This window comes from Staphylococcus schweitzeri (genome assembly GCF_002902405.1).
In the GTDB taxonomy this organism is placed as follows: domain Bacteria; phylum Bacillota; class Bacilli; order Staphylococcales; family Staphylococcaceae; genus Staphylococcus; species Staphylococcus schweitzeri.
The window spans coordinates 74218-189560 of record NZ_PPQS01000039.1 but is presented as its reverse complement, the minus strand read 5'-3'; the positions used below and the strand labels follow the sequence as shown (position 1 = coordinate 189560).

The following is a 115343-nucleotide window of genomic DNA, read 5'->3' as shown; positions in this document are numbered from 1 at the left end:
ATTGGCATGTAATATTTGAGCTTTCAAATAATAAAAAGTTAATTTATTCTGATATACGTCGATTTGGCGAAATTAGAAACGTTGCATCAGTTGCTTCATATCCTTCGTTTTTAGAAATAGCACCTGAACCTTTTACAAAAGAAGCAATGCCATATTATTTAGATCGAATCAACCACAAGTCGAATATAAATAAGTCGATTAAACAAGTTATTTTAGATCATAAAGTTATTGCTGGTTGCGGAAATATATATGCTTGTGAAGCATTATTCCGTGCAGGTGTGCTACCTGATAAAAAAGTGAAGGATTTATCACATCAGCAACAAGAAATGGTATTTTATTACGTTCGTGAAGTTTTAGAAGAAGGTATAAAATATGGTGGAACAAGTATTTCAGATTACCGTCACGCTGATGGTAAAACAGGTGAAATGCAATTACATCTAAACGTTTATAAACAAGTAACTTGTAAAGTTTGTAATAGTCCAATAGAAACAAAAATTATCGCGACAAGAAATAGTCATTTTTGTCCAATATGTCAAAAATAAAGAGAGAGTGAGATTATGCCGAAAGTTATTGGTCTTACAGGCGGGATTGCCTCAGGAAAATCAACAGTATCAGAACTATTAACTGTCTTTGGATTTAAAGTGGTGGATGCTGATAAAGCAGCGAGAAAAGCTGTTGGAAAAGGAAGTAAAGGTTTAGCTCAAGTACGTGAAACCTTTGGTGAAGAAGCAATTGATGAAAATGGCGAAATGGATAGACAATATATGGGAGATTTAGTATTTAATCAACCAGAAAAACGTTTAGAATTAAATGCTATTGTTCATCCTATTGTTCGAGAAATTATGGAAGCTGAAAAGAATGAATATTTAAATCAAGGTTTTAATGTGATTATGGATATTCCATTGTTATATGAAAATGAATTAGAAAACACAGTAGATGAAGTGTGGGTTGTTTATACATCTGAAAGTATTCAAATTGATAGATTGATGCAACGTAACGATTTATCATTAGAAGACGCAAAAGCGCGTGTGTATAGTCAAATTTCTATTGATAAGAAAAGTAGAATGGCTGATCATGTTATTGATAATCTTGGAGATAAGTTAGAGTTGAAACAAAATCTTGAAAGATTGTTAGAAGAAGAAGGATATATTGAAAAGCCAAACTATGGAGAAGAATAATATTTATAGAAGTCATTACTTGAAGTACAATTTGTCGCGTACTTAAGTAATGGCTTTTTTATAAAAAGATAAACGTTTTATAGAAAACGCTTTCAAAAGCTGGATAATATGTTATACTAATGCCATAAAGTATAACACATAAAAATCAAGGGGTGCTTTTAATGTCAACGAATATTGCAATTAATGGTATGGGTAGAATTGGAAGAATGGTATTACGTATTGCATTACAAAATAAAAATCTTAATGTAGTAGCAATTAATGCTAGTTATCCACCCGAAACGATTGCACATTTAATCAATTATGATACTACACATGGTAAGTATAGTTTAAAAGTCGAACCAATCGAAAATGGTTTACAAGTTGGTGACCATCAAATTAAATTAGTTGCTGATAGAAATCCTGAAAACTTGCCATGGAAAGAATTGGATATTGATATTGCAATAGATGCTACTGGTAAATTTAATCATGGTGATAAAGCTATTGCGCATATTAAAGCTGGTGCTAAGAAAGTATTATTAACTGGTCCATCAAAAGGTGGTCATGTTCAAATGGTCGTAAAAGGCGTAAATGATCATCAATTAGATATTGAGGAATTTGATATTTTTAGTAATGCGTCATGCACTACGAACTGTATTGGACCTGTAGCGAAAGTTTTAAATGATCAATTTGGAATTATTAATGGATTAATGACTACAGTTCATGCGATAACAAATGACCAAAAAAATATTGATAATCCACATAAAGATTTAAGACGCGCGCGTTCATGTAATGAAAGTATTATTCCGACATCAACTGGTGCAGCGAAAGCGTTAAAAGAAGTGTTGCCAGAATTAGAAGGTAAATTACATGGTATGGCACTGCGTGTTCCAACAAAAAATGTATCGTTAGTTGATTTAGTCGTTGATTTAGATAAAGAAGTAACTGCTGATGAAGTTAACCAAGCTTTTGAAAATGCAGAGCTAAAAGGTATCGTTGAAGTCGAACATCAACCGCTTGTGTCAGTAGATTTTAATACAAACCCACATTCAGCTATTATTGATGCTCAATCAACAATGGTTATGGATGGTAATAAAGTAAAAGTCATTGCATGGTATGACAACGAATGGGGATATTCAAATAGAGTTGTAGATGTAGCAGAACAACTTGGTGAACTTTTAAAATCAAAGACAACAGTAAGTGCAAGTTAAAATAATTTTTAAAATTTGACCTAGCTCTGATATAGGAGTTAGGTTTTTTGTAGTGTTGAACGTAAGTATCAATCATTTTGCTTTTCTAAAAAATGGAATGCATTTACTTTTTAGTTCATTTTTTAGAACAAAATAATAAATTGAGGGATTCTTTTTTCATCTATGGATTTATAGTATAATGAGGCATAATCAAAATAAAGAGGGTGATGTAATGAAATGCCCGAAATGTAATTCTACACAATCTAAAGTCGTAGATTCAAGGCATGCCGATGAATTAAATGCCATTCGTAGACGAAGAGAATGTGAAAATTGTGGAACACGTTTCACTACATTTGAACATATCGAAGTCAGTCAGCTTATTGTTGTGAAAAAAGATGGCACAAGAGAGCAATTTTCAAGAGAAAAAATACTTAATGGACTTGTGCGTTCATGTGAAAAGCGTCCAGTTAGATATCAACAACTTGAAGATATAACTAATAAAGTTGAATGGCAATTGAGAGATGAAGGTCATACAGAAATATCTTCACGAGATATAGGTGAGCATGTGATGAATTTATTGATGCATGTTGATCAAGTCTCTTATGTGAGATTTGCATCTGTTTATAAAGAGTTTAAAGATGTTGACCAATTATTGGCATCAATGCAAGGGATTTTAAGTGAAAATAAACGGAGTGATGCATAAATGGGACGTCAAGCCTTTGAATTTGGCTTAAGACCAAAGGATCAATTTCAAGTTATGCAACACTATGATTTAAATACAAATCATTTAGAAGTTTTAAATCGATTATATACACCTTTAATCGGTACACAAGCAGTAGGTTTATATCACTTTATGACTCAGTTTGTTGAAAAAAATCGTAATACAACTTCGATATTATCGCACTATATATTTATGAATGAACTTAAAATTAATTTATTAGAGTTTAGACAGCAAATGGATTTGCTAGAAGCGATTGGTTTAATCAAGACATATGTCAAACATGATGAACAAGAAACTCAATTTGTTTATCAGCTGATTCAACCGCCTACAGCACATTTATTTTTTAATGATCCTATGTTGTCAATCTTTTTATATAGTGAAGTAGAACATCGTCGATTTCAGGAATTAAAAAAATATTTTGAGTATAAAGAAGTCGACTTAACTGATTATAAGCAAACAACTAGGCAGTTTACTGAGGTGTTTAAAGTTCCTTCAACAAAAGTTGATATTGATACGCGTGACATTCCTATCAATCAGTCATATCAAGGTATAGATTTAACAAATGAAACGTTTGATTTTGATATGTTGAGACAAATGTTAAATAAACATTTCATTAGTCAAGACATAGTGACAAAAGATGCAAAACGTTTAATTACACAACTTGCTACATTATATGGTTTGACACCAGATGGGATGAAGTATGTAATTTTAAATTCAATCACTAGTGGTCAACAACTATCGTTCGAAGAAATGCGAAAACAAGCACGTTCATATTACTTAATAGAACATGACAATCAAATGCCTAAATTACAAGTTAAATCGGCAACTTCATCATTATCTGAAAAGCATGAGTCGAATGAATTAAATCTGGCACCACAAAGTGATGAGTGGTTTGATTTATTAGAACAAACGAGTCCGATTGACATGTTGTCATCGTGGTCTGAATCAGAGCCAACCGTTTCTCAAAAGACAATGATTGAAGAGTTAATTGAACGTGAAAAAATGTCATTTGGTGTCATAAACATTTTGTTGCAATTTGTTATGCTAAAAGAAGATATGAAACTACCTAAGGCATATATTTTTGAAATTGCATCGAATTGGAAGAAAAAAGGGATAAAGACAGCTAAAGAGGCGTATGAATATGCTAAAAAAGTAAACCAACCTAAGAGTGAACCGTCAAGTGCTAATTATCAAAAGCGTGGTACATATTCAGGACAACGTAAACGTATATCAAAAGAAAAGACGCCGAAATGGTTGGAAAACAGAGATAATCCAGATAATAATCATTCAACAAAGCATAATAGTTCAGATGACCAACAATTAGAACAAGATCGACAAGCATTTTTAGATAAATTATCTAAAAAATGGGAGGAGGACAGTCAATAATGAAGCAATTTAAAAATATAATGGGAACATCTAATGATTTTGAAAAAAGAATTAAAAAAATAAAAAACGAAGTCATCAATGACCCAGATGTTAAACAGTTTTTACAAGAACATCAGTCTGAATTAACAAATACAATGATTGATGAAGATTTGAATGTTTTACAAGAATATAAAGATCAACAAAAACATTATGATGGTCATAAATTTGCAGATTGTCCTAATTTCGTAAAAGGTCATGTTCCAGAGTTATACGTTGATAACAATCGTATCAAAATTCGCTATTTGCAATGTCCGTGTAAAATTAAATATGACGAAGAACGTTTTGAAGCAGAGTTAATTACATCTCATCATATGCAACGAGATACTTTAAATGCAAAACTAAAAGATATTTATATGAGCAATCGAGATAGATTAGATGTAGCAATGGCAGCTGATGAAATTTGCACAGCAATTACTAACGGAGATACGGTTAAAGGATTATATTTATATGGACCATTTGGTACAGGGAAATCTTTTATTTTAGGTGCGATAGCAAATCAACTTAAATCAAAAAAAGTGCGCTCTACAATTATATATTTACCTGAGTTTATTAGAACTTTAAAGGGTGGCTTTAAGGATGGTTCTTTCGAGAAGAAATTACATCGTGTAAGAGAAGCGAATATTCTAATGCTTGACGATATAGGTGCAGAGGAAGTAACGCCGTGGGTAAGGGATGAAGTAATTGGTCCTTTGTTACATTATCGTATGGTCCATGAATTACCTACATTTTTTAGTTCGAATTTTGATTATAGCGAGTTGGAACATCACTTATCAATGACAAGAGATGGCGAAGAAAAAACTAAAGCTGCTCGTATTATTGAACGTGTCAAATCTTTGTCTACACCATACTTTTTATCAGGGGAAAATTTCAGAAACAATTGAAATTTAAAATGAGTGGTGTATAATAAAATCAAATCTAAATCGTTTAAATGATTGAAGACAAGATAATCTAATCAATATTACACAGAAAGCCATTACTTGATGAGAATATGGTTAATAAATTAGATGATTACTACTTCATTTTTGGTATTTGTAATGAATACCCGGCTCAAGACCGTTATCTTAAGCAGAGATATTTAATACAATTGATAGTATTAAATAACTAGGGTGGTACCACGACGATCTCGTCCCTTGTATAGGGGGCGGGATTTTTTGTTTTTCAATCATAAATAAATATTAGTTGGTATCGTTTGATCCCTGTTTATTTTTTAAATGGTTGTTGGAAGAACGATGATTGTTGTTCAATTTTTTAACGAGGTCAGATGAAAATACTTATAAAGCATATAGGAGGGTTTAATATGGAACAAATTAATATTCAATTTCCAGATGGTAATCAAAAGGCATTTGATAAAGGGACTACAACTGAAGAAATTGCTCAATCAATAAGCCCAGGATTACGTAAAAAAGCTGTAGCCGGTAAATTTAATGGACAGCTTGTAGATTTAACTCAACCGCTTGAAATAGATGGGGCAATTGAAATTGTGACACCTGGTAGTGAGGAAGCGCTAGAAGTATTGCGTCATTCGACTGCACATTTAATGGCGCATGCAATTAAAAGATTATATGGTGATGTTAAATTTGGAGTTGGGCCGGTAATTGATGGCGGTTTTTACTATGACTTCGATATCGACCAAAACATTTCATCTGATGATTTTGAACAAATTGAAAAAGCCATGAAACAAATTGTTAATGAAAATATTAAAATTGAACGTAAAGTCGTTTCAAGAGAAGAAGCGAAGGCTTTTTTCAGCAATGATGTATACAAGTTAGAATTAATTGATGCAATACCTGAAGATGAAAATGTGACATTATATAGCCAAGGCGACTTTACTGATTTATGCCGAGGTGTGCATGTACCATCAACAGCTAAAATTAAAGAATTTAAATTATTATCTACTGCGGGTGCATATTGGCGTGGAGATAGTAATAATAAAATGTTACAACGTATATACGGTACTGCCTTTTTTGATAAAAAAGATTTAAAAGCACATTTGAAAATGTTAGAAGAACGTAAAGAACGTGATCACCGTAAAATTGGTAAAGAATTAGAATTATTTACAAATAGCCAATTGGTAGGTGCTGGTTTACCACTTTGGTTACCAAATGGAGCAACAATTAGACGTGAAATTGAACGATACATTGTTGATAAAGAAGTAAGCATGGGTTACGACCACGTTTATACACCAGTTCTTGCAAATGTTGATTTATATAAAACATCAGGACACTGGGATCACTATCAAGAAGATATGTTCCCGACAATGCAATTAGATGAAACTGAATCAATGGTGTTACGCCCGATGAACTGTCCGCATCATATGATGATTTATGCTAATAAACCGCATTCATATCGTGAGTTGCCGATTCGTATCGCAGAGTTAGGAACTATGCACAGATACGAAGCGAGTGGTGCAGTTTCAGGATTACAACGTGTTCGTGGTATGACTTTGAATGATTCACATATATTTGTTCGCCCGGATCAAATCAAAGAAGAATTTAAACGTGTTGTTAACATGATTATCGATGTTTATAAAGATTTCGGTTTCAAAGATTACAGTTTTAGATTAAGTTACAGAGATCCTGAAGATAAAGAAAAGTATTTTGACGATGATGACATGTGGAATAAAGCTGAAAATATGCTTAAAGAAGCAGCGGACGAGCTGGGTTTATCATATGAAGAAGCAATTGGTGAAGCGGCATTCTATGGTCCGAAATTAGATGTTCAAGTAAAAACTGCAATGGGTAAAGAAGAGACATTATCAACAGTGCAACTTGATTTCTTGCTACCAGAACGTTTTGACTTAACATATATTGGTCAAGACGGCGAACAACATCGACCAGTTGTTATTCATCGTGGTGTTGTTTCAACTATGGAACGTTTTGTTGCCTTTTTAACTGAAGAAACTAAAGGTGCATTCCCAACTTGGTTAGCACCAAAACAAGTACAAATTATTCCTGTTAACGTTGATTTACATTATGAATATGCCCGTCAATTACAAGATGAATTGAAATCTCAAGGTGTTCGAGTGAATATTGATGATCGCAATGAAAAAATGGGTTATAAAATTAGAGAAGCGCAAATGCAAAAAATCCCTTACCAAATTGTAGTTGGTGATAAAGAAGTAGAAAATAATCAAGTGAATGTGCGTCGTTATGGTTCACAAGACCAAGAAACAATTGAAAAAGACGAGTTTATTTGGAGCTTAGTTGATGAGATTCGTTTGAAAAAACATAAATAATAAAACTTATAACTTGATGCAATTGATACACCATAATGGTGATATTATGAATCATGTTAATCAAGCTTGATAAAATCAAGTGAATCATGTATATTACAAGATAGTTAAAATATTAAATTGAGTTAGAGGTTGCATGTTTAAAGAGTAACTTGTCAGAAGTATTTATGGTACATATGTTGAACAAGTGAAAGGTAAAGATGCCGAAATAGATATAACCCATAAATTATATCTGTTGGGACAGTTTTCGAACAGGAACTGTACTGTCACTGAATGTGATGTGCTACCTTATATAGATAATAGCCAAAGTGGTTGCATATCTTATAGGTATGTAACCACTTTTTTACTTTGAATATCTTTGAAAGAGAATTAAATTGGGTATGAAAGTAATTAAAGGTTATTTATTTCTTGGCCTCTAAAACATGGAAAGGGAGCTTATATGTCAAAAGTTCAAAATGAAAGTCACAATACTGTCAAAAGAGGATTAAAAGATCGTCATATATCGATGATTGCGATTGGAGGTTGTATTGGTACTGGATTGTTTGTAACATCTGGTGGTGCAATTCACGATGCAGGTGCTCTTGGTGCATTAATTGGTTACGCAATTATCGGAGCAATGGTGTTTTTCTTAATGACCTCACTCGGAGAAATGGCTACTTATTTACCTGTATCAGGTTCATTTAGTACTTATGCTACAAGGTTTGTAGATCCGTCATTAGGTTTCGCGCTTGGTTGGAATTACTGGTTTAACTGGGTTGTTACAGTTGCAGCTGATATAACAATTGCAGCACAGGTAATTCAATATTGGACGCCTTTGCAAGCTATACCAGCATGGGCATGGAGTGCTTTATTTTTAGTGATTATTTTTGGCCTGAATTCATTATCAGTGCGTGTATATGGTGAAAGTGAATATTGGCTAGCATTAATTAAAGTAGTCACTGTAATTATCTTCATTGCTATCGGTTTACTGACAATAGTTGGTATTATGGGTGGACACTATGTAGGATTTGAAGTGTTTAATAAAGGAGAAGGTCCAATTTTAGGTGGGAGCTTAGGTGGTAGTTTATTATCTATTCTAGGTGTATTCTTAATTGCAGGTTTCTCATTCCAAGGTACGGAATTAATTGGAATTACAGCTGGAGAATCTGAAAATCCAGAACGAGCAGTTCCAAAAGCAATCAAACAAGTGTTTTGGAGAATCTTATTATTTTATATCTTAGCTATTTTTGTAATTGGAATGTTAATACCTTATGATAACAGCGCATTAATGGGCGGGACAGATAAGGTAGCAACTTCGCCATTTACATTAGTATTTAAAAATGCTGGATTTGCATTTGCAGCATCATTTATGAATGCAGTTATTTTAACATCGGTTCTATCTGCAGGTAACTCTGGTATGTATGCTTCAACACGCATGCTTTACTCAATGAGTAAAGATAAACTAGCGTTTGATACATTCAGCAAAACGAATAGAAATGGTGTACCATATATGTCATTGCTCGTAACGGCAATCATTGTTGTCATAATTTTTGTTGTTCAAAGTTTGACAAAGGGCGCTTACGAATACATTGTAGCAGCTAGTGGTTTAACAGGTTTCATTGCATGGGTAGGTATTGCAGTTAGTCATTATCGTTTTAGAAGAGCGTTTGATAAACAAAATTACGACAGATCGAAATTAAAATATACAGCCAAATTATTCCCATTCGGTCCAATTTTTGCTGGTATTTTATGTATTGTTGTTATTATTGGTCAAGATGTTGATTTTATTAAGACAGGTGATTTTAATTTTAGTCGCTTTTTGATTACTTATATGGGAATTCCCGTATTTTTAGCATTCTTTATCTATCATAAATTGAGATATAAAACGAAAAAAATTCCTTTAGAACAAGTAGATTTACGTCAAGATGTTTCTATGGACAAAATTAAAGGATAAAAACAAATGATAAATCGCAATTTTAGTGTTGACTTAAATACAAATTGTTGATATGATTAACAACGTTGAATACGAAACGAACCAAGTAGAAGCACCCGCTTCTCACCTGTAGCGACGCATAAAGCTGTTGGCAGGTTAATCACATTACACAGAATTGTGTATAAGGAAGAGCGGGTATTTATACCTGCTCTTCCTTTTTGCTTGGTACAAATTTCGTAAAATTTTTGGAGGTGTCAACCATAGCAAAAGATCAAACTCAAATAAACGAGAAAATTCGTGCAAAAGAACTACGATTAGTGGGGCAAAATGGTGAACAAATCGGTGTTAAATCAAAACAAGAAGCTTTAGAAATGGCTGAACGTGTAGATTTAGATTTGGTAATTGTAGCACCAAATGCTAAACCACCTGTTGCAAGAATTATGGATTATGGTAAATTCAAATTCGAACAACAGAAAAAAGAAAAAGAAATGAAGAAGAAACAAAAAATTATCAATGTTAAAGAGATTCGTTTAAGTCCAACAATTGAGGAACATGATTTCCAAACTAAGTTGAAAAATGGACGTAAATTCTTGTCTAAAGGCGATAAATGTAAAGTTTCAATTCGTTTTAGAGGGCGTGCAATTACGCACAAAGAAATTGGTCAGCGACAATTGGAAAAATTCGCAGAAGAATGTAAAGACATTGCTACTGTTGAGCAAAGACCTAAAATGGATGGACGACAAATGTTTATCATGTTAGCGCCATCAGCTGAAAAATAATTAAAGCTATTACAGGAGGATTTATATTATGCCAAAAATGAAAACTCACCGTGGAGCAGCTAAACGTGTTAAAAGAACTGCTTCAGGTCAATTAAAACGTTCAAGAGCTTTCACATCTCACTTATTCGCAAACAAGAGCACTAAGCAAAAACGTCAATTACGTAAAGCTAGATTAGTGTCTAAGAGTGATATGAAACGTGTAAAACAATTATTAGCATACAAAAAATAAGAACAAATACAGAAATCGGTAGGAACTACCTAAGGAGGAATTTTTTATGCCACGAGTTAAAGGTGGAACAGTAACAAGAGCGCGTCGTAAAAAAACGATTAAATTAGCTAAAGGTTACTTCGGTTCAAAACATACATTATACAAAGTAGCTAAGCAACAAGTAATGAAATCAGGTCAATACGCTTTCCGTGACCGTCGTCAACGTAAACGTGACTTCCGTAAATTATGGATTACACGTATCAACGCAGCAGCTCGTCAACATGAAATGAGCTACTCTCGTTTAATGAACGGTTTGAAAAAAGCTGGTATCGATATCAACCGTAAAATGTTATCAGAAATCGCAATTTCAGACGAAAAAGCATTTGCACAATTAGTAACTAAAGCTAAAGATGCTTTAAAATAATATTAATCATAAAAAAGAGATGGCAATGTCATCTCTTTTTTATTTTTAGAAAAATTAATCTGTCACATTTAATCGCTAAAACATGACAGATTTGCTAAAATGCATGTAAGAGATTAAACATAAAAGTGAGGAGTTTTAATACGATGTCTAAATTTGATGAGCAAATTATTGTAGTACCTAGAGAAACTTTATTTGATAATGAAAAAAATACTTTCAATGGGTTTTTAAATAAAAATAAGCCAATAGGACAAAACATATTTGATGCATTGCGTCATTATGAAGTTAAACGTCGAGGAGATATGGAAGAAAATCCATCATATAAACAACTCATTTCTTATTGTTTACTTGAAAATGAACGTGGCGAAATATTAGTATATGAACGTTTATCTGGCGGTGGGGAAGCACGATTACATGGTCAATCATCTATAGGTGTAGGCGGTCATATGAATGATGTACCAGGTGCCGAATCAATTAATGAAGTGTTAAGAGTTAATGCTCAACGTGAATTAGAAGAAGAAGTAGGTCTTTGTGAACAAGATTCTCAAAATATGGAATACATTGGTTTCATTAACGATGATAGTAATGAAGTAGGTAAAGTACATATTGGTGTTGTATTTAAAATAACAGTTAGTTCGAATGATGTTGAAGCAAAAGAAACAGACACATTAAGAATTAAATGGATTGAAAAAGGAAGCATTGAGTCATATGATGATTTTGAAACGTGGAGCGCATTAATACTACAAGATTTATAATCAATAGAGGTGACAACCATGTCAGATATTATTCAGTTTCCGAATGCTTCGCAAAAATTATTAAAAGATATTAAGCAAGCAGAAGAAAAGCGTAATTATGTTCAAATGTACGAGTATATTGAACAATATGAGCGTCACTTTGAGCTGACTGAAGAAATAGCAATGATGAAGTGCAAAATGTTATATGAGACAGAATCTTATCTTGAATTAAGAGAAGAAACTATTGTGCTTTTGAAAAGTGGTATTCAACAATATGATACATTGATGATATATTACGTAAAAAGTTTAATTGGTTTAAATCAATATTTTGAAGCGATAGAAGTTATTAACCAAATCATTGATGAAGTGAGTAATCATAAAACACGAATGGCTTTATATCCATTGAAAGAATTTGCGAAATCAAAATTAATCGAAGATGAAAAGGAAGTAACAAAGTCGCTAACAGATTTTAATTTGCTTTCGATGCGTGAACAAACTAATCTTTTATTAAAGTTAATAGATAACGGACATTTTCAATTTAAAGAAACGATTTTATATTTACTAGAATCATATTCATATAGTTATAATATGATAAGTTTAATGATTGAGTATTTAAGATTTGCGAATTGTACACAAGAATTAATGATTGAAAAATATGGCATTAAGACTACAATTGTGCCTGCAAATTTAAAAGGATTAGAACATACGACGCTTAAAGAGCAAGTATTACCAACTGTAATGCAGTCTTTGGAAAATGGCGCTATTCATATTGCCGAAGAAGCCCATCATATTATGAATAATCACTCTATCTTATTATATCCGTTTGATATTGAATCACTATTTGGTATAAGCGCATGGATTAATGCTTACGAATGTTATTTTAAAAATATGTTAGGTATACAATGCGAAGTTCAAAATTATGACACTTTTAAATTCATTCAGCAATTAGATTTGAATGGAAATAGTTAAATTGTTGCAAAATTGTAATCGACATTTTAATATAGTTTTGACGAAAAAAGTTGATTTAAAAATTTATAAACGTTGTAATTTCAATGTTTGTATAGGAAATCGTCCTATGATATAATAGGGAAGTTGAAAAAATAAATTAGTTAATCATGGAGGTATATATACATGACAGCAACTTGGGAAAAAAAGGAAGGTAATGAAGGTTTATTAACTGTTACTGTTCCTGCAGAAAAAGTAAACAAAGCGTTAGATCAAGCATTTAAAAAAGTGGTTAAACAAATTAATGTACCTGGATTCCGTAAAGGTAAAGTACCACGTCCAATTTTCGAACAACGCTTTGGTGTAGAAGCATTATATCAAGATGCTATCGACATTTTATTACCAGATGCTTATGGTGAAGCAATTGATGAAACTGACATCAAACCAGTAGCGCAACCAGAAGTAAGTGTAACTCAAATTGAAAAAGGCAAAGATTTCATTTTTGAAGCTACAGTTACAGTTGAACCAGAAGTGAAATTAGGTGATTACAAAGGTCTTGAAATTGAAAAACAAGAAACTGAATTATCAGATGAAGAATTACAAGAAGCAATTGACCATAGCTTAGGACATTTAGCTGAAATGGTAGTTAAAGAAGATGGTGTTGTTGAAAACGGCGATACAGTAAATATCGACTTTAGTGGTTCAGTTGATGGAGAAGAATTTGAAGGCGGTCAAGCTGAAGGTTATGACTTAGAAGTAGGTTCAGGTTCATTCATCCCTGGCTTTGAAGAGCAATTGGAAGGTATGAAAGTAGACGAAGAAAAAGATGTTGTTGTAACATTCCCAGAAGAATACCATGCTGAAGAATTAGCTGGTAAAGAAGCAACATTTAAAACAAAAGTTAACGAAATTAAGTTCAAAGAAGTTCCAGAGTTAACTGACGAAATTGCAAACGAATTAGATGCAGAAGCAAATACTGTTGACGAATACAAAGAAAACTTACGTAAACGTTTAGCAGAGCAAAAAGCTACTGATGCAGAAAATAACGAAAAAGAAGAAGCAATTACAAAAGCTACTGACAATACAACAATTGATATTCCAGAAGCTATGATTAACACTGAATTAGATCGTATGGTTTCAGAATTTGCTCAAAGAATTCAACAACAAGGTTTAGATTTACAAACGTACTTCCAAATCTCTGGTCAAGATGAATCACAATTAAGAGAGCAAATGAAAGACGATGCAGAACAACGTGTTAAAACAAACTTAACATTAACTGCAATTGCTGAAGCTGAAAATATTGAAGCTACTGATGAAGATATCGATAAAGAATTAGAAAAAATGAGTGGACAATTTAATATCTCAGTTGAAGATATCAAGAAGACTTTAGGCAATACTGATATCATTAAAAATGATGTACGTATTCAAAAAGTTATCGATTTATTAAGAGATAACGCTAAATTAGTCGAAGGTACTAAAGAAGATTAATCTTCATTAAATATTAAATTCTAAAAGTGAGTAGCAGATGCATAGCTTATGTATCTGCTACTATTCTTTAAGTAAAATGTTTGTGTGTTAATATGTTGCATTGTAATATCCAATCTAGTATAGTCTTTAACGAATAGGGGTGTAAAAAGAATGTTTAAATTCAATGAAGATGAAGAAAATTTAAAATGCTCTTTCTGCGGAAAAGACCAAGATCAAGTTAAAAAACTTGTTGCAGGAAGTGGTGTATATATTTGTAATGAGTGTATCGAATTATGCTCAGAAATCGTTGAAGAAGAATTAGCACAAAACACTTCTGAAGCGATTACAGAATTACCTACTCCTAAAGAAATTATGGATCATTTAAATGAATATGTTATTGGCCAAGAAAAAGCTAAGAAATCATTAGCCGTGGCAGTATATAATCACTACAAACGTATTCAGCAATTAGGACCAAAAGAAGATGATGTTGAATTACAAAAAAGTAACATTGCTTTAATTGGGCCAACAGGAAGTGGTAAAACGTTATTAGCACAAACATTAGCTAAGACTTTAAATGTACCATTTGCTATTGCTGATGCTACTAGTTTAACTGAGGCGGGTTACGTTGGTGATGATGTAGAAAATATCTTATTAAGATTAATTCAAGCGGCTGACTTTGACATAGATAAAGCTGAAAAAGGCATTATCTATGTTGATGAAATTGATAAAATTGCACGTAAATCTGAAAATACTTCAATAACTCGTGATGTTTCAGGTGAAGGTGTTCAACAGGCTTTGCTTAAAATTTTAGAGGGTACAACTGCAAGTGTCCCACCTCAAGGCGGACGTAAGCACCCAAACCAAGAAATGATTCAAATTGATACAACGAATATTTTATTCATTCTTGGTGGTGCATTTGATGGTATTGAAGAGGTAATTAAACGTCGCCTAGGTGAAAAAGTAATTGGTTTTTCAAGTAATGAAGCTGATAAATATGATGAACAAGCTCTATTAGCTCAAATTCGTCCAGAAGATTTACAGGCGTATGGCTTGATTCCAGAATTTATCGGACGTGTACCAATTGTTGCTAATTTAGAAACGCTAGACGTGACAGCATTGAAAAATATTTTAACGCAACCTAAAAATGCATTAGTTAAACAATATACTAAAATGCTTGAATTAGATGATGTAGAATTAGAATTTACGGAAGAAGCATTGTCAGCAATTAGTGAAAAAGCAATCGAAAGAAAAACAGGTGCACGTGGTTTACGTTCAATTATCGAAGAATCTTTAATCGATATTATGTTTGATGTCCCTTCTAATGAAAATGTTAGTAAGGTTGTTATAACAGCACAAACGATTAATGAGGAAATTGAACCTGAACTATACGACGAAGAAGGTAATTTAATTAATAGTAGTAAAACATCAGCTTAAACGTTGATGTGCTATATAAGTGAAAAGCTCCAATCAAAGTTGATGCTCAAATAGTTTAACTTTGATTGGAGCTTTTTTATAATGTATACCGAAAGGGTCAAATATTATATAATGGTAGAGTTGAAATAGAATATAAAAAAGTGAGGATATAAAATGAAAGTTAATCCTAATAACATAGAATTAATCATTAGTGCAGTTAAGGAAGAACAATATCCAGAAACTGAATTATCAGAAGTAGCACTTAGTGGTCGTTCGAATGTTGGTAAATCTACATTTATCAATAGCATGATTGGTAGAAAAAATATGGCGCGTACTTCTCAGCAACCAGGAAAGACGCAAACATTAAATTTTTATAATATCGATGAGCAACTTATTTTTGTTGACGTACCAGGGTATGGATATGCGAAAGTAAGTAAAACCCAACGAGAAAAATTCGGGAAAATGATTGAAGAATATATAACTAAGAGACAAAATTTACAATTAGTGATTCAATTAGTTGATTTAAGGCATAACCCAACAGAAGATGATATTTTAATGTATAATTACTTAAAACATTTTGATATACCAACATTAGTTATTTGTACGAAAGAAGATAAAATTCCTAAAGGTAAAGTCCAAAAGCATATTAAAAATATTAAAGCGCATTTGGACATGGATCCTGATGACACTATTGTAAGTTATTCGTCAGTTCAAAATACAAAACAACAACAAATTTGGGATTTGATTGAACCATATATTTCGTAATGGCCATTTAAAAGTATGAATTCATAAAATTTAATATCGATTGATATAAAAATAAACTTAAAACTTGTGTACAAATGATAACTATTTACAACGTTCATCAATTTGTCAAAATCGTGAGTTCAAATTAGAAAGATTCTAATTTATTTAAGCATCGTACTTAATTGGATTTTAAATTATGTTATAATATTTGTATTGTTAGTATATATGGGGGCGTTTTAAATGCATTTTATTGCAATTAGTATAAATCATCGCACAGCTGATGTAGCACTAAGAGAGCAAGTTGCTTTTAGAGATGATGCCTTACGAATTGCCCATGAAGATTTATATGAAACTAAATCTATTTTAGAAAATGTCATATTATCAACATGTAATCGAACAGAAGTATATGCTGTTGTCGATCAAATTCATACGGGTCGCTATTATGTCCAACGATTTTTAGCCCGTGCATTTGGATTTGAAGTAGATGATATTAAAGCAATGTCGGAAGTAAAAGTGGGGGACGAAGCAGTAGAACATTTATTGCGTGTCACTTCTGGCTTAGATTCGATTGTACTTGGAGAAACACAAATTTTAGGTCAAATAAGAGATGCGTTTTTCTTAGCGCAAAATACAGGTACAACAGGAACAATATTTAATCATCTATTTAAACAAGCAATTACTTTTGCAAAAAAAGCACATAATGAAACAGACATAGCAGATAATGCTGTGAGTGTATCATATGCTGCGGTCGAATTGGCTAAAAAGGTATTTGGTAAATTAAAAAGCAAACAAGCTGTCATTATTGGTGCAGGGGAAATGAGTGAATTATCACTATTAAATCTTCTTGGTTCTGGAATTACTGATATTACAGTAGTTAATAGAACTGTTGAAAATGCTATGAAATTAGCAACAAAGCATCAAGTGAAATATGGTGAGCTATCAGCCTTGCCACTTCTACTAGAAAGTGCTGACATAGTTATCAGCTCAACAAGTGCACAGTCTTATATCATTACCAATGACATGATAGAAAGAATTGCTGAAAACAGAAAACAAGATTCACTCGTATTGATTGATATTGCAGTTCCTAGAGATATCGAACCAGGTATAAGTGCCATCACTAACATCTTTAATTACGACGTCGATGACTTAAAAGGTTTGGTTGACGCAAACTTACGTGAGCGACAACTAGCAGCTGCATCAATATCAGAACAAATTCCTTCAGAAATTCACGCACATAATGAGTGGATAAGTATGTTGGGTGTTGTTCCAGTGATTAGAGCTTTACGTGAAAAAGCAATGGCAATACAGGCTGAAACGATGGATAGTATTGATCGTAAACTGCCAGGATTGTCTGAGAGGGAACGTAAAATAATCTCTAAACATACAAAAAGTATTATCAATCAGATGTTGAAAGATCCTATTAAACAGGCCAAAGAATTAAGTAGTGATAAGAAAAGTAATGAAAAATTAGAGCTATTTCAAAATATATTTGATATTGAAGCTGAATGTCCTCATGAACAAGCTAAACAACAAAAAGAAAGCAAAGTCAAAGAGATTTCAGCAAGACGTATCTTTAGTTTTGAATAAGCATATTAATATGGTGATAATATGCAAGAAAACCTGTTTATTCGATTCAATGAAATAATATTATTAATATACTTAATCAGTATTATTTGCTATTTTTATGATTTTGTCCAAAAGAGTCATAAAATTAGAAGTTTAGGCATATATTTATTGGGGATTGTTTGGGTTTTACAAACAATCTCTTTATCTATTTTTATTATACAAACGAGACATATTCCATTAGGATCTATTTCAGATGTTTTTTATACCTTGAGTTGGTTAATCATCTCTATCTCTTTAATTCTTAATCTTATAAAAGTCTTGAATTTTTCTGTGTTTTTCTTAAATCTAATAGGATTAACATTATTGGGAATGAATACTTTCCAACCTACACATTATGATAATAAGGTACAGAAAATCGCTGTTATAGATGAATTGTTGTTAGTCCATATTGGTCTAGCTGTATTAAGTTATGTCTTTTTTGCACTAGCATTTGTAAATGCATTACTTTACATCATGCAATATCGTAATTTAAAGGAAAAACGTTTCGATCAAAAGTACTTTAGACTAGGTAGCGTTGCTACACTTGAGTCTATTGTTTTCTATTCTACGCTTAGTGGCTGGATAATCCTCATATTTAGTATTATTTTAGGAACGCAATGGGGTGTGATTTCAGTTGGTGAACGTATATTTATTGATCCCAAAGTGATACTTTCTTCAGTTATTACATTATTGTATGGGACATATATATTGATAAGAATAAAGAAATGGATAAATTCGAGGTATTTAATATACTATAACATTATTTTATTTTGCTTAAATATGATCAATTTATTTTTTGCTACACATTTTGTAAATTAAAGAAAATGCCCAGAGTAATTCGTTACTAGGAGGAATTAAACATGCGTAAATTAATCGTTGGCTCTAGAAGGAGTAAATTAGCTTTAACGCAAAGCCAGCAATTTATAGACAAGTTAAAAGCTATTGAGCCAAATCTAGAAGTAGAGATTAAAGAAATTGTTACTAAAGGCGATAGAATTGTTGATAAACAATTATCTAAAGTCGGAGGAAAAGGCTTATTTGTTAAAGAAATTCAACACGAACTTTTTGAGAAAAACATAGATATGGCAATACATTCTTTAAAAGATGTACCAAGTGTAATTCCGGAAGGGCTAACTATAGGCTGTATACCTGATAGAGAATTACCTTTAGATGCCTATATTTCAAAAAATCATACACCTTTATCTGAATTGCCTGATGGCAGTATAATTGGTACAAGTTCATTACGTAGAGGGGCACAAATTTTATCTAAATATCCAAACTTACAAATTAAATGGATTAGGGGAAATATAGATACACGCCTAGAAAAGCTCCATACAGAAGATTATGATGCAATTATTTTAGCGGCGGCTGGTTTAAGACGAATGGGGTGGTCAGATGATACGGTAACTACATATCTGGACAGACATACGTTGTTGCCTGCAATTGGACAAGGTGCCCTAGGTATAGAGTGTCGAAGTGATGATGCAGAACTATTAGAACTTTTAAGTAAAGCACAAAATGACGATGTTGCAAAATGTGTAGCTGCTGAAAGAACATTTTTAGCAGAAATGGATGGCAGTTGCCAAGTGCCAATTGCTGGATATGCAACGATTTCAAATCAGAAAGAAATTGAGTTTACAGGTTTAATTATGACACCTGATGGAAAAGAACGTTTTGAATTTACATCTACTGGTACAGATCCAGTTGCATTAGGAAAATTAGTAAGTAATAAATTAAAAGAACAAGGTGCATATGATATTATCAAACGCTTAAATGAACAATAATAATTATTGGAGTGACGTTTAAATATGAAACCAGTTGTAGTGATGACACAAACAAATGACGTGCAAAGTGACTTAGTATCTATTATTCATAAACCATTTATTGAAGTTAAGCCACTTGCTTTTGATTTGAATTTGTTAGATCGACACTATGACTGGCTTATTTTTTCGTCTAAAAATGCAGTGAAATACTTTTATAATTATTTAAATAGATTAAATGTAGATTATATTGCAGTTATTGGAGTTAAAACAGCGCAATACTGTGAATCTTTAGGTATACATGTCGATTATATGCCAAGTGATTTTTCACAAGAAGGATTTTTAGAAGGATTTAATAAAAAAAATCAAAAAATACTAATTCCATCAAGCCAATTAGCAAGGCCTTTGTTATTGGAAACTTTATCTAAAGAAAATGAAGTTATTAAATTAGATTTGTATACGTCAATACCAAATAAGCAAAATATTCAAGATGTTAAAAAAATGATACAACATCAACACATTGATGCTTTAACATTTTCAAGTTCATCTGCAGTACGTTATTATTTTAATGAAGGAACTGTACCAAAATTTCAAGATTATTATGCTATAGGCGAGCAAACTGCGCGTACCATAAAAGCGAATAAGCAACCAGTAACTATTGCAGATACTCAAACATTAGAATCGTTAATACAAAAGATTTTAGAAAGTAGGGGCTAAAAAATGAAATTTGATAGACATAGAAGATTAAGATCATCAGAAACAATGAGAGGTATGGTTAGAGAGAATCATGTAAGAAAAGATGATTTAATATATCCTATTTTTGTAGTTGAAAAAGATGATATTAAAAAAGAAATTAAATCATTGCCTGGTGTATACCAAATCAGTTTAAATTTACTTGAAAATGAAATTAAAGAAGCATATGACTTAGGTATTCGTGCCATTATGTTCTTCGGTGTTCCAAATTCAAAAGATGATATTGGCACAGGTGCATATATCCATGATGGTGTGATTCAACAAGCGACACGCATCGCCAAAAAAATGTATAATGACTTATTAATTGTTGCTGATACTTGCTTATGTGAATATACTGATCACGGTCATTGTGGAGTAATTGATGATCATACACATGATGTCGATAATGATAAATCACTACCACTTCTTGTTAAAACGGCAATTTCACAAGTTGAAGCTGGTGCAGATATTATCGCACCAAGTAATATGATGGATGGTTTTGTTGCTGAAATTCGACAAGGATTAGATGAAGCTGGTTATTATAATGTCCCAATTATGAGTTATGGTGTTAAGTATGCTTCAAGTTTCTTTGGACCATTCAGAGATGCAGCAGATTCTGCGCCTTCATTTGGTGATAGAAAAACGTATCAGATGGACCCTGCTAATCGTTTGGAAGCACTTCGTGAATTAGAAAGTGATTTAAAAGAAGGTTGTGACATGATGATAGTTAAACCGGCTTTGAGTTACTTAGATATTGTTCGAGATGTTAAAAATCATACAAATGTTCCTGTTGTTGCTTATAATGTGAGTGGAGAATATAGTATGACTAAAGCAGCAGCACAAAATGGTTGGATAGATGAGGAACGTGTCGTTATGGAACAAATGGTTTCTATGAAACGTGCAGGTGCTGATATGATTATTACGTATTTTGCAAAGGACATTTGTCGCTATTTAGATAAATAAGATTTTATGTGTATGATTTTCTATAAACTATAGGAGGAATTTACTTTATGAGATATACGAAGTCAGAAGAAGCAATGAAGGTTGCTGAAACATTAATGCCTGGTGGTGTAAATAGTCCAGTAAGAGCATTTAAATCAGTAGATACACCAGCAATTTTCATGGATCACGGTAAAGGATCAAAAATATATGATATTGATGGTAACGAGTATATCGATTATGTACTTAGTTGGGGTCCACTCATTTTAGGGCATAGAGACCCACAGGTTATCAGTCAATTACATGAAGCTATTGATAAAGGTACAAGTTTCGGTGCATCGACATTACTTGAAAACAAATTAGCTCAACTTGTGATCGATCGTGTACCTTCAATTGAAAAAGTTCGTATGGTGTCTTCTGGTACGGAGGCGACTTTAGATACGTTAAGATTAGCACGTGGTTATACAGGTAGAAATAAAATTGTAAAATTTGAGGGTTGTTACCATGGTCATAGTGATTCACTTTTAATTAAAGCTGGTTCAGGTGTTGCAACTTTAGGATTGCCTGATTCTCCAGGTGTACCAGAAGGCATTGCTAAAAATACAATTACTGTTCCATATAATGATTTAGATGCACTTAAAATTGCTTTTGAAAAATTTGGCGACGATATTGCTGGTGTCATAGTTGAGCCAGTAGCAGGTAATATGGGTGTCGTTCCACCAGTCGAGGGCTTTTTGCAAGGTTTAAGAGATATTACGACTGAATATGGTGCATTATTAATTTTCGATGAAGTAATGACTGGTTTTAGAGTAGGTTATAATTGTGCACAAGGATACTTTGGCGTTACGCCTGATTTAACTTGCTTAGGAAAAGTTATCGGTGGTGGACTTCCGGTTGGTGCTTTTGGTGGTAAAAAAGAAATCATGGATCACATCGCGCCACTTGGAAATATATATCAAGCTGGTACGTTGTCAGGTAATCCTTTGGCAATGACTAGTGGTTATGAAACATTAAGCCAATTAACACCTGAAACTTATGACTATTTTAATATGTTGGGCGATTTACTTGAAGAAGGTTTAAAACGTGTATTTGCTAAACATAATGTACCAATCACTGTAAATAGAGCTGGTTCAATGATTGGTTATTTCTTAAATGAAGGACCTGTTACTAATTTCGAACAAGCGAATAAAAGTGATTTGAAATTATTTGCAGAAATGTATCGTGAAATGGCAAAAGAAGGTGTATTCTTACCTCCATCTCAATTTGAAGGAACTTTCTTATCTACAGCACATACGAAAGAAGATATCGAAAAGACAATTCAAGCATTTGATACTGCTTTAAGTCGTATTGTAAAATAAATATACGAACAAAATGAGAGCCTGGACTTTGTTCAGGCTCTTTTTCAGTAATTAGGTTTAATTGATTAATAATTGTTAAAAGTGAAAAACGATTAAGTATTGATTTCAAACCTCAATAACAACTTTTAAATTATTTAATTGAAAGAAGTGGAAAACATGGCAATGATATATAGAAATAATTTCATTGTATTCGTTTTATCATTTTTAATAAGTGGTATTTTATATGTATCACATATTTTACTGCCATTCATGTTCGGACCAATAATTGCGGCAATCATTTGTGTGAAAGTTTTTAAATTGGAAATTAAATGGCCCTTTTGGTTAAGTGAACTAGGAATCGTGTTACTAGGTGTGCAAATAGGAACAACATTTACCAAAAATGTCATAATGGATATTAAAGATAATTGGTTATCTATTATTGTGGTATCAATTTCAATTTTATTAATTGCTTTAGTCATGGCGCTTGTCTTTAAAAAGATAGCTCGTACTAATACAGAAACCGCTGTACTTAGTGTTATTCCAGGTGCTTTGACACAAATGTTAGTAATGGCAGAACAAGATAAACGTGCCAATCTGTTAGTAGTTAGTCTTACACAAACATCACGTATCATATTTGTTGTAGTGCTTGTACCATTTATTTCTTATTTTTTCCATGATGATAATGCACATTCTGCAGGTAAAATAGCTAAAGTTTTACCTTTATCACAGGCTTTAAATATTTGGCAGATGCTAATTATAGCCATTGCAGTTTTTATCGTTTATTTAATTATGTCTAAACTTAATGTTCCAACATATCAATTATTGGCACCACTAATTGTCTTAATAGTTTGGAACTTTAGTTCGGGTATTACATTTGCTTTAGATCATTGGCTACTTAACATTGCACAACTTATCTATATGATAAGAATTGGAGTACAAATTGCGCATTTATTATCAGATTTAAAAGGTCGATTAGCTATTGCAATTACGATACAAAATATAATGCTAATTTTTGGTGCCTTAGTTATGGTATACGTTATTCATTTTTTCGATAATAATCCAATTAATGAACTATTTCTTGGTGCGGCACCTGGTGGACTTAATCAAATAGTATTAGTTGCATTAGCTACTGGTGCAGATGTTGCTATGATTACTAGTTATCATATATTTAGAATCTTTTTCATAATCTTTATCATCGCACCTTCGATAAATTACTTTTTAAAATATCGGTCAAAGAAAAATAAGCATTAGCTTAATGTCAACACATAATTATAAAAGTGATAGTAAGTTAATTTTGTTAAGGGAGATAATTCCCTGCTATTTTTATAACACATCTAATGGAAACCAAATAAAACGAGACAGCCTATTAATTAACATAGAATCTGTCTCGTTTGTTATATATTATTTCATATAATTAATTATGATTTGGCTTAGATGGACAATCTTTTAAATGTGCATCGTATAGTCCCGCTGCTTCTAAAAATGAAAATACGGTTACAGGACCCAAAAATTTAAAACCGTATTTTTTCAAATCTTTGGAAAGTTGTGTAGCAGTCTCATCAACTGTGATGCGATCAGATGAATGAATGTACTGTAAATCTTTAGGCTTACCATTAACGTAAGACCATAAAAAATTGCTAAAACTACCATATTCATGTTCAATTTGTAAGTAGCCTTGAGCCTGACTAACTATTGCTTCCAATTTTTTACGATGATGGACAATATTTGGAAATGCCATTAATCTATCGATATCTTTCTCTGTCATTTGTGCTATTTTCTCTGGTTCAAAATCATAAAAAGCAGTTTCATAAGCTTCTTTCTTTTTTAAAATAGTTAACCATGACAAACCAGCGTGCTGTGATTCTAATGCTAAAAGCTTAAATAATTCTTTACTATCATATAAAGGTTGACCCCATACATTATCGTGATAGTTTAAGTAAACTGGATCCTTTGTTCCAAATGCGCATTCATTCATAATTATTCCCACCAATACATTGACTTATTTTGACAATCATTATACTATAAGTTAAGAGTTTAATATATAAATTGGGAAGAGTAAGTTCAAATTGTTTTAAAGAGAGCATATGGTTTGGTGTGAATGTGCAAATGATTTTTACTGAAGGTAGCCCACAGAGTATCTTAGTTGAACACAAATGATAGAGTAGGCTAAGACGTGTTTGAGCGTTAATCATAATCTAGAGTGCTTGAAGAGATGGCTTATTTCAAATTCATGTTGTCAGCGTTAGTATACTAATTTCGATTTAGCTGATAAGTAGTGTTTGATTTTTAGCATCCTTCTTGAATATAGGTGGTACCACGGAATATCCGTCCTATTGTTATATAGGATGGGTATTTTTTATTTTTTAGGAGGTATAGCAAATGGAAATGAAACCAAAATATGATCCACGTGAAGTTGAAGCGGGACGTTATGAAGAATGGGTTAAAAACGGTTATTTTAAACCATCAGAAGATAAATCAAAAGAAACTTATACAATTGTTATTCCACCACCAAATGTAACTGGTAAATTACATTTAGGTCATGCTTGGGATACAACTTTACAAGACATTATTACACGTATGAAACGTATGCAAGGATACGATACTTTATATTTACCTGGTATGGACCATGCTGGAATTGCGACACAAGCGAAAGTTGAAGCGAAATTAAATGAACAAGGTATTACAAGATATGACCTTGGCCGTGAAAAATTTTTAGAACAAGCTTGGAATTGGAAAGACGAATATGCGTCATTTATCCGTGCTCAATGGGCTAAATTAGGTTTAGGCTTAGATTATAGTAGAGAACGTTTTACATTAGATGAAGGTTTAAGTAAAGCGGTTAAAAAGGTATTTGTTGATTTATACAATAAAGGAATTATTTATCGTGGTGAGCGTATTATAAATTGGGATCCTAAAGCGCGTACTGCTTTATCGGACATTGAAGTCATACATGAAGATGTACAAGGTGCCTTTTATCATTTTAAATATCCTTATGCTGATGGTGAAGGTTATATCGAAATTGCAACCACAAGACCAGAAACAATGTTGGGCGACACGGCTATTGTTGTTAATCCAAACGATGAACGTTATAAAGACGTTATTGGTAAAACTGTTATTTTACCAATTGTAGGCCGTGAGTTACCTATATTAGCAGATGAATACGTTGATATTGATTTTGGATCTGGTGCGATGAAAGTTACGCCTGCACATGACCCTAATGATTTTGAAATTGGTCAAAGACATCATTTAGAAAACATTATCGTTATGGATGAAAATGGTAAGATGAATGATAAAGCTGGAAAATACGAAGGTTTGGATCGTTTTGACTGTCGTAAACAATTAGTTGAAGATTTAAAAGAACAAGATTTAGTTATTAAGATTGAAGATCATGTTCATTCGGTTGGTCATTCAGAACGTTCAGGTGCTGTAGTTGAACCATATTTATCAACACAATGGTTTGTACATATGGATGGTTTGGCAAAACGCTCATTAGATAATCAAAAAACAGATGATCGCATAGATTTTTATCCACAACGATTTGAACATACATTTAATCAATGGATGGAAAATATTAGAGACTGGACGATATCAAGACAATTATGGTGGGGGCATCAAATTCCGGCTTGGTATCATAAAGAAACTGGTGAAATCTATGTTGGTGAAGAAGCACCTACTGATATTGAAAATTGGCAACAAGATGAAGATGTATTAGATACATGGTTCTCAAGTGCGTTATGGCCATTTTCAACATTAGGTTGGCCGGATCTTGATAATGAGGACTTTAAACGCTACTATCCAACGAACGCATTAGTTACAGGTTATGATATTATCTTTTTCTGGGTAGCACGAATGATTTTCCAAGGTTTAGAATTTACGGATCGCCGTCCATTCAATGACGTATTATTACATGGGTTAGTTCGAGCTGAAGATGGACGCAAGATGAGTAAGTCTTTAGGTAATGGTGTTGACCCAATGGACGTTATTGATGAATATGGCGCTGATAGCCTAAGATACTTCTTAGCGACAGGTTCATCTCCAGGCCATGATTTAAGATATTCTACTGAAAAAGTTGAATCAGTGTGGAACTTTATCAATAAAATATGGAATGGCGCACGTTTCAGTTTGATGAATATTGGCGAAGACTTTAAAGTAGAGGATATTGATTTAACTGGCAACTTATCATTGGCAGATAAATGGATTTTAACACGCTTAAATGAAACAATTGCAACAGTGACAGATTTAAGTGACAAATATGAATTTGGAGAAGTTGGAAGAGCACTTTATAATTTCATTTGGGATGATTTCTGTGATTGGTATATTGAAATGAGTAAAATACCGATGAATGGTACAGACGAAGAACAAAAACAAGTAACTCGTTCAGTATTAAGTTATACTTTAGATAATATTATGAGGATGTTACATCCATTCATGCCATTTGTAACAGAAAAAATATGGCAAAGTTTACCTCATGATGGGGAAACTATTGTAAAAGCAGCATGGCCAGAAGTACGTGAATCATTGATTTTTGAAGATAGTAAACAAACAATGCAACAACTTGTTGAAATCATTAAATCTGTTAGACAGTCACGCGTAGAAGTGAATACACCATTATCTAAAGAAATACCTATATTAATTCAAGCTAAAGATAAAGAAATTGAACAAACATTATCACAAAATAAAGATTATTTATTCAAATTCTGTAATCCTAGTACTTTAGATATTAGCACGGACGTTGAAATACCTGAAAAGGCAATGACTTCTGTAGTATTAGCAGGTAAAGTAGTATTACCATTAGAAGGTCTTATAGACATGGAAAAAGAAATTAGCCGTTTAGAAAAAGAGTTATCAAAACTTCAAAGTGAGTTGGATAGGGTTGATAAAAAATTATCTAATGAAAACTTTGTAAGTAAAGCACCTGAAAAAGTTATAAACGAAGAAAAACGTAAAAAACAAGATTATCAAGAAAAATACAACGGTGTGAAGGCGAGAATTGAACAATTAAAAGCATAGGAGTTAGTAACAATGAATTACCTAGAGAGCTTGTATTGGATACACGAAAGAACTAAATTTGGCATTAAACCTGGTGTTAAACGTATGGAATGGATGCTGACACAACTTAATAATCCTCAAAATAATATTAAGGGTATTCATGTAGGTGGAACAAATGGTAAAGGCTCTACAGTTGCTTACCTTAGATCAGCTTTGGTTGAAAATGGTTATGAAGTAGGAACTTTTACATCACCATTTATTGAAACGTTTAATGAACGAATTAGTTTGAATGGAGCGCCTATTTCAAATAATGATATTGTAGAATTAGTGTCACGTGTAAAACCAATTAGTGAAAAAATGGAGCTTGAAACTGATTTGGGTGTCGCAACTGAATTTGAAATTATCACTGCAATGATGTTTTTATATTTTGGTGAAATGCATCCTGTTGATTTTGTTATTGTTGAGGCTGGATTAGGTATTAAAAATGATTCTACAAATGTCTTTACACCGATTTTATCAATTTTAACAAGTATTGGATTAGATCATACTGATATTTTAGGAAATAGTTATTTAGATATTGCTAAAGATAAAGGTGCAATAATTAAACCGAATACCTCTGTGATTTACGCAGTCAAAAACGAAGATGCACTTAAATATGTTCGCGAACGTGCTATTGAGCAACACGCAAAACCGATTGAGTTAGATCGTGAGATTGTCGTAGTTTCACAAAATGATGAATTTACTTATCGTTATAAGGAATACGAATTAGAAACAATCATTTTAAGCATGTTAGGAGAGCATCAGAAACAAAATGCTGCATTGGCTATTACAGCATTAATTGAATTAAATGAACAAGGTTTAATTCAATTAGATTTCAATAAAATGATTGACGGAATTGAAACAGTTCGCTGGACTGGTCGTATTGAACAAGTTCATGATAAGCCGTTAATCATTTTAGATGGTGCTCACAATTCAGAAAGTATAGATGCATTAATTAATACAATTCAAAATTATCATCACAAAGAAAAAGTTGATATTCTATTCTCAGCTATTAAGGGTAAACCTATCAATGAAATGGTTAAGCATTTAAATTTTATTGCAAAAACTTTTTACGCTACTGAATTTGATTTTCCAAAAGCATTACGAAAAGAGGAGATTGTAGGTAGTGTTGAAGGGGATCATATACAACTTGTGGACGATTATGTTGAATTTATTCAAAATTATCAAGGCGAGGCACTTGTAATTACTGGAAGTTTATACTTTATTAGTGAAGTTAAGTCTAAATTAGATTTTGGAGCATTTTAGTTATAAAATTAAAATAACCGTGAAGATCAAATTGATTTTCACGGTTATTTTACCATTTTTTTAGAGATGTTATATAAGATTTAAGCGTTATTTTAAGTTATCAACACACTTATACTATAACAAGAAATCTGGACATCAAAGAGTATATATTTTACGGTAATGATGTATATTTACATTATAGAAACAACTATCTATAATGTATTTGAGGAGGTCGTTACTTGGTAATTTTGTTATCTTACAGTTGTAGTTGTATCTTTAGTTTTTTGTATCAATTTATATCTGTTGAAGAAACTTCATTTAAGTATTTACATAGACGTTCTAAATGTGATCATTGCCATGTTAAATTGAAATGGTATCAACTTTTTCCAATTTTTAGCTTTTTGATGCTAAAAGGTAGGTGTCAATATTGTCATTGTAATATTTCTAAAAGTCATCTAATAGGAGAGATTTTGGCAATGTTTCCTATAATATTCATTTTACTTAATTTAACGGATGTAAATGCAATGTTATTTATTACCACTTATATTTTTCTACTCATTTTTTCTTTAACTGATATTAAAAGTTTCTTTATCGATTGTCGTTTAATTATTGTTTACTATGTAGTTACATTATCGTTATCCACTATTTTTCCCTCATCCTTTATAATTGTAAGTATTTCTGCTCATATTTTTTACTTTTTATTTAAATCATATATTGGTTATGGTGATATTCTTCTCGTAAGCACAATTTCCTTATTTTTCCCTCTACAATTTACTATATACCTTATTTTATTTACATTTATCATCGCAGGACTTATTGCGATAATCATAATGATAATCAAGCCTATTAAGGCATTACCCCTAATACCTTTTTTAACTATCTCATTTGTATTAAATGCTGTTTTTTATAATGAAATTCATCGATTTTTAGGAGGAATATATTATTGAAAATTAAAGAAATGGTTACTTCAGAAATGCCAAGAGAACGTTTATTAAGTCATGGTGCGAAAAGTCTTTCTAATACTGAATTATTAGCGATTTTAATTAATACTGGACGAAAAGGGTTTTCTAGTATTGATATAAGTAATGAATTGTTGAAAACTACTTCGAATTTAAACGAACTAAAAAAAGCGTCAGTTAACGATTTGATTCAAGTAAAAGGAATTGGTTTGCAAAAAGCAATTACATTAAAAGCTGCATTTGAATTGGGCGAGCGTATGGGGCGACGTTCAGAAAGTAACAGAGTTAAAATAACACAACCTAGTGATGTCGCCGATCTTATGATGGCTTCGATGAAAGATTTATCGCAAGAACATTTTATGATTTTATTATTGAACTCAAAAAATATTGTTATAAAAGAAGCGTGCGTATTTAAAGGGACATTAAATAGTTCTATTGTGCATCCGCGTGAGATTTTTAGTATCGCAATTCGAGAAAATGCGAATGCAATCATTGCAGTTCATAATCATCCATCTGGTGATGTGACACCTTCACAAGAAGATATCATAACGACACTAAGATTAAAAGAATGTGGTTTAATACTTGGTATAGATTTGTTGGATCATATTATTATTGGTGATAATAGGTTTACAAGCTTAGTTGAAGCAGGTTATTTTGATGAAAATGAATAAAGTTAATAGAATTACTAACAATTCTTGTGTATAATACCTACGAAGTACAATCATTTGGAGGAAAAACAGTGACGCTATTTATAATTATCGGGGTTCTAGTACCAATGGTATATACAATGCAATTAAACATAAAGAATGAACCTGTAACAAAACGTAATCTATTAATGACGGTGATATTTTCATCAGTAGGTATACTAGTTACAGCACTAGCAGGTGTGATCGTCACGAAGCAATCAATTCCTTTATTTAGTGTAGCTGTTGGTTCAATATTTACTGGTATCGTTTGGGGACTATTACTCAGCGGTAGCTATGCATTATTGCGATTTTTATCTAATGCATTTGGACGTAAATAATGAATTGTTATATGTAAGTTATTTATCAGAAATAAAAAATTAAAACTCCTAATGCTTAACTAGTTAAACAAAAATTTAATCTAGTTCATTAGGAGTTTTGTTATATTAATATGATTTTATATTTACTATAATTGGAATTGTGGTAATAATCCTGTATTAATTTGGAAAAAATCAAGTAACCAAATTAAGCCTTGATATCCTAAATACAAACATAATAAAATGACACCGATATAAATTAAGAATCGCAAAATAGAAAGTCCAACTCTAAAAAGGAGGATTACTAATAGTGCTATTAATATGATTGTTAGTATACTCAATATTACGAACCTCCTCATAAGCATTTAAAACATAAATAAAGTATAAGCTATTTTTAATTAAGATGCATCAGTCCAAAGATATAGTGTGATTAAGCCTGAAGACTGATGAAAATATATATGACAAACTATATAATAGTTTGAAGACTAATGGAGGCGACCTATGAGATTTATATTAAGTATGATTAAAAATATTATAGCAGTAATTGCGATTATAGTGATTGTATATATCGCCTTGAAATACGCGCCTTTTTTAAAAGAACAAGATTGGAATCCAGTTAACCAAACGCCAGATCATACTGGGCAAGTTGCACAGCCAACGAATGATACACAACATGTTTATGTAAGTGGAGAAAAATATTCATTGAAAGAAAATGATTTGATTAAAAATGTACCGTTAAGTCAAATTAAAAATGTATTTAATATGATAGATAAACAAGAATTTATGGCTGTATCAGGTATGAATCGAATGGCATATAATGATAAATATGTAATTGGTCAAAGAGGGGATGAATTTATACTTTATAAATTTGGAGATGAATCCATGAGAGTTTATAATACAGAATTCGAAATGCAACAGGACTTAAATGAATTAGGGCAAAATTTACAATTAAAACCAGAAAATGCATATCAATAGAAATTCTTTGCATACAAAAATCATTTTAGTTATCCTGTCGTTAGAATATATAAAAGGTTGGTGTAGTTCAAATGGCAGAACAAACAAAACAAAAACAAGCTAATGAACAACAAAAAGCCCAAAATTTATTTGCCCGTTGGAGACAATCACAGTCAACCAACAGCGAAAGATCGAACGACACAAACAAATAAATATTAAAAATAATTATAGTAACTACTAGCAATTAAAATATTTTGCTGGTAGTTATTTTTATTATAAAGAAGTTAGATTTATTGAAAGCTAAGTTTATTTTCAAGGTAATTAAAAGTTAGTGCTTTATTTCATTAGGGGAGTAATATAAAATAGAAAAGGATATATAATATTTTGACAAAATAGAGGTGTTCTGGGTGCTTAAGTTTTTTAAAAATAACAAATTAATTGTTGTTTTATGTGCAATCATCGTTTTTATTGCGCTTATTGGGCTGTCCATACGATCACAATCTCAATCACCTCCTGAACAATACATAGGTGATTCTGTGTCTTTTGGGCAACGAGTTGTGAGTTATCCAGTTAATTTTGTTGCTGGTGCAATTGGAGACTTTTTTAAAAAGGGAGATTCAAAAGAGGCTAAAAATAAAATAAGCCAATTAGAATCTAAAAACCAACAATTAGAAGCGGAAAATAATAAGCTAAAAAAAGAGCTTGATTTAAAAGATATTTCAAAATATGATCCGATTTCAACTACAGTATTAGCAAGAAATCCTGATCAATGGATGAATACACTTGTGATTGATAAAGGTTCGAAATCAGGTATTACTTCTAATATGGCTGTAATGACGTCGCAAGGTTTTGTTGGAAGAGTAACTAAAGTGAATAAGTTTTCTTCACAAGTAGATTTAATTTCAACTAATACGCGTGCAGGTAAATTATCTGTAAATATACAACATGGGTCTAAAAATATTTTCGGTTTGATTGATCGATATGATGAAAAGAACTCTGAGTTAGTAATTAGTGATATAAATAACCGAGATAATATTTCTAAAGGGGATAAAGTAGTTACTAGTGGACTTGCAGATCAATTGCCAAGTAATTTGTATATAGGTGAAGTCACGAAGGTTCAGAATGATCAATACGGCTTAGCTAAAGAGGTTAGAGTTAAAACCGGTGCGGATTTATCAGATTTAAGTCATGTTTATGTTGCTAAAAGAGATCCTAAAACGATACCTGACGATGAAAGCAGGGATAAATAATGCGTACTTTGTATTATTTTTTGATAGGGATTTTATTATTTTATATTGATACCGCAATTGGACTACTCATCCCAATGCATATTGGAAAATTTGAAATTATTTTTGTACCACACTTAACCTTTATGTACATATTAATGATGGTAGTTTATAGAGGTTTTGGTGTGTCATTAATGCTGAGTATATTTATTGGATTAATGACTGATGTATACTATGGAAGCATTTATGGAGTGTATTTATTTGGTTATATACTATTTTTAGCTCTTATAGATCGTTTCTTTAAAATTTTTTATAAAGATCACACTATGCTATTCGCAATTATTCTAGGAAGTACAATATTATTAGAAATATATGTTGCATTGATTTATGGAATGCTAGGATTTATTCAATTTGATTTTATCCATTTCGTTGTATTTAGATTGCTGCCGACATTATTATTAAATTTTGTACTGCTAATAATACTGTATCCATTGATTATAAAGTTCATTAAAAAAACGAACAATGACATTGACATGAAACGTCGTCAATGGTAAGATGCAATAGTTGAGTAGTTATAAGTAGCTACATACAACCGCTCAAATATAGGTTCAAGAACATGATTAAGGAATAAAGCGATTGATACAACGAAGAGTGCGAACGCTTTACTCATATGCAGAAGTTATTGAAAGAAAGCGATTGACAATCAAGGCGTTGAAGAGAGAAATGAGAAGAGTTTATTTTTATAAATGACTCGAGTTTCGAACAAAACAACGAAGAGTGCGAACGCTTTACTCAATAACAAGTGTCACCTATATATGGCGTGACTTATTATACAGGAGGTGCAAAGTATGTTTGCTATTATTGAAACAGGTGGAAAACAAATCAAAGTAGAAGAAGGTCAAGAAATCTTCGTTGAAAAATTAGACGTAAACGAAGGTGATACTTTTACTTTTGATAAAGTATTATTTGTAGGTGGAGATTCAGTTAAAGTTGGAGCGCCAACAGTTGAAGGTGCTACAGTTACTGCTACTGTTAATAAACAAGGACGCGGTAAGAAAATTACTGTATTCACATACAAACGTCGTAAAAATTCAAAACGTAAAAAAGGCCATCGTCAACCATACACTAAATTAACTATCGAAAAAATCAACGCGTAATTATTATGATTACTGTTGATGTTACAGTTAATGATGAAGGCAAAGTAACAGACGTTATTATGGATGGCCATGCTAACCATGGTGAATATGGTCATGATATCGTATGTGCTGGAGCTTCAGCTGTATTGTTTGGTAGTGTTAATGCAATTATAGGATTGACATCTGAGAGACCAGATATCAATTATGATGACAATGGTGGTCATTTTCATATAAGAAGTGTTGATACAAATAACGATGAAGCGCAATTAATTCTTCAGGCAATGCTTGTTTCTTTACAAACTATTGAAGAAGAATATAATGAGAACATTAGATTAAATTATAAGTGAGGTGCATTCCGATGTTAAAATTAAACTTACAATTCTTCGCATCTAAAAAAGGGGTAAGTTCTACAAAAAACGGACGTGACTCTGAATCAAAACGCTTAGGTGCTAAACGTGCTGACGGTCAATTCGTAACAGGTGGTTCAATTTTATATCGCCAACGTGGTACTAAAATTTACCCTGGTGAAAATGTAGGTCGTGGTGGCGATGATACATTATTCGCTAAAATCGACGGCGTTGTTAAATTCGAACGTAAAGGTCGCGACAAAAAACAAGTTTCTGTATACGCAGTAGCTGAATAATTTTGTCTAGTTAACACCAGAAGTGAATCTTCTGGTGTTTTTTACTTTTTATGGAGATGTTTTTACTATTATGACGAATTTGATTGAATGTAAATATAAGAATTTAAGACAAAAAGTCTTAAGAGCAGCTGTATAAGAACCTCTATTTATTTTCAATAAAAGAGAGATTAAGGATTACAGTTGCAGAATTTAAAGAAAGAAACGTATCATATTCGCTACTGAGATAAATAAGTATTTTAAGGCAAATAGCTTTAAATGCAACTGCATAAGAGCCCCTAATTAATTACAATATATAAGGGGCTCTAATATGCTATAATTATTGGTAAAATGAAAATTATATGTAAAAGAGGTGAGATATATGTTTGTCGATCAAGTCAAAATATCTCTTAAAGCCGGTGATGGTGGTAATGGTATTACCGCGTATAGAAGAGAGAAATATGTGCCGTTTGGTGGCCCAGCTGGCGGTGACGGTGGTAAAGGTGCTTCTGTTGTATTTGAAGTAGACGAAGGACTAAGAACATTATTAGATTTTAGATACCAACGTCATTTTAAAGCAAACAAAGGTGAAAATGGACAAAGTAGTAATATGCACGGGAAAAATGCTGAAGACTTAGTCTTAAAAGTGCCACCGGGCACAATTATAAAAAATGTTGAAACTGATGAAGTATTAGCAGATCTTGTTGAAGATGGTCAAAGAGCTGTCGTAGCAAAAGGTGGTCGCGGAGGTCGCGGAAATTCACGCTTTGCAACGCCAAGAAACCCTGCACCTGACTTTAGTGAAAAAGGAGAACCAGGTGAGGAATTAGACGTTTCTTTAGAATTAAAATTATTAGCAGATGTAGGATTAGTAGGTTTCCCAAGTGTTGGTAAATCAACATTATTATCAATTGTTTCAAAAGCAAAGCCAAAAATTGGTGCATACCATTTTACTACTATTAAGCCAAACTTAGGTGTTGTTTCAACCCCGGATCAACGTAGTTTTGTTATGGCTGACTTACCTGGCTTAATTGAAGGTGCATCAGATGGTGTTGGTCTAGGTCATCAGTTTTTAAGACATGTTGAAAGAACTAAAGTTATTGTGCATATGATTGATATGAGTGGATCTGAAGGTAGAGACCCTATTGAAGATTATAAAGTCATCAATCAAGAATTAGCTGCATATGAACAACGTTTAGAGGATAGACCTCAAATCGTCGTTGCTAATAAAATGGATTTACCTGAATCGCAAGACAATTTAGAACTTTTTAAAGAGGAAATTGGTGATAATGTAGAAGTAATTCCAGTTTCTACAATTACACGTGAAAATATTGATCAATTACTTTATGCAATTGCTGATAAATTAGAAGAATATAAAGATGTTGACTTCTCAGTTGAAGAAGAAGAGTCAGCAGGTATCAATCGTGTTCTTTATAAACACACACCTTCACAAGATAAATTTACAATTACAAGAGATGATGATGGTGCATATGTAGTGAGCGGTAATGCAATTGAAAGAATGTTCAAGATGACTGACTTTAATAGTGACCCAGCAGTACGTCGTTTTGCACGACAAATGCGCTCAATGGGTATTGATGATGCTCTAAGAGAACGCGGTTGTACAAATGGTGATATCGTTAGAATTCTTGGTGGAGAATTTGAATTCGTTGAATAGGAGTGTAGCATGATGGACAATAAAGATTATAAAAAGTTTTATTTAATTAGAGAAGATGTACTGCCAGAATCAGTGGTTAAAACTTTGAAAATTAAAGATGCCTTAAAAAATGATCCTACATTGTCCATTTATGATGCAGTTAAGCAGTTTGATTTATCTAGAAGTGCATTTTACAAATATAGAGAAACTATATTTCCAGTAGATGACAAAATGTTAGACCATAGAGAGTTTACATTAATATTGTACGTTACTGACATAGTCGGTATGTTAGCACGTGTTTTAGATGTTATATCTAAATTAGAACTTTCAGTTTTAACAATTCATCAAAGTATTCCAATGGAAGAAAAAGCGACCATCACATTGTCTTTAAATGCAAAATCTAAGGACATTTCTGCGGAAGATGTCATCGTAGCTTTAAGAAATTTAGATTATGTTTCTAAAGTAGAATTAATTAGTATGAGTATGTAAGGATGTGCAAAAAATGTACGCGTATGTCAAAGGCAAGTTAACACATTTATATCCGACACATGTGGTTGTTGAAACTGCAGGCGTTGGGTATGAAATTCAAACACCAAATTCTTATCGTTTTCAAAAGTATTTAGATCACGATGTTTTAATACACACATCTTTAATAGTACGTGAAGATGCCCAATTATTATATGGTTTTAGTAGCGAAGAAGAAAAAGATATGTTTTTGAGTTTAATTAAAGTTACTGGTATTGGACCTAAATCTGCATTGGCTATTTTAGCAACTAGTACACCTAACGAGGTAAAACGTGCTATTGAAAATGAAAATGATACGTATTTAACTAAATTTCCTGGAATCGGTAAAAAGACAGCAAGGCAAATTGTATTAGATTTAAAAGGCAAAGTAAAAATTACTGAAGAAGATAGCGATTCATTATTGCAAGTAGATCCAACCTCTACAGTACAAGATCAATTTGTACAAGAGGCAATGTTAGCATTAGAAGCATTGGGTTATTCTAAACGAGAACTTACAAAAGTAGAGAAAGCGTTAAATAAAAATAAATACGACTCTGTTGATGAGGCTGTAAAAGCAGGCCTACAAATAGTTGTATCTTAAATTTAAATAGATTGATGGGGGAAGTGTTGTCATGGATGAACGTATGGTTGATCAATCAATGCATAGTGAAGAATCTAATTTTGAATTGTCGTTAAGACCTACGAGATTACGACAATATATTGGTCAAAATTCAATAAAAAGTAATTTAGAAGTATTTATAAAAGCAGCTAAACTACGCCATGAACCATTAGATCATGTATTGCTTTTTGGCCCCCCTGGACTAGGTAAGACAACATTATCTAATATTATTGCTAATGAAATGGACGTTAATATACGTACAGTGTCAGGCCCTTCCTTAGAAAGACCTGGCGATTTAGCTGCTATATTATCGGGTCTTCAACCAGGAGATGTGTTATTTATTGATGAAATACACAGATTAAGTAGTGTAGTTGAAGAAGTTTTATATCCTGCAATGGAAGATTTCTTTTTAGATATTATTATAGGTAAAGGTGATGAGGCTAGAAGTATCCGAATCGATTTACCTCCATTTACTTTGGTTGGAGCGACTACCCGAGCTGGAAGCTTAACAGGCCCTTTACGAGATCGATTTGGTGTGCATTTAAGGTTAGAATACTATAACGAATCAGATTTAAAAGAGATTATCATTAGAACTGCAGAAGTTTTAGGAACTGTTATAGATGAAGCTAGTGCCATTGAGCTTGCTAAACGTTCTCGAGGCACACCACGTGTAGCGAATCGTTTATTAAAACGTGTGCGTGATTTCCAACAAGTGAATGAAGATGATCAAATCTACATCAAAACTACTAAACATGCGTTAGGTTTACTTCAAGTAGATCAACATGGATTGGATTATATTGATCATAAAATGATGAATTGCATAATTAATCAATATAATGGTGGGCCTGTAGGATTAGATACGATTGCAGTAACGATTGGTGAAGAGAGAATTACAATTGAAGACGTTTACGAACCTTTTTTAATTCAAAAAGGATTTTTAGAACGTACACCGCGTGGTAGAAAAGCTACAGCATTAGCATATGAACATTTTTCAAAGCCAAATGAGGAGAGGGAATAACGTGAACATTGAAGAATTTGACTACGACTTGCCAGAATCTTTAATAGCTCAAACGCCATTAAAAGATCGTGACCAAAGTCGTCTATTAGTCATGGATAAAGAAACTGGCGAGATGAAACATTTGCATTTCAAAGATATTATTGAATACTTTAGTTCAGGTGATACGTTAGTATTGAATGATACTAGAGTGATGCCAGCCAGACTTTTTGGTTTAAAAGAAGAAACAGGTGCTAAAGTTGAAATGTTAATGCTGACTCAAATAGAAGGTAATGATTGGGAAGTTTTACTCAAACCTGCTAAGAGAATCAAAGTTGGTAATAAATTAAGTTTTGGTAATGGTAAAATTGTAGCTGAATGCGTTAAAGAAATGGACCAAGGCGGACGTATCATGCGCTTGCATTATGAAGGTATTTTGCAAGAACGCTTAGATGAATTAGGTGAGATGCCACTACCACCGTATATTAAAGAGCGATTAGATGATCCTGATCGTTACCAAACTGTTTATGCTAAGGAAAGTGGCTCAGCAGCAGCACCAACAGCTGGTTTACATTTCACAGATGAGTTATTAGCCGAAATTAAAAACAAAGGAGTAAATATCGCATTTGTTACATTGCATGTTGGCTTAGGTACATTTAGGCCTGTCAGTGTTAATGATGTAAACGATCATGAGATGCATAGCGAATATTATCAAATGACACAAGAAACAGCTGACTTATTAAATGATACGAAGTCTAAAGGGCATCGAATTATTTCGGTTGGTACAACTTCTACTCGAACACTTGAAACAATTCGACGCGACCATAATCAATTTGTTGCGACAAGCGGTTGGACTAATATCTTTATTTATCCTGGGTTTGAATTTAAAGCAATTGATGGTCAAATAACTAATTTTCATTTGCCAAAATCAACTTTGGTTATGCTTGTATCAGCGTTTAGTACTCGTGAAAATGTTCTAAATGCTTATAGAACAGCTGTGAATTTAGAATATAGATTCTTTAGTTTTGGCGATGCAATGCTAATTATATAAAAAGAATGTGAGGATTATAAATATGCCTGCAGTAACATATGAACACATTAAAACTTGTAAACAATCTGGTGCTCGTTTAGGTATTGTACACACACCACACGGTTCATTTGAAACGCCGATGTTTATGCCAGTAGGTACTAAAGCGACTGTCAAAACAATGAGTCCAGAGGAGTTAAGACAAATTGAGGCGAAAATTATTTTAGGGAATACGTATCATTTGTGGTTACAACCTGGAAATGATATTATCAAACACGCTGGGGGATTACATAAATTCATGAATTGGGATGGTCCAATTCTAACAGATTCAGGCGGTTTCCAAGTGTTTAGTTTGAGTAACTTACGTAAAATTACCGAAGAAGGTGTGGAATTTAGACATCATACAAATGGTTCTAAATTATTTTTGAGTCCTGAGAAATCAATGCAAATTCAAAATGATTTAGGTTCTGATATAATGATGGCATTTGATGAATGTCCGCCTATGCCTGCTGAATATGATTACGTAAAAAAATCAATTGAACGTACAACACGCTGGGCGAAAAGATGTCTTGATGCACACCAACGACCTGAAGATCAAGCACTATTCGGCATTATCCAAGGTGGCGAATATGAAGATCTAAGAGAGCAAAGTGCAAAGGATTTAGTAGAATTAGATTTTCCTGGTTATGCAATCGGAGGTTTGTCAGTCGGTGAGCCTAAGCCAGTTATGTATAAGATGGTTGAACATACAGAGCAATTTATGCCTAAAGATAAACCAAGATATCTAATGGGTGTAGGATCTCCAGATGCATTAATCGAATGTAGTATTCGCGGTATGGATATGTTTGATTGTGTTTTACCGACACGTATTGCCAGAAATGGTACTTGTATGACATCACAAGGGCGATTAGTTATTAAAAATGCAAAATTTGCAGATGATTTAAGACCTTTAGATGAGAACTGTGATTGTTACACATGTCAAAACTACTCAAGAGCGTATATACGTCATTTAATCAAAGCAGAGGAAACTTTTGGTATTCGTCTTACTACTATTCATAATTTACATTTTCTGCTAAAATTAATGGAAGATATAAGACAAGCCATTCGAGAAGATCGTCTATTAGATTTTAAAGATGAGTTCTTCGAGCAGTATGGATTAAATGTTGAGAACCCAAAAAACTTTTAAGCAAGAGGAGCGTACAAAATGCAATTTTCATTACTTATATATATAGTCGTAATTTTTGCGGTTATGTATTTCTTGATGATCAGACCACAACAAAAGCGTGCTAAGCAGCACCGCGAGTTGATTAATAACATTGAATCTGGTCAAAGAATTACTACAATTGGTGGTATTAAAGGTACTGTTAAAGCAGTAGATGAAACAACTGTTGTAATTACAGTAAATGGTCATGGTACTGAATTAACATTCGAAAAACCAGCTATTAAACAAGTTGACCCTTCATAACATGAAGAGGTAATAAAAAGGGATGAAACGATTTATGTTTCATCCCTTTTTATATTTAGCGGTAATGTATTGTAATGTTTTTGCATTCGAAAAAAAGAAAATGTGATTCATAATAATTGTTAAATTTAAATTAAATATAACCGTGTCTAATTTTACTAGCAGTTATAGTATGTTAATATGTATAAGGCTAATAAATTTTGTAAGAAAGATTTAACTTGCGTAATAAAATAGTATTAAAGTATTCTAAATACATACGTAAATAATGAGGTGTTCATGTGAAGAAAAGTAGTAGAATAATTGCATTCTTACTTTTAGTCGTATTGTTGTTTGCCGGAATGGCTTCAACTTATAAAAGTGTAGTAAAGAATGTCAATTTAGGACTAGATTTGCAAGGTGGATTTGAAGTGCTTTATCAAGTTGACCCGTTACATAAGGGCGATAAAATAGATAAAAAAGCTTTACAATCAACGGCGCAAACTTTAGAAAACCGTGTAAACGTATTAGGTGTTTCTGAACCTAAGATACAAGTTGAAGAACCAAATAGAATTAGAGTTCAACTTGCTGGTGTAACAGACCAGAACGAAGCACGTAAAATTTTATCTTCTCAAGCAAATTTAACGATTCGTGATGCCGAAGATAAAGTGAAATTAAATGGTTCTGATATTAAGCAAGGCTCTGCGAAGCAAGAGTTCAAACAAGAAACGAACCAGCCAACAGTTACTTTTAAAGTGAAAGATAAAAATAAATTCAAAAAAGTAACTGAAGAAATCTCTAAAAAACGTGACAATGTCATGGTAGTTTGGCTAGATTTTAAAAAAGGTGACAGCTATAAAAAAGAAGCTCAAAAGAAAAATCCTAAATTTATTTCTGCAGCAAGTGTTGATCAACCGATTAACTCAGATAGTGTAGAAATCTCTGGAGGATTCAAAGGGCAAGAAGGCGTTAAAAAGGCAAAACAAATTGCTGAATTGTTAAATGCAGGTTCATTACCGGTTGATTTAAAAGAAATTTATTCAAACTCAGTAGGTGCACAATTTGGGCAAGATGCATTAGATAAAACGGTATTTGCATCATTCATTGGTGTAGCTTTAATTTATCTATTCATGTTAGGTTTCTACAGATTGCCTGGTTTAGTAGCAATTATTGCTTTAACAACATACATCTATTTAACATTAGTTGCATTTAATTTCATTTCAGGTGTGCTTACACTGCCAGGCTTAGCAGCATTAGTATTAGGTGTAGGTATGGCCGTCGATGCTAATATTATTATGTATGAGCGTATTAAAGATGAACTTCGAATTGGTCGCACGATTAAGCAAGCCTTTTCTAAAGCGAATAAAAGTTCATTCTTAACAATCTTTGACTCCAACTTAACAACAGTAATAGCCGCAGCAGTACTATTCTTCTTCGGTGAAAGTTCAGTTAAAGGTTTTGCAACAATGTTATTATTAGGTATCTTAATGATCTTTGTTACAGCAGTCTTCTTATCAAGATTCTTATTATCGTTATTAGTTTCATCAAACGTCTTCAAAAATCAATATTGGTTGTTTGGCGTTAATAAGAATAAGAGACATAACATTAATGAAGGCATTGATGTTCATGACCTTAAAACATCATTTGAAAAATGGAACTTTGTTAAATTAGCAAAACCATTAATTGGTGTAAGTATTTTAATAGTTGTTGTTGGATTGGTTATTCTTTATATCTTCAAGTTAAATTTAGGTATTGATTTCTCAAGTGGTACACGTGTAGATTTCCAATCAAAACAAACTATTTCTCAACAAAAAGTTGAACAGGTTGTAAAAGATAGTGGCCTCAAGGCGGATCAAATTCAAATCAATGGTAAAGATAATAAAGTAGCAACAGTTCAATTTAAAGATGATTTAACACGTGCTCAAGATAATAAGTTGAGTGATAATATTAAATCTAAATTTGGTGACACACCTCAAATTAATACTGTATCACCTATAATTGGACAAGAATTAGCTAAAAATGCTATGTTAGCTTTAATCTATGCATCGATTGGTATCATCATCTATGTATCATTACGATTTGAATGGCGAATGGGTCTGTCTTCAGTATTGGCATTATTACATGACGTATTCATAATCGTTGCTATCTTTAGTTTGTTTAGAATTGAAGTAGATTTAACATTTATTGCTGCGGTTCTTACAATTGTTGGTTATTCAATTAACGATACAATTGTTACCTTTGACCGTGTACGTGAGAACCTTCAGAAAATAAAAGTAATTACTACACCTGAACAAATTGATGATATTGTCAATAGATCGATAAGACAGACGATGACACGTTCAGTCAATACGGTGTTAACAGTAATTGTTGTTGTAGTTGCTATCTTATTCTTTGGTGCGCCTACAATATTTAACTTTACATTAGCATTATTTATCGGATTAATTTCTGGTGTGTTCTCATCAATCTTTATAGCAGTTCCTTTATGGGGAATGATGAAAAAACGTCAATTGAAAAAATCTCCAAAACACAAATTAGTTGTGTATAAAGATAAAAAATCAAATGACGAAAAAATATTAGTATAGTTTTAATAACACGAGCAGTGTTCTGATCCAGTGTAGGTTCAGACACTGCTTTTTATTTTGTTTAAATTTAACAAAATAGATAAATGTGATTTATCACATCTACTTTTAAAAAATGATATAATTAAAGTCTTGATTATTTATATTAGTGCTTTTTATTTATAGCATTTTTAGATATAATGTCTTTTGGAAATGAGGCGTAGAAATGATAAAACCAAAGTATAAGTGGAAATTAACAAAACCAACTGAATACATAAATGAAGAAACAATATCTAAATTAAAATTGACGCCAATTGTGAAGAAAATATTAGAAAGTAAGGCAATTGTTGATGAACATGATATTCAATCAATTATTGCGGACATAGATATAAATCATGATCCTAATCAACTAAGTGACATGAATAAGGCCGTTGAAAGAATTAAAAATGCGATATCTAATGATGAAAAAATATTAGTATATGGTGACTATGACGCTGATGGTGTTACTTCAACGACTATTTTAGTTACAACATTAAAGCTTTTAGGTGCACAAGTAGGTTGGCATATACCTAATCGTTTTACTGAAGGGTATGGTCCAAACGAATTAGCATTTCGAAACGCACACGATGAAGGCATCTCCTTAATAATAACAGTTGATAATGGTATACAAGGTCATAACGAAATTAACATGGTTCAAGAACTCGGTGTTGATGTAATTGTTACTGATCATCATGAAATAGGTAGAACATTACCAGAAGCTTATGCAATTGTGCATCCGATGCATCCATCATTTAATTATCCGTTTCAACAATTATGTGGTGCAGGCGTAGCTTATAAGTTGTCTCAAGCATTAATAGGAAATATACCTGATTACTTTAAAGCTTTAGCAGCCATAGGTACCATTGCAGACTTGGTTTCGTTAACTGATGAAAATCGTTCACTCGTGAAACAAGGTTTAAAAGTATTGAATGAGCAATGTCCAGTTTCAATTAAAGCTTTACTCAAAGAAGCAGGATATAATGATCATATCGATGAAGAGACAATAGGCTTTATCATTGGACCTAGATTAAATGCTGTTGGGCGTTTAGATGATGCCTCATTAGCTTGTGAATTACTGATGACAGAAGATGAAGAAGAAGCCATATTCTTAGCAGAACAGGTAGAACATTTTAATCGCGAAAGAAAAGATATTGTTGCATCTATTACTGAAGAAGCGATGGCAATGGCTGATGAACAAGTTAAAGCAGGGAATTTATTCCTACTTCTTGCAAAAGAAAATTGGCATGAAGGTGTGTTGGGTATTGTAGCATCGAAAATTGTTGAAACGTATGCATTACCAACACTTATTTTAAATATTGATAGAGAACAAAATCATGCGAAAGGTTCAGCGAGATCAATCGATCAAGTGTCTATGTTTGAAATATTATCAGCACATCAAGATTTAATTGCTAAGTTTGGTGGTCATCATATGGCTGCAGGTATGACAATGGATATTGAAAATGTTGATATGTTAGCTGAGGGTTTGAATGAATGGATGAAAGCTTTGGTTGAAACAACATCACTAGATCCTGTAAAACCAGTAGATGTGTTATTAACAGAGAATGACATAACAATAAAAAATATACGTGATATGAATCGTTTGCGACCATTTGGAACAGATTTTTCTACACCATTATTTGAAATGGACGATTTATCAGTTTCATCAGTTAAAGCAATTGGTCAACAAAAAAATCACTTAAAAATGACATTAGGTGAAAGTAATATAGCAGCATTATTTTGGCAAAATGGGCATTTAGAAACAGAATTACAAGATGAACAACCAATCAATATTTTGGGCTCTGTTCAAATTAATGAATGGAATGGCAATCAAACACCACAAATAATTATTCAAGATATAGCGATGAATGAACAACAAATATTAGATTATCGAAGTAAAAGAAAAAGTTTACCTTTTACAGAAAATGATGAAAATATCGTCGTGCTTATTCATCCTAAAAGTGATAAAGTAAATGCGAATGAATATTATTATGGAGAAGAAATTAATCGGCTGTCAGATAAAGTTGTGTTAAGAGATTTGCCAACTTCGATAGATGACTTGTCAAGTACATTACGGCAGCTACAGTTTTCTCAACTCTACTTAGTTTTACAGCATAGTCATTCGATTTATTTTGAAGGTATACCTCACATGAATGTCTTTAAAAAATGTTATAAAGCGTTAATTGCTAAACAAGAAATGAATATGCAACAAGAAGGCATGTTATTGTGTCAGCATTTAAATGTTAAACCAGATACACTTAAATTCATGCTCAAAGTTTTCTTAGATTTAAACTTTATAACACAAGAAAATGGTATGATTTACATTAATCAACAACCAGATAAAAGAGCAATTGATTCTAGTAAAGTATATCAATTAAGACAACAACGTATGGATGTAGAAAAGCAATTATTATATCAAGATTTTTCAGAATTAAAAAATTGGATTAAGTCACAATTGTCGTGAGCAATTTAGGAGGAAATATTAATGGATTTAAAGAAATACGTATCAGAGGTACAAGACTGGCCGAAACCCGGTGTAAGTTTTAAAGATATAACAACTATTATGGATAATGGTAAAGCATATGGTTATGCAACAGATAAAATCGTTGAGTATGCAAAAGATAGAAATGTAGATATTGTTGTTGGGCCTGAAGCACGTGGTTTCATTATAGGTTGTCCAGTGGCTTATTCAATGGGGATTGGTTTTGCGCCAGTAAGAAAAGAAGGGAAATTGCCACGAGAGGTTATTCGTTACGAATATGATTTAGAGTATGGTACAAATGTTTTAACAATGCATAAAGATGCAATTAAACCAGGACAACGTGTTTTAATTACAGATGATTTATTAGCAACAGGTGGTACGATTGAAGCGGCAATTAAATTAGTTGAAAAATTAGGCGGTATCGTTGTTGGTATTGCATTTATAATCGAATTAAAATATCTTAACGGCATTGAAAAAATTAGAGATTACGATGTTATGAGTTTAATCTCATACGATGAGTAATTAATAGCATATTAAATTAAAATCCTACATTGAATGTTTTAGAATGAATGCAATGATAAAATATTGTTCACGATTTCTTGACATTAGATGATAGGATTTTTTATATACTGAAAATGTTAAAAGATTGAGCATTATACCTTAATATCATCGTTTATTTATTTCCTAAATTGTAGTATCATAGAACTAATATTTAAAAAATGAAACAGTTGATTTACGATGAATTTTTGTAAAAGTTTTAAAAATACGAATAGTATACAAATTAAACTCACTAAAGTAAAATTATGATTACGATTAATGACGACAGGATAATTATTTATCGTCGACGAATGTATGATTTATGCGGGGGAATGACTATTCAATGTAATCATCAAAATCATTGTTTAAGACGACGTAATAAAGATGAATGGGGTGTATCATATTATGAACAACGAATATCCATATAGTGCAGATGAAGTTCTTCACAAAGCAAAATCATATTTGTCATCAGATGAATACGAATATGTTTTGAAAAGTTATCATATTGCTTATGAAGCACACAAAGGTCAGTTCCGGAAAAACGGCTTACCATACATTATGCATCCTATACAAGTTGCGGGCATTTTAACAGAAATGCGATTAGACGGACCAACCATCGTTGCAGGATTTTTGCATGATGTAATTGAAGATACACCATATACTTTTGAAGATGTAAAAGAAATGTTTAACGAAGAAGTTGCGCGAATTGTTGACGGTGTAACGAAACTTAAAAAAGTTAAATATAGATCTAAAGAAGAGCAACAAGCTGAAAATCATCGCAAATTATTTATTGCAATTGCTAAAGATGTACGAGTAATTTTGGTGAAATTAGCTGATAGATTACATAATATGCGTACGTTAAAAGCGATGCCTCGAGAAAAGCAAATTAGAATTTCTAGAGAAACTTTAGAAATATACGCACCATTAGCGCACCGTTTAGGTATTAACACCATTAAATGGGAATTAGAAGATACAGCGCTTCGATATATTGACAATGTTCAATACTTTAGAATTGTTAATTTAATGAAAAAGAAACGTAGTGAACGTGAAGCTTATATCGAAACTGCTATCGATCGAATTCGTACTGAAATGGATAGGATGAATATTGAAGGTGACATAAATGGTAGACCTAAACATATTTATAGTATCTATCGCAAAATGATGAAGCAGAAAAAACAATTCGATCAAATCTTTGATTTATTGGCTATTCGTGTCATTGTAAATTCAATAAATGATTGTTATGCGATTCTAGGATTGGTTCATACATTATGGAAGCCAATGCCTGGGCGATTTAAGGATTATATTGCGATGCCCAAACAAAATATGTATCAATCTCTGCATACGACTGTAGTAGGTCCTAATGGGGACCCACTTGAAATCCAAATACGAACGTTTGATATGCATGAAATTGCAGAACATGGGGTTGCAGCACATTGGGCATACAAAGAAGGTAAAAAAGTTAATGAAAAAGATCAAAACTATCAAAATAAATTAAATTGGTTAAAAGAATTAGCTGAAGCAGATCACACTTCATCTGATGCGCAAGAGTTTATGGAAACATTGAAATATGATTTGCAAAGTGATAAAGTATACGCTTTTACACCTGCAAGTGATGTCATAGAATTACCATATGGCGCAGTGCCAATTGATTTTGCATATGCGATTCATAGTGAAGTTGGAAATAAGATGATAGGTGCCAAAGTGAATGGCAAAATTGTACCGATAGATTATATTTTACAAACTGGAGATATAGTTGAAATTCGTACTAGTAAACATTCATATGGACCAAGCCGTGACTGGCTGAAAATTGTAAAATCATCAAGTGCTAAAGGTAAAATTAAGAGTTTCTTTAAAAAGCAAGACCGTTCATCAAATATTGAAAAAGGTCGAATGATGGTTGAAGCTGAAATTAAAGAGCAAGGATTTAGAGTTGAAGAAATTTTAACAGAAAAAAATATTCATGTTGTTAATGAAAAATACAATTTTGCAAATGAAGATGATTTATTTGCTGCAGTTGGATTTGGTGGCGTAACATCTTTACAAATTGTTAATAAATTAACTGAAAGACAAAGAATTTTAGAAAAACAACGTGCCTTAAATGAAGCACAAGAGGTTACAAAATCATTACCTATCAAAGATAATATTATTACTGATAGTGGTGTATATGTGGAAGGTTTAGAAAATGTTCTAATTAAACTATCTAAATGTTGTAATCCTATTCCAGGTGATGATATTGTAGGTTATATCACCAAGGGACATGGCATTAAAGTACACCGCACAGATTGTCCAAATATTAAGAATGAATCTGAGCGTCTAATCGATGTTGAATGGGTAAAATCAAAAGATGCTACTCAAAAATATCAAGTTGATTTGGAAGTAACTGCATATGATCGCAATGGATTATTAAATGAAGTATTACAAGCAGTTAGTTCAACCGCAGGAAATTTAATTAAAGTTTCAGGACGTTCAGATATAGATAAAAATGCAATTATAAACATAAGTGTTATGGTGAAAAATGTAAACGATGTTTATCGTGTGGTTGAAAAGATTAAACAACTTGGTGATGTGTATACTGTAACAAGAGTTTGGAACTAGAGGTGCAAAATATGAAAGTAGTTGTACAAAGAGTGAAAGAGGCATCGGTGACAAATAGTTCAATTAATAATCATATTGGAAAAGGATATTGCTTATTAGTTGGTATAGGTCAAGATTCGACTGAACAAGACGCAGATGTTATAGCAAAGAAAATTGCAAATGCAAGGTTATTTGAAGATGACAACGATAAATTAAATTTTAATATCCAACAAATGAATGGTGAAATATTATCAGTTTCACAATTTACACTCTATGCAGATGTTAAAAAAGGTAACCGTCCAGGTTTTTCCAATTCTAAAAATCCAGAAGAGGCACTGAAAATATATGAGTATTTTAACGAGTCGTTAAGATCATATGGTTTAATTGTGAAAACAGGTGAATTTGGAACGCATATGAATGTAGAAATTAATAATGATGGTCCAGTTACAATTATTTATGAAAGTCAGGATGGCAAAATCCAATGAAAAAAATAGAGGCATGGTTATCTAAAAAGGGTCTTAAAAACAAACGTACTCTAATAGTTGTAATTGCCTTTATCTTATTTATCATCTTTTTGTTCTTACTACTAAATAGTAATAGTGAAGATAGTGGTAATATAACAATCACTGAGAATGCTGAATTACGTACGGGTCCAAATGCTGCGTATCCAGTCATTTATAAAGTTGAAAAAGGTGACCATTTTAAAAAGATAGGTAAAGTAGGTAAATGGATTGAAGTTGAAGATGCTTCCGGTAACGAAAAAGGTTGGATAGCTGGTTGGCATACGAATTTAGATATTGTTGCAGATAACACTAAAGAAAAGAATCCCTTGCAAGGCAAAACAATAGTGCTTGATCCTGGTCATGGAGGAAGTGACCAGGGTGCTTCAAGCAATACTAAATATAAAAGTTTAGAAAAAGACTATACACTGAAAACGGCGAAAGAGTTAAAGCGTACTTTAGAAAAAGAAGGCGCGACAGTTAAAATGACAAGAACTGACGATACATACGTTTCATTAGAAAATCGTGATATTAAAGGCGATGCCTATTTAAGTATACATAATGATGCATTAGAATCATCAAATGCAAATGGAATGACAGTCTATTGGTATCATGACAATCAAAGAGCTTTAGCAGACACATTAGATGCCTCAATTCAAAAAAAGGGATTGCTTTCTAATCGCGGTTCAAGGCAAGAAAACTATCAAGTTTTAAGACAAACTAAAGTTCCAGCAGTGTTATTAGAATTAGGTTATATTAGTAATCCGACTGACGAAACAATGATTAAAGATCAATTACATAGACAAATATTAGAACAAGCAATTATAGACGGTCTGAAATTTTATTTTTCAGCATAGGGCTTGCAAAAACATGTGAAACTAGTTATCATTGATATTGAATTTTATAACTAAAACCGTTAATATTCTTGAAATGTTAAATGAAATAGGTAGCAATCTATTGATGATTGTGCAGGAATATAATCCATAGACTGAAAGATTATACTGAGTAGTTTAATACATTGAACACAAGAAAAGGTGCTTTATGAAAGTAAAGCCGTTGAACGTACGTTAAACGTTTTGAGTGGGTTTAATAACCTTTTATGATTGTAACGTAAAGTAGCAGTTGTAAAAGAAACTATTAAATCAATAAGGGTGGCAACACGGATATTCGTCCCTTGTACAGTTATAAACTGTGCAAGGGCTTTTTTAATTTTAAAAATAAAATGAATATGCTGAACATAGATTGTATTCCTTTATTGTTTAGAGTAAGTGAAGGTAATTAAAAATAATTTGCCAAGGGAGATGTCAAAAATGATTAAAATACCTAGAGGAACGCAGGATATTTTACCTGAAGAATCGAAAAAGTGGCGTTACATCGAAAATAAATTAGATGAACTAATGACATTTTACAATTATAAAGAAATAAGAACTCCAATCTTTGAAAGTACAGATCTTTTTGCTAGAGGTGTCGGCGATTCTACCGACGTTGTGCAGAAGGAAATGTATACATTTAAAGATAAAGGTAACAGAAGTATAACATTAAGACCTGAGGGAACAGCTGCTGTTGTGCGTTCATATATTGAACATAAAATGCAAGGTAATCCAAATCAACCAATAAAATTATATTATAATGGGCCAATGTTTAGATATGAGCGTAAACAAAAAGGTCGCTATCGTCAGTTCAATCAATTTGGTGTAGAAGCAATTGGGGCTGAAAATCCAAGTGTAGATGCAGAAGTATTGGCAATGGTAATGCACATTTACCAATCATTTGGGTTAAAACATTTAAAGCTAGTTATTAATAGTGTTGGGGACATGGAATCTCGTAAAGAATATAACGAAGCTTTAGTAAAACACTTTGAACCTGTGATTCATGAATTTTGTTCTGATTGTCAGTCACGTTTACACACTAATCCAATGCGAATTTTAGACTGTAAAGTTGACCGTGATAAAGAAGCGGTTAAAACAGCACCTAGAATCACTGATTTCTTAAATGAAGAATCAAAAGCATATTATGAGCAGGTAAAAACTTACTTAGATGATTTAGGTATTCCATATGTTGAGGATCCTAATTTAGTACGTGGTTTGGACTATTACACACATACCGCTTTCGAGCTAATGATGGATAACCCAGATTATGATGGCGCAATCACAACGTTATGTGGCGGTGGTCGTTATAATGGATTGTTAGAATTACTGGATGGACCAAGTGAAACAGGCATTGGTTTTGCCTTAAGTATAGAACGTTTATTACTTGCACTAGAAGAAGAAGGTATTGAACTTGATATCGAAGAAAATTTAGATTTATTCGTAGTTACAATGGGTGATCAAGCAGATCGCTATGCTGTTAAATTATTAAATCATTTGAGACATAATGGTATTAAAGCTGATAAAGATTATTTAAAACGTAAAATTAAAGGTCAAATGAAGCAAGCGGATAGATTGGGAGCGAAGCATACTATCGTCATTGGCGATCAAGAGTTAGAAAATAATAAAATCAATGTTAAAAATATGACAACTGGTGAATCTGAAACAATTCAATTAGACGCATTAGTCGATTATTTTAAGAAGTAGAGAGGGCGTTAAAATATGAGTAAGAGAACAACTTATTGTGGATTAGTTACTGAAGCATTTTTAGGACAAGAAATTACATTAAAAGGATGGGTTAACAATCGTCGTGACTTAGGCGGATTGATTTTTGTTGACTTAAGAGATAGAGAAGGTATTGTACAAATCGTATTCAATCCTGCATTTTCAGAAGAAGCATTAAAAATTGCTGAAACAGTACGCTCTGAATATGTTGTAGAAGTTAAAGGTACAGTTACTAAGCGTGATGCTGAAACAGTTAACCCTAAAATTAAAACTGGACAAGTTGAAGTACAAGTTTCAAATATCAAAGTTATTAATAAATCAGAGACACCGCCATTTTCAATAAATGAAGAAAATGTAAACGTTGATGAAAATATTCGATTGAAATATCGTTATTTAGATTTACGTCGTCAAGAATTGGCTCAAACATTTAAAATGAGACATCAAATTACACGTTCTATTCGACAATATTTAGATGATGCAGGTTTCTTTGATATTGAAACACCTGTATTAACAAAATCAACGCCTGAAGGTGCACGTGACTATTTAGTGCCATCTCGAGTTCATGATGGTGAATTTTATGCTTTACCTCAATCACCACAATTATTTAAACAGTTATTAATGATTAGTGGTTTTGATAAATATTATCAAATCGTAAAATGTTTCCGTGATGAGGACTTGCGTGCAGACCGTCAACCTGAATTTACACAAGTCGACATCGAAATGAGTTTCGTTGATCAAGAAGATGTAATGTTGATGGGTGAAGAAATGCTTAAAAAAGTTGTTAAGGAAGTAAAAGGCGTTGATATTACAGAAGCGTTTCCAAGAATGACTTATAAAGAGGCAATGCGTCGCTTTGGTTCAGATAAACCAGATACACGTTTCGATATGGAATTAATTGACGTTTCACAATTAGGACGCGAAATGGACTTCAAAGTATTTAAAGATACTATTGAAAGTAATGGTGAAATTAAAGCGATTGTTGCTAAAGGTGCTGCTGAACAGTATACACGTAAAGACATGGATGCATTAACTGAATTTGTAAATATTTATGGAGCGAAAGGTTTAGCTTGGGTAAAAGTTGTTGAAGAAGGTTTAACAGGGCCGATTGGACGTTTCTTTGAAGCGGAAAATGTTGAAACTTTACGTTCATTAACTTCTGCTGAACCTGGCGACTTAGTTATGTTTGTTGCAGATAAGCCAAATGTTGTTGCACAAAGTTTAGGTGCTTTACGTGTGAAACTTGCTAAAGAATTAGGATTAATAGATGAATCTAAATTAAACTTCTTATGGGTGACTGATTGGCCATTATTAGAATATGATGAAGATGCAAAACGCTATGTAGCAGCACATCATCCATTTACATCTCCTAAAGAAGCTGATATTGCTAAACTTGATTCTGCTCCTGAAAAAGCTGAAGCAAATGCATACGATATAGTATTAAATGGATATGAACTAGGTGGAGGATCAATTAGAATCCATGATGGTGAATTACAACAAAAAATGTTTGAAGTACTTGGATTTACAAAAGGACAAGCTCAAGAACAATTTGGTTTCTTATTAGATGCTTTCAAATATGGTGCACCTCCACATGGCGGAATAGCTCTTGGATTAGACCGATTAGTTATGCTATTAACTAACAGAACAAACTTGAGAGATACTATTGCATTCCCGAAAACTGCATCAGCTACATGTCTATTGACAAATGCGCCAGGTGAAGTATCAGATAAGCAATTAGAAGAACTTTCTTTACGAATTCGTCACTAAATTTTAAAAAATCAATAAACTTTAGATTGTTATAATTTCATTAATTTTAAATCTGTGGTAATATAACATCATAAGATAGTCATCTGAGTTGTTCGTAAGTTTGCTTTTTAATTTGGGCCTAACACTCTTTGATCAAGGGAGCCCAATGGGTTTTCTTGCAGCGTACACGCCTTATTTGAAGGACGTACAAAACAAGAAACAGGGCACCCACCTGTATATAACAGGCCGAATGATCAAGCTATTATAACTACGGCAATACGGACTCTATCGATACGCAAGACTTTGTCTTGCGTATTTTTATGCGCTTCTTTAAGGTCATTAATCAAATAAAGCTAATTAATAATGATTAACGATCAAGTAAAGGTATCTATATTAATAAAATATTTAAACCTATAATGATAAAATTAAAAAATTAAGTTACTATGTAATTAAGTATAAATCAGTGAAAGAGGTATAATGATGAAACATCAATTTTCAAGAAATGAACTTGCAATAGGACAACAAGGATTAGATTTATTAAAGGATCAGACAGTTGTCATTTTAGGTGTTGGAGGCGTAGGTTCATTTGCTGCTGAAGCCTTAGCAAGAACAAATATAGGGCATATCATATTAATAGATAAAGATGATGTTGATATTACAAACGTAAACAGACAGTTACATGCTCTAACTACAACTGTAGGTCAAAGTAAAGTTTCGCTTATGGAAGAACGTATTAAATTAATCAATCCAGATTGTAAAGTCACGCCTTTACATATGTTTTACACTGAAGAAACATATGAAGAAATTTTCGATAATTATGATATAGATTATTTTGTTGATGCTAGTGATACGATTATGTATAAAGTTCATTTAATGAAAGAATGTCTTGAAAGAGATATTAAAGTAATTTCGAGTATGGGTGCTGCAAATAAAACAGACCCAACACGTTTTACAATAGCTGATATTTCTAAAACGCATACTGATCCTATGGCTAAAATTATACGTCATAAATTGAAAAAATTAGGTATTCGTAAAGGTATACCTGTTGTATTTTCAGATGAAAGTCCAATAGTTATTAGAGAAGATGTAAAAGAAGTAGTAGGAGATAAAAATGCTATTAACCGAAAAGGACAAATGCCGCCTTCATCTAATGCTTTTGTTCCAAGCGTAGTTGGATTAATTTGTGCGAGTTACGTCGTAAATGATGTATTAAAAGACATTCCTGTGCGACGTATTAAAGATAAAGGACAATAATTTTTATTAGAGTAAATTCAAATTTATAATAGCGCAGACATAATTGCATAAAAAAAATAAAAACTGACTAGTTCTTCAATGTATCATACGATGCATCATGGCCTAGTCAGTTTTTATTTGTTGTTAGGAAGATAAATATTTTGAATTTGATTTAACATATTTTCTATGGTCTTTGCTTTAGTAAATTGTTATATACTTCTTTAAATTGTTGTTCGCTTTTCGATGTTGTTTTTGGTTCATAATATATTTTGTTTTTAAGTTTATCAGGCAAATATTGTTGTGAAACATAACCGTTCACATATTGGTGTGGATATTTGTAGCCAATAGCACGACCTAAATCTTTTGCACCTTGATAGTGTCCGTCTTTTAAATGATTTGGAATTTGACCGACATTTCCTTTTCTGATATCTGATAATGCGCTGTCAATAGCGCTCATTGCTGAGTTAGACTTAGGAGATAAACACAGTTCAATGACTGCTTGGCTTAAAGGTATTCTGGCTTCAGGTAAACCAAGGCGCTCAGCTGATACAATAGCAGCAAGTGTTCTTTGACCGGCATTTGGTGACGCTAAGCCGATATCTTCATAACTGATGACTAACAAACGTCGGACAATTGTAGGTAAGTCTCCAGCTTCAATTAATCGTGCTAGATAATGTAAAGCAGCATTCACATCGCTACCGCGAATAGATTTTTGGAATGCACTCATAACATCATAATGCATGTCTCCATCTTTATCACTTACAAATGCACCTTTCTGTAGACAATCTTTCGCATCTTGTAATGTAATGTGTCGATTTCCATCTTTATCTACTTCAGCACTCAATACAGCTAATTCAAGTGCATTTAAGGTACTTCGAACATCACCTTGACTTTGTGTAGAAAAGTAAATCATCGCATCTTCATCAATTTTTGCTTGGTATTTCTTTAATCCATTCTCATCATCTTCAACTGCACGATTTAATGCACGACGGACATCATCATCGTTAAGTGGATATAGTTCAAAAATTTGCGCTCTTGAGCGAATTGCAGGATTAATGGCATGATAAGGATTAGAAGTTGTAGCACCAATTAAAATGATTTTACCGTTTTCTAAATGTGGCAATAAAAAATCTTGTTTAGCTTTATCTAATCGATGTATTTCATCTAGTAGTAATATGACTTGACCAGACATTTTAGCTTCTTCTACAACGAGTTGCATATCCTTTTTCGTATTTGTTACCGCATTCAATTGTCTAAACTTGTATTGAGTGCTTCCAGAAATAGCTTTAGCAATACTTGTTTTTCCAATACCAGGTGGGCCATAAAAAATCATCGAGGATAATTTTTTAGTGTCAACCATTCTTCTAATTATGCCGCGTGGACCAACTAAATGTTGTTGGGAAATAATTTCATCTATATTTTTAGGGCGCATTCTCGACGCTAATGGTTCTGTACTCACATTTGTCACACCTTTCTAATACTATCTTAACGTAAAAAATGATAAAATGGGAATATGAATATTCGAATTAAGTGAGGTTATATAATGAAAATTTCTACTAAAGGGAGATATGGACTTACATTAATGATTTCCCTTGCTAAAAAAGAAGGGCAAGGATGTATATCATTAAAGTCAATCGCTGAAGAAAATAATTTAAGCGATTTGTATTTAGAACAACTCGTAGGTCCACTAAGAAATGCGGGATTAATTCGAAGTGTACGCGGCGCTAAAGGTGGCTATCAATTAAGAGTACCAGCGGAAGAAATCTCAGCAGGGGATATTATTAGACTATTAGAAGGTCCAATTACGTTTGTTGAAAGTATTGAATCAGAACCGCCCGCACAAAAACAATTATGGATTCGTATGAGAGATGCTGTTAGAGACGTTTTAGATAATACGACATTGAAATATTTGGCGGAATATGTCGATACAAGTGAAGATTTAGATGGATACATGTTTTATATTTAATTATTTTTAGAGTTTGAAAATTAATATGAGAACTAAATTATATTATGTTTAAAACGCCTCCTTTGTGGTATATAAAATTATACATCAGAGGAGGTTTTACTATGGCAGATGAAAGTAAATTCGATCAATTTAAAGGAAACGTTAAAGAAACGGTAGGGAACGTAACAGATAATAAAGAATTAGAAAAAGAAGGACAAGAAGATAAAGCGGCTGGTAAAGCAAAAGAAGTCGTTGAAAATGCTAAAAACAAAATAACAGATGCAATTGACAAACTAAAAAAATAAATACAAATAACTTTTCACAAGAGGAGAGATAAATATGAGTTTTATGGATAAAGCTAAAGATGCAGTAGATAAATTTAAAAATAGTGACAATGAACAAGTTCAAAAAGTAAAAGATAAAATTAATGAGTATACAGGTTCAAATAAAGAAGAGAAAAAAGAAGACGAAGATAAATAATTTTATTTAAAAGTTAATATATCAAATAAAAACGTTATTTTTTCGTTAGCAATAAATAACTCCCCATTTCATAAACATTCAAAAGTTTAATGGAAATGGGGAGATTTATATTTTCTCAAATAATTTTAAGAAAATTTATGACAATACATAAAGTAGATTAGGTAGCTAATCTGTTGAGGTTGAGACATAAAGTTTTTGTGCTCTGGGAAACCGATTAACGGTGTTCCAAAAGCAGGATTTTCGGTAGAAACTCTCACGATTAGACAAAATTTAGAAAACAATTTTGCTCATCGTTCTGTTCTGCTCAAATTCTAAACACTTTTGTCCCGACCTCTTCCCTACAATTTTTATGAAAATATATAGTTGAGCGTATTCAAAATAAAACATTTATCGCATTTTAAAATATTCTATTGGTTCATCTGATCTATAACGTTTTTAAATCTACGATACGATTCGATTTGCTTGTCTTTATCATAAATGTAACTTACGACCATTATTTCATTTACTTCACCATAAGCAGTAATAAATTTTTGAATCTGTTGTTTGACAGTATGTTCAGATCCGATTAATGAATGACGTTGTCTGTCCATGGCCATTGCGTATTCTCTTGGTGTTAACAAACTTTGTAATTCATGAGTTGGAGGCTGGACTGGTTGCATTCTTCCTCGTGTTATACTAACCATCACTTGTGCCATTGTCGATGCTAGGAACTGTGCTTCGTCATCAGTTTCGGCAACAATTGCATTTAAGCAAACAATCACATATGGTTCATCTAATACATCAGAAGGTTCAAATAATTCTTTGTAAATTTCGATTGCCTCTTTCATTTGTTGAGGTGCAAAATGGCCTGCGAATACGTAAGGAAGTCCTTTACGAGCAGCTAAGTGAGCAGAGTCAGTCGACGAACCAAGAATATATAATGGTACATGTTTATCAACTGCTGGGTAAGCTCGTACATATGCTTGTTGGTTACTAGGACCAAAATGTTGTTGTAATAATGACACTTCTTCAGGAAATTTATATACGCCATCATGTTGATCGCGTCTTAATGCGCTCGCTGTCATCATATCTGTTCCAGGTGCACGACCTAGTCCTAAATCAACGCGATTAGGGAATAATGTTTCCATAGTGCCAAATTGCTCGGCAACAATTAAAGGCGCATGGTTAGGCAACATGATACCTCCAGAGCCAACACGAATCTGTTTAGTATGTTCCAAAGTATGTTGAATTAATAGAGCTGTGGCAGAACTGACTAAATTTGGTGCATTATGATGTTCAGCAATCCAGTATCGTTCGTATGATAAATCATCTAAGTTTTGTGCAAGTGTGATCATATCACTAATTGCAGTACGCTCATCCTCACCTTCGCGAATCGGTACAAGGTTTAAAGCTGAATATTTAATCGTCATTTTTGCAACGTCCTTTCATCTATATGATATAAGAAGTATATCAGTAGAATTTGAAGATAAATATAAAATTGCTCAATTTAAAAAGAGTTTTGTATCACAAAAGACAAATTTCAAATAATCTAGAATTACTGATTTTAAAAAACGACATAATTAAAATGCTAAAGTTTAAAAAGTCTCTCGATAAGCAAGTAAAGAAAATGGTAAAATATAATTAAAAACATTATAAATAAAGTTAAACAGAAAAGTAGAAAAATAGTATGTAAGGTGCTATTATTGGAGCATTGATAAAATTGTGAGGAGTGTCCAAACATGGAAATTTATGCAGACTATGCTGCGACCACGCCAGTAAAACCTGAAGTGATAGATGCAATGATGACAATATATAATTCTCATTACGGTAACCCATCTTCAATTCATGCTAAAGGTAGAGATGCACGTAAATATTTAGATGAATCAAGACGTAAAATTGGACAATTATTAGGTGCAAATACCCATGAAATTATATTTACAAGTGGTGCAACAGAATCAAATAATACTGCAATTAAAGGCATAGTAAAAGCGAATGAACAGTTAGGTAATCATATTATTACTTCAAAAATAGAACATCATTCCGTGTTACATGTATTTGAACAACTTGAACGAGAAGGATTTGATGTAACTTATCTTGATGTTGATGATACTGGTGCAATATACTTAGACCAACTAGAAGAGACAATTACAGATAAGACAATTTTAGTATCGATTATGTTTGTAAATAATGAAGTTGGTACAGTTCAACAAATTTATGATATTCAAGATATCATCGCTGAAACTAATGCATATTTCCATGTTGATGCAGTACAAGCAATAGGACATCTTGATGTTAAATTTGATGAATTTAATATTGATGCAATGAGTATTACTGCACATAAATTTGGCGGTCCTAAAGGTGTAGGTGCATTGCTTGTTAAAGATCATGTAACATTAGATTATCCTCAACTTGGGGGAGAACAAGAATTGAAGCGTCGTGCAGGAACTGAAAATCTTGCACAAATAGTTGGAATGGCTAAAGCATTACAATTAGCAGAAGAAAACCGAGATAATAATAATATTCAGTTAATGAATTTGAAAGAGCAATTTTTAGTGAAGCTACAAGAAAGAGCCATTCCGTTTGAATTAAATGGTTCTATGACGGATGCAACAGGACATATTGTAAATCTTTATTTCCCATTTGTTGAAGTAGAAACAATGTTAACTTTACTGGATATGGCACAAATTTATGTTTCATCAGGTTCAGCTTGTACAGCAGGTTCAACACAGCCATCTCATGTTTTAGATGCGATGTTTGAAGATGAAGAACGTTCAAATCATTCAATTAGATTTAGCTTTAACGAATTAACTACTGAAAATGAAATAAATACAATTGTAGCTGAAATTCATAAAATATATTTTAAATTTAAGGAGGAGTCATAAGTGTCAAATAATGATATTCGTGTTGTTGTCGGCATGTCAGGCGGTGTAGATAGTTCTGTAACAGCACATGTATTAAAAGAACAAGGTTATGATGTTATAGGCATATTTATGAAAAACTGGGACGACACAGATGAAAATGGTGTGTGTACAGCCACAGAAGATTACAATGATGTTATTGAAGTTTGTAATCAAATAGGCATTCCATACTATGCTGTGAATTTCGAGAAAGAATACTGGGATAAAGTATTTACGTATTTCTTAGATGAATATAAAAAAGGACGCACACCAAACCCAGATGTAATGTGTAATAAAGAAATAAAATTCAAAGCATTTTTAGATCATGCGATGAATTTAGGTGCAGATTATGTGGCAACAGGACATTATGCACGTATTCGTCGTCATGAAGATGGACACGTTGAAATGTTACGAGGCATCGATAATAATAAAGATCAAACGTATTTCTTAAATCAATTATCGCAAGATCAACTTTCAAATGTAATGTTCCCAATCGGAGATATCGAAAAGAGTGAAGTACGTCGTATTGCTGAAGAACAAGGACTAGTTACAGCCAAGAAAAAAGACTCAACAGGTATTTGTTTTATCGGTGAGAAAAACTTTAAAACATTCTTATCTCAATATTTACCTGCACAACCAGGTGATATGGTTACACTTGATGGTAAAAAAATGGGCAAACATAGTGGTTTGATGTATTATACGATTGGTCAAAGACATGGATTAGGTATCGGTGGCGACGGTGATCCTTGGTTTGTCGTCGGTAAAAATTTAAAAGATAATATTCTATATGTAGAACAAGGATTCCATCACAATGCGCTTTACAGCGATTATCTTATTGCTTCTGATTATTCGTTTGTTAATCCTGAAGATAATGATTTAGACAAAGGTTTTGAATGTACTGCAAAATTTAGATATCGACAAAAAGATACTAAAGTTTTTGTAAAGCGTGAAAATGACCATGCTTTACGTGTCACTTTTGATGAACCTGTAAGAGCAATTACACCTGGACAAGCTGTTGTCTTTTATCAAGGTGATGTTTGTCTTGGCGGAGCAACAATTGATGATGTATATAAAAATGCAGGTCAACTAAATTATGTCGTATAAATGTTTGTAATTTAAAGGGATATAAATATTATCAATATATGATATGTGAATAATAATCCATGATGCAGCCTGAGACAATATCATGTCTTGGGCATTTTTTATTGGATGAAAAATACATAATAATTTTAAATGACGACTGTCATAAGATTTGAGACAGGATAATTATCGAAATGTTATAATTGTTAAGAAATGAGGTTCGGACATGATAGATCAACATACAATATATCAATACATTCAAAATGGGCAAATAGAAGCTGCGTTACAAGCACTTTTCGATAATATCGAAGAAAATCCTACTATAATTGAAAACTATATTAATGCCGGTATTGTTTTAGCAGATGCAAATGAGATTGAAAAAGCAGAACGATTTTTCCAGAAAGCTTTAACAATCGATTCACAAAATGGTATTGTTTTTTATAATTTAGCTAACATATATTACAATCAACAACGTTATCAAGAATCGATTAAATTATACCAACAAGCGTTGCGAACAAACATTGAACAAGTTGATTGTAACTATATGATTGGTATGGCGTTTAATCAATTAGAAGCATTTAAACAAGCCTTACCATTTTTAATGACTGCTGCTGAATTAGATGAAAATAATGATATAGAAGTTCAATTTCAATATGGCCTTGTCTTATGTCAACTTGAAATGTTCGATGAAGCTATTACACAACTTAAACATGTTTTAACTATTGATGAAAATCATGTTGATGCAAGATACAACTTAGGCTTAGCAACATTTATGAAAAATGAAGATATTGACGAAGCTATCGGCCATTTTAAAGAAGCGGTAAGAATTGACCCTAAACATTTGTTAAGTCAACACGCATTGAAAACATTCACCACAATGAAAGAGGAGGAATAGTATGTCAGACCCTACACTATTTGATTATTCGATGATCAAGGGTACTGTTGAAGCGATATTGTTTCAAAACAGTGATAATTTTTATACGGTACTCAAAGTAGATACCATAGAAACAAATGAAGATTTTGACACAATGCCGACAGTCGTAGGGTTTCTTCCAAATATTGTTGAAGGAGATGTCTACACATTTAAAGGACAAGTTGTTGAACATCCTCGTTATGGTAAACAATTAAAAGCCGAAACATTTGAAAAAGAATTACCACAAACTAAAGAAGCTATCATAAGTTATTTATCAAGTGAATTGTTTAAAGGTGTTGGTAAAAAGACTGCTCAAAATATTGTAAATACACTAGGTGAAAATGCGATTAACGATATATTAGATGATCCAACTGTATTGGAAAAAGTTTCAGGGTTACCGAAAAAGAAACAAAAGCAAATTGCAGAACAAATTTCAGCAAATCAAGAATCAGAAAAAATTATGATTCGTTTGCATGATTTAGGATTCGGTCCTAAACTTTCAATGGCAATTTATCAATTTTATCTTGGAGACACACTATCGATTTTAGATCAAAATCCATATCAATTAATTTACGATATTAAAGGGATTGGTTTTAACAAGGCGGATCAACTCGCTAGAAATATTGGTATAGCATATAACGATAATGAGCGATTAAAAGCAGCATTGCTTTATACATTAGAGGAAGAATGCATAAAACAAGGACATACTTATTTGCCTGTTAATGTTGTAATTGATTTAACTGCTGATGTATTAAATTATCAAGATACTGAGTACATCGATTCTGAAAAGTTAGATGAAATGTTGCAATACTTGAATGAAGAAAAGAAATTAATCATCGATAATGAGCAGGTGGCCATTCCTAGCTTGTACTATTCAGAAATCAAAAGCGTTCAAAATTTATTTCGAATAAAGACGCATACAAATAAACTTACTGAAATTGAACAATCCGATTTACAAATGCATATTGGTGATATTGAAGATGCAAATCAAGTGAACTATGCAGCTTCACAAAGAGAAGCTTTACAAACAGCAATTAATTCTAAAGTAATGTTGTTAACTGGAGGTCCTGGTACTGGGAAAACGACAGTAATTAAAGGCATAGTAGAATTGTACGCTGAAATTCATGGTTTATCTTTAGATTATGATGATTATGTTAACGACGACTACCCTGTCGTATTAGCAGCGCCAACAGGTAGAGCATCAAAACGTCTACAAGAATCTACAGGATTAGAGGCAATGACTATTCATCGCTTAATTGGTTGGAATCAAGATACAAAGCCAGAGGATATACTAGATAATGAGATAAATGCACGATTAATAATTATTGATGAAATGTCAATGGTGGATACATGGCTGTTTCATCAGTTTTTAAGTGCGGTTCCATTAGATGCACAATTAATATTTGTAGGTGATGAAGATCAACTACCTTCAGTAGGTCCTGGACAAGTTTTTAAAGATTTAATTGAATCTAAAGCGATTCCTAGAGTGAATCTAACAGAAGTTTACCGACAACAAGATGGTTCAAGTATCATTGAATTAGCACATCGAATGAAATTAGGACAGAAAATTGATATTACACAACGTTTTCATGATCGTAGTTTTATTAATTGCCAAGCTAATCAAATTCCAGATGTTGTTGAAAAAGTAGTAACTAGTGCAGTTAATAAAGGATATACGATGGCAGATATCCAAGTGCTTGCACCAATGTATAAAGGAAATGCTGGTATTAAACGATTAAATCAAGTTTTACAAGATATATTAAATCCTAAAGAAAAAGACACACGTGAAATTGAATTTGGTGATGTTGTATTTAGAAAAGGAGATAAAGTTCTACAACTTGTTAATCGACCTAATGACAATATATTTAATGGTGATATAGGTGTTATTGTTGGCATTTTTTGGGCTAAGGAAAATGCACTTAATAAAGATGTCCTTGTTGTTGATTTTGAAGGTAATGAAATTACATTTACAAAACAAGATATGACGGAGTTAACACATGCATATTGTACATCGATTCATAAATCACAAGGTTCAGAATTTCCAATTGTTATTATGCCGATTGTAAAACAATATTTTAGAATGTTACAAAGACCTATCTTATACACAGGTTTAACTAGGGCTAAAACAAGTTTGGTTTTACTGGGTGATTCAGAAGCATTTGATATTGGTTTGAAAACAAACGGGCAAGAACGTTTAACGCAGTTGTGCACATTATTAAAAGGATATTTTAATAATGACTCAGTTGAAAGTACGCTGTCCATTGTTGAAAACAGTACAAGTTCTAAACAAAATGATTCAACTGAGAGTGAAGATAATCAGATTGAATCACTGAACGATAACCCTGAAGAAGACTTATCTGAAAATCTATCAGTACAAAAAAGCAATATTGTTCTAACTGAAGCTACTATATTTAAAATAGATCCTATGATTAATATGGGGGAAATCACACCATATGACTTCATAGAACGTTGACAATACGCATAAATGTCACTAAAATAGAATTAAATTCGTATAAAGATGAGTAGTTAATGATTTGTATCTTAGAGATGTGCTGGTTGGTGTAAAGTACAACAAACATTAGTGAACGCTACTTTATGCACAACTGTATAGTCGATTTAAAGTGATAAGCGTCTTAAATACGTTTATAACTAGGGTGGTACCGCGATAACGTTCGTCCCTTTTGAGGATGGGCGTTTTTTATGTTTTATAAGATAAAACATATGCAAATTTTTTGTCGACGGTATAATTAAATCGATTATCTGTGTTATCAGTTTTTATGGAATGAAATTTTAAAAACAGTAAATAGGATGTGTAAATGATGAAAAAGTTAAAAGCGAGTGAAATTAGACAAAAATATCTTGATTTCTTTGTTGAAAAAGGACATATGGTAGAACCTTCAGCACCTTTAGTACCGATTGATGATGATACATTATTATGGATTAATTCAGGTGTAGCAACATTAAAGAAATATTTTGATGGTCGTGAAATACCTAAAAAACCTAGAATTGTAAACTCTCAAAAAGCAATTCGTACAAATGATATTGAAAATGTTGGTTTCACAGCGCGCCACCATACATTCTTTGAAATGCTAGGTAACTTCTCAATTGGTGATTACTTTAAAAAAGAAGCGATTGAATTTGCTTGGGAATTTTTGACAAGTAACAAATGGATGGGTATGGAACCAGATAAGCTGTATGTCACAATTCATCCAGAAGATATGGAAGCATATAATATTTGGCATAATGATATCGGTCTTGAAGAAAGTCGTATTATTCGTATTGAAGGTAACTTCTGGGACATTGGTGAAGGACCTTCTGGACCAAATACTGAGATTTTCTATGATCGTGGTGAAGCATACGGGCAAGATGACCCAGCTGAAGAAATGTATCCTGGTGGAGAAAATGAACGTTATCTTGAAGTTTGGAATTTAGTGTTCAGTGAATTCAACCATAATAAAGATCACAGTTACACACCATTACCTAATAAAAATATTGATACCGGCATGGGGCTTGAACGTATGGCCTCAGTATCTCAAAATGTTCGTACAAACTATGAAACAGATTTATTTATGCCAATTATGAATGAAATTGAAAAAGTTTCAGGCAAACAATATTTAGTGAATAATGAGCAAGATGTGGCTTTTAAAGTTATTGCTGATCATATCCGTACAATTGCATTTGCAATCTCAGATGGTGCATTACCTGCAAATGAAGGACGAGGCTATGTGTTACGACGTTTATTACGTCGTGCTGTAAGATTTAGTCAAACATTAGGAATCAACGAACCATTTATGTATAAATTAGTTGATATTGTTGCAGATATTATGGAACCTTACTATCCAAATGTTAAAGAAAAAACAGATTTTATTAAGCGTGTTATCAAATCTGAAGAAGAGCGATTCCATGAAACATTAGAAGATGGCTTAGCAATTTTAAATGAATTAATTAAGAATGCAAAAACATCAACGAATGAAATTGATGGTAAAGATGCATTTAAATTATATGATACGTATGGTTTCCCAATTGAATTGACTGAAGAAATTGCGCTTCAAGAAGGATTAAACGTTGATATGACTACATTTGAGTCGGAAATGCAACAACAACGTGACCGAGCACGTCAAGCACGTCAAAATTCTCAATCAATGCAAGTTCAAAGTGAAGTATTGAAAAATATTACATCTGCAAGTACTTTTGTTGGTTATGATACTGCGACAGCTCAAACAACACTAACACACTTGATATATAATGGTGAAGAAGTAAACCAAGTTGAAGCGGGCGAAACAGTGTATTTCATGTTAACAGAAACACCATTTTATGCGGTAAGTGGTGGACAAGTTGCAGATACAGGTATAGTATTTAACGATAATTTTGAAATAGCTGTTAGCGAAGTAACAAAAGCACCAAATGGTCAAAACTTGCATAAAGGTGTGGTACAATTTGGTCAAGTTAATGTCGGTGTGACTGTGTCTGCTGAAGTAAATCAAAATGACCGACGTGACATTAAAAAGAACCATAGTGCTACACATTTACTACATGCTGCACTTAAGACAGTCTTAGGTGAGCATGTTAACCAAGCAGGTTCATTAGTAGAAGCAGATCGTTTACGATTTGATTTTTCTCATTTTGGACCTATGACAAATGAAGAAATTGATCAAGTTGAACGACTTGTTAACGAAGAAATTTGGAAAGGTATCGACGTAAATATTCAAGAAATGGATATTGCATCTGCTAAAGAAATGGGTGCGATGGCATTATTTGGTGAGAAATATGGTGATGTTGTACGTGTAGTAAATATGGCGCCATTTTCAATTGAATTATGTGGTGGTATCCATGTACGCAATACTTCTGAAATTGGTTTGTTCAAAATTGTAAGTGAGTCAGGTACAGGTGCAGGTGTTCGTAGAATTGAAGCTTTAACTGGAAAAGCAGCATTTTTATATTTGGAAGGCATTCAAAATAAATTTAATACTATGAAGTTACATCTTAAAGTTAAATCTGATGATCAAGTTGTTGATAAATTGACTCAATTACAAGACGAAGAGAAAAACTTATTAAAACAATTAGAGCAACGTGATAAAGAAATTACTGCACTTAAAATGGGTAATATTGATGATCAAGTAGAAGAGATTAATGGCTTTAAAGTATTGGTAACGGAAGTCGATGTGCCAAATGCTAAAGCAATTCGCTCGACAATGGATGATTTTAAATCTAAACTACAAGATACAATTATCATTCTTGCAAGTAATGTTGATGATAAAGTATCAATGGTTGCAACTGTCCCTAAATCTTTAACGAACCAAGTTAAAGCTGGTGACCTTATAAAAGAAATGGCACCAATCGTTGGCGGTAAAGGTGGCGGTCGTCCAGATATGGCTCAAGGTGGCGGTACACAACCTGAAAATATCTCAAAATCATTAAGCTTTATTAAAGATTACATTAAAAATCTATAATTTAAAGCCATAATATTGTATGATGATAGTGAGTTATATTTGTAATTAAAGGAGTGTCGCAAATGGAAAACTTTGATAAAACAATGAAATTCGACTATGAAGAGCTTCCAACACAAGACGTTAGAGATGTTTTAAATAATGTTTATCGTACATTAGATGAACGAGGATATAATGCCGTTAACCAAATTGTTGGTTACTTATTATCAGGTGACCCTGCGTATATTCCACGCCAAAATGAAGCAAGAAACCAAATTCGTCATATCGATAGAGATGTCATTATGGAAGAACTTGTTTCATACTATTTAAAAGAGCAAAATAAATAATTTATGTTACAGCATAAAATTTTAGGACTAGATGTTGGTAGTAGGACTGTAGGAATTGCAATTAGTGATTTAATGGGTTGGACGGCACAAGGATTAGACACACTCCGTATCAATGAAGAAAATAATGAACTAGGTATTGAACAATTATCGGACATTATTAAGAAACATAACGTAGGTACAGTCGTAATAGGACTACCTAAAAACATGAATAATTCAATAGGTTTTCGTGGGGAGGCATCTCTAACATATAAAGAGAAATTGCAAGAAGCTTGCCCTTCTATTGAAATTGTGATGTGGGATGAAAGATTAAGCACAATGGCTGCTGAACGATCATTATTAGAAGCAGATGTTTCAAGACAAAAAAGAAAACAAGTGATTGATAAAATGGCAGCAGTATTTATTTTACAAGGCTATTTAGATTCACTACATTAAAAGGAGATTTTACTATGACTGAACATAATCATGATTCACAACTAGAAATTAATAATGAAGAGGAATTATTAACTTTATTTGATGAAGAAGGTAATGAAGTTTTATACCGTAAAGTATTAGAATTTTATCATCCGGAATTCAAAAAAGAATACGTTATTTTAGCTGAAGAAGGTGCACAATCAGATGAAGATGACATGATTGAACTTGTACCAATGATTAACGAACCAGATGAGTCAGGTGACGGTGGTAAATTAGTACCAATCGAAACTGATGAAGAATGGGATATGATTGAAGAAGTCGTTAATACAGAAATGGAAGAATAAAAAACACAAGTCACTCTTGCTTGCCTATAGATGGTTAAGCAAGAGTTTTTTGATGTCAATAATTCATATTTAATTAACGCTTATAATTTTGTTTAAAATATGGTAAAATATCTAAAGTTAATTTTTATATGAATGATTCGCTTCTAAGAATAAAATAGCATTGCGTCTAACACGAAATCAGTCATTTAATTGATTGGCACGATCAAAATCAATTGTGAAGGCTGATTTATTTTATTGTCATAATCATATTGACTTATTTTACATAAAGGAAGTTTAAAACATGGATGATCTAAATAAAAAATATTTAACAGATTTACATCAACATCAAAATACTTCTATTGAAGTATTGCGCGAATTTGCCGAAGTAAATGAAGTGCCAATCGTAGATCGTTTAACATTAGATTTGATTAAGCAATTGATTCGTATGAATAATATTAAAAATATTTTAGAAATTGGCACAGCAATAGGATATAGTTCTATGCAATTTGCTTCATTATCTAATGATATTCATGTCACTACTATAGAGCGTAATGAGACGATGATTAAGTATGCGAAACAAAATTTTGCTGAGTTTAAACTTGAAAATCAAATTCGTTTAATTGAAGGTAATGCATTAGAGCAATTTGAAAATGTAAATGACAAAGTTTATGATATGATATTTATTGATGCAGCAAAAGCGCAATCGAAGAAGTTTTTTGAAATATATACACCACTTTTAAAACAACAAGGTCTCGTTATTACAGATAATGTTTTATATCACGGTTTCGTTTCAGATATTGGAATCGTTAGGTCGAGAAATGTAAGACAGATGGTTAAAAAAGTTCAAGATTATAATGAGTGGTTAATACAGCAACCGGGATATACAACGAATTTTTTAAATATAGATGACGGATTAGCGATTTCAATTAAAGGAGAATGAATATGACAGAATTACTTGTCACACCCAAGTCATTAAACCACATGGAAACACTTATTGATATAGGTGCAGATGCTTTTGTAATTGGTGAACAAAAGTTTGGCTTAAGACTTCCTGGGGAGTTCAATAGACAACTAATGACAGAAGCTGTTGCGTTAGCGCATGAAAATGGTAAAAAAGTATACGCAGCTGTTAATGGTTTATTCCATAATTATCATTTAGATGCTGTAGAAGATTATATTAATTTTTTACATGAAATAAGGGTAGATAGAATTATATTCGGAGATCCAGCTGTAGTGATGTATGTTAAAGCTCAAGAAAATCCTATTCAACTTCATTGGAATGCAGAAACGTTAGTAACAAACCATTTTCAATGTAATTACTGGGGTAAAAGAGGGGCGTCTAGAGCTGTTTTAGCACGTGAATTAAATTTAGATGAAATCATAAATATTAAAGAAAATTCAGATGTTGAAATAGAAGTTCAAGTCCAAGGTATGACATGTATGTTCCAATCTAAACGTATGTTACTTGGTAATTATTACACTTTCCAAGATCGTCAGATGAAAATAGAACGTCGCAATGATGAACAATCTTTATTACTTTACGATGAAGAAAGACAAAATAATTATCCTGTATATGAAGATTATAATGGGACACATATTATGTCACCGAATGATATTTGCTTAATTGAAGAATTAGCACCATTTTTTGAAGCTGGTATAGACGCTTTTAAAATAGATGGTATTTTACAAACAGAAGAATATATTAATGTTGTAACGGAACAGTATCGTCACGCGATAGATTTATACAATGAAGACCCTGAAATTTATGAAGATGAGAAATTTATGTTGATGGATCCAATAGAAGAAATTCAACCTGATCATCGCCCATTTGACGAAGGTTTCTTATATAAACAGACAGTATACTAAGGAGGAGAATTATGAAAACAATTGAAGAGATTAAATCAACTCCTAAAACAGTTATGAAGAAACCAGAATTATTAGCACCTGCAGGAAACTTAGAAAAATTAAAAATTGCTGTTCATTATGGTGCAGATGCAGTATTTTTAGGCGGTCAAGAATATGGACTACGTTCTAATGCTGATAATTTCACAATGGAAGAAATAGCTGAAGGTGTTGAATTTGCAAATCGTTACGGTGCTAAAATTTATGTAACAACTAATATTATTGCACATGATGAGAATATTGAAGGATTAGGAACATATTTACGTAATCTAGAAAAGACTGGGGCAACTGGGATTATTGTTGCGGACCCATTAATTATAGAAACATGTAAAGAAGTTGCACCAAAACTTGAAATCCATTTATCAACACAACAATCGCTTTCTAATTACAAAGCTGTAGAATATTGGAAAGAAGAAGGGTTGGATCGTGTTGTACTAGCACGTGAAACAGGCGCTATGGAAATGCGTGAAATGAAAGAAAAAGTTGATATTGAAATCGAAGCATTTATCCATGGTGCGATGTGTATTGCTTATTCAGGAAGATGCACATTAAGTAATCATATGACTGCAAGAGATTCGAATCGTGGTGGATGTTGTCAAAGTTGCCGTTGGGATTATGAATTATTAGAAGTTGATGATAACGGTGAACTTGATGTATTTTATAATCAAGGTGGAGTAACACCATTTGCGATGAGTCCAAAAGATTTAAAATTAATCGAATCTATTCCTCAAATGATGGATATAGGTGTAGATTCATTGAAAATTGAAGGACGTATGAAATCAATTCATTATATTGCGACAGTCGTCTCAGTATATCGTAAAGTTATTGATGCCTATGCAGCTGACCCTGAAAACTTCAAAATTAACCCAGAGTGGTTAATTGAATTAGATAAGTGTGCAAATAGAGATACTGCGCCAGCATTTTTTGAAGGAACGCCAGGTTACGAAGAGCAAATGTTTGGCCAGCAACAATCGAAAAAGTCGCCATTTGATTTTTGTGGATTAGTTTTAGATTATAATGAAGATACAAAAATTGCGACGATTCAACAACGTAATAATTTTAAACCAGGTCAAGAAATTGAATTCTTTGGTCCAGAAATTGAAACATTTACACAAGTAGTAGAAGCAATTTATGATGAAGAAGGTAACAGCTTAGACGCGGCGCGCCATCCATTACAAATCGTTCAAATTAAAGTGGATCGCCCGATATATCCAAACAACATGATGAGAAAGGAAATTGGCTAATGAAGGCTACTACAATCATTGGTATAGCTGGTGGATCAGGCTCAGGTAAAACAACTGTAACAAATGAAATTATGAAAAATCTAGAAGGGCATAGTGTTGCATTGTTAGCACAAGATTACTATTATAAAGACCAAACGCACTTGACTTTCGAAGAGCGACTAGAAACCAATTATGACCATCCGTTTGCGTTTGATAACGATTTATTAATCGAAAATCTTAAAGATTTAAAAAATGGCAAAGCAGTAGAAGTACCTACATATGATTATGCTAGCCATACAAGAAGTGACATTACCATTGATTTTAAACCTAAAGATGTTATCATCGTAGAAGGTATTTTTGCTTTAGAAAATAAGGTATTACGTGATATGATGGATGTTAAAATATATGTTGATACAGATGCTGATTTAAGAATACTACGTCGTTTAACACGAGATACTAAGGAACGCGGCCGTTCAATGGATTCTGTAATCAATCAATATTTAAGCGTTGTTAGACCTATGCATGACCAATTTATTGAACCAACGAAGAAATATGCTGATATAATTATTCCTGAAGGTGGTAGTAATAAAGTTGCAATAGATATCATGACAACGAAAATTCAATCTTTAGTTAGTAAACAATAGTATAACTCAGTAAAGGAAGATGACATTATGGAAAATCAAAAGCAATATCCAATGACTCAAGAGGGTTATGAAAAACTAGAACGTGAATTAGAAGAATTAAAAACGGTAAAACGTCCAGAAGTAGTAGAAAAAATTAAAGTAGCACGTTCATTCGGTGATTTATCAGAGAACTCAGAGTATGATGCAGCAAAAGATGAACAAGGGTTTATAGAACAAGATATTCAACGTATTGAACATATGTTAAGAAATGCATTAATCATTGAAGATACTGGCGATAACAATGTTGTTCAAATTGGTAAAACTGTAACATTTGTTGAGCTACCAGGTGATGAAGAAGAAAGTTATCAAATTGTAGGTTCAGCAGAATCTGATGCTTTTAATGGCAAAATTTCTAACGAATCACCAATGGCTAAAGCTTTAATTGGTAAAGGGTTAGATGATGAAGTTCGTGTACCTTTACCAAATGGTGGAGAAATAAATGTTAAAATTGTTAAAATTCAATAATTAATAATAAATCTATTTAGACTATGGTCGATGTATGTTAAACATGCGTTGGTCGTAGTCTTTTTTATTATGCTGAATTTCTTGCAATGGCTTATGACAAAGTTGCATACTCCACTGGTTAATGATTTGAAGAAGAGATAGTTTATGGTCACTACTTAATTTTAATTCTTTGAAAGAAAATGATGAGATTGAGACATAAAGTCATTGTGCTCTGGGAAACCGATTAACGGCGTCCTAAAAGCAGGATTTTCGACAGAAACTCTCACGATTCGACAAAATTTGGAAAACAATTTTGCTCATCGTTCTGTTCTGCTCAAATCCTAAATGCTTTTGTCCCGACCTCGATCATCATTTGTTATTGTATACGATTATAATTACTTATTAAACAACTCGGGTATCACAATGATACAATGAAAAGGTATTCAATAGTGTTCTGTTGCAATACAAAGGGGGATTTAATGTGGATATAAGATTTATTAACGAGCAAACAATCATGATTTATTTTGAAAATGAAATAACTGAAGTAACTTATCAAAATGTTATGTCAATGATGCGTTGGATAAGTGAAAAGAATATTTCAGCGGTTCAAGATATTGTACCATCATATCGTGCCATTCTAATATATTTTGATGATCAAGCTATTTCAGCTTCTAAATTAATTGAAAATTTAGAACTTACAAAATTCGACGATAAAAATATCATTGATGTGAAGCAGCATAAACGTATTATTAAAATACCTGTTCGATATGGTGGGGAATTTGGTCCAGATATTGAAGAAGTTGCAGAGTATAATCAAATTTCAACTAAACAGGTTATTGAAAAACATACAGATAAACCCTATTTAATATATATGCTGGGCTTTATGCCTGGATTCCCTTATTTAGGCGGTTTAGATGAATCTCTTCATACACCTAGACGTAATGAGCCTAGGCTAAAAATAAAAGCTGGCTCTGTAGGTATTGCGAACAATCAAACCGGTTTGTACCCACTTGATTCCCCAGGAGGTTGGCAAATTATTGGACGAACGCCTATTACAGTTTTTAGTAGTAAACGTAATCCAATGACTTTATATGAAGCTGGTGATTGGATTCAGTTTTATGAAATAGATGAAAATGAATATAAACAAATAGAAAAAGATATTTTGGAAGATAAGTTTAACTTTGCTGATTTGGTGGTGACAGAAAATGACTATTAAAATATTACAACCTGGTTTATTTTCTACGATACAAGATAAAGGTCGAAGAGGTTTTGAACATATAGGATTTTCTGGTGCAGGCGCTATGGATCAGCTTAGTTTTAAAGTTGCACAGTCTTTAATTGGGAACGATGGGCCTGCGATTGAATATACCGTAATTGGACCGACAATTCAATTTAATACGCAAAATACAATTGTACTTACTGGTGGTACTGTAAATGCGACACTTAATTATGAGTCGGTTCCAATGTACACAGTCGTATTTGTAAATAAAGGAGATATTTTAAAAATTGGTCAAATCACAGAAGGGGCGCGTGGATATATCACATTTGGTAAGCCAATTAATGTTCCTTTAATTGCTGAGAGTTATGCGACACATACTCGAAGTGGTATAGGTGGATATAATGGTAGAAGTTTGCTTTCGAATGATTTAATTGCAATAAATATGAACCAACATTTTAAAGAAAACATTGGTAAATGTATTAACTTAAATTTACTTCCAGAAAATAATATTATACACATACTTGAAGGACCACAAATTGAGTCTTTTTCAGAAGAAGCTATAAAAAAACTGGTAAATCTTCCATACACAATAACGGAACAATCAGATCGTATGGGTTATCGCTTGGAAGGTGAAAATGTTGCACCAATTAACCATGCAGATATTATTTCTGAACCAGTTGCTTTAGGAAGCATTCAAGTACCTAATGATGGACAGCCGATTATTTTGTTGAATGATAAACAAACAATTGGTGGATACACTAAAATTGCAACTGTATGCAAGTTTGACTTAGGAAAATTGGCACAGATGAAACCGAAAGACCAGGTACAGTTTAAATGGATTTCTTTTCATGAGGCAGAAAAAAAGAATCGAGAACAAATGTCTATATTTAATGAAATTTTAAAGGAAAATCAAGTGTCACCAGTCTTTGATACCTTAAACATGCGTCAAACTTCAAAAAAATTAGCAACATTAGTAAAAGGGGACTAATAAAATGGATATTGAAAAAATCGAACAAATTATAAAGTTAGTGAAGGATTATGATGTAAAAAGATTTAAATATAAAAACTTTGATGATGAAATTGAAATTGATTTTACAGAAGACCAACCTACATCAGTTTATAGCAATTACCATAATCGAGACAATGAAAATGGAACAGTAGCGGCCGATAAAAATGAGAGTAAGAGTGACACACATACAGATCAAGGTAAAGAAATAAAATCGCCAATGGTAGGTACATTTTTCTTACAAGATAGTAAAGAACTTACTGAACCAAAGATTAAAGTTGGGGATACAGTAAATAAAGGCGATGTTATTGGATACATTGAAGCAATGAAAGTATTAAATGAAGTAACATCCGATATTTCTGGAAAAATTATAGAGATAGTAACTGATCATGGAACAAATGTTGAATATGATCAAGTTTTAGTGCGTATAAAGTAAAGGGGGAAAACAAATGCTTCGTTGTTTAATTGCAAACAGGGGTGAAATCGCTGTAAGAATTATACGTGCTTGCAGAGAAATGGGAATAGATACTGTTGCTGTGTATGCGAAAGGTGATGAACAAAGTTTACATGTTCATTTAGCAGATCAGGCTATATGTATTGGTGAAGCCAATGCTTTAGACAGTTATCTAAACATAGACCGTATAATTGCAGCTGCAGAAACAACAGGTGCAAATGCAATTCATCCAGGATATGGATTCTTATCAGAATCAACAAAATTTGCTCAAGCTGTTGAAGAACATAACATTTTGTTTATAGGTCCTACTAAGGAAACAATGCAAATGATGGGAGATAAAATAACAGCTAGGCAAACAGTACATCAAGCTGGTGTTCCAGTTATTCCAGGTTCTAATGATGCTATCAATGAAGTTTCTGAAATAGAATCTCTTGCAAAAGATATCGGATATCCGGTTGTAATTAAGGCCGCAAGTGGTGGCGGTGGTAAAGGCATTCGCATTGTTAAACGTGCCGAAGATCTTGATAAAGCTTTTAAAGAAGCTAAAAGTGAAGGACAAAAATACTTTGATGATGATCGTGTATATGTAGAAGCTTTTATTCCTGTGGCAAAGCATGTAGAAGTGCAAATTATGGGTGATGGTAAAGATAATTATGTGCACTTAGGTGAGCGTGATTGTTCAGTACAACGTAAAAATCAAAAATTGATAGAAGAATCACCTTGCGCGACACTTTCAGAAGAGCGACGACAACAAATTTGTAATGATGCAGTAAAGGTAGCGCGTGCTGCTGATTATAGAAGTGCTGGTACGATAGAATTTTTAGTAACAGAAGATGCGCATTACTTTATTGAAATGAATGCGCGAATTCAAGTAGAACATACAGTTACTGAAATGAGGGCAGAAAGGGATTTAGTTGCAGCTCAACTATTTTTACTTGAGCACGACCGACTACCTTTTACACAAGAAGACATTAGATTTAATGGTCATGTTATAGAAGCGAGAATTAATGCTGAAAATCCAGAAAAGAAATTTATGCCAACGCCAGGTAAAGTAACCGGTTTACATTTACCTCAAGGTTTTAATGTACGTATTGACTCTTTGTTATATCACGGTTACCAAGTATCGCCATACTATGATTCCTTAGTTGCAAAAGTTATCGTAAAATCGCGTGATAGAGCTGCTGCAATTGAAAAATTAAAAGTTACATTAGATGAAATGGTTATTGAAGGTTTTTCAACAACAGCAGATTTTTTATATGCGGTATTAAATTATCCAGCTTATTGCGATGGTGATGCGAAAGATGTTGATATTAAATTTTTAGAAAAGCACCAAATAGTAAAAGGGGTGGAATTATAATGCGAGTCGATTTGAATTGTGATTTAGGAGAAGCATATGGAAATTATTCCTTTGGCGGTGATCATCAAATTATTCCATTAATTACAAGTGCAAATATTGCTTGTGGTTTTCATGCAGGTGATGAAAATGTAATGAATGAAACTGTTAAGCTAGCTAAAGAACATAACGTTGCTATAGGCGCACATCCAGGCCTACCCGATCTAAAGGGGTTTGGTAGACGAAATATGGATATATCTTTAGATGAAATTTATAATCTGATGATTTACCAATTAGGTGCATTACAAGGATTTTGTCAAATTTATCAAGTTAGAATCAGTCACGTAAAGCCACATGGGGCTTTATATCAGATGGGAGCGAAAGATAAAGCGATTGCAAGAGTGATTGCGCAAGCTGTGTATGACTTTGATTCCTCATTAGTCTTAGTTGGCTTGGCAAATTCATTTTTAATTTCTGAAGCAAAAAATGTTGGCCTCATTACTGCATCTGAAGTTTTTGCTGATAGACGATATGAGGATAATGGACAGTTAGTTAGTAGGAGAGAAAGTGATGCGGTTATCACTGATACTGAAGAAGCATTAAATCAAGTTTTGAAAATGGTCAAAGAAAATAAAGTCATTTCGAAAAATAAAAAAGAAATAACGTTACAAGCAGATACAATTTGTGTGCATGGTGATGGTGCTCATGCTATAGATTTTGTAGCAAAAATAAGAAAAGTATTAACGAAAGAAGGCATTGATATTCAATCCTTATAGGGGGCTTAAACATGGGGAGAAATTTAAAAAATAAACAGCATGGAACTGACTTTGAATTTACTAAAACTCATAAAAGATTATTATTAGGTTCAGTATTTTTAATGGCAACTTCCGCCATTGGTCCAGCATTTTTAACACAAACTGCTGTGTTTACATCGCAATTTTTTGCTAGTTTTGCATTTGCAATTTTATTATCAATCATTATTGATATAGGTGCGCAAATTAATATTTGGCGTATTTTAGTAGTGACTGGTTTAAGAGGTCAAGAAATTTCAAATAAAGTTATTCCAGGATTAGGTACTGTAATTTCGATTTTAATCGCCTTTGGTGGACTTGCTTTTAACATTGGTAATATTGCAGGTGCTGGGTTAGGTTTAAATGCCATTTTTGGATTAGATGTAAAATGGGGCGCAGCGATTACTGCAGTATTTGCAATTTTGATTTTTGTTAGTAAAAGTGGACAAAAGATTATGGACATCGTATCAATGATTCTAGGAATTGTAATGATATTAGTAGTCGCTTATGTAATGTTTGTTTCTAATCCACCTTATGGTGATGCATTTGTGCATACCTTTGTACCAGAACATCCAATGAAATTAGTATTGCCAATTATTACTTTGGTTGGTGGAACTGTAGGTGGATACATTACGTTTGCAGGTGCACATCGTATTTTAGATTCAGGAATTAAAGGTAAGCAATATTTACCTTTTGTAAATCAATCAGCAATCGCTGGTATTTTGACAACTGGTGTTATGAGAGCATTATTATTCTTAGCAGTTTTAGGTGTTGTTGTAACAGGTGTTACGTTAAGTGCTGACAACCCACCAGCATCAGTGTTTGAACATGCAATCGGTCCAATTGGCAAAAACATATTTGGTATTGTGTTATTTGCTGCAGCCATGTCATCCGTAATTGGCTCTGCATATACTAGTGCAACATTTTTAAAAACACTTCATAAATCACTTAATGAAAGAAGTAATTTAATTGTCATCGTGTTTATTGTTATATCAACAATGATTTTCTTATTAATTGGAAAACCAATCAGTCTATTAATTATAGCAGGCGCGATAAATGGATGGATTTTACCTATTACGTTAGGAGCAATTTTAGTTGCTAGTAAAAAGAAATCAATTGTCGGTGATTATAAGCACCCAAATTGGATGTTTGTATTTGGTATCGTTGCAGTACTTGTTACAATATTGACGGGTATATTCTCATTCAAAGAAGTGCTCCAGTTGTTTTAGAATGACTAATAGTTTTGGGTTTTAACTTTTCAAGAAGTTAATTTTAATGGTTACGATAATGTTTGATTATTGAAATTATATTTTAAACTGTACAAGTGAATTTATTTTGAATAAGTGAGTGGCACATGTTTCGTGTGCTGCTTTTTTGTTGCGAGGAAATAAAATATTGGAGTTAATTTAGAAGCTAATTGTTTATATAGTTTTTAGATAATAAACGTGATAAAATTTATCTAATAAATTGAAAATTGATTTTCATGTCAAAAAATACATTTTTACGTAGGGGGGATTGAATTTGAGCTATAGAACTTTAAAAAGTATTTTTCATGAATACAATGAAAGCAAAATGAAAGAAGAGTATTACAAAAGGTTTAATTCTTTAGCTTCATTCAATACTAATATCAATATTACGCCTATGGAAAATGGGAAAAAGGTTGTAAATAAGAAGTATCCTTTGTTTTTCATGGTTACTAAAAACTTATCAAAAAAGCAAGAATTAATTTCTGTAAATAGTAGAAGAATCGATAGAGCACTAAATTCTGTACCGTATATAGTTAGAGAACAATATTTTAACGATTTATTAATTGATGAGTTACAAAGTACTAATGAAATTGAAAACGTATTTAGTACAAAAAAAGAAATTGCACATGCACTAAATAATAAATCATCAGATTTTTTAAAGTTTAGAGGACTAGTGGACCAATATAAAGAAATTGAACTTAGTCAGAAAATAAGAATCTCTAGTGTTAGAGACATTAGAGAAATATATGATAAATTAGTTTCGAGAGAAATAAATGAACAAGATAAGTTAGATGGGGATTTATTCCGTAAAAATTTTGTTGGAGTGCATGATGGATCGACGAATAAATATATACATGTAGGTTTAGTACCTGAAACTAAAATTATTGAATATATTGGTGAAATGCTGACGTTTTTAAAATATTTTGATGCACCCCAACCTTTTAAAATTATGGCTAGTCATTATTTGTTTGAATACATTCATCCGTTTTATGATGGTAATGGTAGAGTTGGAAGATTTATAATAACAAAACTTTTAAGTGACTATTATGATAACTATACTGCGTTGACATTTTCGTATGCAATTAATAGAAATAAATCAAAATATTATAAAGCATTTATAAATGCTTCAAATTATTTGAATTGTGGTGATTTAACAGGGTTTATTGAAATTATGCTTGATTTATTAATAATGGGACAAGATAGAATACTTGATGATTTGATACCTAAAATGGATGCGACTGAAAAATTAACACGCTATTTGGAAATTCATTATAAAAGGATTGACTATAAATTTTTGTATCTCTTATCAATGGATAAATTATTTGGTAATAAAAGGAATAGATTATCTTTAATTGATATAGAAAACGTATTGGGTGTTGGTAGAGTTAAAATTAATAACACAATTAAAAAATACAATCAGTATTTAGTTAAAGTTAAAAATAGACCAGCAATTTATGAGATTAGTGACGAGTTTTTAAATATGATTTTAAGATGAGTTTGAGATACAGAAATTATTTTCACCAATACTATTATGTTTTATACATTTTCTTTGTAAGGTGAAAAAAATGGAGAGAAATGATAGTGAGTGGCACATGTTACGTGTGCTACTTTTTTGTTTGGTAAAAATCGCAAGGTAGTTCTAGAAATGTTAAGTTGACTTTGCTACCAGTAAATATATGAAATTAGAATTTTTCTGAGATATAGGTTTTTAATTATTATTAGCGTAATCATAGAAAAATGTATAGATTGTTATGGAATTGTTTAGGCTGGCTGTAGTGTTTGTATGATAGAACAAAATAAAAAACCAGATGATTTTAACAACTGGTCAGATGTAAGAATTAATGAAATACTAATGATTAGTTTTGTAACAATGATTCACATTTCCTATAGTAAAAAGAAAATAAAAACGATAACGATAAATGCATCAAATAAAATTTTCTTAATATTTTTCTCAACAATATCAGGCAATGACATCATTATGAATCCCAAAATCAAAGTATATCGACAAATATTCATAACCAGTGTTAAAAACTGGACATTAAAAGTGAATTTTAAAAAAATGCTCACAAATAAAATAATAAATGAAGCAATTGCGATAAAACTACCCCAAGTGGCTATCTTTGTTACATAGTTGTTTTGATTGTTTTGTGCCATTATACATCCCTCATATTTTCATCGTTATTTATCTAAACATATCATTTTCATCTTGATTAATAAAGGAATCTTTGTTTGATGTATCATTTTATTTTCTCATTTTGAAAAATGAATGCAATGAATAAATTAGCACCACTAATATAATCTTCAGTTAAGAATTTCATAATTAGTTTGTTTATAGAAAGTTAAATTAAGCTAAAGTTTGCAAAATATTAGCACTATGATGAAAATCATTATACTTATCGTGGTAGTGATTAAAATGTGATAAAATAACAAATGCTAGGATTTTATAAATGAGGTGAATCAGACAATGATTGGTATAATTGGTGCCATGGAAGAAGAAGTTACAATATTAAAAAATAAATTAACACAATTAAGCGAGATTTCAATTGCACATGTTAAATTTTATACTGGTATTTTACAAGAAAAAGAAGTAGTGATTACCCAAAGTGGCATTGGAAAGGTTAATGCTGCAATTTCTACGACATTACTAATTAATAAGTTTAAACCGGATATCATTATTAATACAGGTTCTGCTGGAGCTTTAGATGAAAGTTTAAATGTCGGTGACGTGCTTATAAGTGATGATTTAAAATATCATGATGCAGATGCAACAGCATTTGGTTATGAATTTGGTCAAATACCACAGATGCCAGCTATTTTTGAATCAAGTAAATCTTTAATAGAAAAAGTATCTCAAGTTGTACAACAACAAAAATTATCAGCTAAAGTAGGCTTGATAGTGAGTGGAGATAGTTTTATTGGTAGTGTAGAACAACGTCAGAAGATTAAAAAAGTATTTCCAAATGCTATGGCGGTTGAAATGGAAGCAACAGCAATTGCGCAAACATGTTATCAATTCAAAGTACCGTTTGTTGTTGTGAGAGCTGTTTCTGACTTGGCAAATGGAGAAGCTGAAATTAGTTTTGAAGCATTTTTAGAAAAAGCAGCAGTATCATCTAGTCAAACAGTTGAAGCATTAGTTTCTCAATTATAAAAAGGTAAAGGTGAGTTGAATGGGTTTAGTTCGCAAGTATTTTATGCCGAATTCATATGTTCAATCAATATTTCAAATTGATTTAGACAAGTTAGTTGACAAAGGCGTGAAAGGTATCATAACAGATTTGGATAATACATTAGTAGGTTGGGATGTTAAGGAACCTACAGAACGTGTTAAAGCTTGGTTTAAAGAAGCTAATCAAAAAGGTATCACAGTCACAATTGTATCTAATAACAACGAAACACGTGTTGCGAGTTTTAGTAAGCATTTAGACATCGATTTTATATTTAAAGCAAGAAAGCCAATGGGGAAAGCATTTGATAAAGCGATGACCAAAATGAATATTAGACCGGATGAAACGGTCGTTATTGGGGACCAAATGCTAACTGATGTATTCGGTGGGAATCGTCGAGGATTGTATACAATTATGGTTGTTCCAGTTAAACGTACAGATGGTTTTATCACAAAGTTTAATAGATTAATTGAAAGACGATTATTACGTCATTTCAGTAAAAAAGGTTATATCACATGGGAGGAAAATTGATTGTCTGACATTTTAAAATGTATCGGTTGTGGTGCGCCACTTCAATCAGAAGATAAAGATAAACCTGGTTATGTACCAGAGCATAATATGTTTCGTGATGACGTGATTTGTAGACGTTGTTTCCGATTGAAAAATTATAATGAAGTTCAAGATGTAGGGTTAGAGAGTGAAGACTTTTTAAAATTATTATCAGGTCTTGCGGATAAAAAAGGTATTGTCGTTAATGTTGTTGATGTGTTTGACTTTGAAGGATCTTTTATTAATGCAGTTAAACGTATTGTCGGAAATAAAAAGATTATTTTAGCGGCAAATAAATTAGATTTATTACCGAAGCAAATTAATAAGCGTCGAGTTAAAGAATGGTTAAAACGAACTGCTAGAAAATATGGACTAGAAGCAGATGATGTCGTGTTAATTTCAGCAGAAAAAGGCTGGGGTATCGATGATTTATTAAGTTCAATTGCGAAAGTAAGAGAAAATGAAGATGTGTATATTGTAGGAACAACAAATGTAGGTAAATCAACGTTAATCAACAAATTAATTGAAGCAAGCGTCGGAGAGAAAGATGTAGTAACAACATCAAGATTCCCAGGCACAACTTTGGATATGATTGATATTCCTTTAGATGAATCTTCATTTATGTTCGATACACCAGGTATTATTCAAGACCATCAAATGACTCATTTAGTGAGTGAAAAAGAATTGAAAATTATTATGCCTAAAAAAGAAATCAAGCAACGTGTTTATCAATTAAATGAAGAACAAACATTATTCTTTGGTGGATTAGCGAGAATTGATTATGTATCAGGTGGCAAGCGTCCATTAGTTTGTTTCTTTTCAAATGAATTGAATATACATCGAACTAAAACAGAAAAAGCAAATGATTTATGGCGTAATCAATTAGGTGAGTTATTAACGCCACCAAGAAATCCTCAAAACTTTTATCTTAATGAAGTTAAAGCTGTTAGACTTGAAACTGGTAAAGAAAAGCGTGATGTGATGATTTCTGGGCTTGGTTTTATAACTATTGGGCCAGGAGCAAAAGTTATTGTTCGTGTTCCTAAAAATGTTGATGTAGTATTAAGAAATTCTATTTTGTAAGGTGATTTAAAAATGAAATTTGCAGTTATCGGTAGTCCAATTGAGCATTCTTTATCACCGTCGATGCATAATGCAAACTTTAAGTCTTTAGGGTTAGACTATACTTATGATGCTCTAAATATTCCTATTGAGGATTTTCATTTGATTAAAGAAATTATTTCTGAAAAAAAATTAAACGGCTTCAATGTTACAATTCCACATAAAGAACGTATCATGCCATATCTAGATAGTATTGATGAACAAGCAATTAATGCAGGTGCTGTAAATACTGTTTTGATAAAAGAAGGTAAGTGGATAGGGTATAATACAGATGGTATTGGTTATGTTAAAGGTTTATACCAAGTTTATCCAGACTTAGAGAATGCGTATATTTTAATTTTGGGTGCAGGTGGTGCAAGTAAAGGCATCGCTTATGAATTATCTAAAATTGTAAAGCATAAATTGACAGTCGCGAATAGAACATTGTCTCGTTTTGAATCTTGGAATTCAGATGTGAATCAAATTACTTTAAACGATGCTGAAATGTATTTAGACGAATTTGATATTGTGATTAATACTACCCCAGCTGGTATGGCAGAAAATAATGAAAGTATTATCGAATTGAAGCACCTTTCACAGCATTCTTTAGTGAGTGATATCGTTTATATACCTTACAAAACACCAATCTTAGTAAAGGCAGAACAAAAAGGAAATTCGATTTATAATGGATTAGATATGTTTGTTTATCAAGGTGCTGAAAGTTTTAAAATATGGACAGGTAAAGAAGCTGATATTAACTGTATGAAATTAGCAGTTTTAGAAAAATTAAAAGGAGAATAACACTATGCTTACAGGCAAACAAAAACGATATTTAAGAAGTTTAGCACATAATATTGATTCTATTTTTCAAATTGGAAAAGGCGGTATCAATGAAAATATGATTCAACAAATTGATGATACTTTGGAAAATAGAGAACTAATTAAAGTTCATGTTTTACAAAATAATTTTGATGATAAAAAAGAATTAGCGCAAACATTAAGTGAAGCTACACATAGTGAATTAGTGCAAGTAATTGGTTCAATGATTGTTATTTATAGAGAATCTAAAGAAAATAAAGAGATTGAATTACCATAACAATGAAGAAAATTGTACTTTACGGTGGGCAATTTAATCCAATTCATACTGCACATATGTTAGTAGCTAGTGAAGTTTTTCATGAACTAAAGCCAGATGAATTTTATTTTTTACCTAGTTTTATGTCACCGTTAAAACAACATCATGATTTTCTTGATGTCCATCATAGATTAACGATGATACAGTTAGTGATTGATGAACTTGGTTTTGGGAAAATATGTGACTTAGAAATTGAACGAGGCGGTCAAAGCTATACTTATGACACAATAAAGGCATTTAAAGATTTACACAAGGAAAGTAAGTTGTATTTTGTAATTGGGACGGATCAATATGATCAGTTGGAAAAATGGTATCAAATTGAAATCCTGAAAGAAATTGTGACTTTTATAGTTGTAAATAGAGGTAAAAATATTCAAAATGTTGATAGCAATATGATTGCCGTTCAGATACCAAGGGTAGATATAAGTTCTACAATGATAAGACAAAGAGTTAAAGCAAAAAAATCCATCCAAGTTCTTGTTCCTAAATCCGTTGAAAATTATATTAAGGGGGAAGGATTATATGAACATTGAAAAAGCTAAACGGCTTGCCAAAGAAAAATTGCCCGAAAAACGCTTCAATCATTCTTTAAGAGTGGCAGAAACAGCAGTTAAACTTGCTGAGATTTATGATGGAGATGCTAATAAAGCAGAATTAGCAGGTGTCTTACATGATTTATGTAAGTATGATGACTTAGGAAAAATGTATCAAATTGTTAGACAATATGAATTAGGCAATGATTTACTAAGTTATGGCAGTGAAATCTTGCATGGCCCGGTTTGTGCAGCGATTATGGAGCATGAATATGGTATTCATGATGAGGAAGTTTTAATGGCGATTAAGTATCATACTACAGGTCGTCAACAAATGACAAAAACTGAAAAGTTGATTTTTATTGCCGATTATATCGAACCTGGAAGAACAATACCAGGAGTTGAGGATATCCGGGATATGGCATACAATCAAGGTAGTTTAGATAAAACAATTTATGAAATTTCTAAACGAACAGTATTATTTTTAATTCAAAAAGACATTACAGTATATAATAAGACAATTGATTGTTTGAATTATTACAATTATAGCGACGAAAGAATAAAGGATGATTAAATGAATTCACAAGAATTATTAACAATTGCAGTGAATGCAGTTGACAATAAAAAAGGCGAAGATATTATTTCATTAGAAATGAAAAATATTAGTGATATGACTGATTATTTTGTTGTAACTCATGGAAATAATGAACGCCAAGTTCAAGCAATTGCTCGAGCAGTTAAAGAAGCTGCTAACGAACAAAATGTTGAAGTAAAACGTATGGAAGGATACAACGAAGCGCGCTGGATTTTAATTGATTTAGCGGATGTTGTAGTACATGTTTTCCATAAAGATGAAAGAAATTATTATAATATTGAAAAATTATATCAAGATGCACCATTAGAAACTTATGGTCAGGTTGCGTATTAATTATGTCACAATATGCAGAAATGAGTTTAGTGTATGATCAATTAACACAAGATCAACCTTATGAAAAATGGTTTGAACTTGTTGCAAATTATTGTGGGCATGAATCAAATATTTTAGACATTGGTTGTGGGACAGGAAGTTTGACTGTGCAATTATTAGATCTAGGTCAAGTGACTGGCATGGATTTAAGCGTAGATATGCTAACTGTTGCATCTCAAAAATCAACAAGTGTTAATTGGATTGAAGGTGACATGACTTCTTTTGATTTACAGCAAACATTTGATGTTATCACAATATTTTGTGACTCTCTAAACTATTTGCAAGATGAGAATGCTGTCATCGAGACATTTAAAAATGTATATAATCATTTGAATGAATCAGGAATATTTATGTTTGATGTACATACAGTACGCAAAATGATGACATTGTTTAATAACAAAAGTTATATTGATGATAGAGACGGAATCTTTTTGGCATGGGATGCGATTCAAGGTGACTTACCATTAAGTGTTTATCACGATATGTCATTTTTCATACGAAATGAAGACCAAACATATTCTAGATTTGACGAGTCACATTTCCAAAGGACATTCGAAGAAGGAACTTATTTAAAATGGTTGACAGAAATTGGATTCAATCATATTAAATCTTTTACAGACTTTGATGAAAATGAACATAATGAACATGCAGATAGATTATTTTTTATCGCCAAAAAATAAAAGTAAAACCACTTGCTCAGCCGTGTATAAAGTTGAGGAGTGGTTTTGTTGTATCAATTTTTATTACGATATAAAAATTTTTTTAATCAATGGAAGGTCTACATTATAAGTGCTATAGTGTCATTTGTTTTATTAGCAGGATTTATTTTCTGGCGACAAGATCATCAGTTACAAAATAATAAAGTTAATAATAATGATGCATCATTTAAACAGCTTAATACTGATAATAACGATATTAAATTAGTTGAAGGTCAAAATAAAGATGGTGACAAACGCACTAAAAATAAAGGGCCTGTATATGTAGATGTAAAGGGTGCTATTAAACATCCGAATGTTTATAAAATGTCATCTGTAGATAGAGTGATTGATTTACTAAATAAAGCAGAGTTGTTAGAAGATGCAGATGTAAGTCAAATTAATTTGTCCGAAAAATTAACAGATCAAAAAATGATTTATATTCCACGCAAAGGTCAAAAAAATGTTGAATCACAGCTTGGAACAAACAAATCACAAGTCGGTCAATCAAATACCAATGTCAAAGTGAATTTAAATACAGCCTCAGCATCAGAGTTAATGTCAGTGCCAGGTGTGGGTCAAACTAAAGCGAACGCTATTATAGAGCATCGTAATCAGCAAGGTGCATTTCAAGATATTGAAGAGTTGAAGAAAGTGAAAGGTTTTGGCAGTAAGACTTTCGAAAAATTGAAATCATATTTTGCAATATAAAAGATTATTTTGATTGCAAATTTGATTTTTAGTGATTAATCTTATATTAATAGAAAAAGTTACTAAATTTTATGTATGGAAGGTGAACATCTTGGAAAGAATCAAGTGGGAAGAATATTTTATGGCACAAAGTCATTTATTGGCATTGCGATCAACTTGTCAAAGATTATCTGTAGGCGCAACAATTGTTAAAGATAATCGTATTATAGCCGGTGGTTATAATGGCTCTGTAGCTGGTGAAGTACATTGTATTGATGAAGGGTGTTTAATTGAAGACGGGCATTGTATTAGAACGATACATGCTGAAATGAATGCCTTATTACAGTGTGCGAAACAAGGTGTATCTACAGAAGGTGCTACCATTTATGTTACACATTTTCCATGCCTAAATTGTACGAAATCAATAATTCAAGCAGGAATTAAACGCATATATTATGCTGAAGATTATCATAATCATGAATATGCAACAAAATTACTAAAACAATCTGGTATTGAATTCAAAAAGATCCCATTTTCACCAGAATATGTTGCTAAATATCTGACTAAAGGATAATGCTTTGTTTTATATTGCTATATCAATAATAGTAGGAGTACTTTGGATAACAAACAAAGTGCTCTCTATATTCCTTTTTATTTTATTATTATTCATTGTTTTTCGAAAAAGTAAAATTATATTTGCTCCTGTTTATCTCTTACTAATTATTTTCTCCTCATGGTATTTATATATTTCTGAACTTCAATTATCAAAACATATGAAATCAATTGAATTAAATCCACAAATTAACATGAGAGTCGTTATCACAGCATTTGAACGACAAAGTAATAATAGCTACAAAGGGGTGTTAAAGCTAAACGATGAGACATACCCATTCTATTTATCAGGCAAAAAGATTGAAGCTGTATCAAATCTTGAAAACTATAATTGTATTGTAAAAGGTCAATTTCAAATTAATGACAATAAATATATTTCTATTAAACTACTTAATATAAATGAGCAAAGTTGTTATAAATTCGATAGTAATAATTTGATAGAAAACCACAAGCGATTTATTATAAATCGAATATATAATTCAAACATAAATTATCCTAATCAAGTGATTGCTTTGATTACTGGTGATACAAAGCTCATCAGTGAGGAATATTTAGATCGAGTTAAAGATATAGGTATATATCATTTACTTGCAGTTAGTGGTTCGCATATTGCTGCAATTGTCTTTTTAATTTATCAGCCGTTAAAACGTTTAAACATCCCCATAATAATCATTAAAACTTTCACTGTTTTTATACTGGTTTTGTTTGCAGAGTATACAAATTACGCACCTAGTGCAGTTAGAGCTATTATTATGACATGTATTATTTTAATAATACCTAATCAAATAAGATTTAATTGTATAAATTTATTATCGACAGCATTTATTATTATGTTTATTTCGAATCCTCAGATAATTTACAATGTTGGATTTCAATTTTCGTTTATTATTTCATTTTTCATCATTTTATTATTACCTTTTATACAGAAATTATCGAAAATACAGTCTTTATTGGTCATTACTTTTGTTGCGCAATTAGCTTCTTTTATAGTTTCGATACCTCAATTTCATCAAGTACAATGGATAGGATTTGTAACAAATCTCGTTTTTGTTCCATATTATTCAATGATATTATTTCCTCTATCGATTATTTTCTTTATTATCAGCCATTTTCCAATAGAATTTACTCCCTTGAATGATTTGGTTAATCTTAGCTTCGATTTTCACAATTGGTTATTATATTTATTTATTAAAATAAATCACACGAATTTTTTAATTCCGAAAATTAATACGTGGACACTTGTTGTACTAATAATCTACATTTATTGTATTTTGTGGCTATTAGCTAATAGGAAATTCAAACTAACTTTCATCTATACTATGGTTTTATTTATGTTATTTTTCGTATTTCCAACAAATCAACATCATAGAATTACGATGTTAAATGTAGGACAAGGAGACAGTATTTTATATGAAGCGGGAAATAATAAAAATGTTTTAATTGATACTGGAGGTAGAGTGGTAACTGATAATGCTCAAAATAACTTTTCGATTTCCAAATATCATATTTTACCTACTTTAAATGAAAGAGGAATTAATAAATTAGAATATTTGATATTAACCCATCCTCATAATGACCATATTGGTGAAGTAGAATATATTATGAGGCACTTAAAAATAAAATATTTAGTGATTTATAGTAGTAGCTATAATGATAGGATGTTGTTATCTTTATCTAATTTATCTAAAAGATATAATATTAAACTTTTAGATGTGAGACAAGTAAGACAATTTAGAATAGGAGAAAGTGATTTTACATTTTTAAATAGTTATATTCAGGGTAGCCAAGACAAAAATGAGTATTCAATCGTTACTTTGATTAAATATCATAATAAGAAAGTATTATTAATGGGAGATGCAACTAAAAATAATGAAGAGATATTACTGAAGAAATATCGACTACCAAAAGTTGATATTCTTAAAGTAGGACATCACGGAAGTAAGACTAGCAGTTCAGCACAATTCATTGAAGCGGTACAACCTAAAATTAGCTTGATTTCATCTGGTAAAAATAACATATATCATCTACCTAATAAAGAGATAATAAATAGATTAAATAGTTTTCATAGTCATATTTATGATTCACAACATAATGGACAAGTTACAATTGATTTAGATGAAAATTTAAATGTTATGTTAAATTGAGCTTAGTAAGTGATTAGTGTTTAATCATTAAAACGTGATATAATCTATTGATGTGTTAAACGTATGAAAGGGTGTAATGAATGAGCGACAATATTGTAGCTATTTATGGAGATGTACCTGAATTGGTTGAAAAGCAAGGTAAAGAAATTATTTCACAATTTTTAAAAAATGATAGAGATGATTTTAACTTTGTGAAATTCAATTTATATGAAACAGAGATTGCACCAATTGTAGAAGAAACATTAACAATGCCTTTCTTTTCAGAAAAAAAAGCAATATTGGTTAAAAATGCATTTTTATTTACTGGTGAAAAATCACCGAAAGATATGACGTATAATGTAGATCAATTAATAGAGTTTATTGAAAAATACGATGGTGAAAATTTAATAGTTTTTGAGGTATATCAAAACAAACTTGATGAGAGAAAGAAGTTAACAAAAACATTAAAAAAACATGCTAAGTTAAAGAAAATCGAGCAAATGTCTGAAGAAGAAATTAAAAAATGGATTCAAAGTAAATTGAATGAAAATTTTAAAGATATAAAGCGTGATGCTCTAGATTTATTTATTGAATTGACGGGTATTAACTTTAATATTGTTTCTCAAGAATTAGAAAAGTTAATTTTGTTTTTAGGTGACAGGCCAACAATTAATAAACAAGATGTTAATCAAATTATTAACAGAAGTTTAGAGCAAAATGTATTCCTGCTTACAGAATACATACAGAAGAGAAAAAAGGAACAAGCGATTCTTCTAGTTAAAGATTTAATTACTATGAAAGAAGAGCCTATAAAATTACTTGCATTAATTACAAGTAACTATCGCTTGTTTTATCAGTGCAAAATTTTGAGTCAGAAAGGATATAGTGGTCAACAAATAGCTAAAACGATAGGTGTTCATCCATATAGGGTCAAATTAGCTTTAGGACAAGTAAGACATTATCAACTTGATGATTTGTTAAATATAATGGATGCTTGTGCAGAAACTGATTACAAATTAAAGTCATCTTATATGGATAAACATTTAATCCTCGAATTATTCATTTTATCGCTATAACATAAAAATAAAAGTTCAAGCTTATGCTTGAACTTTTATTTAAAAAGATTATTTATTTGCAGTCATTAATTGTGATTTAATACGGTCAGCTTTGTTTGAATGTATTAAATTACTTTGAGCAGCTTTGTCAACTAACTTAACTGCTAAGCTTACTAATTCGTTTTTATTTTCAGCGTTATTTGAAACAGCTGTTTTTGCGTTTTTCACTGCTGTACGCATTGCACTCTTTTGTGAAATGTTGCGTGCTTCAGCTTTTTCAGTTGTTTTTACACGTTTAATTGCAGATTTAATATTTGCCATTTCTGTCACCTCCTAAAAGTGAGTTCATCTTATCAAATTTTTATTTGATTACAACAAGAAATATTTTAACAAAAGTCTAACCTTTGTGCAATCATTTATTTGATGGGGTTAGCTTAAATTTTACTTGATTCAATAAATTGTGTTGGAAACACAATCAATACGTTTTATAATTATAAGTACGTAACTTAAATATTAACATATCGTAAGTAGGTATATAAATAAAGATTGTTTTAAAATCATAGTTCATCGTTGATTATGGCGTTTGCATTTACCTTTTAAAAACGTTATTATATCAAAGATGCGAATGATAATACGGGTTTATTTTATGAAAGTGAGAAGGATAAAATGGATAAAGAGCAACGCTTAAAAAGAAGAGAGAATATAAGGAATTTCTCAATAATAGCACATATTGACCACGGTAAATCTACACTAGCTGATAGAATATTAGAAAATACAAAATCAGTTGAAACAAGAGATATGCAAGATCAGCTATTAGACTCTATGGATTTAGAAAGAGAACGTGGTATTACAATTAAATTAAATGCAGTTCGTCTAAAGTATGATGCGAAAGACGGGGAAACTTATACATTTCATTTAATTGATACCCCTGGGCATGTCGATTTTACATATGAAGTGTCACGTTCATTAGCTGCTTGTGAAGGTGCTATCTTGGTAGTTGATGCTGCCCAAGGTATTGAAGCACAAACTTTAGCAAATGTTTATTTAGCTTTAGATAATGAATTAGAGTTATTACCTGTTATTAATAAAATTGATTTACCTGCTGCTGAGCCAGAACGTGTCAAACAAGAAATTGAAGACATGATTGGTTTAGACCAAGATGATATTGTTTTGGCAAGTGCTAAATCTAATATTGGTATTGAAGAAATACTTGAAAAAATAGTTGAAGTTGTTCCAGCGCCAGATGGTGATCCAGAAGCACCGTTAAAAGCATTAATATTCGACTCTGAATATGATCCATACAGAGGTGTTATCTCTTCAATAAGAATTGTTGATGGTGTAGTAAAAGCAGGTGATAAAATTCGAATGATGGCAACAGGTAAAGAATTCGAAGTAATAGAAGTGGGTATCAATACACCAAAACAGCTGCCAGTCGACGAATTAACAGTTGGAGACGTAGGTTACATTATTGCAAGTATTAAAAATGTTGATGATTCAAGAGTTGGTGACACTATCACATTGGCAAGTAAACCTGCATCAGAACCTTTACAAGGGTATAAGAAAATGAACCCAATGGTATATTGTGGTTTATTCCCAATAGATAATAAAAACTATAATGACTTAAGAGAAGCGTTAGAAAAACTACAACTAAATGATGCTTCGTTAGAATTTGAACCTGAATCATCACAAGCTTTAGGCTTTGGTTATAGAACTGGATTTTTAGGTATGTTGCATATGGAAATAATTCAGGAGCGTATTGAAAGAGAATTCGGCATTGAGTTAATTGCTACAGCCCCATCTGTTATTTATCAATGTATTTTAAGAGATGGTTCCGAAGTGACAGTGGATAATCCGGCGCAAATGCCAGATCGTGATAAAATCGATAAAATATTTGAACCATACGTTCGTGCGACAATGATGGTTCCAAATGACTATGTTGGTGCAGTAATGGAATTATGTCAACGTAAGCGTGGTCAATTTATTAATATGGATTATTTAGATGATATTCGTGTAAATATTGTTTATGAATTGCCACTAGCAGAAGTAGTATTTGATTTCTTTGATCAACTTAAATCTAATACTAAAGGTTATGCATCATTTGACTATGAGTTTATCGAAAATAAAGAAAGTAATTTAGTGAAGATGGATATTTTATTAAATGGTGATAAAGTAGATGCATTAAGCTTTATAGTCCATAGAGATTTTGCATATGAACGTGGTAAAGCATTAGTAGAAAAGCTTAAAACATTAATTCCGAGACAACAATTTGAAGTGCCTGTTCAAGCGGCAATAGGACAAAAAATAGTTGCACGTACAAATATTAAATCGATGGGTAAAAACGTGTTAGCTAAATGTTATGGTGGTGACATTAGCCGTAAACGTAAGTTGCTTGAAAAGCAAAAAGCTGGTAAAGCTAAAATGAAAGCAGTTGGTAATGTAGAAATACCACAAGATGCTTTCTTAGCAGTATTGAAAATGGATGATGAGTAAAATATAACGCGCTCTTATTATTTTAATTACCAAAGTTGAATAGTTAAATTGAGGGTCTGAGACATAAGTGTTTCAGACTCTAATCTTTGCAGTTACTCATAAAAAGTAAGGTGATATAGCCTAGGAATTCTAGTACAAATAGTGGGGTGTGAATATGACAGTGAAGAGTGCATATATACATATTCCTTTCTGTGTAAGGATATGTACATATTGTGATTTTAATAAATATTTTATACAGAACCAACCAGTAGATGAATACTTAGATGCATTAATAAAGGAAATGTCTACAGCAACATATAAAAATTTAAGAACGATGTATGTTGGTGGAGGTACACCAACGGCTTTGTCAATTGAGCAACTAGAAAAGCTTTTAATAGCTATACAAGACACTTTTACTATTACAGGTGAATATACGTTTGAAGCAAATCCTGATGAATTAACAAAAGATAAAGTTCAATTATTAGAAAAATACGGTGTGAACAGAATTTCAATGGGCGTACAAACTTTCAATCCTGAATTACTATCAATTCTAGGAAGAACACATAATTCTGACGATATTTACACTTCAGTGTCAAATGCGAAAAATGCAGGTATACAATCAATAAGTTTAGATTTAATGTACCATTTGCCTAAACAATCAATTGAAGATTTTGAACTAAGTTTAAATCAAGCACTAGCTATGGATATTCAACATATATCTAGTTATGGATTGATACTAGAACCTAAAACACAATTTTATAATATGTATAGAAAAGGACTTCTTAAACTACCAAATGAAGATTTAGGTGCTGATATGTATCAGTTATTGATGTCTAAAATTGAACACTCTCCATTTCACCAATATGAAATATCTAACTTTGCATTAGATAATCATGAATCGGAACATAATAAAGTCTATTGGTTAAATGAAGAGTATTACGGATTTGGTGCTGGTGCAAGTGGGTATGTTGACGGTGTTCGTTATACGAATATTAATCCTGTGAATCATTATATCAAAGCAATTAATAAAAAAAATAAAGCGATTTTAGTGTCAAACAAACCTACTCTAACAGAACGAATGGAAGAAGAAATGTTTTTAGGATTACGTTTGAATGAGGGTGTAAATAGTCAAAAGTTTAAAAATAAATTTGACCAATCAATTGAAAACGTCTTTGGTCAAACTATAGAAGACTTGAAAAATAGACAATTGTTAATAGAAAAAAGTGGTTCAATTGCACTTTCAGAACGTGGTAAAGTCATTGGTAATGAGGTTTTTGAAGCTTTTCTTATAAATGATTAAAAAAATTTGAAATTTCGAGTCTTTAACATTGACTTACTTTGACCAATTTGTTAAATTATAATTAGCACTTGAGATAAGTGAGTGCTAATGAGGTGAAAAACATGATTACAGATAGGCAATTGAGTATACTAAACGCAATTGTTGAGGATTATGTTGATTTTGGACAACCCGTTGGTTCTAAAACGTTAATTGAACGACACAACTTGAATGTAAGCCCAGCTACAATTAGAAATGAGATGAAGCAACTAGAAGATTTAAACTATATCGAAAAAACACATAGTTCTTCTGGCCGTTCACCGTCACAATTAGGTTTTAGATATTATGTCAATCGTTTACTTGAACAAACATCTCATCAAAAAACAAATAAATTAAGACGATTAAATCAATTGTTAGTTGAGAACCAATATGATTTATCATCTGCATTGAGTTATTTTGCAGATGAATTATCAAATATATCTCAATATACAACTTTAGTTGTTCATCCAAATCATAAACAAGACATTATCAATAATGTGCATTTGATTCGTGCTAATCCTAATTTAGTAATTATGGTTATTGTATTTTCATCAGGTCATGTCGAACACGTACACCTTGCTTCAGACATTCCTTTAAGTAATGAGAAATTAAATACAATTTCAAATTTTGTTACGAATAAATTAACAGAGTTTAATCGTAATCATCAAGATGAAATCGTGTCTTTTGTTCAATCAGAACAAGAAGAGAAGTTTATCAATAAATTATTGAATACGATGAATAACCATATTTCAAATCAAAGTAATAGCATTTATATGGGTGGAAAGGTTAAACTTATTGATGCATTGAATGAAACAAATGTATCTTCAATTCAACCGATTTTGCAATATATAGAATCAAATAGAATTGCCGAATTATTGCAGGATATATCTTCACCAAATATTAATGTAAAAATTGGAAATGAAATTGATGACAGCTTAAGTGATATATCAATTGTTACTAGTCAATATCATTTTGATGAAACGTTAAAAGGTCAAATTGCAGTAATTGGACCAACAGCTATGCATTATCAAAATGTCATTCAATTATTAAATAGAATTTGGTAATGATGGATTAGAAAAGTATTGGAGGGCAGAAAATGACAAATAAAGACGAATCAGTTGAGAAAAATACTGAATCAACAGTTGAAGAAACTAACGTCAAGAAAAATAACGATGATTCAGTTGAACAAACTGAAGAAAGTAAAGGTCATTTACAAGATGAAGCAATAGAAGAAACGTCTGACGAGAATGTTATTGAAGAAATAGATCCGAAAGATCAAAAAATTGACGAACTTCAACAATTAGCAGATGAAAATGAAGAAAAATATTTAAGACTTTACGCAGAATTTGAAAATTACAAGCGTAGAATTCAAAAAGAGAATGAAATAAATAAAACATATCAATCACAACGCGTGTTAACTGATATATTACCAGCAATTGATAATATTGAACGTGCACTTGAAATAGAAGGTGAAGATGAAACGTTTAAATCACTTCAAAAAGGTGTTCAAATGGTTCATGAAAGTTTAATTAACGCGTTAAAAGATAACGGCCTTGAAGTTATCAAAACTGAAGGTGAAGCGTTTGATCCAAATATTCATCAAGCTGTAGTTCAAGATAATAATCCAGATTTTAAATCTGGAGAGATTACTCAAGAACTACAAAAAGGTTATAAACTTAAAGATAGAGTTTTAAGGCCATCAATGGTTAAAGTAAACCAATAAGTCATTATTGGCGAAACAGCATTGTTATAAATTAATTATTAAACGGAGGAATTTTATTATGAGTAAAATTATTGGAATAGACTTAGGTACAACAAATTCATGTGTAACAGTATTAGAAGGCGATGAGCCAAAAGTAATTCAAAATCCTGAAGGTTCTCGTACAACACCATCTGTAGTAGCGTTTAAAAATGGTGAAACACAAGTAGGTGAAGTTGCAAAACGTCAAGCAATCACTAACCCAAATACTGTACAATCAATTAAACGTCATATGGGTACAGATTATAAAGTTGACATTGAAGGTAAATCATACACACCACAAGAAATTTCAGCTATGATTTTACAAAACTTAAAAAATACCGCTGAAAGTTATTTAGGTGAAAAAGTAGATAAAGCTGTTATCACAGTACCTGCATACTTTAACGATGCTGAACGTCAAGCAACTAAAGATGCTGGTAAAATTGCTGGTTTAGAAGTTGAACGTATTATTAACGAACCAACTGCTGCGGCATTAGCTTACGGTTTAGATAAAACAGATAAAGATGAAAAAGTACTTGTGTTTGACTTAGGTGGCGGTACATTTGACGTATCTATTTTAGAATTAGGTGATGGTGTATTCGAGGTGCTTTCAACTGCTGGTGACAACAAACTTGGTGGGGATGACTTTGACCAAGTAATCATTGATTATTTAGTGGCTGAGTTTAAAAAAGATAACGGCGTTGATTTATCTCAAGATAAAATGGCGTTACAACGTTTAAAAGATGCTGCTGAAAAAGCTAAAAAAGACTTATCTGGAGTATCACAAACTCAAATCTCATTACCATTTATCTCAGCTGGTGAGAATGGTCCATTACACTTAGAAGTTAACTTAACTCGTTCTAAATTTGAAGAATTATCAGATTCATTAATTAGAAGAACAATGGAACCGACACGCCAAGCAATGAAAGATGCTGGTTTAACTAATTCAGATATCGATGAAGTTATTTTAGTTGGTGGTTCAACTCGTATTCCTGCAGTACAAGAGGCAGTTAAAAAAGAAATTGGTAAAGAACCAAATAAAGGTGTAAACCCAGATGAAGTAGTAGCTATGGGTGCTGCAATTCAAGGTGGCGTAATCACTGGCGATGTAAAAGATGTTGTATTACTAGATGTAACACCATTATCTTTAGGTATTGAAATTTTAGGTGGACGTATGAATACGTTAATTGAACGTAACACTACAATTCCAACTTCTAAATCTCAAATTTACTCTACAGCTGTAGATAACCAACCTTCAGTTGATGTACACGTTTTACAAGGTGAACGTCCAATGGCTGCTGACAATAAAACGCTTGGTAGATTCCAATTAACTGATATTCCACCAGCAGAACGTGGTAAACCTCAAATCGAAGTAACATTTGATATCGATAAAAATGGTATTGTAAATGTAACTGCTAAAGATTTAGGTACAAATAAAGAACAAAGAATTACTATTCAATCAAGTTCTTCATTATCAGATGAAGAAATCGATCGTATGGTTAAAGATGCTGAAGTTAATGCTGAAGCGGATAAAAAACGTCGTGAAGAAGTTGACTTGAGAAATGAAGCTGATAGCTTAGTATTCCAAGTTGAAAAAACGTTAACTGATTTAGGCGAAAATATTAGCGAAGAAGATAAAAAATCTGCTGAAGAGAAAAAGGATGCACTTAAAACGGCATTAGAAGGTCAAGATATTGATGATATCAAAGCTAAAAAAGAAGAACTTGAAAAAGTAATTCAAGAATTATCAGCTAAAGTTTATGAGCAAGCTGCGCAACAGCAACAACAAGCACAAGGTGCAGATGCTGGTAAAAACAATGATAGTACTGTAGAAGATGCAGAATTTAAAGAAGTAAAAGACGACGACAAAAAATAATTAAATACCCAATTATAATATTTTGTCGTTAAGATTTAAAAAGTCAAAGTCAATAGAACATTGGCTTTGGCTTTTTATTTGGATAGTGAGACAGTTTACGATAAACTAAATTAGTTAATTAAGAAAAGGAGAGATAGCTGTGGCCAAAAGAGATTATTATGAGGTATTGGGTGTAAATAAAGATGCCTCAAAAGATGAAATCAAAAAAGCGTATCGAAAGCTTTCAAAAAAATATCATCCGGATATTAATAAAGAAGAAGGTGCAGATGAAAAGTTTAAAGAGATTTCTGAAGCCTATGAAGTCCTAAGTGATGATAATAAACGTGCGAATTATGACCAATTTGGCCACGATGGTCCTCAAGGTTTTGGTGGTCAAGGATTTAATGGCTCTGACTTTGGCGGTTTTAGTGGCTTTGGTGGCGGCGGCTTTGAAGATATCTTTAGTTCTTTCTTCGGTGGCGGCAGACAAAGAGATCCAAACGCTCCTCAAAAAGGTGATGACCTTCAATATACGATGACACTTACATTTGAAGAGGCTGTATTTGGCACAACTAAAGAAATATCAATTCGTAAAGATGTAACTTGTGAAACGTGTCATGGTGATGGTGCAAAACCAGGTACAAGCAAAAAAACATGTAGCTACTGTAACGGTGCAGGTCATGTAGCTGTTGAACAAAATACTATTTTAGGAAGAGTACGCACAGAACAAGTTTGTCCTAAATGTAATGGAAGTGGTCAAGAATTTGAAGAAGCTTGTCCAACTTGTCATGGTAAAGGAACTGAAAATAAAACAGTTAAATTAGAAGTTAAAGTACCTGAAGGTGTTGACAATGAACAACAAATTAGATTAGCTGGTGAAGGTTCTCCTGGTGTAAATGGTGGTCCAGCAGGTGATTTATACGTAGTATTTAGAGTTAAACCTTCTGAAACTTTCAAACGTGAGGGTGATGATATTTACTACAAATTAAATATCAGTTTCCCACAAGCAGCATTAGGCGATGAAATTAAAATACCTACATTAAATAATGAGGTTGTGTTGACAATTCCAGCTGGTACACAGACTGGCAAGCAATTTAGATTAAAAGAAAAAGGTATTAAAAATGTACATGGCTATGGTTATGGCGATTTATACGTAGACATTAAAGTAGTTACACCAACTAAGTTAAACGATAAACAAAAAGAACTAATGAAAGAGTTTGCCCAAGTAAGTGGCGAAGAAATTAGTGAACAACCTTCGAATTTTAAAGATAGAGCAAAAAGATTCTTTAAAGGAGAATAAAGCATGAATTGGACAGAGCTTTCAATTATTATTAATTACGAAGCAGTAGAATTGGCTACAAACATACTAGAAAATCATGGTTCAAATGGTGTTGTAATAGAAGATTCCAATGATTTAATTAATCAACCGGAAGATAAATATGGAGAAATTTATGCCTTGAAGAAGGAAGATTATCCGGACAAAGGCGTGAGATTGAAAGCCTATTTTAATGAAATGACTTATGATAAAAATTTGCGTCAACAAATTAAGAGTGAGATTTTAAATTTAGATGAACTTAATCAACAGCTAGTTCAATTTAATGAGCAAATTATAGCTGAAACAGATTGGGAGAATGAATGGAAAAATTATTTTCATCCATTCCGAGCATCGCAAAAGTTCACCATTGTACCAAGTTGGGAAACATACGTTAAAGAAGTTGAGGATGAACTTTGTATTGAACTAGATCCAGGTATGGCTTTTGGTACTGGAGATCACCCAACAACAAGTATGTGTTTAAAAGCAATAGAAACATATGTATCACAAAAACATTCAGTCATAGATGTCGGTACAGGATCAGGTATTTTAAGTATAGCTAGTCACTTAATCGGTGTAAAACGTATTAAAGCGTTAGATATTGATGAAATGGCAGTTAGTGTAGCTAAAGAAAATTTTAAAAGAAATCACTGTGAAACGTTAATTGAAGCTGTTCCAGGTAATTTGTTGAAAGATGAAACTGAAAAATTCGACATTGTAATAGCAAATATTTTAGCGCACATTATTGATGAAATGATTGAAGATGCTTATAATACTCTAAATGAAGGCGGATATTTTATTACTTCTGGTATTATAAAAGAGAAGTATGAAGGTATACAGTCACATATGGAGCGTGTAGGTTTTAAAATTATTTCAGTACAACATGACACCGGATGGGTTTGTCTTGTTGGTCAGAAAGTGAGTGAATAATATGCAACGTTATTTCTTAAACCAAAACGCTGATGAAAGTCAGCGTTTTTTTATTACAAAAAAAGAAGATATACATCATATTACTAACGTAATGAGAAATTCAGTTGGTAACAAAATCATTTTAACTTTTAAAGATCAAAGTGTTTATACTTGTGAAATTGTTGAAATATCGAATGAAGGTATCGCAGTATCACTACTTGAAAAACAAAATATTAATACGGAATTGCCGGTTGATGTAACAATTTGCAGTGGGTTGATTAAAGCAGATAAATACGAGTGGTTGTTACAAAAAGCTACAGAATTAGGTGCATCGTCATTTATAGCTGTTAGCATGGAACGTTCAATTGTTAAATTAAATGATTCAAAGGTTGCTAAAAAAATAGAACGTTGGCAGAAAATTATTAAAGAAGCTGCTGAGCAGAGTTATCGTTTAGCAATTCCTTCTATTCAATTCGAGTCGAATTTAAACATGATTTATGATACTATAGATAATTATGACTATGTTCTTATTGCATACGAAGAACAAGCTAAAGATGGTGAATTGAGCAATTTCAAACAAACATTACAGCAGTTTAAACCTCAGGATAAAGTGTTAATGATATTTGGACCTGAAGGTGGCTTGTCTGAAAGAGAAATTGCTATATTTAATAATTCAAGTACAATAGTTGGACTTGGACCAAGAATATTACGGGCAGAAACAGCACCATTATACGCTTTAAGCGCAATAAGTTATGAAAAAGAATTGATGGGGTGAATATTTATGTCAACAGTTGCGTTTCACACTTTAGGTTGTAAAGTAAACCATTATGAAACTGAAGCGATTTGGCAATTATTTAAAGAAGCTAATTATGATCGTGTTGATTTTGAAGCAAATGCAGACGTATTTGTGATAAATACTTGTACAGTAACTAATACTGGCGATAAAAAAAGTCGCCAGATTATTAGACGTGCGATTAGACAAAATCCAGATGCTGTTATTTGTGTAACTGGTTGTTATGCACAAACGTCATCTGCTGAAATTATGGAAATTCCTGGTGTAGATGTTGTGGTTGGTACACAAGATAGACATAAACTTCTTGGATATATCGATGAATTCCGAAAAGAAAGACAACCAATCAATGGTGTCGGAAATATAATGAAAAACCGTAAATATGAAGAGTTAGATGTGCCATATTTCACTGATAGAACACGTGCCTCTTTAAAAATTCAAGAAGGATGTAACAATTTCTGTACATTTTGTATTATTCCATGGGCACGTGGTTTGATGCGTTCAAGAGACCCAGAAAAAGTAGTTGAGCAAGCGACACAACTTGTTAATTCTGGATATAAAGAAATAGTATTAACAGGTATCCATACTGGTGGATATGGCCAAGATTTAAAAGATTATAATTTAGCACAGTTGCTACGTGACCTTGAAACGATAAATGGATTGGAACGAATTCGTATATCATCGATTGAAGCAAGTCAACTTACTGATGAAGTGATTGATGTATTAGAACACTCAACGAAAGTTGTGCGTCATCTACACATTCCATTACAATCTGGTTCAGATACCGTATTAAAACGTATGAGACGTAAATATACAATGGAGCGTTTTTCAGAGAGATTAACGAAATTGCACAAAGCTTTACCAGACTTGGCTGTTACAAGTGACGTAATTGTTGGTTTCCCTGGAGAAACTGAAGCAGAATTTCAAGAAACATATGATTTTATTGTGAAACACAAGTTTTCTGAATTACACGTGTTCCCATATTCACCTAGAATTGGTACGCCAGCAGCTAGAATGGATGATCAAATTGATGAAGAAGTTAAGAACGAACGAGTTCATAAATTAATTACTTTGAGCAATCAATTAGGTAAATTATACGCTTCTAAGTTTGATCAAGATGTACTAGAGGTTATTCCAGAAGAACAGGGAGATGTTTCGGGTACATTAGTTGGATATGCAGATAATTATATGAAAGTGCAATTTGAAGGTGATGAATCACTAATCGGTCAAATTGTTAAAGTAAAAATAATGCAAGCAAATTATCCATTGAATCAAGGTCAAGCTATAAAAGTCGTAGATTTTGCAACAAATAAATCAGATAGAGAAGTTTTAGTATAAATTGATAACACACATGACTTATTTTAATGGTTGAGTTAGATAATACCTAGTGTAGGTTTTTCAAATTGAAAAGCATTATATAATCAACTCTTCTCATTAAATAAAATATTTAGAGATTTTTAGAACGAAATATGAAAGTCTTTGTGATTTTGATGTGAAATATGTTTCAAATAAAAAACAATTTACTAATTGACCATAAATTACAGATATATTATACTTATAAATGCATAGTTTTACTGTGCAATTGACTATAAAGTTCCGTTGATATTTGGAGGGAGGGAAATACAGATGTCTAAAACAGTAGTACGTAAAAATGAATCACTTGAAGATGCGTTACGTAGATTTAAACGTTCAGTTTCTAAAAGTGGAACAATCCAAGAAGTACGTAAACGTGAATTTTACGAAAAACCAAGCGTAAAACGTAAAAAGAAATCAGAAGCTGCACGTAAACGTAAATTCAAATAATTAATACCTCTGTTGACTCCCTCAACACGAATATTAATTATATAAAGTAAACATCACCTATTAGTGACTTTCGCTAATAGGTGATGTTTTTTTATTGCTCAATTTTTCAGGGTCCATATAATAAATCAGCAAAATGCAATAACTAAATCAGAAACGTATCTTATTTAAAATACATCTCTGAAAAGTATAATCAAGTCTATGTTTAATGAGAATTAAATTTGATACTTATATAGTTTTGAATTAATCAATTTGGTATTCTATTGGTTCTTTTAACTATAATGTAAATTCGTTTTCATGTATAATTAATATGAGGGCGAGGTGAAATTGTGAGTTATAATAATTTTTTACAAATGACTACTATCTTGGAATCAGCTACTGGAGACACATGGGTAGAACAAGTTAGTAATATAATTGTTCAACCTATTTTTACGTTAATATTAACCTGTTTGACATTTTTAGGATTTGTATATCAACTTTACTCTAAAAAAATCAATGCAGCTGGTATAATTGCTTCATTATCATTACTTATTTTATTTTTGGGATTTCTCATCCAGGGAAATGTCAATATGCATTCTATCTTAATATTCTCAATTGGCGTTATATTAGTTGTAATTGAATTGTTTGTAGTTGGTGCAGTAATTGGTATTATTGGCATGATACTGATAACTGTAAGTATAACAACGCTCGGGGATAATTTGCTATTTATGCTTGCCAATGTTATTGTTGCGTTGATTTTAACAATCGTAGAATGGGTGATATTAGTGAAGATTTTCAACAGGAAGATTCCGTTTTTGGATAAAGTTATCTTAAAAGATTCAACTAATTCTGAGTCAGGTTACAATTCGCATGATAACCGCTCGCATCTCGTAGGAAAAACTGCTCAAACAGTTACAGATCTTCGTCCAGCAGGGATTATTTTTTGTGAAAATGAGCGTATTGACGCTGTTTCAGATGGTAACTTCATTTTACGCAATAAAACCGTTAAAATCCTTGAAGTAGAAGGAACGAGAGTAGTTGTGAGGGAAGTAGATTAATTAAAAGGAGCGATACCATGTTTAGTTTAAGTTTCATCGTAATAGCAGTTATTATAGTAGTTGCATTACTTATTTTATTCTCATTTGTACCGATAGGCTTATGGATTTCAGCGTTAGCAGCTGGCGTTCATGTTGGTATAGGAACATTGGTTGGTATGCGTTTACGTCGTGTATCTCCAAGAAAAGTTATAGCGCCATTAATTAAAGCGCATAAAGCAGGACTTGCATTAACAACAAACCAATTAGAATCGCATTATCTAGCAGGAGGAAATGTTGATAGAGTTGTCGACGCTAATATTGCTGCACAACGAGCTGACATTGATCTTCCTTTCGAGCGCGCAGCTGCAATTGATCTTGCAGGACGTGACGTATTAGAAGCGGTTCAAATGTCGGTTAATCCTAAAGTTATTGAAACACCATTTATTGCAGGTGTTGCTATGAATGGTATTGAAGTTAAAGCTAAAGCCCGTATTACAGTTAGAGCAAATATTGCTCGACTTGTTGGTGGTGCTGGTGAAGAAACGATTATCGCTCGTGTTGGTGAAGGTATAGTTTCAACTATCGGTTCTAGTAAGCATCATACAGAAGTACTTGAAAACCCAGATAATATTTCTAAAACAGTTTTAAGCAAAGGTTTAGATTCAGGTACTGCATTTGAAATTTTATCAATTGATATTGCTGATGTTGATATTAGTAAAAATATTGGTGCAGATTTACAAACTGAACAAGCATTAGCAGATAAAAATATTGCACAAGCGAAAGCCGAAGAACGTAGAGCAATGGCCGTTGCAACTGAGCAAGAAATGAAAGCCCGTGTTCAAGAAATGCATGCGAAAGTAGTTGAAGCAGAATCCGAAGTACCACTAGCTATGGCTGAAGCATTACGCTCAGGTAATATCAGTGTTAAAGATTATTACAATTTGAAAAATATTGAAGCTGATACAGGTATGAGAAATGCAATAAATAAACGAACTGATCAAAGTGATGATGAGTCGCCTGAACATTAAGTCGAGAGGTGATTAAATGAGTGTCGGTATTCTAATTTTTGTCATATCAGTGATCATTTCTATCATTACCACTATGCGCGAAAATAGTCATAAAGATAGACAAAATCAAAAGCCACCTCAAAAAACATCTACCGATAATGAACCAAAAAAAGGTGGCTTTTTTGAAGAAATTGAACGAACGTTTAAAGAAATAAGTGAAGAATTAAATGAAGAAGAAAAGAAATCATCGAAAAGAAAATATGATGATACGTTACCACCTTTATTCGATGAACTTCCAAAAGAAGAGCCTAAATCGAAACCGACTGTAGAACCTATGGCACCTAAAAAGCAACCAGAATCAAAACCAATGAAAGAAAAACCAATAACAGTGCCTAGAACAGAACCGGTGGAACAGAAACAACGCCCTTCTAGACAAGATAATTCTGACGAAATTAGACGTCAATTAGAAAAATCACTTAGAGATGATATTAAAACGATTCGTAGCGATATAGACAAAGAAAAAGAAAAGCAAATTGCTAAAATGGAAAAACGTGCTCGTGATATTATTGAAGATAAATATTTATCAGAGCGTACAAAACGTTTGAAATTAAAACAATTACTTAATTCTCAAAATGTTGAAAAAGGTATGACTAAATCAGCTTTCCAATTTGATAACGATGAAGTTATCAATGGCATGATATGGTCAGAAATTTTAGCTAAACCCAAACAGTTATAATATTAAATGAAACAAGCACTGTCGTAATGATAGTTGCTTGTTTTTTTAGTACGTCAAATTACGTATATTGCATAATGTTAAAAGTCACATAATCTTAGTTCGATTCCATTTAACCACAAATACTATCGAAACTAATTTAAAAGTCAAATTAAGGTCGCTTCTAATAAAGAAATATAAGTAAGTCGATGCAAAGATGTTTAAATCAATGAATAGCATGATATAATTAAGTAGATATTAAAGCATCTAAGAATGAATATTAATGAAATATGAAAAGGAGCGCGTGTATGCCTGGAATTATACAAATAGACGATATGAACCAATCTCAAGCTTTGATAGGTAATAATGATGAACATTTAAAAGCAATTGAAGAGAGTTTCGATGTTGTCATCCATGCAAGAGGACAAGAAGTAGCCGTTAAAGGTACAAATATTGAAAATGTTGAAAAAGCTGAATCTGTATTAATCAATTTGCTAAAAGTTATTGAGTTAGGTAATAATATAACAATTAAAGACGTTGAAGCGGCTATAAAAATGGCCCAAAATAATACAATACATCATTTATTAGATTTATATGATGAAGAAATAACAAAAGATGCTTTTAGTAAAACGATTCGAGCAAAGACAATGGGGCAACGGTTATATGTTAATGCTATGAAGAATAATGATTTAGTTTTTGGCATTGGTCCTGCAGGCACAGGCAAGACTTTTTTAGCTGTAGTATACGCAGCCAAACAACTTCGTAAAGGTTCTGTAAAACGTATCGTGTTAACTAGACCTGCTGTTGAAGCTGGAGAGTCCCTTGGTTTCTTGCCAGGTGATTTAAAAGAAAAAGTAGACCCTTACTTAAGACCATTATATGATGGGTTATATACTGTTCTAGGTCGAGAACAAACAGAACGTTTCATTGAAAGAGGGATTATTGAAATTGCACCACTTGCATATATGCGTGGTCGAACTTTAGAGGATGCTTTCGTAATACTTGATGAAGCTCAGAATACGACACATGCACAGATGAAAATGTTTTTAACAAGATTAGGATTTGGTTCTAAAATGGTTGTAACCGGGGACCAAACTCAAATTGACTTGCCCAAAGGTGTTAAAAGTGGTCTGAAAGAAGCAGTTAACAGATTACGCAATGTAAAGGGGATTAGTATCTTAAAGCTAGATCAAAGTGATGTTGTTAGACATCCATTAGTAAGTAAAATCATTGAACAATATGAAGGAGAGAATTAAATGTTTACGATAGATTTTAGCGATCATACTGGATTAGTTAAAGATGATTGGTATAGACAAATTAAGGATTTACTTGAATTTGCTAAAAATGAAGAACATATTGAAGATGATGCTGAGCTGTCTGTGACATTTGTTGATAAAAAGGAAATTCAAGAAATTAATCGGACTTATCGTGACAAGGATAAAGTTACAGATGTTATTTCATTTGCTTTAGAAGAAGATGAGCCAGAAATTGATTTTAGTGATTTAGATATTCCACGTGTGCTTGGAGATATTATTATTTGCACGGATGTTGCTCAAGAACAAGCAGATAATTATGGACATACATTTGAACGAGAGTTAGGATTTTTAGCACTACACGGATTTTTACACCTATTAGGTTATGATCATATGACAGATGCAGATGAAAAAGAAATGTTTGGTCGACAGGATGCAATATTAAATGCATATGGCCTTACGCGAGACTAGCTATGAAAAGGTTCAGATATGCACTTGATGGACTAAAAATCTTAATTCAAAAAGACTATAAATTTTTATTACATGTGTTTGCTATGATTGTTGTAATAGTTTTTGGTTTCGTTTTTAATATTAATCAAATTGAGTGGCTATTTATACTTATCGCCATTACATTAGTTTTAACTGTAGAAGCATTAAATACAGCAATTGAATATGTTGTTGATTTAGTGACAGTTGAATATCATGAACTTGCAAAATATGCTAAAGATATAGCAGCATTTAGTGTTCTTATAGTTTCGATTTTAGCAGTAATCATTGGCCTAATTGTATTTGTACCACATTTTATAGCGTTATTTTAGGGAGGCATATATGAGTTATCAACCTCATTATTTTCAAGAAGTTAGAAAAGCACAACAAGAATCATATTCGCCATATAGCAATTTTAAAGTAGGGGCTTATTTAAAAGCGAAAGATGGTAGAACGTTTTATGGCACAAATGTAGAAAATGCATCATATCCATTATCAATTTGTGCAGAAAGAGCAAGTTTAGTATCGGCTATTTCACAAGGGTATCGACCAGGAGATTTTGAATCAATCACAGTGACTGTAGATGCTGATAAACCTTCATCACCATGTGGTGCATGCCGTCAAGTGTTAAAAGAATTATGCGATGATGATATGCCGGTATATATGACAAATCATAAAGGTGACATGGTAATGATGACAGTCGCAGAATTACTCCCATTTGGATTTTCAGGAAAGGATTTAAAATAAATGACAGAACATAAATCAGGATTTGTTTCAATTATAGGTAGACCAAATGTAGGGAAATCTACATTTATGAATAGAGTAATTGGACATAAAATTGCAATTATGTCTGATAAAGCACAGACAACAAGAAATAAAATTCAAGGTGTAATGACAAGAGATGATGCTCAAATTATTTTCATAGATACACCGGGAATTCATAAGCCTAAACATAAATTAGGTGATTATATGATGAAAGTTGCTAAAAATACTTTATCTGAAATAGATGCCATTATGTTTATGGTTAATGCTAATGAAGATATTGGGCGTGGCGATGAGTACATTATGGAAATGTTGAAAAATGTTAAGACACCGGTATTTTTAGTATTAAATAAAATTGATTTAGTACATCCAGATGAGCTTATGCCTAAAATTGAACAATATCAAACATATATGAATTTTACAGAAATTGTACCTATTTCTGCATTGGAAGGTTTAAATGTAGATCATTTTATCGATGTATTGAAAACGTATTTACCAGAAGGTCCAAAATATTATCCTGATGATCAAATTTCAGACCATCCAGAGCAATTTGTTGTAGGTGAAATTATTCGTGAAAAAATACTGCATTTAACAAGTGAAGAAATACCTCATGCAATTGGTGTAAATGTAGATCGAATGGTTAAAGAGAGTGAAGACCGCGTACATATCGAAGCGACAATTTATGTTGAAAGAGATTCTCAAAAAGGTATAGTCATTGGTAAAGGCGGTAAAAAGTTAAAAGAAGTTGGAAAACGAGCAAGACGTGATATTGAAATGCTACTTGGTTCAAAAGTATATTTAGAGCTTTGGGTAAAAGTCCAAAGAGATTGGCGAAATAAAGTGAATTTTATACGTCAAATTGGATATGTTGAAGATCAAGATTAATCTTAAAAGTGGTGAAGATAATTGTTAATGCGCCAAAAAGGGATTATTATCAAAGCAGTCGATTATGGAGAATCTGATAAAATCATAACGATTTTAAATGAACATGGGGCTAAAGTACCACTAATGGCAAGACGAGCTAAAAAGGTCAAAACTGGTTTACAAGCTCAAACACAAATGTTTGTATATGGTTTATTTATTTATAATCAATGGCGAGGTATGGGAACATTGAATTCTGTTGATGTAATTAGTCAGCATTATAAATTACAAATGGACCTTTATGTGAGTAGTTATGCATCTTTAGCAGCTGAAACAATTGATCGATCTATGGATGAAGGCGACATAGCACCATATAATTATCAATTACTACAATTTGTACTTTCTAAAATAGACGAAGGTACATCTGCTCAGTTAATGTCCGTAATTGTAATGTTAAAATGTATGAATCGTTTTGGATTCACAGCATCTTTTGACCATTGTGTTGTAAGTGGTAATTTAACACAAGCTGATTTAGTTGGTTATAGTTTTAAATTTGATGGTGCTATTTCTAAGCAAGAAGCTTTCAAAGATCCGCATGCTGTTATTTTATCGAATAAAACGTTATATCTTTTAGATGTATTGCAAAAACTACCAATAGATAAAATGAATGCATTAAATATACATCAAGATATTATAGACGAAATGTCAGACTTAATATTAATGCTTTATCGAGAATATGCTGGTCTGTTTTTTAAAAGTCAGAAATTAATTAACCAATTAAAAAGATTAGAACAATAATTAAAAATGTAAAAGGTATTTAAGTAGACACGTAAGCTGTGTTTGTTTAAATACCTTTTTAAATATGAAAATATAAAAATGAAGCTGAATCCAATTTGAACACAGCTTCATCTTATTATTTATTTACTTATTAGAATTTAGTTTTCTCTGTTAAGAATGCTTCTAACTCTGAGATTGGCATACGAACTTGTTCCATAGAGTCTCTGTCACGTACTGTAACTTGGTTATCTTCTAATGAATCAAAGTCAAATGTTACACAATAAGGTGTACCAATTTCATCTTGACGACGGTATCTTTTACCGATTGATTGTGATTCATCGAAGTCAATTGAGAATTTAGAACTTAATTGTTCGAAAATTTTAATCGCTTCACCAGATAATTTTTTACTTAATGGTAAAATAGCTGCTTTATATGGTGCTAATGCAGGGTGGAAGTGTAGAACTGTACGAGCATCTTTACTACCTTCAACGCCTTCTTCATCATATGCATCACATAAGAATGCTAAAGTAACACGATCTGCACCAAGAGATGGTTCGATACAATAAGGAATATACTTTTCATTTGTTTCAGGATCATGATATCTGAAATCTTCACCAGAGTGTTCGGCATGTTTACGTAAGTCGAAGTCAGTACGACTAGCAATACCCCATAGTTCGCCCCAACCGAATGGGAATTTATATTCAATATCAGTTGTAGCATTTGAATAATGTGAAAGTTCATCTTCGTCATGATCACGTAAACGCATATTTTCAGTGCTCATATTGAGGCTAGTTAACCATTCGCTTGCAAATGTTTTCCAGTAATTTTGCCATTCAATTTCTTCTCCAGGTTTACAGAAGAATTCAAGTTCCATTTGTTCGAATTCTCTAGTTCTAAAAATGAAGTTACCTGGAGTGATTTCATTACGGAATGATTTACCAATTTGACCGATACCAAACGGTAATTTTTTACGCATTGAACGTTGCACGTTTTTATAGTTTACAAAAATACCTTGTGCTGTTTCAGGACGTAAGAAAATTTCATTTGTAGAGTCTTCAGTAACACCTTGAAATGTTTTAAACATTAAATTGAATTGACGAATTTCAGTCCAGTTAGCAGTTTTACTTACAGGACAAACAATACCTTCATCATCAATAATCTTTTTCATTTGTTCAAAGCTTAAACCATCTGCAATAAAGTTTTCATCGCCTTTAACATCTTGCATGTAATCTTCAATTAATTTATCTGCACGATAACGAATTTTACTGTCTTTATTATCAATCATAGGGTCGTTAAAGTTGTTTAAGTGACCAGATGCTTCCCATACTTTTGGATTCATTAAAATTGCAGCATCGATACCAACGTTAAAAGGTGATTGAGTGATAAATTTTTGCCACCATGCTTTTTTTACATTGTTTTTTAATTCAACACCTAGTGGACCGTAATCCCAAGTGTTTGATAAACCACCGTAAATATCACTACCAGGGAACACAAAACCTCTGTGTTTTGCTAATGAAACGATTGTATCCATATCTTTTGCCATAATTACCTCTCCTCATACATGAAAACGCCCCATGGAAAATAACAGCGTAAAATTTACGCTTTACTTCCATGGGACGAGTTAATATTTTAAATTGTATTAAATACAAAATAATTTACGTAGTTAACCCGCGGTTCCACCCAAATTAGTGTAGTCACTCGCTTTGAATTTAAAATGATTATTGCGCCAAATTTCAGTGTTAAGCTTACACTATCCTTAACTCGCTGTACGTTTATTCTAATTGATAGATTATTTAAAGGCAAGTAAAATTAATGTGTTTGTGACATCAAAGAAATATAGGTATAATAATATATGAATAAAAAAGGGGTGAAGACCTATAGAACTCAGTCAAAGACAAGAACGAATTATCGAAATTGTTAAAACTAAAGGACCTATTACTGGCGAACAAATAGCAGACAAGTTAAATTTAACAAGAGCAACACTTAGACCAGATTTAGCCATACTAACAATGTCAGGTTTTTTAGAAGCGCGTCCCCGAGTTGGATATTATTATTCAGGCAAATCCAAAGACAAATTTTTTAATGATAAGTTAAGACAATACGAAGTTAAAGACTATATGTCTCAACCAGTTGTTCTTAGAGAGAATACAACAGTATATGATGCTATTTGCACAATTTTTTTAGAAGATGTTAGTACATTATTTATTATTAATGAAGAAAATGATTTTGTTGGCGTTTGTTCTAGAAAAGATTTATTAAGAGCATCAATGATAGGTGCAGATATTCATACAGTACCAATCAGTGTTAATATGACTCGTATGCCAAATGTAACTTATTTGGAAGAAAGTGAATTAGTCATATATGCCGCTGACCAAATGATTGAAAAAGAGATAGATTCTATCCCGATTGTTAGAAAAAAGGACAATCATAAATTTGAAGTCATTGGAAGAATTTCAAAAACAACAATAGCTAAATTATTAGTAGCATTATATAAAGAATAGGTGAGAAATTTTGGAAAATATTAAAATTATAGTAGCCTCTGACTCTATTGGAGAAACAGCAGAATTAGTTGCAAGAGCCGGCATTTCACAGTTTAACCCTAAACAATGTAAAAATGAATTATTAAGGTATCCTTATATAGAATCATTTGAAGATGTTGATGAAGTGATTCAAGTTGCTAGAGACACGAATGCCATTATTGTATACACGCTTATCAAACCAGAAATGAAACAATATATGAGTGATAAAGTGGCAGAATATCAATTGAAATCTGTTGATATCATGGGTCCACTAATGGATTTATTATCAGAGTCAGTTGAGGAAGAACCATATAATGAACCTGGTATTGTTCATCGATTAGATGATGCATACTTTAAGAAAATAGATGCTATAGAATTTGCAGTTAAATATGATGATGGTAAAGATCCTAAAGGTTTACCAAAAGCAGATATTGTATTACTTGGTATTTCTAGAACATCGAAGACACCATTATCTCAATATTTAGCACATAAAAGTTACAAAGTAATGAATGTTCCAATCGTTCCCGAAGTAACACCACCCGATGGATTGTATGATATTGATCCGAAAAAGTGTATTGCTCTAAAAATTAGTGAAGAAAAATTAAATAGAATTCGAAAAGAACGTTTAAAACAATTAGGGTTAGGTGATACTGCTAGGTATGCGACTGAAGCACGTATACAAGAAGAGTTGGATTACTTCGAAGAAATTGTAAATGAAATCGGGTGCCCAGTTATAGACGTTTCACAAAAAGCAATTGAAGAAACAGCAAATGACATTATTCATTATATTGAACAAAATAAATCGAAATGATTTCATTTTTTGCGTAAATTAGGTATAATAGTATAACTAATGCTTAATAGGTGATTCAATTTGCGAATAGATCAATCGATCATTAATGAAATAAAAGATAAAACTGACATTTTAGACTTAGTAAGTGAATATGTAAAATTAGAAAAGAGAGGACGCAATTATATAGGTTTGTGTCCTTTTCATGATGAAAAGACGCCCTCATTTACAGTATCCGAAGATAAACAAATATGTCATTGCTTTGGTTGTAAAAAAGGTGGCAATGTTTTTCAATTTACTCAAGAAATAAAAGATATATCATTTGTTGAAGCGGTTAAAGAGTTAGGGGATAGAGTTAACGTATCAGTTGACATAGAGACGACTCAAACTAACTCCAACATACAAATTGCTTCTGAAGATTTACAAATGATAGAAATGCATGAATTGATTCAAGAATTTTATTATTACGCATTAACGAAAACAGTAGAAGGCGAGCAAGCTTTAGCATATTTACAAGAACGAGGATTTACTGATGCGCTCATAAAAGAGCGGGGTATTGGTTTTGCACCTGATAGCTCACATTTTTGTCATGATTTCCTTCAAAAAAAGGGATATGACATTGAATTGGCATATGAAGCAGGTTTGCTATCTCGTAATGAAGAGAATTTTAGTTATTATGATAGGTTTAGAAACCGAATAATGTTCCCGTTGAAGAATGCACAAGGAAGAATTGTTGGATATTCAGGCAGAACTTATACTGGACAAGAGCCTAAGTATTTAAATAGTCCAGAAACACCTATTTTCCAAAAAAGAAAGTTGCTATATAACTTAGATAAAGCACGTAAAACAATTCGAAAGACAGACGAAATT

At 32.1% G+C, this 115343-nt stretch carries 118 protein-coding genes, 1 other RNA gene, 1 riboswitch and 2 other annotated features (1 of these 122 running past the window's edge); of the genes, 112 read left to right on the top strand and 7 right to left on the bottom strand.

The genetic code is table 11. The annotated features are described in order from the left end of the window. The 25 genes from mutM to CD116_RS08870 all read left to right on the top strand — a co-directional run. On the top strand, nucleotides 1-542 hold the 3' portion of the coding sequence (mutM, locus tag CD116_RS08985; protein ID WP_047549021.1) for a bifunctional DNA-formamidopyrimidine glycosylase/DNA-(apurinic or apyrimidinic site) lyase. 331 nt of this gene lie to the left of the window's left edge; the window shows 542 of its 873 coding nt (coding positions 332-873); the start codon falls outside the window, past its left edge; its stop codon occupies nucleotides 540-542. Between the two features lie 15 nt (nucleotides 543-557). Then, the gene (gene coaE, locus CD116_RS08980; RefSeq protein ID WP_047426220.1) at nucleotides 558-1178 is read left to right on the top strand and encodes a dephospho-CoA kinase; all 621 of its coding nucleotides are present in this window, start codon (nucleotides 558-560) and stop codon (nucleotides 1176-1178) included. Between the two features lie 161 nt (nucleotides 1179-1339). Continuing rightward, entirely contained in the window at nucleotides 1340-2365 is a 1026-nt protein-coding gene (locus CD116_RS08975) for a glyceraldehyde-3-phosphate dehydrogenase (protein WP_047549025.1), read from the top strand. 211 nt (nucleotides 2366-2576) lie between these two features. Next, nucleotides 2577-3047, top strand: a complete 471-nt coding sequence (nrdR, locus tag CD116_RS08970; RefSeq protein WP_047426224.1) for a transcriptional regulator NrdR — start codon at nucleotides 2577-2579, stop codon at nucleotides 3045-3047. Next, entirely contained in the window at nucleotides 3048-4451 is a 1404-nt protein-coding gene (locus CD116_RS08965) for a replication initiation and membrane attachment family protein (protein WP_047549029.1), read from the top strand. It begins immediately after the preceding gene. After that, the gene (gene dnaI, locus CD116_RS08960; RefSeq protein ID WP_047549032.1) at nucleotides 4451-5371 is read left to right on the top strand and encodes a primosomal protein DnaI; all 921 of its coding nucleotides are present in this window, start codon (nucleotides 4451-4453) and stop codon (nucleotides 5369-5371) included. Before CD116_RS08965 ends, dnaI begins: the two co-directional genes overlap by 1 nt. A 107-nt stretch (nucleotides 5372-5478) precedes the next feature. Further along, a complete protein-coding gene (locus tag CD116_RS13950; RefSeq protein WP_047549035.1) occupies nucleotides 5479-5595 on the top strand; it encodes a hypothetical protein in 117 nt (38 codons plus the stop codon). A gap of 192 nt (nucleotides 5596-5787) precedes the next feature. Continuing rightward, nucleotides 5788-7725, top strand: a complete 1938-nt coding sequence (gene thrS, locus CD116_RS08955; RefSeq protein ID WP_047426231.1) for a threonine--tRNA ligase — start codon at nucleotides 5788-5790, stop codon at nucleotides 7723-7725. A gap of 115 nt (nucleotides 7726-7840) precedes the next feature. Next, nucleotides 7841-8016, top strand: a riboswitch (Lysine riboswitch). Between the two features lie 145 nt (nucleotides 8017-8161). Beyond that, the gene (locus CD116_RS08950; RefSeq protein WP_047529981.1) at nucleotides 8162-9655 is read left to right on the top strand and encodes an amino acid permease; all 1494 of its coding nucleotides are present in this window, start codon (nucleotides 8162-8164) and stop codon (nucleotides 9653-9655) included. 77 nt (nucleotides 9656-9732) lie between these two features. Continuing rightward, nucleotides 9733-9857: a sequence feature (ribosomal protein L20 leader region), on the top strand. 28 nt (nucleotides 9858-9885) lie between these two features. Further along, nucleotides 9886-10413, top strand: a complete 528-nt coding sequence (gene infC, locus CD116_RS08945) for a translation initiation factor IF-3 (protein WP_047426352.1) — start codon at nucleotides 9886-9888, stop codon at nucleotides 10411-10413. A gap of 28 nt (nucleotides 10414-10441) precedes the next feature. Beyond that, nucleotides 10442-10642 carry a 50S ribosomal protein L35 gene (gene rpmI / locus CD116_RS08940; protein WP_001125540.1) on the top strand — a complete coding sequence of 67 codons (201 nt, stop codon included), beginning with the start codon at nucleotides 10442-10444 and terminating at the stop codon, nucleotides 10640-10642. Nucleotides 10643-10688: 46 nt separating this feature from the next. Beyond that, nucleotides 10689-11045 (top strand): 50S ribosomal protein L20, encoded by a 357-nt coding sequence (gene rplT, locus CD116_RS08935; protein WP_001138360.1) that lies wholly within the window; start codon nucleotides 10689-10691, stop codon nucleotides 11043-11045. 143 nt (nucleotides 11046-11188) lie between these two features. Next, nucleotides 11189-11797: an NUDIX domain-containing protein gene (locus CD116_RS08930; protein WP_047448210.1), complete on the top strand. Its 609-nt coding sequence runs from the start codon at nucleotides 11189-11191 to the stop codon at nucleotides 11795-11797. 18 nt (nucleotides 11798-11815) lie between these two features. Continuing rightward, nucleotides 11816-12745, top strand: a complete 930-nt coding sequence (locus tag CD116_RS08925; RefSeq protein ID WP_047549038.1) for a hypothetical protein — start codon at nucleotides 11816-11818, stop codon at nucleotides 12743-12745. 4 nt (nucleotides 12746-12749) lie between these two features. Further along, complete coding sequence (locus tag CD116_RS08920) at nucleotides 12750-12860, top strand: hypothetical protein (RefSeq protein WP_047426354.1); 111 nt, start codon at nucleotides 12750-12752, stop codon at nucleotides 12858-12860. 47 nt (nucleotides 12861-12907) lie between these two features. Then, the gene (gene tig, locus CD116_RS08915) at nucleotides 12908-14209 is read left to right on the top strand and encodes a trigger factor (protein WP_047426240.1); all 1302 of its coding nucleotides are present in this window, start codon (nucleotides 12908-12910) and stop codon (nucleotides 14207-14209) included. Nucleotides 14210-14359: 150 nt separating this feature from the next. After that, nucleotides 14360-15622, top strand: coding sequence for an ATP-dependent Clp protease ATP-binding subunit ClpX (clpX, locus tag CD116_RS08910; protein WP_047426244.1), 1263 nt, complete (start codon nucleotides 14360-14362; stop codon nucleotides 15620-15622). 153 nt (nucleotides 15623-15775) lie between these two features. After that, nucleotides 15776-16366 carry a ribosome biogenesis GTP-binding protein YihA/YsxC gene (yihA, locus tag CD116_RS08905; RefSeq protein ID WP_047529987.1) on the top strand — a complete coding sequence of 197 codons (591 nt, stop codon included), beginning with the start codon at nucleotides 15776-15778 and terminating at the stop codon, nucleotides 16364-16366. Nucleotides 16367-16585: 219 nt separating this feature from the next. Then, nucleotides 16586-17932 carry a glutamyl-tRNA reductase gene (gene hemA, locus CD116_RS08900; RefSeq protein ID WP_047426249.1) on the top strand — a complete coding sequence of 449 codons (1347 nt, stop codon included), beginning with the start codon at nucleotides 16586-16588 and terminating at the stop codon, nucleotides 17930-17932. A gap of 21 nt (nucleotides 17933-17953) precedes the next feature. Continuing rightward, on the top strand, nucleotides 17954-18769 hold the full coding sequence (locus tag CD116_RS08895) for a cytochrome C assembly family protein (protein ID WP_047549042.1): 816 nt from the start codon (nucleotides 17954-17956) through the stop codon (nucleotides 18767-18769). Between the two features lie 41 nt (nucleotides 18770-18810). Next, nucleotides 18811-19734, top strand: coding sequence for a hydroxymethylbilane synthase (hemC, locus tag CD116_RS08890; protein WP_047426253.1), 924 nt, complete (start codon nucleotides 18811-18813; stop codon nucleotides 19732-19734). A gap of 24 nt (nucleotides 19735-19758) precedes the next feature. After that, on the top strand, nucleotides 19759-20427 hold the full coding sequence (locus CD116_RS08885) for a uroporphyrinogen-III synthase (protein ID WP_047549045.1): 669 nt from the start codon (nucleotides 19759-19761) through the stop codon (nucleotides 20425-20427). Nucleotides 20428-20430: 3 nt separating this feature from the next. Then, the gene (gene hemB, locus CD116_RS08880; protein ID WP_047426256.1) at nucleotides 20431-21405 is read left to right on the top strand and encodes a porphobilinogen synthase; all 975 of its coding nucleotides are present in this window, start codon (nucleotides 20431-20433) and stop codon (nucleotides 21403-21405) included. A gap of 47 nt (nucleotides 21406-21452) precedes the next feature. After that, entirely contained in the window at nucleotides 21453-22739 is a 1287-nt protein-coding gene (hemL, locus tag CD116_RS08875) for a glutamate-1-semialdehyde 2,1-aminomutase (protein WP_047549049.1), read from the top strand. A 156-nt stretch (nucleotides 22740-22895) separates the two neighbouring features. Beyond that, nucleotides 22896-23969, top strand: a complete 1074-nt coding sequence (locus CD116_RS08870; RefSeq protein ID WP_047549053.1) for an AbrB family transcriptional regulator — start codon at nucleotides 22896-22898, stop codon at nucleotides 23967-23969. 163 nt (nucleotides 23970-24132) lie between these two features. Here the strand turns inward: CD116_RS08870 and CD116_RS08865 are convergent, their stop codons facing one another. After that, nucleotides 24133-24693 (bottom strand): DNA-3-methyladenine glycosylase I, encoded by a 561-nt coding sequence (locus CD116_RS08865; protein ID WP_047529995.1) that lies wholly within the window; start codon nucleotides 24691-24693, stop codon nucleotides 24133-24135. Nucleotides 24694-24751: 58 nt separating this feature from the next. Further along, nucleotides 24752-25054, top strand: a binding site (T-box leader). A gap of 43 nt (nucleotides 25055-25097) precedes the next feature. Here CD116_RS08865 and CD116_RS08860 point away from each other — a divergent pair. From CD116_RS08860 to CD116_RS08840, 5 genes are all read left to right on the top strand, one after another. Then, nucleotides 25098-27728 (top strand): valine--tRNA ligase, encoded by a 2631-nt coding sequence (locus tag CD116_RS08860; protein WP_047549056.1) that lies wholly within the window; start codon nucleotides 25098-25100, stop codon nucleotides 27726-27728. Between the two features lie 12 nt (nucleotides 27729-27740). Beyond that, a complete protein-coding gene (locus tag CD116_RS08855) occupies nucleotides 27741-29012 on the top strand; it encodes a bifunctional folylpolyglutamate synthase/dihydrofolate synthase (RefSeq protein ID WP_047529999.1) in 1272 nt (423 codons plus the stop codon). Nucleotides 29013-29230: 218 nt separating this feature from the next. Continuing rightward, nucleotides 29231-29938, top strand: coding sequence for a prepilin peptidase (locus CD116_RS08850; protein WP_047549059.1), 708 nt, complete (start codon nucleotides 29231-29233; stop codon nucleotides 29936-29938). After that, a complete protein-coding gene (gene radC, locus CD116_RS08845; protein WP_047549063.1) occupies nucleotides 29935-30621 on the top strand; it encodes a RadC family protein in 687 nt (228 codons plus the stop codon). Before CD116_RS08850 ends, radC begins: the two co-directional genes overlap by 4 nt. 68 nt (nucleotides 30622-30689) lie before the next feature. Then, the gene (locus CD116_RS08840) at nucleotides 30690-30974 is read left to right on the top strand and encodes a hypothetical protein (RefSeq protein ID WP_047549065.1); all 285 of its coding nucleotides are present in this window, start codon (nucleotides 30690-30692) and stop codon (nucleotides 30972-30974) included. A 125-nt stretch (nucleotides 30975-31099) separates the two neighbouring features. Here CD116_RS08840 and CD116_RS08835 read toward each other — a convergent pair whose 3' ends face one another. Continuing rightward, a complete protein-coding gene (locus tag CD116_RS08835; RefSeq protein ID WP_000025834.1) occupies nucleotides 31100-31291 on the bottom strand; it encodes a hypothetical protein in 192 nt (63 codons plus the stop codon). Nucleotides 31292-31451: 160 nt separating this feature from the next. Here CD116_RS08835 and CD116_RS08830 point away from each other — a divergent pair, with 160 nt between their 5' ends. From CD116_RS08830 to CD116_RS08715, 24 genes are all read left to right on the top strand, one after another. Then, complete coding sequence (locus CD116_RS08830; protein WP_047426273.1) at nucleotides 31452-31925, top strand: DUF4930 family protein; 474 nt, start codon at nucleotides 31452-31454, stop codon at nucleotides 31923-31925. A gap of 71 nt (nucleotides 31926-31996) precedes the next feature. Then, a complete protein-coding gene (locus tag CD116_RS08825; protein WP_047549068.1) occupies nucleotides 31997-32116 on the top strand; it encodes a hypothetical protein in 120 nt (39 codons plus the stop codon). Between the two features lie 195 nt (nucleotides 32117-32311). Further along, nucleotides 32312-33154 carry a rod shape-determining protein MreC gene (mreC, locus tag CD116_RS08820; RefSeq protein WP_047549072.1) on the top strand — a complete coding sequence of 281 codons (843 nt, stop codon included), beginning with the start codon at nucleotides 32312-32314 and terminating at the stop codon, nucleotides 33152-33154. Next, the gene (gene mreD / locus CD116_RS08815) at nucleotides 33154-33684 is read left to right on the top strand and encodes a rod shape-determining protein MreD (protein ID WP_047530009.1); all 531 of its coding nucleotides are present in this window, start codon (nucleotides 33154-33156) and stop codon (nucleotides 33682-33684) included. The genes mreC and mreD overlap by 1 nt, the downstream gene beginning before the upstream one ends. A gap of 294 nt (nucleotides 33685-33978) precedes the next feature. Beyond that, nucleotides 33979-34287, top strand: coding sequence for a 50S ribosomal protein L21 (rplU, locus tag CD116_RS08810; RefSeq protein ID WP_031920044.1), 309 nt, complete (start codon nucleotides 33979-33981; stop codon nucleotides 34285-34287). 5 nt (nucleotides 34288-34292) lie between these two features. Then, nucleotides 34293-34613 (top strand): ribosomal-processing cysteine protease Prp, encoded by a 321-nt coding sequence (locus tag CD116_RS08805; RefSeq protein WP_000633694.1) that lies wholly within the window; start codon nucleotides 34293-34295, stop codon nucleotides 34611-34613. A gap of 11 nt (nucleotides 34614-34624) precedes the next feature. Next, nucleotides 34625-34909 (top strand): 50S ribosomal protein L27, encoded by a 285-nt coding sequence (gene rpmA, locus CD116_RS08800; protein WP_000916187.1) that lies wholly within the window; start codon nucleotides 34625-34627, stop codon nucleotides 34907-34909. A gap of 358 nt (nucleotides 34910-35267) precedes the next feature. Then, nucleotides 35268-36560 carry a GTPase ObgE gene (obgE, locus tag CD116_RS08795; RefSeq protein WP_047426284.1) on the top strand — a complete coding sequence of 431 codons (1293 nt, stop codon included), beginning with the start codon at nucleotides 35268-35270 and terminating at the stop codon, nucleotides 36558-36560. Between the two features lie 12 nt (nucleotides 36561-36572). Beyond that, on the top strand, nucleotides 36573-37028 hold the full coding sequence (locus tag CD116_RS08790; protein WP_047448184.1) for an ACT domain-containing protein: 456 nt from the start codon (nucleotides 36573-36575) through the stop codon (nucleotides 37026-37028). Nucleotides 37029-37041: 13 nt separating this feature from the next. Further along, nucleotides 37042-37644, top strand: coding sequence for a Holliday junction branch migration protein RuvA (gene ruvA / locus CD116_RS08785; RefSeq protein WP_047549075.1), 603 nt, complete (start codon nucleotides 37042-37044; stop codon nucleotides 37642-37644). 31 nt (nucleotides 37645-37675) lie between these two features. After that, the gene (gene ruvB, locus CD116_RS08780; RefSeq protein WP_047426289.1) at nucleotides 37676-38680 is read left to right on the top strand and encodes a Holliday junction branch migration DNA helicase RuvB; all 1005 of its coding nucleotides are present in this window, start codon (nucleotides 37676-37678) and stop codon (nucleotides 38678-38680) included. A gap of 1 nt (nucleotide 38681) precedes the next feature. Further along, complete coding sequence (gene queA / locus CD116_RS08775; protein ID WP_047530013.1) at nucleotides 38682-39707, top strand: tRNA preQ1(34) S-adenosylmethionine ribosyltransferase-isomerase QueA; 1026 nt, start codon at nucleotides 38682-38684, stop codon at nucleotides 39705-39707. A gap of 22 nt (nucleotides 39708-39729) precedes the next feature. Further along, nucleotides 39730-40869, top strand: coding sequence for a tRNA guanosine(34) transglycosylase Tgt (tgt, locus tag CD116_RS08770; protein WP_001112044.1), 1140 nt, complete (start codon nucleotides 39730-39732; stop codon nucleotides 40867-40869). Between the two features lie 18 nt (nucleotides 40870-40887). Next, on the top strand, nucleotides 40888-41148 hold the full coding sequence (gene yajC, locus CD116_RS08765) for a preprotein translocase subunit YajC (RefSeq protein WP_001160681.1): 261 nt from the start codon (nucleotides 40888-40890) through the stop codon (nucleotides 41146-41148). Nucleotides 41149-41423: 275 nt separating this feature from the next. Further along, a complete protein-coding gene (gene secDF / locus CD116_RS08760; RefSeq protein ID WP_047549080.1) occupies nucleotides 41424-43703 on the top strand; it encodes a protein translocase subunit SecDF in 2280 nt (759 codons plus the stop codon). A 202-nt stretch (nucleotides 43704-43905) separates the two neighbouring features. Continuing rightward, complete coding sequence (recJ, locus tag CD116_RS08755) at nucleotides 43906-46179, top strand: single-stranded-DNA-specific exonuclease RecJ (RefSeq protein ID WP_047530016.1); 2274 nt, start codon at nucleotides 43906-43908, stop codon at nucleotides 46177-46179. A 21-nt stretch (nucleotides 46180-46200) separates the two neighbouring features. After that, complete coding sequence (locus CD116_RS08750) at nucleotides 46201-46719, top strand: adenine phosphoribosyltransferase (RefSeq protein WP_047530018.1); 519 nt, start codon at nucleotides 46201-46203, stop codon at nucleotides 46717-46719. 420 nt (nucleotides 46720-47139) lie between these two features. Continuing rightward, the gene (locus tag CD116_RS08745; RefSeq protein ID WP_047530020.1) at nucleotides 47140-49329 is read left to right on the top strand and encodes a RelA/SpoT family protein; all 2190 of its coding nucleotides are present in this window, start codon (nucleotides 47140-47142) and stop codon (nucleotides 49327-49329) included. Nucleotides 49330-49340: 11 nt separating this feature from the next. Beyond that, nucleotides 49341-49793: a D-aminoacyl-tRNA deacylase gene (gene dtd / locus CD116_RS08740; protein WP_047426302.1), complete on the top strand. Its 453-nt coding sequence runs from the start codon at nucleotides 49341-49343 to the stop codon at nucleotides 49791-49793. Beyond that, nucleotides 49790-50665, top strand: a complete 876-nt coding sequence (locus CD116_RS08735; protein ID WP_047530022.1) for an N-acetylmuramoyl-L-alanine amidase family protein — start codon at nucleotides 49790-49792, stop codon at nucleotides 50663-50665. The genes dtd and CD116_RS08735 overlap by 4 nt, the downstream gene beginning before the upstream one ends. 453 nt (nucleotides 50666-51118) lie before the next feature. Beyond that, complete coding sequence (hisS, locus tag CD116_RS08730; protein WP_047530024.1) at nucleotides 51119-52381, top strand: histidine--tRNA ligase; 1263 nt, start codon at nucleotides 51119-51121, stop codon at nucleotides 52379-52381. Nucleotides 52382-52396: 15 nt separating this feature from the next. Further along, nucleotides 52397-54163 carry an aspartate--tRNA ligase gene (gene aspS, locus CD116_RS08725; protein ID WP_047549084.1) on the top strand — a complete coding sequence of 589 codons (1767 nt, stop codon included), beginning with the start codon at nucleotides 52397-52399 and terminating at the stop codon, nucleotides 54161-54163. Between the two features lie 77 nt (nucleotides 54164-54240). Beyond that, nucleotides 54241-54431, top strand: a non-coding RNA gene (ssrS, locus tag CD116_RS08720) — 6S RNA. Nucleotides 54432-54622: 191 nt separating this feature from the next. Further along, nucleotides 54623-55396: a tRNA threonylcarbamoyladenosine dehydratase gene (locus tag CD116_RS08715; RefSeq protein WP_047426310.1), complete on the top strand. Its 774-nt coding sequence runs from the start codon at nucleotides 54623-54625 to the stop codon at nucleotides 55394-55396. A 163-nt stretch (nucleotides 55397-55559) separates the two neighbouring features. Here the strand turns inward: CD116_RS08715 and CD116_RS08710 are convergent, their stop codons facing one another. Next, complete coding sequence (locus CD116_RS08710) at nucleotides 55560-56834, bottom strand: replication-associated recombination protein A (RefSeq protein WP_047549088.1); 1275 nt, start codon at nucleotides 56832-56834, stop codon at nucleotides 55560-55562. 84 nt (nucleotides 56835-56918) lie between these two features. On the opposite strand from CD116_RS08710, the gene cymR reads away from it, so the two are divergent. The 3 genes from cymR to CD116_RS08695 all read left to right on the top strand — a co-directional run bounded on the left by cymR (nucleotide 56919) and on the right by CD116_RS08695 (nucleotide 57800). Further along, a complete protein-coding gene (gene cymR / locus CD116_RS08705; RefSeq protein WP_000704122.1) occupies nucleotides 56919-57341 on the top strand; it encodes a cysteine metabolism transcriptional regulator CymR in 423 nt (140 codons plus the stop codon). Between the two features lie 101 nt (nucleotides 57342-57442). Continuing rightward, the gene (locus tag CD116_RS08700; RefSeq protein ID WP_000752908.1) at nucleotides 57443-57625 is read left to right on the top strand and encodes a CsbD family protein; all 183 of its coding nucleotides are present in this window, start codon (nucleotides 57443-57445) and stop codon (nucleotides 57623-57625) included. Between the two features lie 34 nt (nucleotides 57626-57659). Further along, complete coding sequence (locus tag CD116_RS08695) at nucleotides 57660-57800, top strand: SAS049 family protein (protein WP_000009234.1); 141 nt, start codon at nucleotides 57660-57662, stop codon at nucleotides 57798-57800. Nucleotides 57801-58207: 407 nt separating this feature from the next. Here CD116_RS08695 and CD116_RS08690 read toward each other — a convergent pair whose 3' ends face one another. Beyond that, a complete protein-coding gene (locus CD116_RS08690) occupies nucleotides 58208-59209 on the bottom strand; it encodes an LLM class flavin-dependent oxidoreductase (protein ID WP_047549091.1) in 1002 nt (333 codons plus the stop codon). Nucleotides 59210-59518: 309 nt separating this feature from the next. On the opposite strand from CD116_RS08690, the gene CD116_RS08685 reads away from it, so the two are divergent. From CD116_RS08685 to CD116_RS08590, 20 genes are all read left to right on the top strand, one after another. Beyond that, nucleotides 59519-60661: a cysteine desulfurase family protein gene (locus CD116_RS08685; RefSeq protein ID WP_047426318.1), complete on the top strand. Its 1143-nt coding sequence runs from the start codon at nucleotides 59519-59521 to the stop codon at nucleotides 60659-60661. Next, nucleotides 60662-61780, top strand: coding sequence for a tRNA 2-thiouridine(34) synthase MnmA (gene mnmA / locus CD116_RS08680; protein ID WP_047426320.1), 1119 nt, complete (start codon nucleotides 60662-60664; stop codon nucleotides 61778-61780). Nucleotides 61781-61982: 202 nt separating this feature from the next. After that, the gene (locus tag CD116_RS08675; RefSeq protein WP_047549093.1) at nucleotides 61983-62651 is read left to right on the top strand and encodes a tetratricopeptide repeat protein; all 669 of its coding nucleotides are present in this window, start codon (nucleotides 61983-61985) and stop codon (nucleotides 62649-62651) included. A 1-nt stretch (nucleotide 62652) separates the two neighbouring features. Beyond that, nucleotides 62653-65142, top strand: coding sequence for an SF1B family DNA helicase RecD2 (gene recD2 / locus CD116_RS08670; protein WP_047549096.1), 2490 nt, complete (start codon nucleotides 62653-62655; stop codon nucleotides 65140-65142). A 346-nt stretch (nucleotides 65143-65488) separates the two neighbouring features. After that, a complete protein-coding gene (alaS, locus tag CD116_RS08665) occupies nucleotides 65489-68119 on the top strand; it encodes an alanine--tRNA ligase (protein WP_047549099.1) in 2631 nt (876 codons plus the stop codon). Between the two features lie 62 nt (nucleotides 68120-68181). Next, nucleotides 68182-68442, top strand: a complete 261-nt coding sequence (locus CD116_RS08660) for an IreB family regulatory phosphoprotein (protein ID WP_000426912.1) — start codon at nucleotides 68182-68184, stop codon at nucleotides 68440-68442. Nucleotides 68443-68445: 3 nt separating this feature from the next. After that, nucleotides 68446-68874 (top strand): Holliday junction resolvase RuvX, encoded by a 429-nt coding sequence (ruvX, locus tag CD116_RS08655; RefSeq protein WP_047426327.1) that lies wholly within the window; start codon nucleotides 68446-68448, stop codon nucleotides 68872-68874. A 14-nt stretch (nucleotides 68875-68888) separates the two neighbouring features. Beyond that, the gene (locus tag CD116_RS08650; protein WP_000134779.1) at nucleotides 68889-69197 is read left to right on the top strand and encodes a DUF1292 domain-containing protein; all 309 of its coding nucleotides are present in this window, start codon (nucleotides 68889-68891) and stop codon (nucleotides 69195-69197) included. Nucleotides 69198-69477: 280 nt separating this feature from the next. After that, nucleotides 69478-70116 (top strand): O-methyltransferase, encoded by a 639-nt coding sequence (locus CD116_RS08645; protein ID WP_047448163.1) that lies wholly within the window; start codon nucleotides 69478-69480, stop codon nucleotides 70114-70116. A 2-nt stretch (nucleotides 70117-70118) separates the two neighbouring features. After that, nucleotides 70119-71042 (top strand): peptidase U32 family protein, encoded by a 924-nt coding sequence (locus CD116_RS08640; protein WP_047549102.1) that lies wholly within the window; start codon nucleotides 70119-70121, stop codon nucleotides 71040-71042. A gap of 11 nt (nucleotides 71043-71053) precedes the next feature. Continuing rightward, nucleotides 71054-72322 (top strand): peptidase U32 family protein, encoded by a 1269-nt coding sequence (locus CD116_RS08635; RefSeq protein WP_047549105.1) that lies wholly within the window; start codon nucleotides 71054-71056, stop codon nucleotides 72320-72322. After that, nucleotides 72322-72945: a uridine kinase gene (gene udk / locus CD116_RS08630; protein WP_047530050.1), complete on the top strand. Its 624-nt coding sequence runs from the start codon at nucleotides 72322-72324 to the stop codon at nucleotides 72943-72945. Before CD116_RS08635 ends, udk begins: the two co-directional genes overlap by 1 nt. 27 nt (nucleotides 72946-72972) lie before the next feature. Then, complete coding sequence (gene greA / locus CD116_RS08625) at nucleotides 72973-73449, top strand: transcription elongation factor GreA (RefSeq protein WP_047426335.1); 477 nt, start codon at nucleotides 72973-72975, stop codon at nucleotides 73447-73449. A gap of 460 nt (nucleotides 73450-73909) precedes the next feature. After that, the gene (gene pxpB / locus CD116_RS08620) at nucleotides 73910-74644 is read left to right on the top strand and encodes a 5-oxoprolinase subunit PxpB (protein WP_047549108.1); all 735 of its coding nucleotides are present in this window, start codon (nucleotides 73910-73912) and stop codon (nucleotides 74642-74644) included. Then, on the top strand, nucleotides 74634-75635 hold the full coding sequence (locus CD116_RS08615) for a 5-oxoprolinase subunit C family protein (RefSeq protein WP_047549111.1): 1002 nt from the start codon (nucleotides 74634-74636) through the stop codon (nucleotides 75633-75635). Before pxpB ends, CD116_RS08615 begins: the two co-directional genes overlap by 11 nt. A gap of 4 nt (nucleotides 75636-75639) precedes the next feature. Beyond that, on the top strand, nucleotides 75640-76089 hold the full coding sequence (locus CD116_RS08610; protein WP_047549114.1) for an acetyl-CoA carboxylase biotin carboxyl carrier protein: 450 nt from the start codon (nucleotides 75640-75642) through the stop codon (nucleotides 76087-76089). 13 nt (nucleotides 76090-76102) lie between these two features. Further along, a complete protein-coding gene (locus CD116_RS08605) occupies nucleotides 76103-77464 on the top strand; it encodes an acetyl-CoA carboxylase biotin carboxylase subunit (RefSeq protein WP_047549117.1) in 1362 nt (453 codons plus the stop codon). Then, complete coding sequence (gene pxpA / locus CD116_RS08600; protein ID WP_047549121.1) at nucleotides 77464-78216, top strand: 5-oxoprolinase subunit PxpA; 753 nt, start codon at nucleotides 77464-77466, stop codon at nucleotides 78214-78216. Before CD116_RS08605 ends, pxpA begins: the two co-directional genes overlap by 1 nt. A gap of 11 nt (nucleotides 78217-78227) precedes the next feature. Then, entirely contained in the window at nucleotides 78228-79460 is a 1233-nt protein-coding gene (locus CD116_RS08595; protein WP_047549124.1) for an NRAMP family divalent metal transporter, read from the top strand. 292 nt (nucleotides 79461-79752) lie between these two features. Then, nucleotides 79753-80973 (top strand): Fic family protein, encoded by a 1221-nt coding sequence (locus CD116_RS08590; protein ID WP_047549127.1) that lies wholly within the window; start codon nucleotides 79753-79755, stop codon nucleotides 80971-80973. A gap of 389 nt (nucleotides 80974-81362) precedes the next feature. Here CD116_RS08590 and CD116_RS08585 read toward each other — a convergent pair whose 3' ends face one another. Next, on the bottom strand, nucleotides 81363-81632 hold the full coding sequence (locus CD116_RS08585; RefSeq protein WP_047549132.1) for a hypothetical protein: 270 nt from the start codon (nucleotides 81630-81632) through the stop codon (nucleotides 81363-81365). Nucleotides 81633-81942: 310 nt separating this feature from the next. Between CD116_RS08585 and mtnN the strand changes: the two genes are divergently transcribed. From mtnN to holA, 13 genes are all read left to right on the top strand, one after another. Further along, the gene (gene mtnN / locus CD116_RS08580) at nucleotides 81943-82629 is read left to right on the top strand and encodes a 5'-methylthioadenosine/S-adenosylhomocysteine nucleosidase (protein ID WP_047549133.1); all 687 of its coding nucleotides are present in this window, start codon (nucleotides 81943-81945) and stop codon (nucleotides 82627-82629) included. Nucleotides 82630-82648: 19 nt separating this feature from the next. Next, nucleotides 82649-83176, top strand: coding sequence for a YqeG family HAD IIIA-type phosphatase (locus tag CD116_RS08575; protein ID WP_047530072.1), 528 nt, complete (start codon nucleotides 82649-82651; stop codon nucleotides 83174-83176). Beyond that, nucleotides 83177-84277, top strand: coding sequence for a ribosome biogenesis GTPase YqeH (gene yqeH, locus CD116_RS08570; protein ID WP_047549136.1), 1101 nt, complete (start codon nucleotides 83177-83179; stop codon nucleotides 84275-84277). A gap of 12 nt (nucleotides 84278-84289) precedes the next feature. Continuing rightward, on the top strand, nucleotides 84290-85096 hold the full coding sequence (gene aroE / locus CD116_RS08565; RefSeq protein ID WP_047549139.1) for a shikimate dehydrogenase: 807 nt from the start codon (nucleotides 84290-84292) through the stop codon (nucleotides 85094-85096). Nucleotides 85097-85100: 4 nt separating this feature from the next. Further along, nucleotides 85101-85391, top strand: coding sequence for a ribosome assembly RNA-binding protein YhbY (gene yhbY / locus CD116_RS08560; protein WP_047549141.1), 291 nt, complete (start codon nucleotides 85101-85103; stop codon nucleotides 85389-85391). A 2-nt stretch (nucleotides 85392-85393) separates the two neighbouring features. Then, nucleotides 85394-85963 (top strand): nicotinate (nicotinamide) nucleotide adenylyltransferase, encoded by a 570-nt coding sequence (nadD, locus tag CD116_RS08555; RefSeq protein WP_047549143.1) that lies wholly within the window; start codon nucleotides 85394-85396, stop codon nucleotides 85961-85963. Continuing rightward, a complete protein-coding gene (gene yqeK / locus CD116_RS08550) occupies nucleotides 85953-86537 on the top strand; it encodes a bis(5'-nucleosyl)-tetraphosphatase (symmetrical) YqeK (protein ID WP_047530078.1) in 585 nt (194 codons plus the stop codon). The genes nadD and yqeK overlap by 11 nt, the downstream gene beginning before the upstream one ends. Beyond that, the gene (rsfS, locus tag CD116_RS08545; protein WP_047448138.1) at nucleotides 86538-86891 is read left to right on the top strand and encodes a ribosome silencing factor; all 354 of its coding nucleotides are present in this window, start codon (nucleotides 86538-86540) and stop codon (nucleotides 86889-86891) included. A 2-nt stretch (nucleotides 86892-86893) separates the two neighbouring features. Continuing rightward, entirely contained in the window at nucleotides 86894-87610 is a 717-nt protein-coding gene (locus tag CD116_RS08540) for a class I SAM-dependent DNA methyltransferase (protein ID WP_047549145.1), read from the top strand. Nucleotides 87611-87658: 48 nt separating this feature from the next. Beyond that, nucleotides 87659-88336 carry a helix-hairpin-helix domain-containing protein gene (locus CD116_RS08535; RefSeq protein ID WP_047549148.1) on the top strand — a complete coding sequence of 226 codons (678 nt, stop codon included), beginning with the start codon at nucleotides 87659-87661 and terminating at the stop codon, nucleotides 88334-88336. A 91-nt stretch (nucleotides 88337-88427) separates the two neighbouring features. After that, nucleotides 88428-88889: a ComE operon protein 2 gene (locus CD116_RS08530; RefSeq protein ID WP_000439693.1), complete on the top strand. Its 462-nt coding sequence runs from the start codon at nucleotides 88428-88430 to the stop codon at nucleotides 88887-88889. Nucleotides 88890-88893: 4 nt separating this feature from the next. Further along, complete coding sequence (locus tag CD116_RS08525) at nucleotides 88894-91071, top strand: DNA internalization-related competence protein ComEC/Rec2 (protein ID WP_047549150.1); 2178 nt, start codon at nucleotides 88894-88896, stop codon at nucleotides 91069-91071. 80 nt (nucleotides 91072-91151) lie between these two features. Next, the gene (gene holA, locus CD116_RS08520; protein ID WP_047428579.1) at nucleotides 91152-92126 is read left to right on the top strand and encodes a DNA polymerase III subunit delta; all 975 of its coding nucleotides are present in this window, start codon (nucleotides 91152-91154) and stop codon (nucleotides 92124-92126) included. A 48-nt stretch (nucleotides 92127-92174) separates the two neighbouring features. Here holA and rpsT read toward each other — a convergent pair whose 3' ends face one another. Then, a complete protein-coding gene (gene rpsT, locus CD116_RS08515; protein ID WP_047428582.1) occupies nucleotides 92175-92426 on the bottom strand; it encodes a 30S ribosomal protein S20 in 252 nt (83 codons plus the stop codon). Between the two features lie 345 nt (nucleotides 92427-92771). On the opposite strand from rpsT, the gene lepA reads away from it, so the two are divergent. From lepA to recO, 19 genes are all read left to right on the top strand, one after another. Next, on the top strand, nucleotides 92772-94595 hold the full coding sequence (gene lepA, locus CD116_RS08510; RefSeq protein WP_047428584.1) for a translation elongation factor 4: 1824 nt from the start codon (nucleotides 92772-92774) through the stop codon (nucleotides 94593-94595). 154 nt (nucleotides 94596-94749) lie between these two features. Continuing rightward, nucleotides 94750-95874, top strand: coding sequence for a radical SAM family heme chaperone HemW (gene hemW / locus CD116_RS08505; protein WP_047549154.1), 1125 nt, complete (start codon nucleotides 94750-94752; stop codon nucleotides 95872-95874). A gap of 101 nt (nucleotides 95875-95975) precedes the next feature. Continuing rightward, a complete protein-coding gene (gene hrcA, locus CD116_RS08500) occupies nucleotides 95976-96953 on the top strand; it encodes a heat-inducible transcriptional repressor HrcA (protein WP_047428589.1) in 978 nt (325 codons plus the stop codon). 32 nt (nucleotides 96954-96985) lie between these two features. Continuing rightward, nucleotides 96986-97612, top strand: a complete 627-nt coding sequence (gene grpE, locus CD116_RS08495; RefSeq protein WP_031787278.1) for a nucleotide exchange factor GrpE — start codon at nucleotides 96986-96988, stop codon at nucleotides 97610-97612. A gap of 58 nt (nucleotides 97613-97670) precedes the next feature. Next, nucleotides 97671-99503 carry a molecular chaperone DnaK gene (dnaK, locus tag CD116_RS08490; protein ID WP_047530093.1) on the top strand — a complete coding sequence of 611 codons (1833 nt, stop codon included), beginning with the start codon at nucleotides 97671-97673 and terminating at the stop codon, nucleotides 99501-99503. Between the two features lie 139 nt (nucleotides 99504-99642). Further along, nucleotides 99643-100782, top strand: coding sequence for a molecular chaperone DnaJ (gene dnaJ, locus CD116_RS08485; protein ID WP_047448130.1), 1140 nt, complete (start codon nucleotides 99643-99645; stop codon nucleotides 100780-100782). 3 nt (nucleotides 100783-100785) lie between these two features. Further along, the gene (prmA, locus tag CD116_RS08480) at nucleotides 100786-101724 is read left to right on the top strand and encodes a 50S ribosomal protein L11 methyltransferase (RefSeq protein ID WP_047549157.1); all 939 of its coding nucleotides are present in this window, start codon (nucleotides 100786-100788) and stop codon (nucleotides 101722-101724) included. A 1-nt stretch (nucleotide 101725) separates the two neighbouring features. Beyond that, nucleotides 101726-102478, top strand: a complete 753-nt coding sequence (locus tag CD116_RS08475; protein WP_047549160.1) for a 16S rRNA (uracil(1498)-N(3))-methyltransferase — start codon at nucleotides 101726-101728, stop codon at nucleotides 102476-102478. 6 nt (nucleotides 102479-102484) lie between these two features. Continuing rightward, on the top strand, nucleotides 102485-103831 hold the full coding sequence (gene mtaB / locus CD116_RS08470; protein ID WP_047549163.1) for a tRNA (N(6)-L-threonylcarbamoyladenosine(37)-C(2))-methylthiotransferase MtaB: 1347 nt from the start codon (nucleotides 102485-102487) through the stop codon (nucleotides 103829-103831). A gap of 288 nt (nucleotides 103832-104119) precedes the next feature. Beyond that, on the top strand, nucleotides 104120-104296 hold the full coding sequence (rpsU, locus tag CD116_RS08465; RefSeq protein WP_000048060.1) for a 30S ribosomal protein S21: 177 nt from the start codon (nucleotides 104120-104122) through the stop codon (nucleotides 104294-104296). Nucleotides 104297-104646: 350 nt separating this feature from the next. Beyond that, nucleotides 104647-105330 (top strand): NfeD family protein, encoded by a 684-nt coding sequence (locus CD116_RS08460; protein ID WP_047425784.1) that lies wholly within the window; start codon nucleotides 104647-104649, stop codon nucleotides 105328-105330. A gap of 17 nt (nucleotides 105331-105347) precedes the next feature. Further along, a complete protein-coding gene (gene floA / locus CD116_RS08455; protein ID WP_000492114.1) occupies nucleotides 105348-106337 on the top strand; it encodes a flotillin-like protein FloA in 990 nt (329 codons plus the stop codon). 16 nt (nucleotides 106338-106353) lie between these two features. Then, a complete protein-coding gene (locus tag CD116_RS08450) occupies nucleotides 106354-107052 on the top strand; it encodes an SPOR domain-containing protein (RefSeq protein WP_047448116.1) in 699 nt (232 codons plus the stop codon). 284 nt (nucleotides 107053-107336) lie between these two features. Beyond that, complete coding sequence (locus CD116_RS08445; protein WP_047549165.1) at nucleotides 107337-108284, top strand: PhoH family protein; 948 nt, start codon at nucleotides 107337-107339, stop codon at nucleotides 108282-108284. Then, on the top strand, nucleotides 108285-108752 hold the full coding sequence (ybeY, locus tag CD116_RS08440; RefSeq protein ID WP_047425765.1) for an rRNA maturation RNase YbeY: 468 nt from the start codon (nucleotides 108285-108287) through the stop codon (nucleotides 108750-108752). A gap of 2 nt (nucleotides 108753-108754) precedes the next feature. Then, nucleotides 108755-109099, top strand: a complete 345-nt coding sequence (locus CD116_RS08435) for a diacylglycerol kinase family protein (protein ID WP_047549168.1) — start codon at nucleotides 108755-108757, stop codon at nucleotides 109097-109099. 10 nt (nucleotides 109100-109109) lie between these two features. Beyond that, nucleotides 109110-109514: a cytidine deaminase gene (gene cdd / locus CD116_RS08430; protein WP_031787273.1), complete on the top strand. Its 405-nt coding sequence runs from the start codon at nucleotides 109110-109112 to the stop codon at nucleotides 109512-109514. Further along, complete coding sequence (gene era, locus CD116_RS08425; protein WP_000134756.1) at nucleotides 109515-110414, top strand: GTPase Era; 900 nt, start codon at nucleotides 109515-109517, stop codon at nucleotides 110412-110414. It begins immediately after the preceding gene. A 27-nt stretch (nucleotides 110415-110441) separates the two neighbouring features. After that, on the top strand, nucleotides 110442-111188 hold the full coding sequence (recO, locus tag CD116_RS08420) for a DNA repair protein RecO (RefSeq protein WP_078101696.1): 747 nt from the start codon (nucleotides 110442-110444) through the stop codon (nucleotides 111186-111188). A 130-nt stretch (nucleotides 111189-111318) separates the two neighbouring features. Here the strand turns inward: recO and CD116_RS08415 are convergent, their stop codons facing one another. Beyond that, on the bottom strand, nucleotides 111319-112710 hold the full coding sequence (locus CD116_RS08415) for a glycine--tRNA ligase (protein ID WP_047530112.1): 1392 nt from the start codon (nucleotides 112708-112710) through the stop codon (nucleotides 111319-111321). A gap of 334 nt (nucleotides 112711-113044) precedes the next feature. Here CD116_RS08415 and ccpN point away from each other — a divergent pair, with 334 nt between their 5' ends. From ccpN to dnaG, 3 genes are all read left to right on the top strand, one after another. After that, nucleotides 113045-113668: a transcriptional regulator CcpN gene (gene ccpN, locus CD116_RS08410; protein WP_078101688.1), complete on the top strand. Its 624-nt coding sequence runs from the start codon at nucleotides 113045-113047 to the stop codon at nucleotides 113666-113668. A 10-nt stretch (nucleotides 113669-113678) separates the two neighbouring features. Beyond that, nucleotides 113679-114497, top strand: a complete 819-nt coding sequence (locus CD116_RS08405; RefSeq protein ID WP_047425747.1) for a pyruvate, water dikinase regulatory protein — start codon at nucleotides 113679-113681, stop codon at nucleotides 114495-114497. A 60-nt stretch (nucleotides 114498-114557) separates the two neighbouring features. Beyond that, the coding region (dnaG, locus tag CD116_RS13945; protein WP_240625123.1) for a DNA primase at nucleotides 114558-115343 on the top strand (786 nt) is incomplete at its 3' end.

What these genes read in the sequence shown, in the direction of transcription:
- hemB (WP_047426256.1), top strand. Translation starts at nt 20,431, where the DNA reads ATGAAATTTGATAGACATAGAAGATTAAGATCATCAGAAACAATGAGA.
- grpE (WP_031787278.1), top strand. Translation starts at nt 96,986, where the DNA reads ATGACAAATAAAGACGAATCAGTTGAGAAAAATACTGAATCAACAGTT.
- rsfS (WP_047448138.1), top strand. Translation starts at nt 86,538, where the DNA reads ATGAATTCACAAGAATTATTAACAATTGCAGTGAATGCAGTTGACAAT.
- lepA (WP_047428584.1), top strand. Translation starts at nt 92,772, where the DNA reads ATGGATAAAGAGCAACGCTTAAAAAGAAGAGAGAATATAAGGAATTTC.
- aspS (WP_047549084.1), top strand. Translation starts at nt 52,397, where the DNA reads ATGAGTAAGAGAACAACTTATTGTGGATTAGTTACTGAAGCATTTTTA.
- ybeY (WP_047425765.1), top strand. Translation starts at nt 108,285, where the DNA reads ATGTTTACGATAGATTTTAGCGATCATACTGGATTAGTTAAAGATGAT.
- hemC (WP_047426253.1), top strand. Translation starts at nt 18,811, where the DNA reads ATGCGTAAATTAATCGTTGGCTCTAGAAGGAGTAAATTAGCTTTAACG.
- CD116_RS08715 (WP_047426310.1), top strand. Translation starts at nt 54,623, where the DNA reads ATGAAACATCAATTTTCAAGAAATGAACTTGCAATAGGACAACAAGGA.
- CD116_RS08690 (WP_047549091.1), bottom strand. Translation starts at nt 59,209, where the DNA reads ATGACGATTAAATATTCAGCTTTAAACCTTGTACCGATTCGCGAAGGT.
- CD116_RS13950 (WP_047549035.1), top strand. Translation starts at nt 5,479, where the DNA reads ATGGTTAATAAATTAGATGATTACTACTTCATTTTTGGTATTTGTAAT.
- CD116_RS08605 (WP_047549117.1), top strand. Translation starts at nt 76,103, where the DNA reads ATGCTTCGTTGTTTAATTGCAAACAGGGGTGAAATCGCTGTAAGAATT.
- CD116_RS08610 (WP_047549114.1), top strand. Translation starts at nt 75,640, where the DNA reads ATGGATATTGAAAAAATCGAACAAATTATAAAGTTAGTGAAGGATTAT.
- clpX (WP_047426244.1), top strand. Translation starts at nt 14,360, where the DNA reads ATGTTTAAATTCAATGAAGATGAAGAAAATTTAAAATGCTCTTTCTGC.
- pxpA (WP_047549121.1), top strand. Translation starts at nt 77,464, where the DNA reads ATGCGAGTCGATTTGAATTGTGATTTAGGAGAAGCATATGGAAATTAT.
- dtd (WP_047426302.1), top strand. Translation starts at nt 49,341, where the DNA reads ATGAAAGTAGTTGTACAAAGAGTGAAAGAGGCATCGGTGACAAATAGT.
- CD116_RS08930 (WP_047448210.1), top strand. Translation starts at nt 11,189, where the DNA reads ATGTCTAAATTTGATGAGCAAATTATTGTAGTACCTAGAGAAACTTTA.
- CD116_RS08745 (WP_047530020.1), top strand. Translation starts at nt 47,140, where the DNA reads ATGAACAACGAATATCCATATAGTGCAGATGAAGTTCTTCACAAAGCA.
- mreD (WP_047530009.1), top strand. Translation starts at nt 33,154, where the DNA reads ATGCGTACTTTGTATTATTTTTTGATAGGGATTTTATTATTTTATATT.
- CD116_RS08925 (WP_047549038.1), top strand. Translation starts at nt 11,816, where the DNA reads ATGTCAGATATTATTCAGTTTCCGAATGCTTCGCAAAAATTATTAAAA.
- tgt (WP_001112044.1), top strand. Translation starts at nt 39,730, where the DNA reads ATGCCTGCAGTAACATATGAACACATTAAAACTTGTAAACAATCTGGT.
- ruvA (WP_047549075.1), top strand. Translation starts at nt 37,042, where the DNA reads ATGTACGCGTATGTCAAAGGCAAGTTAACACATTTATATCCGACACAT.
- CD116_RS08830 (WP_047426273.1), top strand. Translation starts at nt 31,452, where the DNA reads ATGAGATTTATATTAAGTATGATTAAAAATATTATAGCAGTAATTGCG.
- recO (WP_078101696.1), top strand. Translation starts at nt 110,442, where the DNA reads ATGCGCCAAAAAGGGATTATTATCAAAGCAGTCGATTATGGAGAATCT.
- CD116_RS08575 (WP_047530072.1), top strand. Translation starts at nt 82,649, where the DNA reads ATGGGTTTAGTTCGCAAGTATTTTATGCCGAATTCATATGTTCAATCA.
- ruvB (WP_047426289.1), top strand. Translation starts at nt 37,676, where the DNA reads ATGGATGAACGTATGGTTGATCAATCAATGCATAGTGAAGAATCTAAT.
- hisS (WP_047530024.1), top strand. Translation starts at nt 51,119, where the DNA reads ATGATTAAAATACCTAGAGGAACGCAGGATATTTTACCTGAAGAATCG.
- CD116_RS08870 (WP_047549053.1), top strand. Translation starts at nt 22,896, where the DNA reads ATGGCAATGATATATAGAAATAATTTCATTGTATTCGTTTTATCATTT.
- CD116_RS08675 (WP_047549093.1), top strand. Translation starts at nt 61,983, where the DNA reads ATGATAGATCAACATACAATATATCAATACATTCAAAATGGGCAAATA.
- dnaK (WP_047530093.1), top strand. Translation starts at nt 97,671, where the DNA reads ATGAGTAAAATTATTGGAATAGACTTAGGTACAACAAATTCATGTGTA.
- CD116_RS08700 (WP_000752908.1), top strand. Translation starts at nt 57,443, where the DNA reads ATGGCAGATGAAAGTAAATTCGATCAATTTAAAGGAAACGTTAAAGAA.
- CD116_RS08460 (WP_047425784.1), top strand. Translation starts at nt 104,647, where the DNA reads ATGACTACTATCTTGGAATCAGCTACTGGAGACACATGGGTAGAACAA.
- rplU (WP_031920044.1), top strand. Translation starts at nt 33,979, where the DNA reads ATGTTTGCTATTATTGAAACAGGTGGAAAACAAATCAAAGTAGAAGAA.
- hrcA (WP_047428589.1), top strand. Translation starts at nt 95,976, where the DNA reads ATGATTACAGATAGGCAATTGAGTATACTAAACGCAATTGTTGAGGAT.
- CD116_RS08950 (WP_047529981.1), top strand. Translation starts at nt 8,162, where the DNA reads ATGTCAAAAGTTCAAAATGAAAGTCACAATACTGTCAAAAGAGGATTA.
- udk (WP_047530050.1), top strand. Translation starts at nt 72,322, where the DNA reads ATGAAGGCTACTACAATCATTGGTATAGCTGGTGGATCAGGCTCAGGT.
- aroE (WP_047549139.1), top strand. Translation starts at nt 84,290, where the DNA reads ATGAAATTTGCAGTTATCGGTAGTCCAATTGAGCATTCTTTATCACCG.
- rpmA (WP_000916187.1), top strand. Translation starts at nt 34,625, where the DNA reads ATGTTAAAATTAAACTTACAATTCTTCGCATCTAAAAAAGGGGTAAGT.
- mtaB (WP_047549163.1), top strand. Translation starts at nt 102,485, where the DNA reads ATGTCAACAGTTGCGTTTCACACTTTAGGTTGTAAAGTAAACCATTAT.
- ruvX (WP_047426327.1), top strand. Translation starts at nt 68,446, where the DNA reads ATGTTACAGCATAAAATTTTAGGACTAGATGTTGGTAGTAGGACTGTA.
- dnaI (WP_047549032.1), top strand. Translation starts at nt 4,451, where the DNA reads ATGAAGCAATTTAAAAATATAATGGGAACATCTAATGATTTTGAAAAA.
- CD116_RS08660 (WP_000426912.1), top strand. Translation starts at nt 68,182, where the DNA reads ATGGAAAACTTTGATAAAACAATGAAATTCGACTATGAAGAGCTTCCA.
- recJ (WP_047530016.1), top strand. Translation starts at nt 43,906, where the DNA reads ATGATAAAACCAAAGTATAAGTGGAAATTAACAAAACCAACTGAATAC.
- nadD (WP_047549143.1), top strand. Translation starts at nt 85,394, where the DNA reads ATGAAGAAAATTGTACTTTACGGTGGGCAATTTAATCCAATTCATACT.
- CD116_RS08895 (WP_047549042.1), top strand. Translation starts at nt 17,954, where the DNA reads ATGCAAGAAAACCTGTTTATTCGATTCAATGAAATAATATTATTAATA.
- CD116_RS08640 (WP_047549102.1), top strand. Translation starts at nt 70,119, where the DNA reads ATGACAGAATTACTTGTCACACCCAAGTCATTAAACCACATGGAAACA.
- yhbY (WP_047549141.1), top strand. Translation starts at nt 85,101, where the DNA reads ATGCTTACAGGCAAACAAAAACGATATTTAAGAAGTTTAGCACATAAT.
- CD116_RS08860 (WP_047549056.1), top strand. Translation starts at nt 25,098, where the DNA reads ATGGAAATGAAACCAAAATATGATCCACGTGAAGTTGAAGCGGGACGT.
- coaE (WP_047426220.1), top strand. Translation starts at nt 558, where the DNA reads ATGCCGAAAGTTATTGGTCTTACAGGCGGGATTGCCTCAGGAAAATCA.
- CD116_RS08445 (WP_047549165.1), top strand. Translation starts at nt 107,337, where the DNA reads ATGCCTGGAATTATACAAATAGACGATATGAACCAATCTCAAGCTTTG.
- alaS (WP_047549099.1), top strand. Translation starts at nt 65,489, where the DNA reads ATGAAAAAGTTAAAAGCGAGTGAAATTAGACAAAAATATCTTGATTTC.
- CD116_RS08585 (WP_047549132.1), bottom strand. Translation starts at nt 81,632, where the DNA reads ATGGCACAAAACAATCAAAACAACTATGTAACAAAGATAGCCACTTGG.
- yihA (WP_047529987.1), top strand. Translation starts at nt 15,776, where the DNA reads ATGAAAGTTAATCCTAATAACATAGAATTAATCATTAGTGCAGTTAAG.
- cymR (WP_000704122.1), top strand. Translation starts at nt 56,919, where the DNA reads ATGAAAATTTCTACTAAAGGGAGATATGGACTTACATTAATGATTTCC.
- CD116_RS08415 (WP_047530112.1), bottom strand. Translation starts at nt 112,710, where the DNA reads ATGGCAAAAGATATGGATACAATCGTTTCATTAGCAAAACACAGAGGT.
- hemL (WP_047549049.1), top strand. Translation starts at nt 21,453, where the DNA reads ATGAGATATACGAAGTCAGAAGAAGCAATGAAGGTTGCTGAAACATTA.
- nrdR (WP_047426224.1), top strand. Translation starts at nt 2,577, where the DNA reads ATGAAATGCCCGAAATGTAATTCTACACAATCTAAAGTCGTAGATTCA.
- CD116_RS08735 (WP_047530022.1), top strand. Translation starts at nt 49,790, where the DNA reads ATGAAAAAAATAGAGGCATGGTTATCTAAAAAGGGTCTTAAAAACAAA.
- CD116_RS08540 (WP_047549145.1), top strand. Translation starts at nt 86,894, where the DNA reads ATGTCACAATATGCAGAAATGAGTTTAGTGTATGATCAATTAACACAA.
- hemA (WP_047426249.1), top strand. Translation starts at nt 16,586, where the DNA reads ATGCATTTTATTGCAATTAGTATAAATCATCGCACAGCTGATGTAGCA.
- rpsT (WP_047428582.1), bottom strand. Translation starts at nt 92,426, where the DNA reads ATGGCAAATATTAAATCTGCAATTAAACGTGTAAAAACAACTGAAAAA.
- CD116_RS08685 (WP_047426318.1), top strand. Translation starts at nt 59,519, where the DNA reads ATGGAAATTTATGCAGACTATGCTGCGACCACGCCAGTAAAACCTGAA.
- CD116_RS08435 (WP_047549168.1), top strand. Translation starts at nt 108,755, where the DNA reads ATGAAAAGGTTCAGATATGCACTTGATGGACTAAAAATCTTAATTCAA.
- CD116_RS08615 (WP_047549111.1), top strand. Translation starts at nt 74,634, where the DNA reads ATGACTATTAAAATATTACAACCTGGTTTATTTTCTACGATACAAGAT.
- CD116_RS08805 (WP_000633694.1), top strand. Translation starts at nt 34,293, where the DNA reads ATGATTACTGTTGATGTTACAGTTAATGATGAAGGCAAAGTAACAGAC.
- mtnN (WP_047549133.1), top strand. Translation starts at nt 81,943, where the DNA reads ATGATTGGTATAATTGGTGCCATGGAAGAAGAAGTTACAATATTAAAA.
- tig (WP_047426240.1), top strand. Translation starts at nt 12,908, where the DNA reads ATGACAGCAACTTGGGAAAAAAAGGAAGGTAATGAAGGTTTATTAACT.
- CD116_RS08450 (WP_047448116.1), top strand. Translation starts at nt 106,354, where the DNA reads ATGAGTGTCGGTATTCTAATTTTTGTCATATCAGTGATCATTTCTATC.
- cdd (WP_031787273.1), top strand. Translation starts at nt 109,110, where the DNA reads ATGAGTTATCAACCTCATTATTTTCAAGAAGTTAGAAAAGCACAACAA.
- rplT (WP_001138360.1), top strand. Translation starts at nt 10,689, where the DNA reads ATGCCACGAGTTAAAGGTGGAACAGTAACAAGAGCGCGTCGTAAAAAA.
- hemW (WP_047549154.1), top strand. Translation starts at nt 94,750, where the DNA reads ATGACAGTGAAGAGTGCATATATACATATTCCTTTCTGTGTAAGGATA.
- era (WP_000134756.1), top strand. Translation starts at nt 109,515, where the DNA reads ATGACAGAACATAAATCAGGATTTGTTTCAATTATAGGTAGACCAAAT.
- CD116_RS08650 (WP_000134779.1), top strand. Translation starts at nt 68,889, where the DNA reads ATGACTGAACATAATCATGATTCACAACTAGAAATTAATAATGAAGAG.
- CD116_RS08855 (WP_047529999.1), top strand. Translation starts at nt 27,741, where the DNA reads ATGAATTACCTAGAGAGCTTGTATTGGATACACGAAAGAACTAAATTT.
- CD116_RS08750 (WP_047530018.1), top strand. Translation starts at nt 46,201, where the DNA reads ATGGATTTAAAGAAATACGTATCAGAGGTACAAGACTGGCCGAAACCC.
- CD116_RS08790 (WP_047448184.1), top strand. Translation starts at nt 36,573, where the DNA reads ATGGACAATAAAGATTATAAAAAGTTTTATTTAATTAGAGAAGATGTA.
- CD116_RS08475 (WP_047549160.1), top strand. Translation starts at nt 101,726, where the DNA reads ATGCAACGTTATTTCTTAAACCAAAACGCTGATGAAAGTCAGCGTTTT.
- floA (WP_000492114.1), top strand. Translation starts at nt 105,348, where the DNA reads ATGTTTAGTTTAAGTTTCATCGTAATAGCAGTTATTATAGTAGTTGCA.
- rpsU (WP_000048060.1), top strand. Translation starts at nt 104,120, where the DNA reads ATGTCTAAAACAGTAGTACGTAAAAATGAATCACTTGAAGATGCGTTA.
- CD116_RS08645 (WP_047448163.1), top strand. Translation starts at nt 69,478, where the DNA reads ATGGATGATCTAAATAAAAAATATTTAACAGATTTACATCAACATCAA.
- holA (WP_047428579.1), top strand. Translation starts at nt 91,152, where the DNA reads ATGAGCGACAATATTGTAGCTATTTATGGAGATGTACCTGAATTGGTT.
- thrS (WP_047426231.1), top strand. Translation starts at nt 5,788, where the DNA reads ATGGAACAAATTAATATTCAATTTCCAGATGGTAATCAAAAGGCATTT.
- prmA (WP_047549157.1), top strand. Translation starts at nt 100,786, where the DNA reads ATGAATTGGACAGAGCTTTCAATTATTATTAATTACGAAGCAGTAGAA.
- CD116_RS08975 (WP_047549025.1), top strand. Translation starts at nt 1,340, where the DNA reads ATGTCAACGAATATTGCAATTAATGGTATGGGTAGAATTGGAAGAATG.
- CD116_RS08965 (WP_047549029.1), top strand. Translation starts at nt 3,048, where the DNA reads ATGGGACGTCAAGCCTTTGAATTTGGCTTAAGACCAAAGGATCAATTT.
- obgE (WP_047426284.1), top strand. Translation starts at nt 35,268, where the DNA reads ATGTTTGTCGATCAAGTCAAAATATCTCTTAAAGCCGGTGATGGTGGT.
- CD116_RS08635 (WP_047549105.1), top strand. Translation starts at nt 71,054, where the DNA reads ATGAAAACAATTGAAGAGATTAAATCAACTCCTAAAACAGTTATGAAG.
- yqeK (WP_047530078.1), top strand. Translation starts at nt 85,953, where the DNA reads ATGAACATTGAAAAAGCTAAACGGCTTGCCAAAGAAAAATTGCCCGAA.
- recD2 (WP_047549096.1), top strand. Translation starts at nt 62,653, where the DNA reads ATGTCAGACCCTACACTATTTGATTATTCGATGATCAAGGGTACTGTT.
- greA (WP_047426335.1), top strand. Translation starts at nt 72,973, where the DNA reads ATGGAAAATCAAAAGCAATATCCAATGACTCAAGAGGGTTATGAAAAA.
- CD116_RS08865 (WP_047529995.1), bottom strand. Translation starts at nt 24,693, where the DNA reads ATGAATGAATGCGCATTTGGAACAAAGGATCCAGTTTACTTAAACTAT.
- rpmI (WP_001125540.1), top strand. Translation starts at nt 10,442, where the DNA reads ATGCCAAAAATGAAAACTCACCGTGGAGCAGCTAAACGTGTTAAAAGA.
- CD116_RS08825 (WP_047549068.1), top strand. Translation starts at nt 31,997, where the DNA reads ATGGCAGAACAAACAAAACAAAAACAAGCTAATGAACAACAAAAAGCC.
- CD116_RS08885 (WP_047549045.1), top strand. Translation starts at nt 19,759, where the DNA reads ATGAAACCAGTTGTAGTGATGACACAAACAAATGACGTGCAAAGTGAC.
- yajC (WP_001160681.1), top strand. Translation starts at nt 40,888, where the DNA reads ATGCAATTTTCATTACTTATATATATAGTCGTAATTTTTGCGGTTATG.
- CD116_RS08595 (WP_047549124.1), top strand. Translation starts at nt 78,228, where the DNA reads ATGGGGAGAAATTTAAAAAATAAACAGCATGGAACTGACTTTGAATTT.
- CD116_RS08695 (WP_000009234.1), top strand. Translation starts at nt 57,660, where the DNA reads ATGAGTTTTATGGATAAAGCTAAAGATGCAGTAGATAAATTTAAAAAT.